General features: G+C 36.7%; 44 protein-coding genes and 6 tRNA genes (1 of these 50 cut by a window edge). 12 read left to right on the top strand and 38 right to left on the bottom strand.

The features are described 5' to 3' along the window. Positions 1–99 precede the first annotated feature (99 nt). Positions 100–1,614, top strand: coding sequence for a DUF3800 domain-containing protein (locus LKE05_RS04375; protein WP_195993843.1), 1,515 nt, complete (start codon positions 100–102; stop codon positions 1,612–1,614). A gap of 30 nt (positions 1,615–1,644) precedes the next feature. Then, positions 1,645–4,785 carry a type I restriction endonuclease subunit R gene (locus tag LKE05_RS04370; protein ID WP_308456056.1) on the top strand — a complete coding sequence of 1,047 codons (3,141 nt, stop codon included), beginning with the start codon at positions 1,645–1,647 and terminating at the stop codon, positions 4,783–4,785. Between the two features lie 189 nt (positions 4,786–4,974). Here the strand turns inward: LKE05_RS04370 and LKE05_RS04365 are convergent, their stop codons facing one another. The 12 genes from LKE05_RS04365 to LKE05_RS04310 form a co-directional block, all read right to left on the bottom strand. Further along, on the bottom strand, positions 4,975–5,238 hold the full coding sequence (locus tag LKE05_RS04365) for an IS3 family transposase (RefSeq protein WP_308456055.1): 264 nt from the start codon (positions 5,236–5,238) through the stop codon (positions 4,975–4,977). After that, complete coding sequence (locus LKE05_RS04360) at positions 5,139–6,386, bottom strand: IS3 family transposase (protein ID WP_308456054.1); 1,248 nt, start codon at positions 6,384–6,386, stop codon at positions 5,139–5,141. Before LKE05_RS04360 ends, LKE05_RS04365 begins: the two co-directional genes overlap by 100 nt. Positions 6,387–6,498: 112 nt before the next feature. Further along, the gene (locus LKE05_RS04355; protein ID WP_308456053.1) at positions 6,499–7,533 is read right to left on the bottom strand and encodes a virulence RhuM family protein; all 1,035 of its coding nucleotides are present in this window, start codon (positions 7,531–7,533) and stop codon (positions 6,499–6,501) included. 33 nt (positions 7,534–7,566) lie between these two features. Beyond that, positions 7,567–9,267 carry an AAA family ATPase gene (locus LKE05_RS04350; RefSeq protein ID WP_308456052.1) on the bottom strand — a complete coding sequence of 567 codons (1,701 nt, stop codon included), beginning with the start codon at positions 9,265–9,267 and terminating at the stop codon, positions 7,567–7,569. Between the two features lie 66 nt (positions 9,268–9,333). Further along, complete coding sequence (locus LKE05_RS04345; protein WP_308456051.1) at positions 9,334–10,785, bottom strand: recombinase family protein; 1,452 nt, start codon at positions 10,783–10,785, stop codon at positions 9,334–9,336. A 278-nt stretch (positions 10,786–11,063) separates the two neighbouring features. Further along, positions 11,064–12,818, bottom strand: a complete 1,755-nt coding sequence (locus LKE05_RS04340; protein ID WP_308456050.1) for a phage/plasmid primase, P4 family — start codon at positions 12,816–12,818, stop codon at positions 11,064–11,066. Positions 12,819–12,972: 154 nt separating this feature from the next. Beyond that, positions 12,973–14,319 (bottom strand): hypothetical protein, encoded by a 1,347-nt coding sequence (locus tag LKE05_RS04335; protein ID WP_308456049.1) that lies wholly within the window; start codon positions 14,317–14,319, stop codon positions 12,973–12,975. Next, positions 14,261–14,509 carry a hypothetical protein gene (locus tag LKE05_RS04330; protein ID WP_308456048.1) on the bottom strand — a complete coding sequence of 83 codons (249 nt, stop codon included), beginning with the start codon at positions 14,507–14,509 and terminating at the stop codon, positions 14,261–14,263. Before LKE05_RS04330 ends, LKE05_RS04335 begins: the two co-directional genes overlap by 59 nt. Before the next feature lie 264 nt (positions 14,510–14,773). Next, positions 14,774–15,328, bottom strand: coding sequence for a recombinase family protein (locus tag LKE05_RS04325; RefSeq protein ID WP_117968769.1), 555 nt, complete (start codon positions 15,326–15,328; stop codon positions 14,774–14,776). 53 nt (positions 15,329–15,381) lie between these two features. Then, entirely contained in the window at positions 15,382–17,346 is a 1,965-nt protein-coding gene (locus LKE05_RS04320) for a DnaJ domain-containing protein (protein ID WP_308456047.1), read from the bottom strand. A 72-nt stretch (positions 17,347–17,418) separates the two neighbouring features. Continuing rightward, complete coding sequence (locus LKE05_RS04315) at positions 17,419–17,694, bottom strand: hypothetical protein (RefSeq protein WP_308456046.1); 276 nt, start codon at positions 17,692–17,694, stop codon at positions 17,419–17,421. A 23-nt stretch (positions 17,695–17,717) separates the two neighbouring features. After that, positions 17,718–18,254, bottom strand: a complete 537-nt coding sequence (locus LKE05_RS04310; protein ID WP_308456045.1) for a tetratricopeptide repeat protein — start codon at positions 18,252–18,254, stop codon at positions 17,718–17,720. 215 nt (positions 18,255–18,469) lie between these two features. Here LKE05_RS04310 and LKE05_RS04305 point away from each other — a divergent pair, with 215 nt between their 5' ends. Further along, complete coding sequence (locus LKE05_RS04305) at positions 18,470–18,667, top strand: ribbon-helix-helix protein, CopG family (protein WP_022231133.1); 198 nt, start codon at positions 18,470–18,472, stop codon at positions 18,665–18,667. A 103-nt stretch (positions 18,668–18,770) separates the two neighbouring features. On the opposite strand, the gene LKE05_RS04300 is transcribed toward LKE05_RS04305, so the two are convergent. The 11 genes from LKE05_RS04300 to LKE05_RS04250 all read right to left on the bottom strand — a co-directional run bounded on the left by LKE05_RS04300 (position 18,771) and on the right by LKE05_RS04250 (position 32,053). After that, positions 18,771–19,691: a class II glutamine amidotransferase gene (locus tag LKE05_RS04300; protein ID WP_308456044.1), complete on the bottom strand. Its 921-nt coding sequence runs from the start codon at positions 19,689–19,691 to the stop codon at positions 18,771–18,773. A 3-nt stretch (positions 19,692–19,694) separates the two neighbouring features. Beyond that, positions 19,695–20,765, bottom strand: coding sequence for an amidoligase family protein (locus LKE05_RS04295; RefSeq protein ID WP_308456043.1), 1,071 nt, complete (start codon positions 20,763–20,765; stop codon positions 19,695–19,697). Between the two features lie 14 nt (positions 20,766–20,779). Then, positions 20,780–21,067 carry a DUF960 domain-containing protein gene (locus LKE05_RS04290; protein ID WP_308456042.1) on the bottom strand — a complete coding sequence of 96 codons (288 nt, stop codon included), beginning with the start codon at positions 21,065–21,067 and terminating at the stop codon, positions 20,780–20,782. Between the two features lie 370 nt (positions 21,068–21,437). Further along, positions 21,438–22,337 carry an Abi family protein gene (locus LKE05_RS04285; protein ID WP_308456041.1) on the bottom strand — a complete coding sequence of 300 codons (900 nt, stop codon included), beginning with the start codon at positions 22,335–22,337 and terminating at the stop codon, positions 21,438–21,440. Positions 22,338–22,653: 316 nt separating this feature from the next. Next, positions 22,654–24,573: a UvrD-helicase domain-containing protein gene (locus LKE05_RS04280; protein WP_308456040.1), complete on the bottom strand. Its 1,920-nt coding sequence runs from the start codon at positions 24,571–24,573 to the stop codon at positions 22,654–22,656. Next, the gene (locus LKE05_RS04275) at positions 24,558–26,774 is read right to left on the bottom strand and encodes an ATP-dependent nuclease (RefSeq protein WP_308456039.1); all 2,217 of its coding nucleotides are present in this window, start codon (positions 26,772–26,774) and stop codon (positions 24,558–24,560) included. Before LKE05_RS04275 ends, LKE05_RS04280 begins: the two co-directional genes overlap by 16 nt. A gap of 66 nt (positions 26,775–26,840) precedes the next feature. Further along, a complete protein-coding gene (locus tag LKE05_RS04270; RefSeq protein WP_308456038.1) occupies positions 26,841–27,158 on the bottom strand; it encodes a hypothetical protein in 318 nt (105 codons plus the stop codon). A gap of 215 nt (positions 27,159–27,373) precedes the next feature. Next, positions 27,374–29,281, bottom strand: coding sequence for a transglutaminase domain-containing protein (locus LKE05_RS04265; protein ID WP_308456037.1), 1,908 nt, complete (start codon positions 29,279–29,281; stop codon positions 27,374–27,376). Between the two features lie 137 nt (positions 29,282–29,418). Further along, positions 29,419–30,231, bottom strand: coding sequence for a hypothetical protein (locus LKE05_RS04260; RefSeq protein ID WP_308456036.1), 813 nt, complete (start codon positions 30,229–30,231; stop codon positions 29,419–29,421). Positions 30,232–30,243: 12 nt separating this feature from the next. Continuing rightward, on the bottom strand, positions 30,244–31,311 hold the full coding sequence (locus LKE05_RS04255; protein WP_308456035.1) for an SH3 domain-containing protein: 1,068 nt from the start codon (positions 31,309–31,311) through the stop codon (positions 30,244–30,246). A gap of 160 nt (positions 31,312–31,471) precedes the next feature. After that, a complete protein-coding gene (locus LKE05_RS04250; protein WP_308456034.1) occupies positions 31,472–32,053 on the bottom strand; it encodes a hypothetical protein in 582 nt (193 codons plus the stop codon). A gap of 176 nt (positions 32,054–32,229) precedes the next feature. Here LKE05_RS04250 and LKE05_RS04245 point away from each other — a divergent pair, with 176 nt between their 5' ends. Further along, positions 32,230–34,548 (top strand): alpha-L-arabinofuranosidase family protein, encoded by a 2,319-nt coding sequence (locus LKE05_RS04245; protein WP_308456033.1) that lies wholly within the window; start codon positions 32,230–32,232, stop codon positions 34,546–34,548. A 231-nt stretch (positions 34,549–34,779) separates the two neighbouring features. Then, complete coding sequence (locus LKE05_RS04240; RefSeq protein ID WP_308456032.1) at positions 34,780–36,867, top strand: sodium-translocating pyrophosphatase; 2,088 nt, start codon at positions 34,780–34,782, stop codon at positions 36,865–36,867. A gap of 48 nt (positions 36,868–36,915) precedes the next feature. Here LKE05_RS04240 and guaB read toward each other — a convergent pair whose 3' ends face one another. The 8 genes from guaB to LKE05_RS04200 all read right to left on the bottom strand — a co-directional run bounded on the left by guaB (position 36,916) and on the right by LKE05_RS04200 (position 41,813). After that, positions 36,916–38,382, bottom strand: a complete 1,467-nt coding sequence (gene guaB, locus LKE05_RS04235) for an IMP dehydrogenase (protein ID WP_308456031.1) — start codon at positions 38,380–38,382, stop codon at positions 36,916–36,918. A 92-nt stretch (positions 38,383–38,474) separates the two neighbouring features. Beyond that, complete coding sequence (gene dusB / locus LKE05_RS04230; RefSeq protein ID WP_147514283.1) at positions 38,475–39,437, bottom strand: tRNA dihydrouridine synthase DusB; 963 nt, start codon at positions 39,435–39,437, stop codon at positions 38,475–38,477. Positions 39,438–40,040: 603 nt separating this feature from the next. Further along, on the bottom strand, positions 40,041–41,240 hold the full coding sequence (locus LKE05_RS04225; protein WP_308456030.1) for a transglutaminase domain-containing protein: 1,200 nt from the start codon (positions 41,238–41,240) through the stop codon (positions 40,041–40,043). 83 nt (positions 41,241–41,323) lie between these two features. Then, positions 41,324–41,398: transfer RNA gene (locus LKE05_RS04220), tRNA-Cys, on the bottom strand. 52 nt (positions 41,399–41,450) lie between these two features. Further along, positions 41,451–41,525 (bottom strand) — tRNA-Gly (locus LKE05_RS04215). Between the two features lie 28 nt (positions 41,526–41,553). After that, a tRNA-Phe gene (locus LKE05_RS04210) sits at positions 41,554–41,629 on the bottom strand. Between the two features lie 3 nt (positions 41,630–41,632). Beyond that, positions 41,633–41,709, bottom strand: a tRNA-Asp gene (locus LKE05_RS04205). Positions 41,710–41,737: 28 nt separating this feature from the next. Then, a tRNA-Val gene (locus LKE05_RS04200) sits at positions 41,738–41,813 on the bottom strand. A gap of 208 nt (positions 41,814–42,021) precedes the next feature. On the opposite strand from LKE05_RS04200, the gene LKE05_RS04195 reads away from it, so the two are divergent. Next, positions 42,022–43,077, top strand: coding sequence for a substrate-binding domain-containing protein (locus LKE05_RS04195; RefSeq protein WP_308456029.1), 1,056 nt, complete (start codon positions 42,022–42,024; stop codon positions 43,075–43,077). A 135-nt stretch (positions 43,078–43,212) separates the two neighbouring features. Then, positions 43,213–45,429, top strand: a complete 2,217-nt coding sequence (locus LKE05_RS04190; RefSeq protein WP_308456028.1) for a bifunctional diguanylate cyclase/phosphodiesterase — start codon at positions 43,213–43,215, stop codon at positions 45,427–45,429. 47 nt (positions 45,430–45,476) lie between these two features. On the opposite strand, the gene LKE05_RS04185 is transcribed toward LKE05_RS04190, so the two are convergent. From LKE05_RS04185 to LKE05_RS04165, 5 genes are all read right to left on the bottom strand, one after another. After that, on the bottom strand, positions 45,477–46,547 hold the full coding sequence (locus LKE05_RS04185; RefSeq protein WP_308456027.1) for a glycoside hydrolase family 3 N-terminal domain-containing protein: 1,071 nt from the start codon (positions 46,545–46,547) through the stop codon (positions 45,477–45,479). Positions 46,548–46,557: 10 nt separating this feature from the next. Continuing rightward, positions 46,558–47,421, bottom strand: a complete 864-nt coding sequence (locus LKE05_RS04180) for a glycoside hydrolase family 43 protein (RefSeq protein ID WP_308456026.1) — start codon at positions 47,419–47,421, stop codon at positions 46,558–46,560. 228 nt (positions 47,422–47,649) lie between these two features. Next, on the bottom strand, positions 47,650–51,744 hold the full coding sequence (locus tag LKE05_RS04175) for an alpha-L-arabinofuranosidase family protein (RefSeq protein ID WP_308456025.1): 4,095 nt from the start codon (positions 51,742–51,744) through the stop codon (positions 47,650–47,652). 26 nt (positions 51,745–51,770) lie between these two features. Further along, positions 51,771–52,808, bottom strand: a complete 1,038-nt coding sequence (holA, locus tag LKE05_RS04170; RefSeq protein WP_308456024.1) for a DNA polymerase III subunit delta — start codon at positions 52,806–52,808, stop codon at positions 51,771–51,773. Between the two features lie 2 nt (positions 52,809–52,810). Further along, positions 52,811–55,114 (bottom strand): DNA internalization-related competence protein ComEC/Rec2, encoded by a 2,304-nt coding sequence (locus LKE05_RS04165; RefSeq protein WP_308456023.1) that lies wholly within the window; start codon positions 55,112–55,114, stop codon positions 52,811–52,813. 450 nt (positions 55,115–55,564) lie between these two features. Here LKE05_RS04165 and LKE05_RS04160 point away from each other — a divergent pair, with 450 nt between their 5' ends. From LKE05_RS04160 to LKE05_RS04140, 5 genes are all read left to right on the top strand, one after another. Continuing rightward, the gene (locus tag LKE05_RS04160; protein WP_308456022.1) at positions 55,565–56,806 is read left to right on the top strand and encodes a C40 family peptidase; all 1,242 of its coding nucleotides are present in this window, start codon (positions 55,565–55,567) and stop codon (positions 56,804–56,806) included. A 142-nt stretch (positions 56,807–56,948) separates the two neighbouring features. Further along, positions 56,949–57,959 (top strand): copper amine oxidase N-terminal domain-containing protein, encoded by a 1,011-nt coding sequence (locus tag LKE05_RS04155; RefSeq protein WP_308456021.1) that lies wholly within the window; start codon positions 56,949–56,951, stop codon positions 57,957–57,959. Between the two features lie 120 nt (positions 57,960–58,079). Beyond that, positions 58,080–58,511, top strand: a complete 432-nt coding sequence (locus LKE05_RS04150) for a MarR family winged helix-turn-helix transcriptional regulator (RefSeq protein WP_308456020.1) — start codon at positions 58,080–58,082, stop codon at positions 58,509–58,511. Beyond that, positions 58,508–59,155: a YczE/YyaS/YitT family protein gene (locus tag LKE05_RS04145; protein ID WP_308456019.1), complete on the top strand. Its 648-nt coding sequence runs from the start codon at positions 58,508–58,510 to the stop codon at positions 59,153–59,155. Before LKE05_RS04150 ends, LKE05_RS04145 begins: the two co-directional genes overlap by 4 nt. A 50-nt stretch (positions 59,156–59,205) precedes the next feature. Continuing rightward, a tRNA-Leu gene (locus LKE05_RS04140) sits at positions 59,206–59,292 on the top strand. A gap of 204 nt (positions 59,293–59,496) precedes the next feature. Here LKE05_RS04140 and LKE05_RS04135 read toward each other — a convergent pair. Both LKE05_RS04135 and LKE05_RS04130 read right to left on the bottom strand, forming a co-directional pair. Beyond that, positions 59,497–69,828 (bottom strand): MBG domain-containing protein, encoded by a 10,332-nt coding sequence (locus LKE05_RS04135; protein WP_308456018.1) that lies wholly within the window; start codon positions 69,826–69,828, stop codon positions 59,497–59,499. Positions 69,829–69,974: 146 nt separating this feature from the next. Then, positions 69,975–83,640 carry the 3' portion of an S-layer homology domain-containing protein gene (locus LKE05_RS04130; protein WP_308456017.1) on the bottom strand. It continues 1,217 nt past the right edge of the window, so 13,666 of the gene's 14,883 nt are visible here — the last part of the coding sequence; the start codon falls outside the window, past its right edge; the stop codon is at positions 69,975–69,977.

Here is an 83,640-nt window from a genome sequence, read left to right as displayed (position 1 = left end):
AACACCGTCAAATGGGTCATAATCAACGAACCAAGACCTAAAGATAGCTTGAACTGAGTCGAGTAAATTATCATTTAACCGAAAGGAGATGGAACAGTTATGGATACATATAAATTTTATTACGATGAGTCAGAACACAGTAGAAAAATCAACTATAATACCGTAACTGCTCCAAATTATTACGATAATTTTGTTACGGTTGTAGTTGGTTGGGCGAAAGAAAAGGAAAAAGAAGTTTTCAAAAAATATGAAGATTTTGAAAATAAATATGCTGACCGTAAAGATGGAAATGGCGAATTAAAAAGTACAACTTTGAAGCAAAAGAAGTTTGAATGTGGATTTGCTTCGCTTGATAAAACCAACACACAGTTTATAATGGACTTCTTATCCATTTTTGATGAAAGTACCAAGTTGTATTTTTCTGTTGCAAGTAAGATAGAATATTTAGTCTTGCAACTTTTTATAGGTTATCAGAATAATTTCATTATAGATGCAGATGCAGTTAAGTATTCTATAACAAAGGCTCTTGTTGCGTATCGTCCACAGAATGTTATCCAAAGTATTTATGATGATAATTCAAAAGAATTTGTAGAGGAATTGAAAAGATTTTTTAGAGAACGAATTGAATGTAACCGTTCAAATATGAGTCTGAAAGAGCAGGAGAATGAAGCCTTTGAAAATATACTGCATATTTTAGACAATAATTCAGCTATTCCGGAATTTCAATGGGATTATCGTATGCCGTTTAGTGGTTTTGCGAAATACTTGCAGGAAGAACAGATTAAGAATTATGCCTTAGTTTTAGATAAAGAGGGAGAGAAGAACGAAGCCAGTAGAACAATGCAGGCTGCGTGTGAAATAGGGCTGTCTAATGTAACAGAGGGAAATTCAAAAGATAATTGCGGCTTGCGTATGGCGGATATGATGGCGGGTATCATTTCAAAGCTGTTAAAAGCCTTGTGTGATGAATTGCACTATCATTCCATTGCAGAGGGAGTAGAGAAAAAACTGTTAAATGCAAAATGGTTTCAGCTTAATGAAACTCAACTGGACTTATATAAAAGGTTATATAAGATAATTTGCGAATGGGATAATGTTTGGTATAAGTCGTATGCAGGAATTTATTCCGATGACTTGGTATGCTTTATAGGACTACTTGGCTATATGACTCATTTTGAGAACAAAGAACAGATTATCAATGAGAAACTTGAAATGCAGGGCGAATATTTTAATGGATATGTTTGTCAGCAGTTATCTGATTATTTTAACCGCAGGCGAAGCAAATTACCGATAGACTTTATTGATAAAAATGATGAGGAGTATTTCCTAAACCGTCGTGGAGCGAAAGTTTATTTTGATATTACGAAGCAACCTGTTCTTGAAATTGCTGAAGGCAGTCAAACGGAAATGGTTTTATCTGTTGGAATGGATAAATTGGGTATTCCGTTGATTACAATTTCAAATGATGGCAATCCGATTTGCTATCGCTTGCCGGAAGAATTGAGTGATTGGACATATACGGCTATTGGAATGGCGAATATGGGAGAAAATTTATTCCCGTCACAAGTTGTATTTACTAAAGAGAAGAACAGATATTTTGCTGATATTTTATAAAACACAGAGCGTATAAAAGGAGTGAACGCAATGGCAAATTTTAATGAACACGCATTGGAAATGTCAATAATGGAGTTGTTCAAAGACGAGGGGTACACCTATGTCAGTGGCGACCAGATACACAGAGAAAGGACAGAGGTTCTGCTTACGGACGACCTGAAGCAATACCTCTATAATCGGTATGCGAAAGACGGTATTACACCGAGTGAGGTGGATAGTGTCATTCTAATGCTGCGTAATATTTCCGGTACGATTTATGAAGCAAACAAAGCTGTATTTAAGTTGCTCTGCGATGGATTTATTCTTAATCGTGAGGATAGAACGCAGAAAGACCTCTATATTGAACTTATTGATTTCGACACTCCCGAAAACAATATTTTCAAAGTGGTTAATCAGTTTGAAATTGAAGGCGTAAATAATCAGTTGCGTATTCCGGATGGCATTGTGTTCGTAAATGGTATTCCTGTTGTTGTTCTTGAATTTAAGAGTGCGGTACAAGAGAATACGACCATAATGGACGCATATAAGCAGCTTACAATTCGTTACCGTAGAGATATTCCGGAGATTTTTAAATATAATGCGTTTGTTGTTATCAGTGACGGAGCAAATAATAAATATGGTTCTTTCTTCAGCCCGTATGATTTCTTCTATGCGTGGAGAAAGATAAACTCAGACGATAAAGAACTGGACGGTATCAATTCCCTTGTGACAATGGTAAAAGGACTTTTCCGAAAAGACCGTTTACTTGAAGTTATCAAAGATTTTATTTATTTTCCGGATAACTCAGATAAGGATTTGAAGATAGTGTGCCGTTATCCACAGTTCTTTGCGGCAAATAAATTGTATGAGAATATCAAGGCTCATCTTCGCCCTGAAGGAGATGGTAAAGGTGGTACATACTTCGGAGCGACAGGCTGCGGCAAGAGTTATACAATGCTTTTCCTTACCCGTATGCTGATGAAAAGCAAATACTTTTCTTCTCCGACTATTCTTATTATTACGGACAGAACAGACCTTGATGACCAGCTTTCCAAACAGTTTGTAGGTTCAAAGAAATATATCGGAGATGAAACTGTTGTAAGTATTGAGTCCCGTGAGAAACTTCGTGAGGAGCTTCAGGGACGAGAGAGTGGCGGTGTTTATCTGACTACCATTCAGAAATTTACAGAGGATTTGCAGCTTCTTACAGACAGAACGAACGTTATTTGTATTTCTGATGAAGCACACAGAAGCCAAATCAATCTCGACCAAAAGGTTAAGATTACAGAGTCAGGTGTTCAGAAAACCTATGGCTTTGCCAAGTATCTGCACGACTCTTTACCAAATGCAACTTATGTTGGATTTACCGGAACTCCGGTTGATGGAACAATCGAAGTCTTTGGTGGTGTTGTAGACGCATATACAATGACGGAAGCTGTTAAGGACGGTATTACAGTTAATCTTGTTTACGATGGTCGTGCAGCTAAGGTTATGCTTAATCAGGACAAGGTAAGACAGATTGAAGAATATTATGCACAGTGTGAGCTTGAGGGAGCAAATGAACATCAAGTAGAAGAAAGCCAGAAGGCAGTTGCCAAAATGGAGGTTATTATTGGCGACCCTGACAGACTTCGTGCTGTTGCGGAGGACTTTATCAAACATTATGAAACCCGTGTGGCAGAAGGTGCAACTGTAGCAGGCAAAGCAATGTTTGTATGTTCCAACCGAAATATAGCATACGATTTCTATAAAATAGTAAAGGAACTCAGACCGGAATGGGCAGAAAAGAAGATTTGTGATGACGGGGTTGTTCTGAGTGAAAAAGATAAAAAAGAGTTGAAGCCAATGGAAAAAATTAAGTTGGTTATGACTCGTAATAAAGATGATGAAAAAGACCTCTTTGATATGCTTGGCACAAAAGAGGATAGGAAAGAATTTGACCGTCAGTTCAAAAATCCGAAGTCAAACTTTAAGATTGCCATTGTTGTAGATATGTGGCTGACTGGTTTTGATGTGCCGGAGCTTGATACGATTTACATTGATAAGCCTATTCAGCAGCATACCCTTATTCAGACGATTTCCCGTGTAAATCGTGTATGCGAGGGCAAGGATAAAGGCTTGATTGTTGACTACATAGGTATCAAAAAAAACATGAACACTGCCCTCAAGAAATATACAAATTTTGAGAGCGAAGAATTTGAAGGTGTGGAGCAGTCTATCACGATTGTAAAAGACCAGTTAGAAGTTCTTGGTCAGATGTTCCATAACTTTAACAGCAGTGATTTCTTCAATGGTTCGCCTACCGAACAGCTTGCCTGCCTGAACCGTGCGGTTGAGTATGTGCAGTTGTCTGAAGAACTGGAAAGAAGATTTATGGCAGCAGTCAAGAGAATGAAACAGGCATTTAACCTTTGTAGTTCAAGTGAGAAATTCTCTGATGAAGATAAAGATTATATCCATTTTTATTGTGCTGTCCGTTCTATCCTTTTCAAGTTGACAAAAGGCGATGCACCGGATATTGAGCAGATGAACGCTCGTGTCCGCAAAATGCTTGAGGGTGCAATTCAGTCTGATGGCATTGAGGAATTATTTGAAACCGGAAAGCATATATCGGTGGATATTTTCAGCGATGAGTATATGGATAAGATAAATGCTATTCAGTTGCCGAATACGAAAATCAAGATACTTCAAAGACTTCTTTCTCAGGCGATTGACGAGTTTAAGAAAGTTAATAAAATTATGGGTGTGGAATTTGCAGACAGACTCAAGAAAGTTGTTGATGAGTATAATAACCGACGTCGTGATGAAGCGTATGCCAACGAAGTCCTTGATGATGTTGCAGAGCAACTTGCACAGTTGTTGTCTGAACTGAAAACAGAAAAGAACTCATTCAAGAATATGGGCGTAGATTATGAAGAAAAGGCTTTCTATGATATTTTGAAAACAGTTGCTAAGAAGTATGAGTTTGAATATCCGGACGATAAAATGATTGAATTATCCAAGAGGATAAAGCTGATTGTTGATGATAAGTCACGCTATACCGATTGGTCTGCCCGTGATGATATTAAGGCAAACCTACAAGTTGATTTGATTCTTTTGTTAGATGAATTTGGATATCCTCCGGTAACCATTGATGATGTTTACAAAGAAGTTCTTGAGCAGGCTGAAAATTTCAAGAAATATGCGGATTAAGAAAATCTAAACACGAAAAAAGATTTGCCTATATTTCAAACTTCGTTTTAATCAATTGTCAAAATACTATTTATTATTTTTTTATAAGAAACAAAAAAAATACCAATACTGCGATGATGGCAGTATTGGTATTTTTAATCTGATTCTATTACCGTGGAGAGGGGGGTGCGGACATATTCTTGGACTATTTTATGCTGATAATCCAAGGCTATGTCTGTACTCTACCGGGCTCATATAACCGAGAGATTTTTTTATTCGTTTTGTGTTATACCAATTAATATAGCTGTTAAGCTCATTTATGAAATCATCCATCGTGACACCTATCCATGAACGTCCATAAAACATTTCATTTTTTAATCTACCGAAAAATCCTTCGCAAGCTGCATTATCAGGTGAACAGCCTTTTTTGACATAGACCGTGTTAGCCCGGCAACTCGCATCTGTTCTATCCATCCGGACCATCGATAATGGCACCCTCTATCCGTATGTACAAGAGGATGTTCATATGGTGCCAATGTGCTAATAGCATCTTCGAGCATTTTGTTGACCAAGATAGAATCCGGAGTTGTTCTGATATTCCATTTTACAACCATACCATCAAAACAATCAATAATCGGAGACAAATATACCTTCCCGGCAGGAATGGCAAATTCGGTTATATCGGTTAACCATTTTGTATTAGGACGTTCTGCGTGAAAATCCCTATTAATTATATTGTCTACCTCCGGTGTGATTTCGCCTTTATATGAGCTATATTTTTTTATACGTTTTATTGGTACTGTTAAATTTTCTTCTTTCATAATACGTCGTACAATTTTCTCTGAAACAGTAACACCTATTTTCTTGAGTTCTTCGTAAATACGTCTATATCCATAGCAATTTCTGTTTTTTTGAAAAATCATTTTTATTTGTACACGGATTTTTGCATATTTGTCAGGGCGTTTCATCACAGACTTCTGATAATAGTAACTACTTTTCGCCATACATAGACATTTTAAACGCTGCTGCAGTGGATACTTATCTTCAACGGCATCAATAACCACTACTTTTTCATGATTTTTCAGTTTCATCATATTGATGCCTTGATCTTTTTTTAATAAACCTAAAGCTTCTTTTAGTATATCTACTTCCATTTGTAATTGTTTGATTTGATCCTGCAATTCTGAGATATCCTGTTGCTCGGAAGGTTCTATATTAAAATCTATATTTTCTCTTTTTATTTGTTTCTTAGATGACATAAGACCTGCCACTCCAAATTTCTTATATTTGCGGTACCATGAATATATACTGGCACGACTGTAACCAATATCTCTTGATACATATTCTACACCTTCACCAAGAGAAAAGCAACGTTTAATTACATCTAATTTTAAACTTGTATCAGGATTGCGCGGATGATTTGGTTTATTAATATATTTTTGTTTGATTATATATTCTTTATCAAGTGAACCATGATAATCGGTAATGTCTGCTATTTTCTTTCTGTACCACTCATACAAGGTATGCCTTGATGGATAACCAAGAAGTGTTACTACTGCTTGTACTGATCCCAATCGTTCAAATTCCTTCAACGCTCGCTCTTTCTGTTCTTTTGTATACATTTATTTTACTCCTTTAGGAGTCCAAGAATATGTCCGCACCCCCCTCTCTTACCGTGAGTAGGGGGTGTAGCCATATTCTTTTAAATATTTATTTTATCTCAAAATCGTGAAACTACTTCTTTGCATTTTCCTCTAATTCCAATAAATATTTATCATAATCCGACATGAACAATCTATCTTGAATGATTCTATACTTTTCAAATTCAGTTTCTGCATGAAGCTTTGCAATCTCAGCAGACACTTTACCTGCGTCCTTTAAAATTCCATATTCAAACATCTCAACGAAACTATTAAGACGTTTCTCCCAATCTTGCATTGTCAGCGGAATATGTCTTAATGTCATACTTTCTGCAAAATCTAAGTATGCCGTAACCATACGATTTAATTGCCTCATCTCATCTTGACTCAAATAATTCTTGGCAATTATAACATCGCTTTTCTTAATCTTTCCATTCGGTGAATCTGCCCATGTAGTTAATCCCATATGCTCTTTTGTATGGTCTGCCCTTTCTACAATCAATTCAGCCGCTGTATGTCCATGAACGGCATAATGCATTTTATTCTGAACTGTTGCATAAAACCTCTTGGTTGTTGCCGAATTTCTATCATAATCTATCGCCGTTGCATAAAGGTCAGTGATTTTCTGATAAAACTTTCTTTCGCTTGCTCGTATTTCACGAATACGTTCTAACTGTTCATCAAAATACTTTTCTGTTAGATATGTTCCACGCTTTAACCTTTCATCATCCATAACCCAACCTTTGATAGTGTAATCTTTTGCTATTTGATTAACCCATTTTCTAAACTGTACGGCACGTTCAGAATTAACCTTAAATCCTACTGCTATAATCATCTCTAATGAGTAGTGATTTGTATTATAAGTTTTTCCGTCTGCAGCAGTTATCCGAAATTTTTGGATAACTGAATTCTCCTGCAATTCACTATCACTAAAAATCTTTTTTATATGATAGTTTATTGTGCGAACATCTATATCATATAATGTTGCCATCATTTTCTGTGTCAACCATATATTCTCATTCTCGTAACGCATCTCAATGCTATCAGCTTGGTCTCCTACAGATGCAACATAAGTCAGATACTCCGCCGCACTTGAATGAACGGTTATTTCGTCTTTTTCCTTTGCCAAATAGAATTCCTCCTTAATCATAAAATCATCCTATTATGATTCTACAATCGCATAGCACATTTTACCTTTAAATGCCACTCCGTATTTGATAATATTCTTGTAGCCATCTTCCCTTGCTTTTGACGCATAGTCACGGTCATTGATTTGCTTTAGAGCACGTTTTGCGGCTTCATCTGCTGTTTCATTTTTACCGCACACTTTAAATTCTAAAATCACTGCATTTTGTGCCACATCTTGTTGATACAAAACCAAATCGCTGCGTCCGTCACCGGTTTCACGATTCGATTCTACCTTATAGTACACATTACCCGACAGCAATCCTGATATTAAGCCATGATAAAATGATTCCGTACTGTCATAAAAGCTTATAGTTTTTCTCAACAAATCAGTTATTTGCTCCGAAAAGTCTTGTGCATTACGTCCGAGCAAAGCTTTATACAAATTATCTTTATTAATTGCCTTTTTATATATTTCAAAATATTGAATTATTATATCTGTATAACAGCTTTTTATTTCAAGATTAGGAATGACAAGTGAATAGATTGTAGGCTCGCCCGTCAATTCACCTGTTTTGACTATCTCTTTGATTTTAAGATAGCCGGTAAAGAACAGAAAGCTCCATATATTTTCATTATTTTCAGTCAAATCACCGTACGTTACTGTTTCTTTTAATACAGTTTCTACGCTTCCGCCATGAATTAAATTTTCAATAATACCCTTTGTTTCATCATCTGCTTGACCAATTAATGTTCTGATAATATTATTTGAACTTGTATTCGCCCACCATGGCATTGCCAATATATCTTTATCATCAAACCACTCTTTTGTTTGGTTAAGTACGCTCCATGGATTATATACTTCGGATTTTCCGAACAAATATCCGTCATACCATTTTTTCATGAGTTGTGATTTTTCTTCTATATTATAATATTCCATCAATTCGTCTACTTCAGATTGCACAAATCCGAAACTTTCGGAATATTTATTTGAAAGTATTGAATTTACCGCAAGATTATTAAGTCCGGTAAAAATACTTTCTTTTGATATTCTAAGACAACCTGTCATCACAGAAAATTCCAATGCAGGATTTGTTTTCAAAGCCGATTCAAACAATGAACGAATAAATTGAACCATTTTATCATAATATCCCGAAAAATATGCGTCCTCAAGCGGGACATCATATTCATCAATAAGAATAATCGTATTTACACCGTAATACTGTTTTAGACATAAGCACAAAAGCTTTATTGAATCACCTAAAACAGTATCCGGCACATCCTTTGCCATTATTTCTTCTGCTCTTTTTCTGTCGTTCACATCTATTTTTTCACTTTTCAATACATCGCTGTATTTTTTGAATTGGTATTGAATTTCATGTCGTAGACTGTAAATCGCCTTGTCGTAATCACCTTGCTTCGCACACTTCAAAGACAACGTAATAACAGGGTGAGTATTTCTGTACATAGCCAATTCTTCATAATGCTCCGATATTTTCAGTCCGTCAAAAAGATAAGCATTATCTTTTTCATTTATATCAAAGAAATATTTAAGCATACTAAAATTCAGTGTTTTTCCAAAACGTCTTGGGCGAGTTATTAAGTTATTCTGTCCGCCGCTATGCAGAAGTTCATAGATAAGCATTGACTTATCAACATAATAAAAGCCGCTGTCTATAAGCTGTTTGAAATCTTCATAGCCTATTGGTATTCTTTTTTTACCGTTTGTCAGTAACATATTCTCGCCTCCCGTATTGTATAATTTAAGTATAACACAATTTTTTACCTTTATCAACGTTATATTTTACTTCATAAATATCTCCACCGACTTATCAGGATACACAACTATCTTTTCAATTATCCGCCGCATATCGTCGTTTGTATATTCGTTCTGCATGAGAATTTGTTCAATATCTTTATGAATATCATCAATGTGCGTGGCTTTTTTCTGAATTTCATCATACGCTTTTAATTCCTCATCAATACTTCGCATACCCTCATCAATAGCGGACATTTCTTTTTTGAGTTCGTCCATTGTGATAATATCCGCAGCAAACATTTCTTTAAATTTACTCCGACGTTTTTCAAGTGACTGTCTTGTATCAGTCAATTTTGACACATCAACATTTGTTGTTTGTGCTTGATATTGTTTCATCAGCTTATCCGCAAACGCTTTTTTATCTTCTATTGCCGTAAGCAGATAGGATTTGACTTCATTAAGCAGTTCCTGCTCATCAACAGTAACACTGTTTGTACAATGAGCATTACCGTTATTGTTATGCACACAACAACGGTATCTCACATAACGATTTTTCCATTGATACACCTTTGCGGTAAAGCTTTTGCCGCACTCACCACATTTAATCAAATTTGAAAACAAGTGTCGGTTTGAGAATCTGTTACCGGGATTATCATTTTTATATTGCTCTTGTCTTTCTTTAATTTTCTGCTGAACAAGCTCAAAATCATCATCGCTGATTATTCTAAGTTCAGGGCGTTCATGTATGTACCATTCCTCCTGCGGAATTGCTTCTCTTGTTCCCGAAAGAAAATCCTTTGTGACGCTTTTATTATTTATAATCTTACCTATATATATCGGATTTTGCAAAATCCTGCGTATGGTTTTAGGAACCCATTTAGCTTGCTTTTTTGTCGGGATAGCCATTTCGTTTAACTTAATTGCTATCCGCCTCGTGCCTTCCCCCTCTATATACCACTTGAACATTAACTGTACAATATAGCTTTCCTGCTCATTAATTTCAAGTGTATATGTATCTATTTTGTTGTAGCCGTAAACCACATTCGGGACACGACCTTTTTTGGCATTTTGACGTTTGCCGAAAATTACACGCTTCGACAAGTTCGAACTTTCCTCTTGTGCAAGTGCGGCAAACACCGTCAATACAAATTCACTTTCACCTATAACCGTCTGATTATTCGACAAAAATCTGACATCAACACCGTTGGAACGCAAGGTGCGGATACCGTATAAGAAATCAGATGTGTTACGGGCAAATCGGCTTATGTCTTTTACTGCAACATAGTCAAATGCTCCTATTTTGGAATCTTCCAAAAGTTGAGTAAATGCTTCACGCTTGTTCATGCTTTTGCCGCTGATACCCTCGTCAGCGTATATTTTCACCAACGTATCGCCCTCTTTGTCAGCGTACTGCTCGAAAAATTCTCGCTGATTTTCAAGAGAAGATAGTTGTTCCTCTTTCTCTGTGCTGACACGACAATATGCCGCCATTCTCATTATACCGCACCTCCCTTCCACTTTTATTATGTATATTATCTGCGTTTAATCGGCTTCCTCGAAAGTATCTTCAATAATTCTGATTCAAGTATTTGCTTACTCTTTGGCGGTCTGATTTTAATGTGCATAGTATCACCTCCTATAAAATGGTATGAATTAAATTCCATGTTATATGTGCCGGTGTGCCGAAAAAACTTGAAAAATTTTTTAAAATATGATATAATATAGATATATTATAAAAAACTTTTGTGAAAAATTTCGGCACAGCGGCACAAGTTTTACTTTGTAAAAGCTAAACCTTCATAAGCAGCAATCGGATTTTTAGAACCGTTAATTCGTTTACGTTCTAACTTGACCTGTGAATAGTTCAACGTTATATAGTTCAGTATGTCATGCGACTTAACGTTTACGTTCCTTTTGTATGCGAATTCCTCATAACGCTTTTGCACTTCTACTCTTGATATAAGTGAATCTTCCTTAAATTCAAGATATTTTTCAAAAAACACTTGTTCTGGGCAATAACGTGATTTATACAATAACAAAACAGCTTTCGACTCTTTAGTCAAACTAAATACAAAGTTGTTTTCAACCAAACGTTTTAAACCTTTGATTGCCCACGTTAAAATATAATCACGTTCTTCGAAAAGTTCTTCGGCAATGTTTAAATTTCTTTGTCCTTCCGGAATTGATTTTGTGAACGGAACAATAATAAGTCGTTCAAAAAATGCTGCAGCATTGTTGGCATCAAGTCGATTAAGAGGTACAAATTGATTTGTTCCAAATGCAAGCTTGCAATAACATGGCTGACTGGTTGGATTTTTGTACAATTCCTTGGTCTCTATGACATCCAAGCTTGATACAACACTCTTAAAAACTCCGATATCCTTAATAGGTGCTTGCGGTAAATCTGATGCGATATTCACTGTTGCGTCCTTTAATTGTGCAACATGGCATGAATCTGATAATTGTTGTAAAGCGACATTGCTCACATTTTCCTTTCCAATAATTTTACCTATTACATTTAGAAGTACAGATTTTCCTGAATTCGGTACACCATAGAAGATAAATGCCTTTTTCGCCCAAACGTATGTTGAAAGTAGGTAGCCGATCACTTCCTGCAAGAATTGAATGCTATCTTTATTACCTGCTGTAATATCTTTTAAAAATCGCTTGAATACTTTGCCTTTAGCGTTTTTATCATATTTTGCTTGAATGTATGATGTAAATCCAAACTGCGGAGAGTGTTTTTCAAGCTCACCCGTTTCCAAGTTGTATACACCGTTCTCACAATTAATCAGCGGCAAATTTATCATTTGCGTTAAGTCTCGTTGAATATCAGGGTTCAACAGCAGATGTTTGTAGGCTTTATTTACATTATCAGCCGAAACAACAAGCCTTTCGTCATTAGAAAATTGATTCATCAGATCACGCTTAACATATGATGCTACACGTTTTACAAAGCACCCATGTGCCTTGTCGTAATAGTATATTTCATCTTGACAGCTTGCAATAAAATTACTCGCGCTAAATAGTTCACTTATAATTGATGAAACGTTCGGACTGGCACCCTTTAAAGCCTCCTCTTTCAACATTTCAACCTTGCGTGCAATTTGCTTAATTTTCCTACGTTTTAATGATTTGTCTTTAAAGCGTTTGGAGCTTTTGTGTTTAGTTTTTGACTTCTCGGAATGTGATTTTTCTGATTTCTCAAAATCGCCCAACAGTTCGAACAACTGCTTAGTGGATTCTGAAATTGCATCTTTTTGATTCGACTTAACATCCTCTCTGATTGCCCCGGATGACTTTATGATTATTCTGCCGTCAGCGTCACGTTGTAACCCGTCATGCTTGTCGTTCTTCTTAATTGCACAGTCTGCCAAATTTGTTACAGTTTTCTTTGATTTAGTTGTTTCATCCATAGTGACTTTGTCTTTTCCAAACTCACTTTGCCTCTCCAATGACGATTTAATAATGTAACGTCCATTTTTATCTGTCATAACATTTTGATTATTATTTAGTTTTTCATCTTGCATTTTAACTGCCTCCTTAAATATTTAATATAAGGATAATTGACCTTATTTTCAACAAATGAAAATGGCAGGACTCATATCCTGCCATTATAATATCATTGAAACACTTCATTTTTAAGGGTATAAAAATGCATTTTATTTAAAACTATACAAATAATCACTTATTTACATATATCCTATTTAGGTATTTTATCACAGATCGATAGTTCTGCATTCTTTTTATCATATGATATTCTCCATCTTTCATATATCCAAAAGATTTATCAAAATATTCGCAAGAGCTATTACTATACATAATCTCATCTATATACTCAGAAATTTCTCTGTTCAAATAGTTGCATTCTCTTTTTTTATATTTCGCATTTATATTAAATTTGTTATTTATAAACATATTTGCAAAGATAATTGATACACAGCATTTTGTGTATTCTGAAATTACATCTAATTCATTTATCCATTGTATTGTTTCGTTTATTTTTTCAAACCCTAACCCCCATAATTTGCAAATTTTTTCAAGTCCAAAAACTATATCATTCAACTTGAGTATATTTAATAGTGGGTTAGATATTACTTTATTTATGTCTTCGCCAATATAAAGTCCAGTTTCAATAGTTCTACCTTTTACATCAAAAAAGACTTGATAAACATCTTTGCACGCTTTATCTTCAATTTGGTGTGAATAATATAAAATATCAAGTTCATTTTTTAAAGGATTATAACAATGCAATTTTTTCACATCGTTTTTTCTGCTACTTATTACAGTTTCATCTACATTTTTTAAATTAGCAATAGCAAATGCCCAAGCAGCCATAATATTTATCTTGGAATCTCTCTCCAGAAAAAAGTCTAATTTAAATCTATTAATATCTGCCTCTTTTTCTATTTCATCATAACCTTTAATAAAAGTCTCTATCATATCTTTATTAATCGCTTTTGTATCATAATACAAAAAATTCCCTATTTTTTTATTATCTAAAAGAAAATTATAATAATCAATATCTTTCACCTTTTCTTTCATTTCCATTTCATTTGAATAACCAAAATATTTAAGATGTTCATCATTACGACTTTTATTTTCTTTATGTAATTTTTTTATACGTTTTTCTTTTGCATCAATTTTCACATCGCTATTCCTTTGATACTGTTGTTCATAATTATTTATGATGCTGTATACAGATGTTTGTGTAAATTGATCTTTCATATCGTCAAGTGTTTTAAATAATGTTATGATTTCTAATATTTTAAAATCATAATGATACAAATCTAATAATTCTTTGACGCTTTTAACTTTATGTTTAAACATAAATGGTCTCATTGCTATTTTTAATACTATTGATACAGTATTTTTTATAATTTCGAAAATATGTTCTATATCATCTAGGTAATCACCATTATCATAATTTAACAATACCTCATTATTATCCCCCAACAATCTTTCTATCTTTTCAATTGTATATTCCTTTTCTTCTATAGATGCCCTCGGAAAAACTTCTTCTAAATTCATATTTATACACCTTTCTTTTGTTATCGTATATATTTATCCGACAAAAATAGATATCAAGAGTATTTTGTTCTATCGCAAGTGATGAATATATTGGTTTGTATTCTGTTTGTTGCGGTGTAGAATTCATCGATATTTTATCTGTAACACTTGCTCTGCCTACAAGCTCCGCAATCTCTATTACATCTGCCATGATACATTTATTTATTTCAAACGACGGTTGTTTGTCAATGCTCTCACCTCTTGATTTGATTATATCATTCCATCAATCAAAAATCAAATCATCAATCATTTTGTTGATTAATGACTTGATTAATAGTCATATATAAAACCATCGTTTTTGAAACATTTTGAAATTGTATCATAAATCCATCTCAAAACCTTTAATTCCGTATCAAAACTCATCTCAAAATCAATATCTCAAAAACCTACCTTTATGAAAATATCATACCCATTTTTACTTTTTCAAATGCCGGTATAAAGTAGCACGTTTTACTCCGGTAAGTTCTTCAATTTCGGACATGGTATATTCTTTTGTATCGTACAGTCTTTTTGCCTTGTCAATCAATTCACTGCTTATCGGCGGTCTGCCGCCTTTTCGCCCTCTCGCACGAGCGGCGGAAAGTCCTTCTCTTGTTCTGTCTGCAATACAGTCACGCTCAAATTGACTTATAGCACTTATTAATGTAAACAATAGCTTACCGGTTGCCGTAGTTGTGTCTATGTTTTCTTTAAGTGAAACAAGATTGACTTTCTTCTTATTGAATAACTCCATAAGTTCAATCAAATCTTTTGTCGAACGACCTAACCTTGAAAGTGATTCTATCACAACAGTATCTCCCTCCGATAATCTGTCAAGCATTTTCTCAAGCTCCGGACGATTACGTTTTGTGCCAGTCATCTTCTCACTGTATATCTGATTAACACCATACTCCGATAACATATCAATCTGTCTGTCAAGTACCTGCTCCTCAGTTGATACTCTCGCATATCCAAATTTGTAATTCTTCATAACTTCGCCTCCAATAAAAAAACACCGAAAGTATTAACTTTCAGTGTTCATAGTTATCCTATATTATTTAATATATTATTTTTTTCATTTGTAATTTCTTGAAATATTTCCTTTGCATCATTTTGTTTACACAAGTCAGGATGATATTGTTTTGCAAGTTTTCGATACTCTGCATTCAATATATTTTCATCACTATGTGCTTGAGGAGAAAACCAACTACTGCCATAAGGTCTGTCCACATTTAATGTACAAGTATATCTGTTTGTATTATTACTATTGCTTTTGGTATTCCTTTTAGAATATTTATACTCAGATTTAGTTTGCTTATTTTTCTTTACTTCTCCAAACGGATTATCATAGTACATTAAATTTAATCTTATATCATTCGGTACGACAAACAAAAAAGATTGATAAATATATAGCAATACATCATTCGTGCTGTCACTAAGTATATGGTATAACAATTCGTTGTTCTTAAAAACAGCTAATATTAAGCTAACAAATTCATCATCACTTTTTTCCAACTCTCGAATATACAAATCTACACTGTTAATCTTATCGTTCAATTCATCTTTTATTTCAAATTCTAATTCATTATATTCTATCTGCAAATCCTTTATTTCTTCTCTTAAATTTTTAGACTGTTCAGTCAAAGTTTCAATATTGACTCTTAAATTTTGTACTGCCCCATAATCTCTTTCTTCATAAGCAATTCTAAGTTCTCTTTGTAACTTGTTGGTGTAGTCCACGATTGATTTTGCTTGATTTCTTTTATCTTCACACTCTTTCTTTAATTCGTCAACATATTTTTTCTTTTTTATCAAGGTTTCTGTTGTCAGTAAACAAATGTCTTGTCTGTAACTCACAGATAAATAAAAAGCTACCGTACTATAATCATACAATCTATCCGTATCATCACTTATCGTCCATAATTTATCTCTTAAAAAATCTACAATTACATCCGTTTGATTTAAAATAATTGCATAATGTAAAGGTGTTAAGCCAATGCTGTCTGTCCAATCCCAACATTCCTCAGGCGGTGTAATACCTTCTTCAATATCCTCATACACAAGTTTCATTTGAGCATTGTAATACTTTCCTTTGAAAAAATCAAGATTACGTCTTGTTCCTATATCAAAGTCCTTTAAAATATTATCTTCATACATTTCATCATTTCTTAACCTTATATTTATGTATGCAAGAATCAAATTGTAATCCTTTGATAATGCATTTTGATTTAGAATATTATCATGTACTTTTTGTAAATACTCTAAATTCATTTCCACTTCAACATTTGATAAATCACTGATAAATGATTTTATATATGTCTGTATATTATTCTCAACCATATTCCGAATAGCAGTATCTTCTATATTAGAAACAAATGTCTTAAATTCAGCTTGATTTGACATTCTGAATTTTTCCTCTGCTCTTAAAAATATTATTTTTTTCTTCAATCTTTTATTTTTTTGAAGTTCATTTAAAGCTGCATCTAATTCTTCGGGCAAATCTCCACATTTTATCCCTTGTGCAGACACTAATACAATTTCATAATATTCATTGTCATTCTGTTCTTTTGCCCAAGTATATTTTCTTATGAGAATTGACTGCATCTTTTTCATAAAATCAATAAGTTCAATTCCTGCTTTATTGACACCGAAAACAGTATCTCCCCTCATAATTCTTGCTTCCTCGGAATTTACCATTACCACTTCTGCCATATCATTTTTTTGCAATATAACATAACGACATAACTCCGAAAACGGTACCCTATTTACTTCTGCCCAATCATCATGACTCGGATGGTGATAAATAGCACAGTCCGTAATAATGTTACCACCTAACGATAATGGTGCTAAGATTATTGAACTTTTAATAAATGCAACAATTTTTTCACTGCGTGGAATTTCGTAAGCCTCATATATATTATCTATATTTTTAATCTTACTTGTGTCAAAATTTATTTTTGTATAGGTGTGCGGTATTTCTTTTATTTCAGACAAAAATGATTTTTGCATATAATTTTCTCCTCTGTTACAAATAAAAAAGTAAATGACCGTACTTTTATATACGGTCATTTGTCAGTTATATTAAAATTCAATCCATGAATGCATACCATATGGTGAATTTTTGCATCCTCCTGCCAATTTTACACTTGGACGTTCAGTTCTTTCACCACTATAAGATTTCAATCTTTTTCCACAGAACTGACATTCCCAACCATGCGACCCACCACCAAAGCTTCTAGGTCTATTAAAACTGTCAACCCATTCACGTGCACAAGCCTTTCTATATTCATCCATAATTTTTTCTTCTCTTGCTTTAGCTAACCAACCAATAAGTCCGCCGCCTGTAAAAATTTTCATGATTTTTCCTCCTCCTTATATGATCATATTTGATTATTTAGTTCTTCCAATTCTTTTATTTTTTTCCTCAATATTTTTGCTCTCTCAGGATTAGCTGCAACTCCAATTCCATTTTCAAAGCAATTTGCTAACAATTCCGTTGCACAAAGCACATTTTTCTTATCTGCTTGTGTTAAAAAATACAATGCATAAAAATAATCTTTTTCTACATATTTTCCATTCAAATAAAAATAGCCCAAAGCATATTGTGCCAGTCCATAGTTTTGCCTTGATAAATCACGAATTTCAGCCAAACCAGTTTCCACATCTCCATCATCTATTTTTTTCATAGCATATTCTAACTGATCACGTCGCATTTCTTGAGTCTTTCTTATATTTTCCATACCTTTTAGCATACGTTGTTGAAAATACTTTGTATCCTCTTCACTTAAACCAAAATCTTCATTGATGTTATTCTCATCAAAGCTATTCTCATCTTCCTCATAATTAATCGCTGATATATACGAATTTATAAGAATGTCAGATACTATATTAGAAAATAATTCCGAAAACAATCCCATATTAACTCCTCCTTTATTAATTATTAATTTTAATCTTCTATTTATCATACTAAAACAGAATTATATTTTCATTAAAAATAATGTCTATTTTTGTTATTTCGATTATAACACATCAAATCACAAATTGCAATACTATTGCAATTATTTTTTATTGCTTTTTGTCCTCTTTAATAAGTTTAGCGTTAAAGTATATAATAATATTGAGGTGACTGACTATGCTTAATCAAAAAAAATTTGTTGTAACTCCTAAAACAGAAAGTTCTGTTACTGTTACAGTAAGAATCGAAAAAGAATCACACGACCGACTTGAAGAGTTAGTTTTAAAAAGTGGTCGCAGCAGAAACGAACTTATTAACAAAGCTATTAAATTTGCTCTTGATAATCTTGAATTTGACGACGGAAAAGAGGAATAAAATTATCCCTCTTTTCTTTTGTCGTTGTAGTAATTGAGCAGCGTTGTTATACATATTTCGACCAAGCCGAAAAGCAGCTGTTCAATATACTTGTTGTTTGGTGTTACACTTCCAAGAAATCATCTGCGTACAACATTTCCTCCACCTCCTCCGGCGTAAAGCCGTTATTTAGCAAACAGTCGATTTCATCGCTGTCATACCCGTAATACTGTGCGACGCTCTTTATGTCGTCTACATACTCGTTGGCATTTGAATATTCAAACCCCTTTCGCCAATCGTAACCGCAACTTCCGTATTCGTCAAAGTCAAACTTAGTTTTCTGTATCTTGCCTTTACTTGATATTTTAAGTATTTCACCGTCTTGTATTTCAATATCTTCATAATCTCCACATTTCAAGTCGCGAAACAATTCTGTATCAACAAGTGCTTTCCAAAGTATCGATATTGTTGATGCATACACATATACTTGTCTTTTCTTGAAATGCAATATTGATATTGGACTGTCGCCTTTGACTATGTAAAGATTATCATTTGAATCAAGCACCGAAAACGAGAAACTACCCTCAACTTCTTCAGCCATATATTTAAGGCTCTTAAAATCAAGTTTCTTTTGCGATTCAATCAACTGCACTGCAATATAGCTGTCGGTATCAATAATTGTTGACGGCAATCTAAGTTCACGTCTTAATTTTTTGTCATTGCAAATTATGCCGTTATGTGCAAGTGCAAATTCTTCGTCGCCACACATACCTTTAAACGGGTGATTATTACCGTTAAAATTTAGTGTCCCTTGTGTAGCATGACGAGTATGCCCCATTACTGCAACTGTATTTTTAGGGACACTAAATGTCATTTCATATGCACTCTTACTTTTCTTAAATACAATAAGTTTACCGTTCTTGTTATATGCAATTCCGGTTGCGTCTGTACCTCTGACCGCACTTTCAACGGCAAGTGCTTCCGTTATTTCTGCCATGTCTTTTACCTTATTTCCATATGATAACACACCATACAATCCACACATATCTTACTCCTCCAATCCTCTTATCTTCAAGTATTCCTTTAATTCTGCTTTATCTGCTGATACTGTTTCCGCAAACTCTTTCCATGTCATTGTCTGAAATTCCTCATCCGTCAGATTTATCGCCATTTCACAAAGCAAATCCACAAACTGCAATGTAGCCATAAATGTTTTGTACCTTAACGTACCTCTGAATATTCTTAGTTCAACAGTAAAGGTGTTTGTAAGATTAACTGCCGTGTATCTACCAAGTCCAGATGTTTTTGCACCTTTTAAACTTTCTTTAGGATTATCCATACTGCAACCGTATCTTGACGCCCATCTGTCAGCTTGAGTTTCGGTACGGCGAGAAAATCTCAATATCTTATCCCAAAACTTCTCGAAGAAATACACAATTCTTGCAATAGTGTTTTCCTGCTCCTCTACACTTTCGCCGAGTGCGGCTCTGTTTATATGCACATGCAATCCGCACGTTCCGCTGTTGTGACTGTAATATCCCATTTCAAGTGCTTCGTCTAAAATCTTTTTCCAAAGTATTGTTTTGGTATGATATTCCAAAGTCGCAGGATGACTTACAATTTCAAAACCTTCATCAAGCGAGCCGTCATGCTTGCAATAAATATGCTCATTAATTCGATTGCCTATATTCAAAATTCTCTCGGCATTATCGTCATATTCACCGCCTTCATCTATTTCAAGCTCTATGCCGTAATGCGGTTGTCCCTTGCCGTAAAATATCGGATCCGGTTTGTAGTAATAATCGTGTATTATGGAATCGTTTATTTCGTCATAACAGTTTTGGCAGTACGGTTCATCATTGTGATAACATACATCATCTCGGCAAACGTCATCACCACATTCGGTACAAGTTTCGTATAGATTGTCATAGCAATCTTGGCAATACTCGCCGTTCCTCGAATCGTCACGCCATATACTTCTGCCGCAATGGCTGCACTCCGTCACTCGTTGATTAAAACAGTCGGTACATAATATCGTTCCGTCAAATCTTATTGCATTTTGAGAACTTACTTCTTCTCCGCATAAATCGCATCGTACATTTTTATTTTCTTCACTCATTTTCTTTTCCTCCGTTAATATTCATAATTAAATAGCATTGTTGAATGTGTCACATCGTCTATGACAAAAATCTTTGCACACAAAAAAGGAGTACCTGTTTCAAACAGATACTCCTTTTCATATTCCGGTTGTTCCTGTGAATGAACAATCTTCTGTTTTCCGTTTTCCTCCAATAAGTCGAATACTTGTAAATAGTCCTTTGGCTCGTCCATGGTGTCAATCATATTCCACATTATCACTTGTAACAATAGCGGTACTTTCTCCGCAATCCCGCTTGTAACAAATCTTTTCCCACTAAACATCTCAATCCTCCTTTTCAATTTATTTAGTCTGTGACTATTCACATATATACTATATATTTATAACTTCGGAAAAGCCAAAATAAAAAAACTGCGATATGTTACTTTTTTCAGTAATTATATCGCAGTTTTGATTTTTTGTATTTCATTTGTTGCCTGTGTTATAGATCTCTTTAGCAATATTGACATCTTCCACTACCTAATTATAAATAATACAAATTCAATATTATTTAGTTTATATGAATAAAAAAAAGGGTGATATTACACCCCCTATAAATCATTCAAAAAAAACTAAGGGAAGACCATAGTCCTCCCTTTACAAAAAATAGTACAACTATTTCTTTTGTTATCGCTAACCATTATAACATAGATTTTAAATATTGTCAATAATTTTCTTAAAAAAGCTATAAGAACTTTTTATGATTTGTTGATTTTCAAAATATTGTTTATTTTTCACCATACGTCCATTAACAAAACTATTCAATTCTCTAAATCTATGTTTTTTTATTGTTTCCGGAGTCAGTTCTTTATATACATATATGAGACATACTATTTCATAAATTACTCTACTCTTTAATCGTAGTCTTCTTACACTCGGACTAATACCATATATTCCTGATATAAAATTCGATATTTGCTTGTTAGGCATACAATCACTTTTTCTTAATTGTGATAATATACAATTATTATGTGCACAAGCGTTTCTTAAACTTTTTATACTTGGTATTAATTTTTCATATTTGTTCTCAATATTATGTTCTTTATGGTAATACTCATAAAACTTCAAAAAATCACCAAATGTAATACATTCTAAGAAATCCCACAATCTACATTTACTATAATTTGATATTGTTTCATTGTCATCATCAAATTCAAAACAATAATTAATCAAATCTCCACAGTAAGTAGCGTTTCTTTTATAATATATGTTCTTTTTTATATATTGATACTTTGAATCTGAAAAAAACTTATCTATACTCTCATATCCATCATCATTTACCGATTCTGCTTTTGCTAACAAATCAATTTTCAAATAATGTTCTATATCTAAACACATTTTTATTATTAAAAATCTTAAATGCATATCAATAGTTGATAATTCTCTTAAATATTGAAAATCCAAATCTCTGTATTTCCCTTTATTTTCTCCTGATGGATAGTGATCATACATTTTTCTATACGCAGATACCCGAAAATAATTATTATTTTTCTTTAAAAATTCTTTTGCCTCACTCTCTGAACAATAATTAAAAGTAATTCCCTTCTTTTTCATTTTTTTAATTAAATCTTCTACAGATAAAAGTGGCTTTTCGATAATTAATCACCTTACTTCCAATTATTTTTCATGATTATACCATATATCACAATTTATTTCAACATAAAACAAAAAAATAAAGTTTGATATAATGTTATTTCTAAAAATTATTCATTCTATAGGCTGCCACTATGTTCCAAATAAATAACGTTCAAATTCTCGATTTGTGTTTAAAAGAATTATTTACACTATATTTAAATATATTACAATTCATAAATTAAATAAACAAGAAGCTTTACATGACAAAACTTCTTGTTTATTTAAAATCAATTTATCATATTACATTATAAATTTCTTGACAATTATCTTCACCAAACCATGATTTTGCTGTTTTCAACATTGCATCAGTAGGTTTGTCACAATACACAACCAAATTATCCATTGCTCTAGTACAGCATACGTAAAATAATTTTTGAGTTCTCAATAATACGTCTTGCTTACAGTTTTTATTTTGTGGATCTAATAAATATTTGAAATTATAACTATTCCATTTTCCATTATCTAATATTATTAAAACATTTTTAAACTCTTCTCCTTTAATTTTATGTTGGGTAGATAATGGAGAAAAACCTTCCAAATAATTATATAAACTTATAAATTCAATATATTTCACTTCAGATACACGGCTATATAAATATTGATTACTTTTTATAAAGTCATTTATTGTATCATCTAATATACACAGATCGCTTTTGTCAGCATATGATATTACATCACCAATCGTTTTATTTTCCATACTTGACAGCTCAGAAATCTTATCGTGTATTTTTTCCTTATCTTTAATTGATGTAATTCTGAAAGATGTTCTTCTCAAAAAATCATTATATTTTTTTTCTTTATACATTTTAACTAATGATTGTATTTTAAACAAATGACGAATTAATTTATCCCTTTTTGATTGCGTTGAAGAAGTTTCATCTATTGCTTTCTTATCGGAAATGAGATTATCTTTATCAAAATATATTTTTTTTACATCAATAAATTTCATATTTTTAACCAAGTCATACAATTTTTTATTCTCTGGTTCTTTAATGAAAACTTCAAATTTTGATTTCCCACGATTCTCAACCACCTTCACTTTATCAGAAAAAGTCCATTCAACTTCATTGACAACATCACCAAAGCTTTTATCTTCGTCAATAGAAATATTATTTTCTTTTATATGTTTACAAAATTCATTTTTTAGTTTTATAAGAGGATCTTTATCATAGATTTCCATTAATGACGGAAATCCAGCCGTATCCGCTATCAAATTATGTGTTAATCGGAGTTCTTTGGTTTCTTTTGAATCATTAAAATCCCATCCGACAAAACAACTGGCTTTTTTTAAATTATCATATGATATATTATCACCATATAAAAATTTAATGCTGCCTTGCTTTACAATTCCATTTTCCATATTAGGTGCATTAAAATCTTCTGAAGGTTCTTGCTTAAGATTATCTGTTCGAATTTTATTTGCCAAATCAATTACTGTTTGCGGATTTCTTCGATTTTGTTTTTTTACTATTTCAGTAACTTTTTTTAATTTAATATATTCATTTAAATCGCCTATTCCATTATTATATATGGCCTGCATCGAATCTCCAAAAAAACCAATTATACATTTATTTACATTGTCACCTCTCGGCAAAAAATCAAGTAAAATTTTTACAACTTCTGAAAATGTGTCTTGATATTCATCTACAAATATAAAATCATATTTATTATTCAATATGCTACACAATTTCGGATATTTTTCAAACATTTGATTTGCTAATATAATAATTTCATCATGAGATATTTCGCCATAATCTATACGAAGATGTTCTGTGTATTTTATTCCATCTTGAAAATTATTATCATATGGAGTTTCAACTTTTATATTTTTAAAAATTTGCTTATTTATTCCTTCAACAAGAGTTTCTTTCAATTCTTTCTGATAAGAATATATATTTTCCCACAAAAAATCATGTATAGTTGCAATTTTAAGTTTTTTATTAGCAACTCTGTTTTCAATTTCATGAACTGCTGCATTTGTGTATGTAATACACGCTATTTTCGATAATGGATTTTGAGAATAAATTTCATTAATAATCGAAACCAATGAATAAGTTTTTCCGCTTCCGGCACCACCATTTAGTACAAAATTTTTCTTATCATCTATAAGTTTAAATATTTCTGAAACCTCGTCTTCTGTTACTTTTGAAGCCATTCCAACCCCTCCTTTATGTAACTTGGTATTTCCCAATTAGCAAAATCTTTTCCATCCACACTTTCACTATTTAACAAAATGTCCATTGCAAATGATGTTTTTTTATTAACACAATCCTTTGCCAAATCATAACTATCTACTGATTTATTGAATATTTTTTTAACATTTTTCAAACCTTGAAAGTCTGAGTTACACTGCGTAATATTTTCTTTCTTAGTCTTTTTGCCACGTTCAGTAAATAAATTTCTATTCAAATGAAAAAATGCGTCTTCAAAGCTTCGTGCATTATATTCTTTCCCATCTTTATTATATTCTTTTATTTGATACACAATTAAAACATTTCCGTTCTCATCAGATTCCCACGATAAATTGCCATTGTCATCATATATGCCGGTTATTATCTTATCAGTAAGAGTTAGATTTGTAAGTATGTATTTTTCGCTAGCCTTTTGGTCTTCCATTTCAGTTTTATTTTTTGTATTTTGGCTATCAATTTCAAGTCTTTTTTTCAAATAATATTTTATAGCCGGATTACTTGTATGTGTACCATCATTAACTCGACTCGCTTGAAGAGTTGGTTTATTATCTTTATTTGTTTGATAACATTCAGTATCAATATCAGTAATTATAAGAGTTTTAATTCCTATAAACTGAATAAATTCTGCATATATCTCTGCGTAGTTTCCAACTTCTATAATAGAAATGTTTTGAGAAGAAAGTGGAATATCATATTCATTTTCTTGGTCTAACTTTTTTATCATTGCCGGAAGAAGTATTCGTTCTGTATCTCCCTCAATTAGTACTATTTTGTCAGCAAAAAAAACTTCTGCACGGTTTAATGTCAAATACTGTTTCAAGAATTTAAAATGATTATTCTTTGAACCCTTTTCTTTTTGATACATTATTTCCAAATCGCTTAAATTCTTAGATATAACATTATCTCCCTCATTAGTTTTAAAAAAATACTTAATATCATCAAAATCGCATTCTGCAACTATATGCGAAGAATGAGTAGTCATAAATGTTTGCAAATTTATCTTCTTCTCACTTTTATTTATTTTTCTACCTTCTTCTAATAATTTTTTTATATTTTTAATAAATATATATTGCATTTGTGGATGTGTATGTGCTTCAGGTTCTTCTATAAATAGAAGATTAATGTCTGCCGGTGACTCATCCTTCTTAGATTCCTTTCGAAAATCACATAGTTTTATCTCAATATTCATAATAATACTAAACAAATTTAAAAATCCTAAGCCATTATAATTTTCCGGCAGCGTACCATTTTGATTACCGTAAACAACCGTAGTGTTATTTCTTAACAAATTCATCTCTTTAATTCGAGAAATAACCTTTAATACAGTTTCATTTTTTCTCATACCACCAAATTCTGATATTCTTTCAGTTAACTGTTGAAATACATTCACATATATTCCACTAAATTCCTCATCGGTTTTATCTAATGCATCTTCAAATTCCCCTGATATTCTTGTATTATTACTTTCCATATCTTTAGTTCTTTCATAATACATACCAGCTAAAGTCGACAATTCTTCATCTTCAGTATTGGAAACATTTCTTCTTGCCCCGACATAACTAAATGCAATTATTTTTGAAATATCAATATCTTTATTATCTATAAATTTATAAATATCATTATCAACCTCGCCTTTTAAGTGATTATATAGTACACTGTATCGCTTAAATTCAAAATATATTTTATGTTTTTTATCCATGAATTTTGTAAATGCCTTTTCATTAGAAAGATTTTTTCGTGAGTTCCTATATGCATTAAAATCATCCCTTAATTTTTCAATATCTTTAAGAAAATAACAAAATCTAAGTACTACTGTTTTATTATCCGGATCCAAATCCAAAAAAAGTTCACTTATATTAGTTAAATCATCTTCATTTCCATATTCTATGTATATATCTATTTGAATACCCTTCAATTCATCTTCTGAAAAATCATTTTTTCCATCAATCACATCATATAATCTATTCTGAAAAGCCATACTGAAATCAAAATAATTAAACTTACCTACTTCTGATTTACTACCAATGCATTTACTTAATGCGGATAATAGAGATGTTTTTCCACAATTGTTTTTGCCTATGATAAGAGAAAGTTCTTTTTCACAATTTATACTTGTTTGTTTTAGTAATCTAAAATTATTAATGTCTATTTTAGAAATATTCATAAATTCAACCTCATTTCACATTTTATATTGACTTCATTGATTTATAATCCATAGATAATTGCATAACTATCTTGCACATTTTGAGCAAGGGCCTTTGCCGCTGGCTTGTGCTGCTGACAGAGTGGTTGCTCTTGCATTTTTACCGGCACAGCTTGCGCTGTAATGATATTTCTTTCCAGATGGGGTTACATATACTGTTGAACCGCGTACAACGCCGCTTGATGATAAGCTGCCACTTGAGCCGCCGCTTGAACTTCCGCTTGAGCTACTATTAGTTTTCGGCGGAGTATACGGTTCGGTATACCAACCTACTTTTTTATATGCATCTACCTCTGACTTCAACGTATATCTTGTTCTTCCGTCTGCCGAGAGCAAAATTCCCAATGTTTAAACACTTCATAATTTATTCTTTAAATTTATTTTCCTCATCCTTTCGCTTTGTAGATTTTCAGCTTTTATTCCAAATATACAAAATTATGTAGTGATAATTGAATTTATTATATCATTTTCGATAAAATATGTCAATATATTCCACAGAATATATCTTTATGCATACAAAAAAAAACGGTTTAAACATCTCGTTTAAACCGTTCAAAATCTTATTCCACTTCATATTCAACCGTGGCAAGTTCATTCATTTCGATGTCATACAGAGTTGCCGTAACAGTTCCGCTCGGTGTAAAATCCTTTGGATTCATCACTCTATATTCGCCTGCACCGTTTGTGATTACCTTTCTGTCTCCGACATTATCTCCGCACTTAAATCTGACTATATAAGAAGCTTCTTCCGTAACGGTAATATAAACACTGCCGTCTTTATAAGTAATACCATACTCCCAATCTTTCTTCGGCAATGTAATCTTCACATTACCATATTCAGAGGTATATAGCTCATATCCTTCTTCTGTCATTGTCGACGGTTTTGTATACTTTTTTGTCCACACCGATTCGTCCGATAAATTTGGGATTGTTTTTTCTTCCGTTACGTTCGGATAACCCTCAAGCGAACGAATAATTTTTCCGCTTTCGGTCAATGTCGGGTCTTCAGATATGCTCCAAGCACCCCACCAATGAGCATAAAGCGTCACATCATCGCCTGAAATTTCTTCAAAGTTTTCAACTTTTGTTCCGCCGACTTTTTCGGTGTACCAACCGCCAAACACCAAACCATCTCTTGTCAGCTCGTCAAACGAACCGTCGCCATCTGTCCAATAATTGCTGATATATTTGCTACTTGTCGTGTTTCCGCCGCTGTAATTTGAGTCAAATGTAACATTGCGTTCCTTTATATCAGTCGGAAGCGGAATAGTCTTTACCACAATCACACCCACCGGCATATCGTTTTCATAATAATCTCTTACAACCTCAATGTTATTTCCGTTTTGCCTTAGTCGACAGAAAACAACATCTTTAATATTCTTGATTGCATATGTATAATATTTATTGGTTTCAAAGCTATAAAGATACACTGTGGATTGACTCGTTACAAAGCTCGGTCTAAAGAAACAAATATATTTGCTGTCCTCAGTTATAATATAGCTTGTCGGTTTCGCTCCGTTTTCTTCTGATGAAGGTATAAGTGTTTCTGTAAAATCAGAAGTAGTTTTCACTTTGTCCATATCAATATAGTAGAATTTCTGAATATCATCATTCCATATAAATTGCATATAAAAACCGGTAAACATATCATATTTTTCATAAGTCGTATCCGTACAATGCGTAGCATAATCTACATATCCTGCTCTGTTCAATACAGTATCACTTACTAAAAAGTACCCACGACTCACTGTGCCCAGCAAATCGGGAACAGGGTCATCTGCCGTAACATCAACATGATATTTTTTTCCGCCGATTGTAACGCAGCTCCAAGCATGAAGTTGCGGATCCTCACCCAAATGTAGCGGTTTTCTTCCCAACACATACGTTGCCGTCACTCCGACTCTGCCAAGTAGGTCGTTATATGCATTAGCATAACCGTCACAAACGGCATAACCCTCTACAATCGCACCGTACGCAGTGTGTGCATTCGGTCTTGATGTCGTCACATCATACTGACAATTCATCACAAGCCAGTCGTGAAGTGCCAATGCTTTTTGAAGTTCCGTCATATCCTTGCCCTTATTTTTGCCGAGAGCCTCACGAAGTGCTTTATCGACCGCCGCCTCATATATGGTTTCTTTATCTTCGTCCGAAATGACATCTGTTACCGTAACGGCATCTGAAAGCGGGTTCATTGTTTCTAATCCGTCCCAATACATAACCTTGTCGCCGTTTTTTACATTAAGCACCGTACTGCTGCTTTCCGTCACATACTCTTTCACAACCTTTGTAAGTTTTCCGTCCTCGTCATACGATGCAACAATCGCAACACCCGACGTGCCGTTTCCGACAACTGCTTTGCCATCCACTACAATAATTGCCAAGTCTGCCGCCGAAACACTCACCGACATAACAAACAAACCTATCAGCACCGCAATTACTGATATTAATTTCCCATAGTTTTTCATATTTATCCCTCCCTTAAACGCAATAATATCACGTTCTTTTATAATAATTATATCAGAACGCTATAATATTTTCTACTGCTTTAATAAAAAAATATACAGGTAAGCCTTATTTAAAATAGACTTACCTGTTTCACATTTTATCTTCTGTCGTTCTTTACACCTGTCTTATAATCATAAAAAGAATATGCCTCGTTAAGAGCAAAATTTCCTAAAGTTTTAAAGACATCATCTTTAAACTCATTTTGTTTCATTTCGCCCTTTTCATTTATATATCTGTACATTTCGCCTTGATAAAAATACAAATTGTTTTGATTTGCCGCCGAATAAACAAGTCCAAAATACAATACATCATTATTAAAATAATAAATTCGATTATACTTAAAACCGTTTACACCTGACGGAATATCTATTCTCAGAATTTGATCTTCGAGAGTATAATACTTTACACCGCCGTCAATCTCTGAAACCTGAAGTGAACCAAGACTTTTATCTGTATTTTCTCTCAATTTATTGATTATGCTTGATTTCGTTCCGACGCCTTTTATCTCAGCCGACGGCATATTATTTTCATATGTATTTGGTATTTCACCGTCATTCAGCTTTACCGCCGACCACTTTATCGCCTCCGACGTCAAAATCGGATTGGCAGGTTTTTGTCCTTGGTTGTGTCCGCTTACCAAAAAGTATCCCGCAAAGCCTGACGCAACCGCCAAAAATATAACCGTTACAACCACAATTACAACAATAGCGATTTTATTGTTTGGCTGATACCCCTCAGAATTAAATTGTTGAGATTGTTCATTGGTTTTTACAATTTTTTCACCGGTCATTGGATCAAAGTTATAGTCATCTTTAATAATTTTTTCGCCGGTCATTGGATCAAAATTATAGTCATCTTTAATAACTTTTTCACCGGTCATTGGATCAAAATTATAATCTTCTCTGTTCATATCATTATCCCCCTATCTGACGTATGCACTTGTCACATATCCGACCATACCGTTATAATTAACCTTATCATATCCGTTGTACGAGCCGAGATATTCAACTGCCGCTCCGACAGGAATTTCACAAATGTATTCCGCCGGCTCTGACGGTGTTTTTCTTAAATACACCGAATTTTGCACTCCTGAAATATGATAAATCGGATTTCCACCTGTGTAGACATGAGGATCTGTTGATGTCAAATATTCCGCTTTGGCATAACCGATTTGTCCCTTGTATTTTATTTTGTAGAAACCGTTTGTAACATCCTCAATATATCCTACAGGTTCACCCCAAGGGATTGTACAGATATTTTCCGAATTTTCTTCCGCATACTTTCTTAAATATATTGAGTTCTGTACATTAAAAACATACATTGTGAATTTAACCGATACATCGGACGAGCCTGTCGCATGTTGCACCGGTTCAGCAGGTTTGGCATTTTTATTGCCTGCCTGTTGAATTGCAATATTCGCGTCTTCCGTAAGATACTTTGTCATTACAAAGCCTTCTTGTCCGCCATACTTAATTTTTGAAAAATCATCATTTTCCTTTTTTACAAATTCAACCTGCGTGCCAAGCGGAATTGTGGTAATCTGTTCACCGTTTTGGTCCGGAGTTTTCCTCAATGTTACACTTTCATTCGCATTTACAATGTACATAACCTTTGTCGGATTTTCTGTCGGTGCCGGTGTTGCAAGAGTTTTATCGACAACCTTGTCACACAACACATATCCGTCCACTCCGTTTACTCTTATCTTATAAAAACCGCCATGTGCAAGTGCCAAAAAGCTTACCGTTTCATTTGCTTTTGTCTGCATAAGCACTGCCGAGCCTTTATCGGGATTTTCATAAACATTCGTACCGTCATCTAAAATTGTATATGACATACCTTCATTAATGCTGTTTAAACTTACATTTCCGTTGCTTGCATTATTGAATGTTGACGCATACTTTTGATATGCAAAAACAACTCCGCCGACAGACAGCAATGCAACTGCCGCACATATAACGCAAACAGCGATTAATTTGTTCCTTGAATTCATTCCCCTCATCCTTTCGCTTAACAGATTTAAGTTTTTATTACAGATATACAAAATTATATAATAATAATTAAAAATATTATATCATTTTCGACAACAGTTGTCAATATATTCCACAAAATAAAAAACGGTTTAAATTTTTCGTTTAAACCGTTCTTCAAATTTATACCACAGGTTCCATTGTACTTTTTTCAACAGTATATACGCATTGTTTCACCGTTATATCCTTTGTATTTTTACCTGCCATTTTGCAGTCCGCCACCTCTACCACTGCATGCGGCATATTTGTTTTTCTCCAAAGCTGCGGGTCAAAAGCGTCCTCTTTATACTTCGACTCAAACACTTTTGCATTACCTTCCGAACCGAAAAGTATAACTTTTTTATCAAAAGTCGCAAGACCCTCAACTTCTGTGGGACGGCCCACTCCTGTAAATACTGCTAAAGTTACTTTAAAGAAATACTTCAAATCAACCGAATAAAAACCTCTGTTAAACGGCACAGCCTCAATATCCGTAAACACCCAAATCACTTCGGCTTTTGTGCATTTAACGTTTATTGCTCTGTCCACAATATCCTGACCGCACGAAGTCAAGTACACGCGTACATTTTCCAAGCAATCTTTATCCCTGCAACTGTCATATATCTTATCAGTATGTACACACACTGCTTCACGGAAATTTGTATCACAAGGATATTTTCTTTCTCTTCCGCAGTCATTACAGCAATTTCTGTTACAATCAGCCATTTATTATCATTCCTTTCTATGTTTTTGGGGTTTTCCCTTGGTATAGAATATGAAACTCACCGAAAAGTGTTACTTTTACCGATTATTTTAAATTAAAGTCTGAAAATTGCAAACATTTCTATTTGGATTATGATATAATATGAAAAGTTTAGAAGTATCACGAAAGGAATTAAAACATGAATAAAATCACAGTAACCACAAACAAAAAAGCGTCTATGTCCGATTTTTACGGTATATTTTTTGAAGACATAAACCATGCCGCCGACGGCGGACTTTACGGTGAAATGATACGCAACAGGGCGTTTGAATTTTCACCTATGGACAATCCGTCATATCAGGCGTTGACGGCTTGGAAACGTATTGAAGAGGGCGGTGCGTCGGTATCGTCATTTGTATCAAACAAATCACCGTTTTCAAAGCGAAATCCAAATTATCTTATTCTTGAAATTAATAAAACAGGCACAAGAGCCGGCATAAAAAATCTCGGCTACAACAGCGGTATTGCGGTAAAGGAAAATGAAAGCTACAATTTTTCATGCTACGCAAAAAGTGACAAGCCTTGTGAAATAACAGTTTCAATAGACAACGCATACGGTGAAGTCATTACAGAAAAGTCGCTTAACATCACGTCAAACGAATGGACGGAGTATTCATTTACATTAACATCACCTGTTGACGATTTTTCGGCAGTGCTTGCAGTCACATCAAAGCAAGAATGTAAATTCTGTCTTGATTTTGTATCGTTATTCCCCGTAAAAACCTACAAAAACCGTAAAAACGGTATGAGAAACGACATAGCCGAAATGCTTGCGGACCTAAAACCTAAATTTATGCGTTTTCCAGGCGGTTGTCTTATCCACGACGGCACACTTAATTCCGACGACAGAAACTCAATGTACCGTTGGAAAAACACAATCGGTGCTGTAACCGACAGACCGTCACGACGTAACAACTGGCGATACAATCAATCGTTGGGACTCGGATATTTTGAATACTTCCAATTCTGTGAGGACATCGGTGCAAAGCCTCTGCCTGTACTTCCTGCCGGATATAATCCGCATATGGAGCAAGCCGTTCCGCTTGACGAAATGCAGGAATGGATTGATGACGCGCTTGACCTTATCGAATTTGCCAACGGCAATGCCGACACGAAGTGGGGCAAAATAAGATGTGATATGGGACACGCCGAGCCGTTCAATCTTGAATATCTTGCAGTCGGCAACGAAGAAGTCGGTCAGGGCTTTTGGGACAGATATGACCTTTTCCACAAAGCCATAAAAGAGAAATATCCGCAAATAAAAATAATCAATTCCGCAGGGCCTTTCCCGCAGGGCGGTGAATTTGAACGCGGTTGGAACAACGCAAAAAAGAACGGCTCTGACCTTGTTGACGAGCATTACTACACATCACCCGAATGGATGCTTGCCAACTGCCACCGTTACGACAATATGCCGTCAGACGGTCCGAAAGTATTCTTAGGCGAATACGCGTCATGGGGCAACACATATTACAACGCACTTATCGAGGCGGCATATATGACAGGACTTGAAAACAACGCACACGCAATCGGTCTTGTATGCTATGCACCACTTTTATGCAATGTTGACTACATAAACTGGCAGCCCGATATGATTTGGTTTGACAATCACAGAGTATACGGCAGTGCAAATTACTATGTACAAAAAATGTTTATGAACTGCACAGGCAACAATCTGCTTGACGTAAAGCACGACGGTTTTGACAAGCCTATCACTCTTGGCAGTGACAAAATCAGCGGTAATATTGAGATTGAAGCTGACAGATGCAGTGCGGAATTTTACGATATTAAAATCACCGACATCACAACAGGCAATGTAAAAACATACGACAACCTATCATTTAACAATGGCGGTAAAGCCGTTATAGACAGCATAGACTCAAATCATTACAAAGTCGAATCTACCGCTAAACGCACAGCAGGCGACAAAGGTTTCCGCCTGTTCTTCGGCAAGTCGGACGATAAAAACTTAATTCAATGGTTTATCGGCGGTTGGCAAAATCAAGACACAGAAGTCAACGCACAAGTAAACGGACGCGGTTCGTGCCTTGACCACAACATTTTCTCCGTAATGACAGGACAGGAATACAAGCTTTGCCTTGAAGTCAACGGCAGAAATATTACTACATATATAAACGGCAAAACCGCAAACACTGCAATCGACAAACAGCCTGTTATGGAGGAATTGTACTACACCGCAAGCAGTGACGATAACAACATTTATATTAAAGCGGTCAATGTGCGTGACACTGAAATAACATCTGAAATATGCGTTGAGGGCGTAAACGGCATTAACGCAAACATAACGGAACTTTCCGGCAATTCGCTTAATGATATGAATGATTTCGACAATCCGAAAAAGGTATCGCCGAAAACATCAGCTTTAACCGCCGTATCAAATACATTTGAATACACATTCCCGCCACAGAGCGTTACAATATTTACTGTACAGAAATAAAAAAATCATAAAGTTCCTCAAACGTCGAAACTTTAGATTTTATGCCATTTCTGTCGCACATGTCGCCAGAAATGATTTTTAATGAGGTTAGCACCTCAAACTCCCAATAACAAAGTAAACAAAACCTTAACGGTTTTGTTTACTATCTAAATCGGGCGATTACAATCGTCCGATTTTTTTGTAATCAAATATTACAAAGCGGAATAAATATAAACAAAAGGGGGTATCCGTATGGAAAGCTTTGAAACTGCTGCACCGATAATAGTTCTTGTCTGTTCACTTACCGCACTGTTATTTTCATTCATCAAATTTTACTCCGTAAAGCGAAAAAGCGAAGGTACGGATATGATGAAAAGCATCAGCGTCAAAATACGCAAAGGTGCAATGGCATATCTTAAACGGCAATACAAAACGGTCGGCATATTTTTTGCGATTATGTTTTTCATTTTGACCGTACTTGCGGCGAAAAGATTTCTAAGTCCGTTTGTGCCGTTTGCATTTTTGACAGGCGGATTTTTTTCGGGATTATCGGGATATGTGGGAATGAATATCGCCACATATGCCAACACACGCACCGCGAACGGTGTTCGTGACGGACTTAACAAGGGTTTAAAAATCGCGTTTGCGTCAGGCTCTGTTATGGGGCTTACCGTTGTCGGTTTAGGACTTTTCGATATAAGTGTGTGGTTTATTCTTTTGAAATTCGTGTTCAAACTCAACATAAATGACGTTATGACAGCTATGCTCACATTCGGTATGGGTGCAAGTTCAATGGCACTGTTTGCACGCGTGGGTGGCGGAATATTCACAAAAGCGGCTGATGTCGGAGCGGATTTAGTCGGCAAAGTCGAAGTCGGTATACCTGAGGACGATCCGCGTAATCCTGCCTGCATTGCCGATAATGTCGGCGACAATGTCGGTGACGTTGCAGGAATGGGTGCTGATTTGTATGAATCGTATGTCGGCTCGATTATTTCGTGCGGAGCGCTTGCATCGGCGGCAGGGCTTGGCTTTAACGGTGTACTTGTGCCGATGCTTATCGCCGCAATCGGCATAATTGCGTCTATTATCGGCACATTTTTCGTTTCGACAAAGGAAGGTGCAACGCAAAAATCGCTTTTAGGCTCATTAAGACGCGGTACATACATTGCGTCAATTCTGTCGGCAGTCGGCTCGGCATTTCTTATTTTCACATTACTTCCCGACAATTCAAATGTAATTTGGGCGGTTATTTCGGGACTTATCGCAGGCGTGATGATAGGATATTTCACAGAGTATTACACGTCAGACTCTTACAATCCTACAAAAAACCTCGCAAAATCTTCAAATACAGGCTCGGCGACAATCATAATAGACGGTATCGCACTGGGAATGTCGTCAACGGCGATACCTGTTATTATAATCGGAATTTCGGTAATTATAAGCTACTTTACCGCAGGAGGTATGGCAAGCTTTGAGGACGGACTTTACGGAGTTGGTTTGTCGGCAGTCGGTATGCTTTCAACACTCGGCATAACGCTTGCGACAGATGCATACGGACCTGTTGCCGACAACGCAGGAGGTATTGCGGAGATGTCAGGACTTCCCGATATAGTGCGTGAAAGAACGGACGCACTCGATTCACTCGGCAACACGACCGCCGCAACAGGCAAAGGTTTTGCAATAGGCTCGGCGGCACTGACCGCGCTTGCACTGATAGTTTCATACACCGATAAAATAACCGAAATGGGAATTGAACTTAATCTTTCCGTCACTAATCCCGCAGTGCTTATAGGCTTATTTTCAGGGGCAATGCTGCCGTTTTTGTTCAGTGCAATGACTATGAGAGCTGTCGGACGTGCGGCACAAAAAATTGTTGTTGAAGTAAGACGTCAGTTTAAAGAGATAAAAGGATTGATTGACGGAAAAGCAGAGGCTGATTATGAAACGTGCGTTGACATATGCACAAAATCTTCGCTAAAAGAGATGATTTTCCCCGCCGCACTCGGAATACTTGCACCGATAATTGTCGGATTGGTGCTTGGGTGCAACGGTGTTGTCGGTATGCTTGCAGGTGCTTTAATATCCGGTTTTGCACTTGCTGTAATGATGGCTAATTCGGGCGGTGCTTGGGATAATGCGAAAAAATATATCGAGGCAGGTAATTTCGGTGGTAAAGGCAGCGAAAATCATAAAGCCGCCGTTGTAGGCGATACGGTCGGTGATCCGTTTAAAGATACTTCCGGTCCGTCCGTTAATATATTGATTAAACTTCTGTCTATGGTTTCAATCGTTTTCGCCGCACTTATCGCCACATACGGCGGTATGGGGCTGTTTTAGGCATACAAAAAGGCAAGCCACATAAGTTGACTTGCCTTAAATTTCTTATTAGCCTTGTGTATTATAGCTGTAGTTTGGAGCCTCTTTAGTGATATAAATATCATGAGGATGGCTTTCCTTTAGACCTGCACCTGTAATTCTTACGAACTTACCGTTTTCCTTTAGTAGAGGAATTGTCTTAGTACCGCAGTAACCCATACCCGAACGCAGACCGCCGAGTATTTGGAATATAGTATCAGAAACAGGGCCCTTATAAGGTACACGACCTTCAACACCCTCCGGAACAAGTTTCTTTGAACCTGTCTGGAAGTATCTATCCTTACTTCCACATTCCATTGCTGCGATTGAACCCATACCTCTGTAAACCTTGAAACGTCTGCCTTGGAATATTTCAAATTCGCCAGGGCTTTCGTCACAGCCTGCAAGCAAGCTACCAAGCATAATAACGTCCGCACCTGCCGCAACAGCCTTAACAACATCGCCCGAATACTTAACACCGCCGTCGGCGATAACAGGGATATTGTACTTCTTTGCAACTTGGCTTACGTCATATACAGCAGTAATCTGCGGTACACCGATACCTGCAACGACACGGGTTGTACAGATTGAACCCGGACCGATACCGACCTTAACACAGTCTGCGCCTGCGTTAATAAGTGCCTCTGCCGCCTCACCTGTTGCGATATTTCCTGCGATTAAGTCCAAATCAGGGAATGCCTCCTTGATTTCCTTAACCTTATTTATGATATTCTTACTGTGACCGTGTGCACTGTCAAGTACAACAACGTCAACACCTGCATCATATACAGCCTTAACTCTTTCCAATGCATCGTTTGTAACACCGATTGCCGCACCGACCAAAAGTCTGCCGTTCTTATCTCTTGCAGAATTCGGATAACGGATAGCTTTTTCAATATCCTTTATTGTAATAAGTCCTTTTAAGTGATTTTTCTCATCAACTATCGGCAACTTCTCAATCTTGTGCTTTGAAAGAAGTTTCTGTGCCTCTGAAAGAGTTGTTCCGACAGGAGCAGTTATAAGATTTTCGCTTGTCATAGCGTCTTTAATTTTCTTTGCAAAATCTGTTTCAAATCTCAAGTCACGGTTTGTAATTATACCGATAAGCACGTTATTGTCATCACAAATCGGAACACCTGAAATTTTATATTTACCCATAAGCTCATCTGCGTCTTTTAGCGTATGGTTTTCAGAAAGACTGAACGGATTGGCTATAACGCCGTTCTCACTTCTCTTTACTTTATCAACTTCCGCAGCCTGCTGTTCAATCGTCATATTCTTATGAATTATTCCGATTCCGCCCTCTCGTGCGATTGCAATAGCCATTGACGACTCTGTAACAGTATCCATTGCCGAACTCATCAGCGGTATGTTAAGCGTTATGTTTTTAGTTAGTTTTGTTGTTAAGTCAACTTCGTTAGGTGTAAAATCAGATGCTTGCGGTACAAGTAATACATCATCAAATGTAAGACCTTCCTTAGAAAATTTTTCTTCCATTCTTATAACTCCTCTCATTAGTATTAATTTTATTAATTATAACAAATTTTGCGGTTTTTTTCAAGACCTTTTTTACGTCATTTTAAAGTTTATTATAATTGATTAATATAGTCTGTAAGGCATATTCGCATTGTGGCAATATCACTAATTTTGAAAACTTCGCCCTTTAATCTCGACGAACCCGCAAGTCCCTTGATATACCACGCAATATGCTTTCTCGCCTCTTTTATTCCGCGGCTTTCGCCCTTTTCTTCAACAAGCATTTCAATATGTTCCAACGCTTGTGCAAGTCTGTCCTGAGGAGTCGGTTCAAAGTTCACTTTGCCGTTTTTCAGATATTCGTTTACCTGTCTGAATATAAACGGATTTCCCTCGCAGCCTCTGCCTATCATAACCGCGTCACAACCCGTCATATCAATCATTCTTTTCGCATCCTCGGCACATTTTATATCGCCGTTGCCGATTACCGGAATTGAAACCGATTCTTTTACTTTCTTTATTATATCCCAATCCGCCGTTCCGCTGTAAAACTCTGCCCGCGTTCTGCCGTGTATCGCAATCGCCGCCGCTCCGCCTTGTTCTATAATCTTTGCAACTTCAACTGCATTTATACTGTCATCGTCCCAACCTTTACGAATTTTTACCGTCACAGGCACAGGCGACGCGGAAGAAACTTTATGCACTATCTCGCCTATTTTTTCGGGTGTCTTAAGCAATGCGCTGCCGTCACCGTTGTTTACGATTTTAGGTGTGGGACAGCCCATATTTATATCTATTATATCAGGTTTTACCGCCATAACTTTCGGTATCACTTCCGCCATTATATCAGCGTCAGAGCCGAATATTTGTATCGCACAAGGACGTTCTTCGTCATCTATCCGCATTAAATCGGCGGTTTTTTTATCGTTGTAGTACAGTCCTTTCGCACTCACCATTTCCGAATACACAAGTCCTGCACCGTATCTTCGGCATATTTTTCTGAAAGGTAAATCAGTTACTCCCGCCATCGGTGCAAGAAATACGTTGTTTTCTGTTTCAAAATTTCCTATTTTCATTGTTTCGCCTTTTATTTTTCCCTTTGTTTTTGATTATATCCAAAACAGACAAGCCTGTGTTATGTTTTTGGCTTGCCTTTCGATTTGCCACCACTCCGTCACTTCGTGACACCTCTCCTCAAGGAGAGGCTTTTCGTATGGCTCCCATTGAGGGGAGCCGGCGGCGTAGCCGTCTGTGAGGTGGCTTTACCTTGCCTTTCGATTTGCCACCACTCCGTCACTTCGTGACACCTCTCCGCAAGGAGAGGCTTTCGTATGGCTCCCATTGAGGGGAGCTGGCGGCGTAGCCGTCTGTGGAGTGGCTTTACCTTGCCTTTCGATTTGCCACCACTCCGTCACTTCGTGACATCTCTCCTCAAGGAGAGGCTTTCGTATAGCTCCCATTGAGGGGAGCCGGCGGCGTAGCCGTCTGTGGGGTGGCTTTACCTTGCCTTTCGATTTGCCACCACTCCGTCACTTCGTGACACCTTTCCTCAAGGAGAGGCTTTCGTATGGCTCCCATTGAGGGGAGCTGGCGGCGTAGCCGTCTGTGGGGTGGCTCTTTTCTCTTTTCGCTCTTATCTGCCACTCTGGCGACCGATGATCGCCCCTACGAACGTTAAATTATCTTCTTTTTGAGTATTCCAATATTTTATGATTATTTGAGAAGAACTGCAAATTTGCGTCAAAATACAAATGTGAAACTTCGCCCTTATTCATTTCACCGTTTTCGATTTTATTTGCACAATCCCATGTTGTATCGACAATCATCCACCTGCCGTCAACGTAAACTTCATTCCATGCGTGATTTTGTTCGTCAGTTGCAATACTTATGTCTGTCCACGCGGTATCATTACCGACACCAAGTGCGTATCCCGACACGACATTACACGGTATATCAATACTTCTGCACAGCGACGCCATAAGCGTTGCAAAACCAAGACACACTGCCTTACGGCTCTTTACTATATCCGTTGCGTAATACGGCGGTGCCTCGTCACTTGCAAGGCTGTCAACGTCATAATACATATAAGAACATATCCAATCGTGCAACGCAAGCACTTTTTCATAGTCTGTCGTTTTATCCGCCGTAAGCTGTTCGGCGATAGAGATTATACTGTCACTGTTTGACTGTATAGACGCGGTGTATTTAAGCGCCTCTTTAATTGACTTATCCTTTTCATACATCGCCTTATTATGTTCAAACACAGGTGACTGTTCGATAACCCAACCGCCGTTGCCGTCACGCACAAGTTTTACATAATTATACACCCAGCTTTCAAACTGTCCGTAAGGCCTATCACCGGTATACACGTCAACACCGACAGATGCGCCGTCCGTTTTCGGAATTGATATTGTTTTATTGAAACTATTTTCGGAATTTGCCGTAATCGAAACCTGTTCAAGCGTTTCACCGTTTTCATCGATAAATGCCGCAATCAAATTTGATTTACTTCTTGAGCCGACAATTCCGAATATCTGTATTCTGTCATAATCCGCAATCATAGAAATATTTTCGTTCGGATAAAACGAAAGCATAGGACTGTTCTGTATATACGCATTGACCGCCACATCTGACGGATCAATAGGTAAATCCTCCTGTTTTATCATTGCCATAAGCTCGGACGGTGTAGGAATATAATCCGTCACCCTCGAAAGCCGTTCGGACAATGCCGAAACTGACTCAGTAACCTCCGGACAATTTTCTTTAAGATACGGAACATAACTTCCGAAATTCAAGAAAAAGTCTGTCTGCGAATTAATCACGGCTATTCCTATTGCTAATATCAAAAGTATGGCAAAAAATTTCTTTATCTTTTTCATATCATACCACCATACCAAAATCAAATTTTATATAAAAAATGCTGCGACCTAAGTATATTCTTAAGCCGCAGCATCTTCCTTATTGGAGGCGCCACCCAGATTTGAACTGGGGAATAAAGGTTTTGCAGACCTCTGCCTTACCACTTGGCTATGGCGCCGGATACAAATAACAAAAGACGCATATTTTTGCGTCTTTTGTCTTGTAGTAAATGGAGCGGAAGACGAGATTCGAACTCGCGACGTTCACCTTGGCAAGGTGACGCTCTACCACTGAGCCACTCCCGCATTTTTCACAATTCATAGAATTGTGAAGTGGTGCCTTCGGGTGGAATCGAACCGCCGACACAGGGATTTTCAGTCCCTTGCTCTACCGACTGAGCTACAAAGGCATATGGCGACCCGGATGAGGCTCGAACTCACGACCTCCAGCGTGACAGGCTGGCGTTCTAACCAACTGAACTACCGGGCCATAACACTTTATTTTCATAAAGTGTATTTGGTGGGAGTTACAGGGCTCGAACCTGTGACATCCTGCTTGTAAGGCAGACGCTCTCCCAGCTGAGCTAAACTCCCATTTGCGCTGACCTGTTGTGTCGGCCAACAACATTGACTATTATAGCAGACCTTTTTTACTTTGTCAACACTTTTTTTAAAAAAATTTTTATTTTTTTAAAAAAGATTTTTTTTGGTTATTTTTGACTGATATTTATATTTATTTTTATGTTTTTATGGTGTATAATATTACTAATATAAAATGTATGACTTAGAGGAGGAAACACTTATGAAGAAATATATAAAAAAGTTAATTTCAATTCCCTCTATATTGGCGATAAGCATTTCATTGCTTACTGCGTGTTCTGTTCCGCAGAGCGAATCGACTCCTTCTCCTTCGGAGAAATCAGCAAATGAAACCGTCTATGCTTTTGTCGGAAAAGATATACAAAATCCGTATAGCCAAAAAGTTTTTGAGGGTTTTGAAAGTGCCTGCAACGAAATAGGCATTGAAGCGATATACAAAGCGCCTACTTCCGCAACTGCCGACAAACAAATTGAAATTATAAACGAACTTATAGATAATAACGTGGACGGAATTGCCATTTCCGCCAACGATGCCGACGCACTTGAATCTTCACTTACCGAGGCTCTGAATTCAGGCATTGAAGTAATATCGGTTGATGCACCCGTAAATTCAATTTCACGAAAAACGCATATTCAACAAGCCGATCCGGAAGTACTCGGACGAAATTTTATAAAGAGTGCGTATGACGTTTCAAACGGTGAAGGCGGTTTTGCGATTTTAACTTCCACAGGCAGTGCACCGAATCAAAATCAATGGATACGCTATCTAAAGCTCGAAATAGAAGAAAATCCCGAAAAATACAGCAATATGCCTCTTATCGAAATAGCTTACGGCGATGATGATGCAACCAAATCTTACACGGAAACACAATATCTTTTGCAAAATGACGCTATTAAAACTATTATCGTTCCTACGACAATAGGCTTGAGTTCCGCCGCCAAAGCACTTAAAGAATCCGGCAAGGATGTAAATCTTATAGGACTTGGTTTTCCGAGTGAATTATCCGAATACATAAAAGACGGAACGTGCGACAGATTGTACATATGGAATACGACCGATCTCGGCTACCTTACCGCCTACACGCTTAAAGCCCTTGACGAAAATGAAATAACAGGCAGCATAGGTGAAACATTTACCGCCGGTTCACTCGGCGAAAAGACAATCACCGCTGACAAGGACAATGCAAGCGAAATAATACTCGGCGACCCGATTATGTTTGACCGCACAAACATCGACTCATTATCGGATATATATTAGTGTAAAATCCCCAAAAAAACACATTTATATGTGTTTTTTTATTTGAAATTATTGCACTGTTCTGCCTATTATGATAATATAATTATACTTATAATTAATTATTCATATTTTCTTTTTTGGGGAGGCACAGAATATATGTATAAAAAAACAATATCAAAAAGATTGAGACTTCCAATTGCCCTGCTTGTCACTATTGCTATTGTTATAATCAGCTATGCCAGTTATATTACCTATGCGGCAAATCAACGAACGATTTCTACTCTTTCTGAAATTTCACACCAAAATCAGACTATTTTCAGTCTTGAACTCGGAAGAGATGCAAAAATCATAGAAAATGCGGCATCTTATATAGAAAAATTGGGTTATGCCTCTTTTGACGATATTCTTACATTTTTAAAGCATAGCCAAATCGATGATCAACAGCATCTTTTAGGAATTATAACACCTGACGGCAAGCTTACCGACATAAACGGAGTCGAAATCGACTTATCTCAATTTCCTAATACAAAAGAGGCTTTTAACAGCGAAGAAACTAAATTCTTTTGCGATTCATATAATGATTTTACATTTCTTGTATGCACTACACCCATAAGAATAGACGGCGAAAATAAATTCGTAATTTTCTCTACATATCTGACTTCCCGATATGCAGATTCAATTTCAACGCCTACATTTGAAAACAAAGGATATTCTTACGTCATTGACAGCGACGGAAAAAGAATTGTCGGTTCATCTCATAATGGTTCATTCGGATTGACATTCGACAATCTGTTTGATGAAATGAGTCAAGCGTCAAGCAAAAATGACAGTGCCATACAGCAAATGCAAGCCGATTTAAAAGAAGGTAAATCAGACGGAATAATAATGCTTAACGGCATTGAAAAATACATTTATTATACACCGCTTAATATAAACGACTGGTACATACTTACCGTTGTGCCAAAAAACGTTGTGACAAAGTACACAACTCAAATTCTTATATGCTGTTACCTGTTCATCGTATTTTGCTCAATCGTATTTTTCTACCTATTGCATACGGCAATCAAAGCAAAAACCACCAGTCAAAAGCAGCTTGAGGAAATGGCTTACGTTGACAGTCTTACAGGCGGTATGTCATATACAAAATTTGTTTTTGAGGCTGAGAAAACACTGAAAGACAATCCAGATGAAAATTATGCTTTAATTAACCTTGATATAAACAATTTTCAATATATCAATGACTTTTTCGGTGATGACGAAGGCGACAGAGCTTTAAAATTTTTGTGGTCTGCCATTTATAAGCGACTTGAGCCAAAAGAATTGTGTTCAAGAATTTTTGACGACCACTTTGTCGCATTAATCACATACGACAATACTAAGTCGTTAGATAACGCTTGCGCAGATTTCTTTAACTCGCTTAAATTATACAGTCCGGCAGGCGGTGTATATAATATGACGGTATCTGTCGGAATTTATCTTGTGGATGACAGAGATATGAAGATAAATTCAATGCTTAATCGTGCAAGAATAACACAAAAGCATTTGAAAGGACAGTCCTCACAATCGCAATATGCAATATATTCTTCAAAGCAACGTAATGATATTATGATGCAGAAAACGATTGAAAACGGCTTTGAGGATGCTATTAAAAACAAAGAATTTAAGGTTTATTTCCAACCTAAATTCAATATTAACGCAAACAAATTTGACGGTGCAGAAGCTCTTGTACGTTGGCAAAAACCTAACGGAACAATAATTTCACCGGGTATGTTTATACCGCTGTTTGAAAAGAACGGCGATATTATTAAGCTTGACAAATATGTGCTTGAAGAAACTTGTGCCAAAATCAGAAAATGGCTTGATTTGGGCTATGACGTTTCGCCAATATCGGTAAACGTATCACTCCTGCAGTTATTGGACGAAAACTTTGTTGAGGATCATATCAAGACGGTTGAAAAGTACGGAATACCGCTAAATCTGATTGAAGTTGAATTTACCGAAAGTATTCTTGCAGAAAACGAAAGCTTGCTTATTTCGCTTACAAAGCAATGTAAAAAGCACGGAATTAAAGTTTTACTTGATGACTTCGGCAGCGGGTATTCTTCACTTAATATGCTTAATCTTCTGCCTTGTGACATCGTTAAACTTGACAAACGTTTTGTCGATAAACTGGAAACAGACGATAAGTCAAAGGCCATTGTTTTGAGCACAATATCGCTTGCACATACACTTCAAATGTCGGTTACGGCAGAGGGTGTTGAAACAAAAAATCAATACGATTTATTGAAAGAAATGCATTGCGATACAATTCAAGGTTTCTATTGTGCAAAGCCAATGCCTGAGGACGATTACGAAAACCTAATCAAAGGCTGATAAATTACAGACATTATAAAAGGCTGTCGATTTCGACAGCCTTTGTTTTATATTTGCCCTTTCATCTTAAGCACTCGCTCTACTGCACTGTTTAGTGTCTCTTCACTGATTTCACCGCATTTAACCGCATTTAAAATCTGATTATAACCTGTTTGATAATCGGTCGTTATAAGTAAGTCGTTACCCGCATTTACCGCTTTAACGTATACATTCTCCATATCTGCGACTGCACCCATAGCAATGTCGTCTGTCATTATAACACCGTCAAAACCGCACTCATCTCTGAGCATATTGTGAATTGTCGGCGAAAGTGACGCGGGGTTTTCACTGTCAAGTGCATTTACCGTATTATGTGCCACAAGCACACTGCTTGCACCTGCCTCAATTCCGGCTTTAAACGGAAGCAAGTCGTTTTCGCGTATACTCTCGGCAGTTTTGTCGTCATAAACAGTGCCTTGATGACTGTCACCGCCTACACCGCCATATCCGGGAAAATGCTTTAATACGCTCATAATTCCTGCGTTATTCATTGCCGTTACCGTCTTTGAAACGAAATCAGCCGTAACTTCCGCATTTTGTCCAAGACTTCTGTCATACATATAATCAGACGGATTTGTCGAAACGTCCGCAACGGGTGCAAGATTCATATTAACTCCCAAGCTCAAAAGGAGTTCCGATTTTTCCGTTGCATTTTCAACTACTGCGTCCATTCCGCCCTCATTGTAAATCTCTTGCGGCGACTTGAATTTTTCGGGTGCAAGATTAGGGTTTGAACTTACTCTTACAACCGTTCCTCCCTCCTCGTCCGCACCGATTATAAGCGGTATGTCGCTTTTATCTTGATAACTCTGTATTTTTTCTTTTACTTCGTCTTTTGTAAGTCCCTCAAAGTCACGTCCGAACATCAATATTCCGCCCGGTTTTATACTCATTAAATCATCTGTTTGTTCGTCCTCAACGCAACGCACAAACAGAATTTGTCCGACTTTTTCTTCAAGGCTCATTGTATCCATGAGCGTCGGCTGTTCTGTATCGGATACTTCGTTCTTCACACCGCCGCAAGACGCAAACATTGCACACATCGCAATAATTATAATTATAGATATTGTTTTTTTCATCACTTTTCCCCTATTTCACATACAACATTCCGTTTTTATCCTCAAGTTCAAAATACGCAGGACGTTCAAGCGGATGCTTGTTCGGCGAATGTAATAATAACAATAATTTGTCATCAAACGTTTTGAAAATCATACCGTGTCCGCCGTCTTTTTTAAACAGCAGTTCGTCACGTTGTACCCAATTACCGTCTATGTCGCCGTTATCCGACACTGCAATAGCCTCTGTATATCCTTCTTCGCCCATACTTGACCATAGCAAAAGTAACGTACCGTCATCACATCTGTACGGAAACGGACCGTCCGTAACGTATATACCTTTGTTTTTCTGTGCCTCGGCAATCCAGCTCGCCTCACTCGCTTTAAACAACAAAATCGGTTCACCGACTGCTCTTTTTAAATCTGCACTCATTTCAATCGCACACATTTCACCGTCATTTACCTGTACCCATTCATGGCAGAAAATCATATACGGCTTACCGCTTTTGCTTATGTATAACGTGCCGTCAAGCGATTCCCAATCCGGCGGTGTAATTGTACCCTCACTGTGTACCGTAAATTTGCCGTCCGGCTTGTCTGCCTTTAACACCATAGTTCCGCGACATCTGTCCGCCGATTTGAATGACGCAAACATATAGAATGCGCCGTTGTACGCATAGACTTCGGGCGCCCAATAATGTCTGTCCGCCCAAAAATCTGCCGTTCGCGTAAATATCTCTTTTGGTTCAGACCAATTTTCAAGGTCGTCACTGACGTATACGTCAAGCCCTGTCGCGTTGTCCTCCCACACTTCACTTCCGCGTGAGCCGTATAGGTAATATTTGCCCTCATACGGCAATATGAATGGATCACGTATGTTTATATCTTCTCTTTTCATTGTGTTTCTCCTTTTATTTTTTTGCCACCACTCCTTTAAAGAGTGGCTTTCGTAGGGGCGATCATCGGTCGCCCTTTTTGTGTTTTCTTCAATGGGCGGCCAATGACCGCCACTACGGTTAGCATATGTGGGACGTCGAGGTGTTGTCCCCTACTTATGTTATATCGCATCTGCCACCTCTCCGTCACTTCGTGACACCTCTCCTCAAAGAGTGGCTTTCGTAGTGGACTACTTTCCCTGTACTGCAGTCATAATTTGATTATACGCCCAATGATTTGGTGAAACATCACCGAACGGATTTTCTGCATTTTCCGCTATCGGATTACCAAGCACTTTATTCATCATTGTAACCGCCTCCGCGCGAGTTACTGAATTATCAGGCTTAAACGTGCCGTCCTCATATCCGCTTACGATATTTTCATCATACAACGACTTTATATATCCTGTTGCATAATAATCGTTTGGCACATCTGAAAATTCTGTACATATTCCATCTCCGTCAAATGAGCCGTATTTACTCAAAATAACCGCCAATTCTCCGCGTGTTATATCTATGTCAGCCTTAAATGGGCCGCCATCGTAACCCGAAATATACCCCTTTTCAGCGGCATATCCGACATAATTCGCATACCATTCATCACCCGATACATCGGTAAAATTACTTGAATACGTCTTATTTTCGTCAAAATCAGCCGAACATCTTGCTATAATTGCCGCAACCTCAGCACGGGTTATTGTATTATCCGGTCTGAATGTGCCGTCCTCATATCCAGAAATATACGCTTTACTTCCGCCGTTTCCTGTTTTAAGTCTTATAATACTGAATGAATCGGCAGGCGCATTATATGTAAAGTTATTGCTTGCATTTGTTAATTCAATTTCTTTCGGTACGATTGCATTTTTATTATCAAGACTGTTTTCCAAATTTGTATCGCCCGACATAACAGTTGTCTTTGCGATATTTGACGTTACCGTTTCGCCCGATACATTCATTCCGATATTTACATCACTGTCCATTGTATTAACAACCTTAACGATAACGTCACCTGTTTCCTCATCATACACGCTTGACGAATACACAGGGCCGTATTCCTTAGGCTTTTTATATGAGCATATAAATTCATCATTCAAATATGCTTTGATTTCATCATCAGTCACTTCAACCGTAACGTCATACCATTCATTATCATTTATATGCACGTTACCGACATATGACTGTTCCGCAACGTTACCGGAAGAAGAACTTACACCGTTTACAATGTGCTGTATCTTTGCGGTTGTATTGCCCCAACCGCCTATATTAACTCTGTAATAATTCAATGCATCATCTGCCGCAACTCCTATTTGGAAACCCTCGCCGCCGCTCAATTTGCGTGCTTTAAGCGACAAAGTATATTGTCTGTTATCCGGATACGGAAAATAACATATCGCACCTGTTTCATCAGAGGATTGGACAAGTGTGCCTTCTTTATTCATTGTCCATTCGCCTTTGCCAATCTTCCAACCCCGATCTTCTAAATTATAATCGTCCTCATCATATTCTTCATCTAAGTTATAATCGTCCTCATCATCATATTCTTCAGACTCACTTGGCGTCAATACACCGATAGTATCACCCGAATATAATCTTATATCTTTAAATTCATTATGTGTTCCCCAACTTCCAACTGCAACACCGCCTTTAAGTGCGTCGTCTTTTTCGATACCGTTCAGTTTAACCTCTGTCGGCAAAGAATAATCTCCTTGATTATTTGAGAACAGTGACTGAACGTAATAATTCGGTGTAAGAACGTAATCCGAATTATTAAACCAAATCATATCCGCCGCCGACCACTGTGTATTGCCATACTTCGCAAACATAGGCGCGTAGCTCGCCATACGCACAACGTCCGCATTTCTTTCAAGACCTGTCATAAACGCCGCCTCTGACAGTGCGTTATACCAAGCATTACCCTTTGACGCATATTCACCCAAAAATACCTTTGTATTTGTGTCACGTCTGTAATTATCATATCTGTAAGCGTGCTGTCTGAACCAATCGGCTGTTTCATAATAATGCTCGTCCATACGGTCGGCAAGCTCCTCATGCTCATTCGCCCAATTCCATGCAAGGTCATTTGAACTTCCGCTTGACGCAGTACCTGACGTTGTTACAAGGTTAATATCGGGATATTTTTCGTGTATCTGCTTTGCAAATTCTTCGTATCTTTCAAAGTAAATATCGCCGTACTGCTCATTTCCGATACCTATGTACTTCATATTAAACGGCTCTTTATGTCCCATTTGAATACGCTTTTGCACCCATTCATTACTTTCATCAGTACCGTTTGCAAATTCGATAAGGTCAAGCGCATCGTCAATATACGGCTGTAATTTGTCCATAGGAACAAGGTGTTCTTCGTCCGTCGCACTTCCGCTGCGGACTTGACACGCAATACCGCAATTCAAAATCGGAACAGGCTCCATACCCAAGTCCTCGCACATTTGGAAATACTCATAAAAACCAAGTCCATAAGTCATCATATACGGCTCTGTCGCAGACGGATTCCATATGTTTATCATTTCCTTACGCTCCGACACATCACCGATTGTATCTTTCCAGTTCCAAGCCGTATCCATCGTCTGTCCCTCAACGGCACAACCTCCCGGAAAGCGCAAGAATTTAGGGTGCATTGCCTCAAGCTGTTCCATCAAATCCTTACGCAAGCCGTGCCCTTTGTATGTATCCTCCGGCATAAGCGATACCATATCTACATCAAGGTCACTGTCGCCTGTATTTGTAACAATAATTCCGCTGCCGTCACTTTCAAGTTCTTCGTCAGCAGTGAATGTAACAGAATACTTTTTCCAATCGTCTTTTGAATTACATTTTATAACGGCAGCAGCCTCATTAAAAGGTTCAACCTCAAAACTAGCCTTATGTTCATCTATTACAATTCCCAACGACACCGTCAGTTCACCCTCGCCGCGTGCATATACCGAAAAATCATATTTTTCGCCATTTTTAAATTTCATTCCGCTGAAAGATGTACCTTTATCGCAATCCCATTCGGTTCCGTCATAAAAACCGTCATTACAAATCATTTCACCTTTCGGAATGGTAATATATGTAGGATTATTTTCGTTCATCGGTTTATCTGTTTTAACCTGTATATTTTCGGCGGTATAATATTTGCCGTCCTCTCTGTTAGGCTCTTTATATATTGAATAAAGTCCCCAATTATATAAATGTCCTTCTTTTTCATCACTCTTTTCAAAAGAACGGTTTTGCACCATTTCCGCATAAAGTCCGCCGTCTGCGGCAGAGTTAATATCCTCGAAGAACAATCCCCACATATCGTCCGAAACGTCCTTACTTCTGTCCGAAGCGTCAATATTAATCGAATAAGGATCTTCCTCACTGCCCGTCACATACAGTGTATACTCTCTTTCTGTGTTGCCGTATGACTGCACAAGTGTTACTGTTTCGGCGGTTTTATTATGCTTAACCTCACCTGTTTCAACATTTACCAATCCAAGATTATCTGTTTCATTCCACACGATACCGTCCGCCTGCGGTAAAGTTATACTGTCGCCTGTCACAATCTGTTCATCGTTTATCGCATAGGAATCAAGCATAACATCGGCATTTATTTCACCGTCAGACATAACTTTTAATATTTCGTCCTGTGAAAGTGCGGTGTTATAAACTCTGAAATCGTCCACTACCGCCGACAAATATGCGTCACCGTCATAGTGCGACTTACCTATATAATTAGCAGTGTTTGTAAGTTCGGATATATCCTTTATACCCGACTTACTCTTTATAAGTCTGCCGTTTCTGTAATATGAAACGGTATCGCCTTTAATTGTTATCGCATAGTTTACCCAATCTTTTGCGGTTTCCTGCGTACAATCCATTGTATCAACGGTTGCACCGTTTTTTATCTCCACTCTTGAAGCACCGCCGCTGTACGGTGCAAAGAAAAAGTTTTGGTTTGAGTCAGTACCAAAATCGAAAACTCTGCCCCATGTTGTGAATTTATTAATCTTCACCCACGTTGTAATCGTCATATCGCTTGACAGAATATTATCCGGCAATTCGGCATAGCCGTCCGTACCGTCAAGCAAAAGACCTTTACCCTTGTTACCGTCATCAGTTACACTTGCACCGCCCGACAGTTTCAATTCATTCTTGCCGTTTTGGTCGGCAAGCTGTTTGTTTCCGTCAAACGTGTACTGTAAAACGGGTTTCGGCACAATTTCCGCCGCAATGCTCACACACGGTAATGACGTAAACGTCATTGCCAACGCAGATACCACTGCAATAAGTTGTTTTTTCATAATTTCTCCCTCTTTTTATATAAATTTTATCTGTGACTTCTGTAAATACATTCCGCAACATATTGTTCCAATGCATTCCAATCTTCAATACGTCCTTCTTTTATCGCCAAGTCAATCTCCGCAACTCGCCTTACCATCCAAACAAGCGAATCCTCCGAAAAGCCTTTTGTGCTGTTTATATATTTTCTTGCAACGAACAACGGAACGCCTATTTCCGATGCCACCTCCGCTTGTGGCGCACCGTTCATTAATTTTACACGAAGCATTTTTTCAAATGTCGAAAGCATTAAATATATAAGCGTAAACACATTTTCTTTGACCGTTTTTAAATCAGCAAGCGTTTCCATTGCCTTTTGTGTATTGCCGAGCATAATCGCATCAGTGAGTTCAAAAACGATAACTTCCATTGACTTTGAAACAACTCTGTCAATATCGGTTTTATATATTTCTTCATCACAAAAATCAATCAGCTTTTTAATTTCATTATTAATACTCGCCAAACCACTGTCACATATGGTTATAAGGTAATACGCATTTTCTTTTGAAATCTTCTTTTTTGCGTTCAGAAATTGCTTGACAACCCACGTCACAAGGTCAGCCTCACTCAAATAAGTAAATTCAACCACTGAGCCGACCTTTGCCGCCGCCTTATACAAAGCACTTCTTTTATCAACCGCTGTTTCATCGAAAATCACGACTGTATCGTCAGATATTCTTTTAAACTTTTCGGTCCAAAATTCCTTTTTTTCTTCTGTCGATGCCTCATCTTTTCCGCTTTTCAACTGAAAAATACCGCTGTCCTTAATGTGTATCAGCTTTTTATCCGCCATCATCGGGAAGCTTTCCCATGCATCGTCATATTCCGAAAACGCAACGTCACGGCCTTCAATTTTTATGTGGTTAAAGTCGGGGAATCCGCCGTCCGGAACGCAGTCTTTTACCCTATCAACGTACATTTCACGCAGGTAATCCTCCTCACCGTAAAACACATACAAAGGCGCTAAAATACCCTCTTTAAGCTGTTTTTTCAGTTTTAACAAATTTCCGTTTTTCTTTTCCGCCATTCTTATCTCCTATTATATATATCAGTTTCGGCACTGCCGTTTTTATGTATTATAAATTTTATATCGCCGTCATAATCAGTACGAAAAACCTGTGCATTTTCCAGTCTTTCAAGTACATCGTCATTCGGCAAATTATATGGATTATTCTCACCGACGCTTATAACCGCATATTCGGGAGTTAATTTTTCAACCCATTCTTCACACGTTGCGGTATTCGAGCCGTGATGTGCAACCTTTAACAAGTTCGTTTTGTCTGCTTTTCCGTCATCAATCAAATTCTTTTCGGCAAATGCTGACATATCACCTGTAAATGTTGCAGAAAAACCTTTATACTCAACGTAATACACATATGAAGTATCATTTTCATCATCACTTAACCCTGTCTTATTTGACGGAGGAATAATTCTTATTGTCATTCCGTTATTATAAGTAAGAAGTGTTTCCTGTGAAATGTAATGCACTGTCGTGCCGTTTTCCCTTGCGGTATTTTCAAGTGCCACACGCCATTCACTGCCCTCCATATTATCGGGCAGAAATAAATTTCTTACCTTTATATTCTCCATTGCCGCTATAATTCCCTGCACATGGTCTTGATGATAATGACTAACAAACGCACTGTCTGCCTTTGTTATCCCCTCTGTTTCAAGATAATCAAGGTACACCTTTTCACCGGGGTTGTAATCAGAATACGAATTACCACCGCCGCCGTCTATAAGCACATTAAATCGGTACGGTGCTTGAATTACCGCACCGTCACCCTGACCGACATTGACGAATGTAATTTCCACATTATTTGTACTAATCACTTCGCCTATTACATATGAAGTCATCAATGCCGCCAAAACAAAAATCGCAATACGCATTTGACTGTTTTTCTTCTTAATATATTTCACTCCGCCGACAACGGCAAGAGTGTATATAATAAGTAATAACAAATTCGGTTTTGCAACTGTATGCGATACAAGACCGAGTTTATATGAAATTGTCGGCACAAGTTTTAGTATAAACAGCACACAGTCAACCGCCTGTTTAAACAGCGGTGCGGTGTTGAATACCGCAAGCATTACAAGCAAAATCGGTGCAAGCACCATAATCACCGTCACACAAGGCAACATTATTATTGACAAAACAATAGAATATATCGAAACAGCACCGAAAAAGTACGCTGAAACAGGCAAAAGTCCGATTGTACAAATTATGCCTATCGCAAAAAGTCTGCGAATGTATTTTATATGTATAAATTTAAGTTTACCGTGCACACAGTCGTAAAAGTAATATATCATAATTGCCGACAGCACCGACATCACAAATCCTGCGTCAAACAGCATTATCGGATTTGCCGCTCCGACCGCAAGCAACGTTATACCGACTATATCCGGATAATATTTACGTCCGAATTTACTTTCGGTAAATATAATTACCGATATCATCACAGCCAATCTGACCGAAACGGTATTGTTTGCATTTGCGAAAGCATATATAATAAGAAGAAACACCGTCAAAATATCGCGTGTCCTCTTTTTGAATATGCCCAAAACAAGCGTTATTAAGGACATTAAAAGCATTATATGAAGATACGAAGAATAAAAATATCTTTTCGTACCCGTTTTGGTAAGTATCTTATCAAAATCGTCCGAAAATTCTTTTTTATCCCCTATCAGCACAGCTTTCATTATCGCATTGTAATCGCCCTTGTAATGCTTGTCAATTAATTTTGAAATTGAGTTCTTAAACGAATTGTTAATCGCATATGGTGAATAATCTTTTATCACTTCGTCCGAAAGTTTAACTTCACTGCTATATGATTTAAAGAAAATCCCCAATTTTTTATAATATTTCTTATAATCAAAGCCATTTCTATTCAATTTTTCAGGAAGTTCGTTGATAAATCCGCTGAAAGTTACAGTATCACCGTATTCCAGCTTATTATCGGAAGTAAGAAGGATTTTATCCCTTACCTTTTCATTATTTACTTTACGCACATCAATTACATATCGTACATTTTCATCTTCTTCACTGTCCTGCGGTATCTCGCACACGCGCCCGACGGCAGTCACATACCGCCCTTCATACTTATACAAATCATGCGCATTTTCGCTTACTTGGGCATTGCAAAGAACTGTGCCCATAACAAGCGCCGTCATCATAACAAGTATTTTTGTATTGAATTTATGTTTAAAAACCGACACAACTGTCAATACCATTATAAGGGACAAAAGAAAAATTAATGCAAACGCAATGTCTATGCGTTCGTAAATATACACCCCAATCGAAAAGAATACGGCGATTTTAATATATTCAACCATATTTCTTACTCCTTGTATACTTTAATTATATCAAATCGCAGTTTTCTTTACAACGGCAATGTAACTTTTGTAATCTTTGTAACGAGTTTGTAATATAAATGCACCGATTTTTACAAAGAAACATACTTTGCGCGTAATCTGCCTGTAATATTAGGCTGAAATTCTGTAATTTTTGAATTATTTGAATTTTGTACACTTTTACATTATTTCACGTGTAAAACACACTGTTTATGCGACATATTGAACATTTTACCCCTCGTTTTATGTTACAAAAGCTACTGTTTTATTACTGAATTGTTACAAAAAGAATACGATACGATTAAAAAAGTGTTGACAAATGGTTTAATGTGGTGTATAATCCTGTTTGTAATGTTTTAGAAATATATTAGAAATACAAATGCAATTTAAGTAATCGTTAAGAAAACTTAAATCATTAGGAGGTTTTATTTTATGAAGAACTTTAAGCATTCACTTATTGCTGTAATAGCAGTAGCAATGATAAGTTCACTTGCAGTAGCACAAGCATCCGGCTTAAACAATTCAAAAACAGAAAGAGAACAAAGAATAAATGCGGCAGCAGCAGAGCAGAGCATAACAATCGCTCAAAAGGATATTACAGACGCAGTTAAAGGTACTGCCGAGATTTCAACAGAACCTACAGAAACTTCTGCGGAAAATACAGCAGAAGAAAGCGAAATTGCAGCAAAGAGTTTTTACCCTCTTGGCTATGTACTTATCTCAAACGGTTCACTTGACGTAAGAGAAACTCCATCAGACGAGGCTAACGTTATCGACAAAGTCGAAGTATGTACAGAAGTTGAAGTTATGGAAAACTCAGAGGGTTGGTACAAAATAGCTTATAACGGCGGTAAGACAGGTTATGTTCCAAGTGAATCAATAACTCAAGATAAAAACCTTGCAGATGAGGCTAAAAAGAGTTATACTAATTACAGAATTGCTCAAGTTACACTTTCAGGCGAATCTGTAAGAGTAAGAAGTGCAGCAAACACTGACGCAGATGTTATAGAAGAACTTTCAGACGGTACTTATGTATATGTACTAAGCGGTGAAAATGATTTTATAAAAATTTGCTACGGTGATGACTATAAAGAAGGTTACGTTATCAATACTTCCCTTCAATTCACAGGTGAATGGATAGAAAAAGACACTATCGCACAAAAGCAACAGGAAATTGCAGACGCAAAGGCAGCCGCTGAAAGAGCAGAAAGAATTGCCAAGCAAAACGCAGCCGCAGCCAACGTTGCAACATCTGCACCGTCAGCATCTTCACAATCAGAAGAAACACAGTCGGCTCCGTCATCTTCATCAAAGGGACAATCTATCGTAAACACAGCAATGCAGTATCTTGGTGTTCCGTATGTTTGGGGCGGTACTTCCCCATCAGGTTTCGACTGCAGCGGTCTTGTGCAGTATGTATGTTCAAAGAACGGTATCAGCGTAAGCCGTGTAGCGGCAGACCAAAGAAATAACGGAACTTATGTAAGTCGCGACAACCTACAACCGGGTGACCTTGTATTCTTCGGCAAGGGCGGAAACATTCACCACGTTGGTATCTATGTAGGTAACGGAAATATGATTCACGCTCCTCAAACAGGTGACGTTGTTAAGATTTCTTCAATCAATACAGAATACCGTATTTCTCAATACGCAGGTGCAGTAAGAGTTTACTAATTCGATTTAATTATACTGTCCTCTCAAAATGAGAGGACAGTATTTTTTTGTGTTATTTTACAGTTAATTATTGACATAAATCTGTTCGATATGATATAATTCGATTATAAATATTGTAAATTACGGAAAAGGAGATGTTGTTATGAAGAAAAAAATTATAAGCCTGCTTTCCGCACTTGCTCTTACTGCTCAAATCGTGCCTTGTGCTTTGGCTGGCAATGACGTGAAAGTGTATGTAAACGATACAGAAATGATTACGGACGCACCTATAATTATCGAAAACGACCGCACCCTTGTACCTGTTCGTGCAATCTTGGAATATCTTGACTACAATGTAGATTGGGACGGTGACGCACAAAAGGTTACAATCGCAAAAGATGAAACTACACTAACATTTACCATAGGGAATTCAGTAATGGAGTGTAGTACCATATATCAAGGCAACCCGATTCCTTTACCAAAAATTCTTGAAACTGCACCGAAGCTTATCAACGACACCACATATATTCCGCTTTCCGATGTTACAACAGCCTTTGAATTAAACATCACTTGGGACGCTGATAATAAGGAAGTACATATCGACAAATACGAAAAAGGTTATTTGACCCCGCTAATCAAATTCGGAATTATTTCAAATGACGATTTAAACAAAAGCGAATACATCACAACTCAAGAGGCACTCAACACAATACAAAAATTTTATACAATGCCGAGCGAGTCGTATTTTAATCGTTGGTATTCGTCTGATAAATTTGAAAGCCTAAACAATATTGATTATTCATCAAAAAAGCTACTTATTCATCTTCATTCCCGAAACTTGCTGACATTGGATGATATAGCAGAATTAAAGCTTGAAGATAATCTTACCAATCTGCAAGCATTGACTTATGCCATACGAATGACGGGCAGTACATACGATTGCAGCTCTCAAATCAAAGAAATAAGACTGAGCGAGCCAAGCGATATTTACAGCACCGCTTACGAAAGAAACTTTATCGATACAGAAGATACCGCAAACGCACAATCGCCTATATCAAGGGTAGATTTTTACGAACTTTTGAATAAAATATTGTTCTTTAACTATTCAAGAGGTGGCGGTGCAGGTATATATACAACAAGTTTATATAAAACATTGCAAAAACAAATTTCATAATTCATAAAAACCTAAACCCTTTTGAGTTTAGGTTTTTATTTTGCCTATTGACAAAATTCGCATACAGAGTTATAATAGTTAGCAAGCTAACTATTAGCATACTAATAATAGAGGTGCTTTATGGATAAAAGTTTTCATTATATGATAATGGTAAACCAATCATTGTTTCAAAAAAAGGTATTGGACGCTCTATCCCCCTATAAACTCACAGCAGGTCAGCCGAAAGTGCTTGACTATTTAGGTAAGCATAACGGTTGCATACAAAAATCAATCGCCACAGGGTGTCAAATCGAGCCGGCAACGCTTACCGGCATACTGTCACGCATGGAAGAAAAAAAGCTTATTAAACGTCAAACAAAGGACGGAAACAAGCGTTCTTTATATGTGTATTTGACCGATGAGGGCAAACGGCTACAAGAAATAGTGAATGATACTTTTGAAAAAGTCGAAAATGAGATTTTGAGCGGAATTTCAGAAAGTGAAAAGGAGCAGTTTATCAACACATTTTTTAAAATATGCAATAATATGACAAATACGGAGGAATTACAGTGACAGACAAAACAGAATTAATTAAACGATACATATTTTTACTTGTTGGACTTTTCGTCAACGGACTCGGCGTAAGTTTTATCACAAAAGCCGGACTCGGTACTTCACCGATTACAAGTATCCCCTACACTCTAAGTCTTGGTTTTACGCCGACAGTCGGAATGTTTACGTTGGTTTTTAATATTTTTCTTGTAATTCTTCAAGTAATTCTTTTAAGACGTAATTTTCAACTTCAAAACTTGTTGCAGCTGCCGATTATCGCATTGTTTTCATTCTTCATTGACTTAACAATGTCCTTGCTCGGATTTATGCAGCCCGAAACATATGCTATGAAAGTTGTATCACTTATAGTAGGCTGTTTAATTCTCGGTTTCGGTGTGTTTATGGAAATGGTCGCAAACGTTGCAATGTTACCGGGTGAGGCAACCGTCAGAGCGGTTTCCGATGTGTTCAGTACCGATTTCGGTAAAACCAAAATCGCATTCGATTCGTCTATGACAATAATTGCGGCAATTTTATCATTTATAATGTTCAAACACCTTGACGGCGTCCGCGAAGGAACTATTGTTGCCGCTATTCTTGTAGGATTTATCGCAAGACTTTTCAAAAAATATATCGGCGGAATAGAAAAAATACTTATTTCTTGATTTTAGTCTTGACATTAGAAGATATTTATGGTATTATAATTGGGTAATTTGCCGATGTGGTGGAATTGGCAGACGCGCGGGACTCAAAATCCCGTGATGGCAACATCGTGTGGGTTCGACCCCCACCATCGGCACCACAGACCTTGTAAGCAGTAATGTTTACAAGGTTTTTCTTTTATTCCGACAATTTACTCGCAAAACTTTTGGTTATTTATGTCGCAATATTCCGAGTATTTTTTATGGAGGTTTAGACTTAGACACAAAGCAAAACATGGTTTTATACAGGATTTTATAACTAATTCAAAAAAAGAGTACAGATCAGAAATCTGTACTCTTTTCGATTAATCTTTTTGCACATATGTTGACGCATACATTAATTCATAATAAGCCCAATGCGATTTTGACAAATCGCTATATGGACATATCATACCGTCAATCACAGCCTTATCAGGTATTCTGCCTGTTGCAACATTCACAATTCTCGCTGCCTCTGCACGGGTTATAGGATTTTCAGGTTTAAACGTTCCATCTTGATAACCTAAAATTATACCCAACTTAACTGCAGTATATACAAATCCTGCACTCCAGCGGTTTATTTCAACGTCTGAGAACGCCTCTCCCTTTTCCGTTGATGTCTTTGTATATCGCAATATCATTGCAACAAATTGTTCTCTTGTAACAGGTTCTTCCGGTTTAAATGTTCCGTCTTCAAATCCGGAAATATACCCTTTTTCACTTGCTGCTGCAATATAGTTTTTATACCATGTTCCATCAGCTACATCCTTGAATATATTAATGCTTTCTTTCTCAAGTCCACCACTCAGATTAACCATAATTGTTGCCGCCTCTGCTCTTGTCATATATCCGTCAGGATTGATTTTTCCGTCATATCCCGACATATATGGTTCATTAGTATCACTTTGAGGTTTTTGCGTAGGTTTTAAGGTTTCTGAAGGTGATTCCGTTTCTATCGGTTCTTCCGTCGGCAAAATTGTAGGTGCAACTGTTGGCGTAGGTGTAGAGTTTGAAGAATTGTTATTTCCCTTTCCATGACTACTCTTCTTTTTAAGCGTTGTATAAATCGTTACATCCCCATCAAAGGTCAAAGGATATTTGATGCTTTCACTGCCCTTATCATTTTTATAGCAAGCGTAATATGTTACTCCTATATCTCCGATAAGATTTCTGAAATCAGCTTCTTTTTCAACAGTGACAACATTAGTATAAAAACTCTTTAGCACCGTCATATCGTCTATTGACACAAGAGTAATCTTATTGGCAAAAGCTTTTTTACTTATCGGAATACTAATTTCAGATTGATTGAAATTATCCGTTTCCGCAAATCTTATACAAACACTACATTCTTGTCCCAATTCAAGGTTTTCAAATGAATTTTCATCTTTCCACGTTTTACCGCCGTCTATTGAATACTGATACTTAGCTCCACCGTCTATCTCAAACTGAGTCATCTCCGGAGCAGTAACAGTCAATATATTACTTTCATCAGAAATAGATATATCATCTTCCTTAAGCAAAACAGTCAATGTCGCTTTTTCAATATTACCTTTTGACAACACATTATCCGAAGAAAGTTCATAGTTGTCGTCAAACGGTTTATCAAGTTTAACATTCAATATATTAACTGTTTTATCTTTTCCGGCATTAAAATCTTCAAACGAAAATTCACCCGTTGCTGTCACTTTATCATTATTTTGAACGTTTGAAAATGCTATCGTACCGGTTGTCTGTAATGTCTTTCCGTCATAAACTATAGGATTTACGATACACTCTCCATACTCTAACACTCTTTTTTCAACAGTTAAATTGTCAGTTTGTACTGTAGGAACTTTATGAGTGCTTTGAGCCAAAAGTTCAATACATTTTCCGTTATGATCAGGAACTGTCAACACATCCCCGTCTTTAGCAGCGGTTATCGTTCCGTCATCATTCGGATAACCGATAGTCACACCGTATTCTCCCAATTCAGTAAATGGTACATTATCTTCAACATACCCGCTATCATATGTAATTCTCGCTTTAGCATTGCTTAAATCAAGCTTTTCACCATATACATATTCTGTTTTGGGTTGACTTACAATTTCAACAGTTGTAAGTTCCCTATTATTAATTCTACCGCCGGAAACGTTTTTAACACTCTCTGTTTCATCAATTTCATAATTATAACTCTTGCCATAAGAATCATCCATCGAAACATATTCAATATCTACATCACATTTCGTTGTCGGTTGTTCTGTTTTATAAACTGCTTTATACAAAACACACACTTTATCATTATTAACAAGGTTTTCAAGACTCAAAATATCATTATCTGCCTTGCCGTCTAATTTATGAATTTGACCTTGATTATCGAAAATTATATCCGATGTAAGAACAGGGATACCGTCTGTTATATCTTTTACGACAAGTTTCCTCTTCTGAATAACCAATGTACCGTTATTATATACAAAACGATAATTGTCACTTTGAGCACCTGTCATTGTAATCGTATATCTTCCGACATCTGATTTTGAGTTTATATCTGTTGAACCATCACGTTCTTTGCAGACAAATACAGGTTCTGTCAAATTATCTTTAAACTCAGCACTGTCTTGTGTTTCACCATAAGCAAAATCGCTATCGTTATATGTAAAGCTAAAATCAACCGTAGGATTATCACCATATATTGCCGTCACATCATTGATATTAACATTTATCGGCTTTTTATTAATTTTCATTTCCTGACTCTTTACAGAAAGAACATTGCTTAATTCAGTTTGCGGAATAAGTGTTAAATATGCACCGTTATGTTTTGTTACGGTTAACTTATCCCCGTCTATAGCCTCTTTTTCCACACCTTCAGAGTCTGTCAGAGTAACGTCAACACCATAACCTCCAAGTTCATCATATGCAACATCATAAACAACTAAACCGTTATCATATGTTATTCTTACGCCCTTTTCCGACAAATCCAACGTTTCGCCATATGTATACTCAAGTTTCGGCTGTTTTATAATTTCAACCATCGAAATTTGTTTATCATAAATTCGTCCGCCTAAAGTTGTACTCGGTACATCTCTAAGTACATAATTACTTCCCTCTCCGTATGATTCGTCTATTGTTATATCATAAATATTAACAAGAACATTATCTGCCGGAATTACACTTGTATACATAACAGTATAATCAAGTTTCACCGTATCACCATATGAAAGGTTATCAAATTCAACTTGTCCTGCGGTATTTATTGCAACACCGTCAATTTTATGTACAAGCTGAGGATCATCATATATCATTTTTGATGTCAATGCCGGAATGCCTCCGGTTATCTTCTTAACATCAATCGGACGTTTATTTATGGTAAGCGTCGCCGGTACAAGTTTAAAAGTATAATTTGCCGAACTTGCCGAAGATAATTCAATATCATATGTTCCTACAGGAGTTTTTTCATTAGTATCGCATGATATTTTCGGTTCTTCCAATTCATTTCTGAAATTTTCAGAATGCTCATCATCACTATTTACAAACCCACTGTATTCATATTCTAATGTAGGATTTTTATCTCCGTAAAATCTTTCTTTATCTTTCGCCGTTACAGTTATAACGGCTTTATTCACCAAAAGTTGTGCCGTTTGAGGTTCTTCAAGTGTTGCTTTTGTATCAACTTTCAGTTTTATTGACTTACCGTTATGATATGCAGTAGTCAAGACATCATTATCTGCCGCAGGAGTTTCATCAGTACCGTCGGTATATACAAGTTTAACTTTACCATCTGTTTTTTTGGTCAACTCATTAAACTTCAAGTTTTTCTGAATTCTTCCACTATCATATTCAACCGTAACCGCACCACGATTAAGGTTCAACTTATCTCCGTAAGTATATTCAATCTGTTTGCCGTTATCATCTCTCAAAACCGGATCACTTGTTATAACAACACTTGTAATCTGTTCTTCAAGAACTGTACCACCTGACGCCTCACTTGGATATGATTTAATTTCATAACATACATTTTTCTCATGGCTATCGTCAAACTTAACGTCTTCTATCTTAACAGTTATAGTTTCTGCCACGTCTTTTGATGTATATACTGTATCATATGTTATGCCTATTTCATCGTTGTTGATAATACCGCTTACAGTCATATCTTTCTGTTCATTCGTATATACTGCCGTTGATTCAATATAAATAGGAAGAATTGAATTATTCTTATATATTATTTCTGATGTAAGCGTCGGAACACCATTATCGATAGAATCTATCGTAATCTGTTTCTTGTTTACAGTTACAGTTCCGTTTACATATACGAAATCATAGTTATCATTTCCGCCGCCGCTCGGTATAATATCATATTCTCCACAAACTGATTGTCCGCTTACATAATCACACGATACAGTCGGTTCGCTAAGTCCTTCGTTAAATCTTTCGCTCGATAACGTATCACCGTTTACAAGGTCAGCCATCGTATAATGGAATGTGTATTCACTCGGCGCATTATCACCGTATGTCAATGTCACATCATCGGCAACAACCCTCATTTGATGTTTGTTTACTTTCAAACTATCAGAAGAATAAGCCGCTTGCAAATCATCGGTTGCTTTAGTCGGATCATTTATTGTAAGTTTTATAAACGCACCGTTATACTTTGAAACAGTAAGCAATGTATTGTTTTTCACTGTTCCTATTTCTGTTTCGGTACCGTCTTCTTTCTTTACAAAAGTCAAGTCTATACCAAAATCAGCAAGTCTTTCAAACGGTACATCACTTTCAACATATCCGCTGTTATACTTAATATCAACACTGCCGCCCTTTAGAGCAAACCATTCACCGTAAGTATACTCCATTTTATCCGGACTGCTATTAACAATAATTTCAGACATAAGTCTGGTCATAATCTTACCGCTTGATGTTGTCGGTACAGTTACTAAAGTATAATTTTTACTACTGTCACAATCATTTGCAAATTCGACATCTTCTATATCTACAGTTGCATTGTCTGTCTGTTCAAGACTGTTATATACCGCTTTATAGGTAATATCAATGCTATCATTATTTACAAGATTGACTATATCCATATCCAAATTAGACGCAGTACCGTCCAATTTTATTGGTAACTGATAATTATGTTCATATGCTATTGATGAAGTTAAATCAGGAATACCATTATTAATTGAATTGATTTTCAATTCACGCTTATTAACAGTCAAACTGCCCTTATCTTCACATATAAATTCATAATTATCCGCACTTCCGCCAAATGCAGTAATTACATCTTCATAAGTACCCGCATTTGTCTTATTATCCGCATCTTTATCGTCAATCTTACATTGTACAGTCGGTGGAGTAAATAATGTTCCAAGTGCGGATATTATTGTTTCGCCGTCTGCCAAATCACTCTTTTCATAGTCGATTGTGTAAGTAGACGGCTCATCACCATATGTATATGATGCGTCATTTACAATAACGTGTAAAGGACGTTTCTTTACGGTTATCTCACCTGTAACCACTTTTTCTGCCGTTGCGTCAGTCGGCGGAACAAAAGTAATGGTATTTCCATTGTGACTTTTAATTGTTGCAAAAGCTCCGTCCTCAACTTCTGTATCTGTACCTGTGTATACAGCTTTAACATCATACTCTGCAAGTTTATTAAACGGAACATTTTCAATAACATCACCGTTATCGTATGTTAATTTAAACTTTCCACCGCTGAAATCAAGCTTATCTCCATACTTATATTCACGGCTTGTTCCGTCATTATTTTGGGTTGGATCTGTTGTTATTTCAATAGCTGTCATAACAGACTTAACCGCAAACCCCTTTTGCGGAGTTTCTATCTTTTGAAGATAATAGTTTCTTGCGTCACCGTAGCTTGTATCCAAGACAGCATTGGTTATATCAACATCTGTTTCCCCTACTGCCGAATTATCCGTATATGTTGCATCAAAAGTTATATGCACACAATCATCCCACAAAGGACCTCTGTTTTCGGCAAATGTTAAAGCTGACGAATCAATGTCTGTTTTGACATCAATGTTCTTTACAAGATCACTTTCAAATGCTTCTTTTGATGTAAGATTAGGAATATTATTAACCGTTTGTACAATAAGAGGTCTTTGTCTTATTACAAGGTTGCCGTTTTCATACAAAATATTATAGTTTTCGGCGTCAGCACCGCTTATAGACAATGTATATGTGCCGGCTAATGTCTTTTGATTTACATTTGTTGTTCCGTCATCCTCTTTGCAGACAATTTTAGGCTTTTTATATCCCGAAATGTTTTCTACATCGTCTGCATCATCATATTGGAAATCACTTTCTGTATATGTGTATCCATATCCGCTTGCATACTGACTTATATTTTCACCATAAGTCGTATATATATCATCAGCCTTTACGTGAAGGTCATGTTTTGTAACCGTTATCTTATCGGTTGTAACTGCCTCAACATCATAAAAAGTATCCGGTGTGACAGTTATAGTCTTTCCCGTGTCTTTAACAACTAAATGTTCATTATTTTTAGGTTCAACCTCTCCGCCCGTATATGTGAGCTTAACATCATAAGATTTTAATTCTTCAAAATTAACATTGATAACTTGTTCATTATCAAACGTCAATTTTACTTTTCCGCTTTCAAGATTAAGCGGTGTTCCGTAAACATATTCTGTTGTAGGTTGTTCAACAATTTCAAGACCTGTTATACTCTGAATATAAACTCGTCCGCCGTCTGCGGTTGTTATTGAATCAGATGAAACCGTATAGTTGTAACTCTTACCGAACGTATCGTCCATTTTTAAATCATCAACCGTTACTTGAACATTTTCAGCCGCAGTGTGATTTGCATATTGTGCATTATAAAGAACTTTAACTTCATCACTGTTATACAATCCACTTACGTTCATTGTATTTTTGTCTGTTGATTTTTCAGCCGATGCAGGCACTTTATATGGTGCCGTTTTTTCACTGCCGTCACTGTTTAAATAATATTTTGAAATAAGTGAAGGTACTTCACCTGTAATCTTTTCAACCTTTAACGGTCTTTTATTAATTGTAAGCGTACCGTTTTCGCACAAAATATTATAGTTATCACTTGTACCGCCCGACAATTCTATTGTCGACTCGGTATAGCCTTTTTCTTTATCAATTTCAGTGGATGCAGTAGCTTGACAGCTAAATTCAGGTGCAACAAAGCCAGTAAACGTACTGCTTGTTTCACCGTAAACAAAATCGCTGTTGGTAAAAGTATATGTAAATGTTACACTACTGTTTTCATCACCGTAATATCTTTGTTTATTATCAGCTTTTATATGAAGATCTTTTTTATTTATCTTGAAATTATTTGTCTTATACCAAGAGCTTATACCATCCATTGTAAGCATAAGCCACTTTCCGGTATCCGACACGCTCAAATGATCTCCGGTTTTAGCTGTTGTTTTATTACTGTATTTTATTGTCAGGCCTTTTTCAACAGCCTCTTCAAATGTCACATTTTCAACAGTACCGCTACCGTATGTGATTTTGACGTTACCGGTTTTTAAATCAAGTGTTTCACCGTAAGTATATTCAAGTTTACATTCTTCTGTTACTTCAAATTCGGTTATATTATCCGCAACAATTTCACCGTCACTGCTCGTTAAAGTAGCAGATTTAACAGTATAATTTTTCCCGTCCGGATAATCGTCATCAGTTTTGACTTTTATGTTGGTTGCCGTTACCTTTTTATTTTTACCAACAGCTTTTGTTGACTCGGTATCAGTGTATGTAACGTCATATTCAATCTTTATAATATCATTGTTAATAATTCCCGACGCAGTAAATTCATCACCGGAACAAGTTGCGGTAAATGTATAAGGGAATGTTGCATTTATACTGCAAGACGGTATCTTAACTTTACTTACCGTTATTTCTTTCGGTGTTATGCTAAGCTTGCCACTGACAAAATCAAAATAATAATTATCAGATTCACCGCTATTTTCAACAAAGTTTATCGGATAATCATCCTGACAATCCGTTGTTGTATCAGCCTCACAACTTATCTGCGGAGCAGTCTTAACAGCTGTAGCGATTGCGTCGTTATTTTTTAAACACGTTTCGTCATACTTAAATGTAAATGACGGATTTGCACTTCCGTATACTTTTGTATTATCATCTGCTGTAACGGTAAGTTTTGCTTTTTCTACTGTAATCTGATATTTTATACCGTTTATGTAAAATACAAAAACTCCTGCCTTTTTCGGTGTACCGGTTATTGTTCCGACTGATTGATTATATGTCATACCGGTAGGAATATCACCGTCAACCGTGCCTTTTTTCTCAAATCCTGTGTATGATTTATCAGTACCGTAAACTGCATTTTCCAATTCCTTAGCCGGATCTTCCGGAACAAATTCAGGCACATAATCGCCCATATATTGCAATTTGTCCATAAGATTTTCAGTGATAGAATTAGACGCACCACTTGTATCCCACATATATCCTTCATCACCGATTTGCATATTCAATGATGTAGCGCCAAGTTTAGTTGATATAACATTTCTGCCTTCCGGCGGTACTGTTTTTACTTTAAACGGCAATTTTATAAAATAACCGTCTGACAAATTAAATGTTTGACCGTCTTTCAAACACAACTCAATAACAAGTGTTTTTACAGCCCCTGTATCATTCCATGTATATGACGATGTTGAAGAATCAACCGCATAGTTTTTCTTATAATTTGTATCTCCGGTTATATCAAATACTTCAAGCTCAGGATTATTTTTCTGAAGTTGTGTTTTTAGTGCAGTAGTATTCAATGCAGTCGGATTTACATATCTCGAATCATAATCCACCGACAAAGTGATTTCTTTCAACTTATCAGTCTTTAGATTGGCTGTATTGTCAAATCTGTAACCTATCCAAAAAGCGTCATTTTTCTGAAGTTCCTGAGTTTTGTCCGCAGATGTATTCGGCTCTGTTTCTGTTCCCATAAAGTCCATATACAGTTGTGTTTTATTACTATCTGCCGATGTAGGAACATTGTATTCTTTCTGTGTTACTTTTTCATCAACTGAAAGCGACGTATATAAATCCGCCATTTTTTTGTTTAAGAAATTGGTTCTGTCTGTTTCATCAACAACTCCGTTACCGCCGCTTGTGCTTATATCAAGTGCACGATATTTATATAATGTATCGCTGATATTTGTATCCGAAATATTTTTATCATACATAAATACATCAAGCATATTTACATAATTGTCCATATTCATATCGCCTTTTTTAGGCAAGACAATCATACTTCTCTCGTCTTTTAACGGACGAGTGCCGTCATTAGGGTCATACTCATATGTAATCGTATATATGCCCGGTTTAACATTTTGAGTTTGCGAAATGTCTATTATATTCTCACTGTCTGCACCGGTCAATGTTTTCACATCGGTTTTATCGGTTGTGTTATCCCAATCTTCATATTTTAATGACGATACTGTCTGATACTGAATTGTACGTTTTATTGTCTTATCTTGTGTCAGTTCTATTGCATCGCCGTTAGAATCATACAATGTCACTCCGGGATCTGTAAATCTATCGCCCGAAAATACTACTATTGCAGTTTCGTCTTTATCATAATTTATATATTGATTTTCTTGAAGTGAAGTACCTTTTTTCACTTCAACGCCGTCTGTACCGTAAATATTCCATGCCAACGGATTATATGCGATATTTCTGTACTTATACGTCGAATCAAAAGTTGACTTAAGCGCAGTTTTTGCATCATCGGTTTGCGAAGACGCCATAATCTTTCCGTATGGTGTATTACCATATGCAAGTCGCATTTCTGTACTTAAACGCTTAACATGAAAAGTATATGTTCTACTTTTATCATTAGGCATTATAATCGTAACGGTGATTTCATTATACTCTTTATCTGTCGAGGTAAAATCAAGGTTCATATATTCTGTAGAAATATTTTTACCTGTTATAATGTCATGAGATTCAAGATCCTCACCATTATACCAATAACCTTTACCCGAAATATCCTCTGAACTGATTGAAACTTTTTCACCGTTTACCGCAACACTTGTTGTCGCACTCGGCTCATACTGTTCAAAATCCATTTTTACAGACGCGGTATTTGCGTACACATACGTATAATAGTCAGTAACTTTGCTGTCAAACGTCAAATCATTTCCGTTTACGTCTGTCCAATTTATCTGTGACGGAATATCTTCATCATTTACGTTTCTTGATGAAAATGCAACTGAGCCTGTTGTTATATCAGGTGAATTATACAAACTCCACTTTCCGTACAATGTGATATTATTAAATCTGTCAAGCATTGATGATGATATATTTGTATCTTCATCAACCTTTGTTCCTCCGCCGTTATTTTCTGTATACCAACCGTCAAATGTATATCCGATAATTCTGTACGGTTTACTGCTCCAATCCGGTATAGGTCCGTCCACCACGCCACCAGTACCTTGATAGTTATCATGCGGCTGTGGTCCGTATTCTGCATCTATATCTTCATCAGGAATGATGATAGGATGGTCCTCACTTATTTTTCCGTTACTTGCCTCGTTATATTGCAAATAATAACTGAAATCTCCATCTGCAAAAACCGGCACCACAAATCCACCTTGCAAACACATTGCAACGCTTAATAATACCGTTAATAATCTATAACATATATTTCGTTTTTTCATAAGCCCTCACCTCATTATGACAATAACGTTATTACATTTTCAAAGCAAACAAGATAAACTCTTGTATAATTTGAAAATGCAACAACAGAGGCAAGCGAAAATTCGCTGCCTCTATTATTACAAATTTCGTAAAAAGCTCTTATTAATCAAGCATTGGGAGTCGGAGAAGGCTCCGGAGTAGGTGATGCACCCGCTCCGGCATTCTCGTCTGATGTGTCTTCTACAACTTCTGTTTCTGTAATCTTATTCTTATCATATTCTTCTGACTTGATGAACTGACTTTCATCAGCTGCAACGTCTTTAAGAATTCTGTGGTTCATTGCGAATACTACATCATTATAAGCCCAATGTGCCTCTGTCATATCTGACGGAAGTACCTCGATATTTCCGACAGTCATATCTGCAAGAACTCTGTTAACTGTTGCAACAGTTTCTGCTCTTGTTATAGGTCTGTTCGGACCGAATGTACCGTCAGGATAACCTTCCATAATACCTCTGTCTGTCAAATACTTGATAGCCTTAACAGCCCATTCACTGTAACCCTCATCTACGTCAGGATAAGCTAATTCATCAGAAGACATATAGCCTGAGATGTCATAGCCCTCTGCCTTAGCCATCATAACAGCCATTTCTGCTCTTGTGATGTAATTTTGAGGTCTGAATGTACCGTCTTCATAACCTGTTACTACACTGAATTTCTCCAAGTAACCGATATAATCTTTACTCCAACCTTCGCCTACATCAGGGAATGATGTATCATATTCTTTATCCATGTAGATATTATTTGCAATCAATCTTGCGAATATTGCTGATACTTCTTCACGGCTGATTGGAAGTTCAGGACCGAATACATTATCATCATAACCTACGATATATGGATTTAACATAGTCTTTGTGATGATTGACGGTTCTTTTGTAGGTTCCGGAGTAGGATTTGCCGGCTTAGGAGTCGGTGTTGCTACTGCCTTTGTAACTGTAATTGTAACAGTATCCTTTAGAGTCTTATTAGTCTTAGACTGAGCTGTGATTATAGCTGTACCTTCGCCAATAAACTTAACAATACCGTTTTCGTCTACAGTTGCAACGCTTTCATTATCTGATGTCCAAATAACTGTTGGGTCTGCAGGTTTTGTAACGAATACTGCGATCAAGTCTACAGGGTCACTTTCTGCAGGAGCTTCAATCTTGCTTACGTCCTTACCTGCTGTACCGTCGGCGTTTTCGTACTTAATGCTTAGGGAGTTACCTCCGCCGCCGCCTCCGCCGCCGCCACCATGATTGCTGCTGGTTATTTCAATCTTAGCGCCGGTAACAGTACCTACAACGTAGTTAAGAGTCATTTGGTCAGTTGAACCGTCTACCTTTGCATCTGTAACAGTTGCATCGACAGTTCCTGTTGCTGATGTTACGAATGTAGCTTTATAGCCGATTGTAACATTATCCTTATCCTTTTCAAGAATATCAGTTGTTGTAAAGTTCTTGTTCTTTGTTACAGTCTTTTCACCTGCTGAACCCTTTGTTGATGAAGGAACAGTCAATGCAGTGATGTTGATTGTCTTAGGTGTTATCGCACCCATGATAGGAGCAATTACAACTCCGTTTTCATCTGCGACAATTTCATAATTATCTGTGTCTGTACCGTCTTCATTTTTAATTGAAACATTTGTAAAGTTAATTGCCTTTTGATATACATCACCGAACTTAGCAACATTTTCATCTACAAATGCAGGAGTTGCTGTAACTGTTACAGTATCACCCGTTACAACACCGCTTACTGTATAAGTAATTTCAGGAGTTGTTTCGTTTAGTATTACTGTATTTGTACCGTCATATACCTTTGTATATGTACCGTTTGCTGTAATCTTAATCTTTTTCTTATCAGCAGTTGCCTTATTTGTCAAAGGGTCCTTTGTTGCTGTCGGAACAGTAATCTTAATCTGATTATCCTTATCTCTGCGGATTTCAGAATCAGAGCTTACAGCTGTCTTTGTATTTTCCCATGTAAATGCTGTACCATCTTCCGGAGCAGTATAACCGCCGGTTGTCAACCAATCACCGTTTTCATACTTATGCTTTGTTGTTGTTCCGTCACTGTAAGATACAGTGTATTCAAATCCGTTAAGACCGTCTGTACCAAGCTTATCACCATGTTGTGGTCTTGGTGTAGCAGTTACAAATTGAGGTTGATTAATAATTTCAACTGTTGCAGTCTTTTGAGTAACTGTACCCTTTGGTGAACCGATGATTGTAATATCATAGTTCGGATAGTCGTTCTCGTTTGTAACTGTATATGATACATTAACGTTTTCTGCAGCTGTAGTATTTTGTTCATACTCACCTTCAACAGTTAAATTAACTTCTTCTGTATCTTCACCAACTGTTACTTCACCACTCTGTGTATAGTTAGTCGCCTTTGTTAATGTAACTGTCTTACTTTGACCCACAATAATTGAAGGAACTGAACTGATTGTAATTGTCAAAGGTGCTTTTACAATATTACCTTTTGCGTTGTTTACATAGCTAATCACATAATTATCGGCATCTGCACCACCAAGCACATAACCTGTGGCATTAATAGTCAAATCATTTGCTACATTACCGTTAGTGTTACTACCGATTGTTGCAGAAAGTGTACCCTTAGTTAGAGTTACATCATCACTGCCAACCTTGAAATTAGCAGGTTCTGTAATCGCTAATTTACCGATTTCATCGGCTGTAAGAGAATTATTACCACTGTATGTATGCTTGATTTCATCTGCACTGTTTGCAACAGTTATTGTAATAGTCTTCTTCTTCAACGTAACTGTAGGATTTTCTGTTGATGGAATAGGCTCACTACCACTCTTTGTATAAGTAGCTTTCAATTCCGGTGTTGTATTTGTCTTGTCATATTTTACAACAGTCTTATCTGTATCCGATGCCGGATTTGCATTAATTGTTGTGTTGCCAAGACTAATACCTATTTCACTCGGCAATTCAGCCGGTGTACCTGTATCGTTCTTAATCCACTTACCGCTTGCTGTGTCATACTTATATGTATCTTGCTTTGCACCGTTATTGTATGTAACAGTTATCTTTGTACCTTTTAGGTCGAATGAATCACCATGAGTATACTCTGTTTTACCTGTTGTTTCAATCTTAACGCCTGTAACTGTACCGTTTGAAATAGTTGCACTACCGTCTGCAATAGCAAATGATACCTCATAGTTAGCTACATAATCTGCATTTTCATCTGATACCTTCGCAGTTGCATTATCATATGTAACAGTTGCTGAACCTTCTGCTGATGTCTGGCTATATGTATAAGGTATATCAACCTTAATTACATGATCGCTTAAGATTGAATAGAAACCGTCAGCACTTGAAATACCATAACCGTCAGTAGTTGATTGTACTAATTTTTTCAAAGTTCCTGTTTTAGACGCATCAACTGATGTATCCATATTCTTTGTTACAGATATAATCTGTACAGAACGCTTATTAATCTTACCTGTTGTACTATTTGTAATGCTTGCACCTGATGGTACTGTATAGTAGTGATTATTAGCATTATCCGCTAACACTACTGTACCGATTACAAGTGCCGGTGTCGGTACTGACGCTGTATCTGCTACTGTTGTTCCCGCATACTTGATGTTGTTCTTTGTAGCTGTTTCATTTAATGTAACACCGTCAGTGCCGGCTACACCGTCTAATGTAAGACTTACATTTCCAAGATTGTCAGTGCTAAGATCTCTTGTATTATCATATGGCTTTGTAATATTACCGCTTACTGTTAGAGTAAGTTGTTTCTTTGTTAAAGTAATTTTATCGGTTGAAGCTAATTGATACTCACCGTTAGTATCCTTTACTGTTGATGTAACCTTAACAGATGTTGTCTTGTTGTCGCCATCAGCTGTAAGACCCTTATTTATATCATCAAGACGAATTACATCGTCAGTTGCTGAATTACTTGTGTCACCCCATCTAATTGTTACATCGTCAGGAGTTCCCGGTAACTCTGTATCACTGCCACCTGTTACATCATGCCACTTACCGTTCTTATGTTCATACTTCTTTGTATCAGTATCATCATTATTGTATGTAACTGTGATTGTCATACCGTCAAGAGTTAAATCATCGCCATGTGACCATGTTGTCTTTGTAGGAGATGTAACTTCAATCTTTGTTACAGGTTTCTTATTTACAGTACCCGTTGGATTTTCTGCTACTATAATGTTATAGTTTTTGTAACTATCTTTATTTGTAACTGAGTATGTTACATTAACATTATCTTCAGCTGTAGTATTTTGTGCATACTCACCTACAACAGCTAAATTAACTTCTTCTGTATTTTCACCAACTGTTACTTCGCCACTCTGTGTATAGTTAGTAGTCTTTGTCAATGTAACTGTCTTACTTTGACCTACAATAATTGAAGGAACACTTGTTATTGTTACAGTAAGATCTTTTGGCTTTATCTTACCTGTTATTGTAGTTGTAACTGTTGCACTTGATGACATTGTGTAGTTGTCATTTTCATTCATTGTAGGATTTGTAAAGTTAATAGCTTTACTTGCAACTGTTGTTCCGTCACTATCAAATGCTACATCCTTAGTATCATAATTAGCAGTTGCACTGATAAGTGAATTTACTGTAGCTTTATCTGCATCAAGAACTCCTACACCCTCATATGAAATTGACTGAGTTACAGTTGTTGTTCCGTCATACGTCTTTTCCGGTGACGGTACCGGGTTCGGAATAGTTATTTGAGTGATTTCCTTCTTATTAACTGTTAGTGTCGTGTCTTTGTTACTTTCATCTCCACCCTTAACAACAAGGATTGCACCATCATTAGTATCACGTCTTAATTGTTGTGTTTGTGATGTCAATGCGTTTTCTGTACCATTCTTTTCAAGTGCAAATGATACAGGAAGTTCTGTTACCGTGGTACTGTTCTTATCTTTCCAAGTACCGTCAGCTTGGCAAGTATAAATATTATCATCACGAGAATCTTGATACTTAACCTCAATTACCATACCCTTCAATGAAAGGTTATCACCATGTGTATATTCAGTCTGTGGCGGAGTTGTTACATTAATTTCATTGATTATGTTGCTAACAACATAACCCTTAACACCGTTTTCATCCAAAGTGAATACATAGTTTCCTAACTCATTTCCTGTTTCAGTCTTTGTGAATGTAAGTGCCTTTTCAGTCTTTTGACCTGCAGGATCTTGAGTTGAATCAGGATATGTTGCCGTAACTGTTACTGAAACACCACTTTCAGGTTGTTCGCTGTAATTAATGCTTGCTGTCTTTTTCAAGTCTTCACCCGAAACACCGGCAAGAATATCAGCAACTCCTGCAACTTTTACAGTGATTGACTTAGGATTAATTGTACCCTTTACACCGCTTGGCATAATTATATTATACTGATCGCTGTTATCGCCTGTAATTGTCAAACCGCTTATTGTAATATCCTTATCTGAACCTTGGTTCTTAGTATCGAATGTAGCTGATACATTTGATGAATCAACTGTAAAGCTATCGCCTGATACTAAGTCAGCGCTTGTGATACCAAACTTTAGAATTGATTTTGCGTCAGTTGTAGTATCATATGTCTTTTCGATTGCCGATAAACCGTCAGCTTTTTCTGCTGTCAAGTGTAAATCTTTCTTATTAACCTTTAATGTAGCAGCTGTATTTGCACTGTTAAGACCTGTCTTTGAAACAACGATATGCTTACCGTTATTACCTGTTACAAGTTTGCTAAAGTTACCGCCGTCTTCGATTGCAACAGTAAATCCTTCGTTATTCCATTCAGTTGAACCATATGTAAATTCGTGAGTAGAACCATTTCCATATGTGATTGTAACAACCATACCGTCTAACGAAATACTGTCACCATAATATTTCTGAGTTGAAATATCTGACGGATCAGTAGTTACTTCCATACTTGTTGCAGCGTTAGTCTTAATTTCTACACTTGCGTCATTCCATGTAAATGTATAGTTACCCTTACCTGTACCGTTTTCGCTTGTATTTGTCGGTGCATAAGATTTTGTAGCTGCATTTGCTAAATCTGCCTTTGGAACAGTAACAGTATAAGCAAATGTAAAGTTACCCTCTTCGCCTGATACGATACCGCTTTGAGTTACCTTACTATTTTCAACTGTTGCGCCTGTTTCAGTTATAACCTTATCATCTGTCGCGAATTTATTTTCATAAATATCCTCAGAGATAACCGGAGTTAGTGTAACTGATTTTGTAGTAATGTTACCTGTCAATGACGGATATGTAGGTGTATATTCATCTAAGTTAGAACCTACAAGAGTCGGTGTACCTGTCAATGCTATATTATTCTGAGCATCTTTACTGCTGTAAATATATGGCGTAGCTGTTACACCTGTTATGTCACCATTATATACGCCGTCAAATCCTTCTTGCAAATCGGCAACCTTTAGAGCGATTGTCTGTTCTACAGCTTTTGTACCGTCATATGTCTTAGTGATAGCGTCACTGCCATCTCTTTCAATCTTAACTGTACGTTTTGCAACGTTTATTGTAATTGCATTTGACTGTACTGTATCCTTTTCAACAATAATTGTTTTACCGTTATCTGTTGAATTCTTTAATACTGTTCCGTCTGTCGGAAGTGTTGTATTAAGAGTTAAACCAAGAGTCTGCCAATCTATATCGTTGTATTTAATGTTCTCCTTTATTGAATCATCAGCATACGTTACTTTTACCGACAAGTCATTCAAAACAAGAGTATCACCATACTTATAATCATGGTTATCCTTTGTTATTTTAATCTCTTTAATACCTTGAACTTCAACTTTACCATTGATTGTAGAAGGTGTAGTTTTTATTTCAAAATTATCAGTAGCAGTAACAAAATCAACAACGTTTATCGGAACGCTAACGCTGTCTGCAACTGTGTTAACCAAATCACCGTAATTATAATTAAACTTAATTGCAGGTTTTGTCAAACCGTTCATTTCTGCAGTATAGTTATCTGTTGAGGCAATAGTTCCGCTCTTTGCTTTCTTATAGTAAGCAGTTGGAGCATTTTCGTTAATTGCTGTTATGTGAATTGGGTAAGGAATAATCGTACCAGCTATATCAGCAATAGATGACGGCTTAATGTAGTTAGCTGCGTCATTACCGCTAAGGGCGATATTTGTGAATTCAATACCTACATTATTGATTGTTTCACCTGTTTTTGAAACATCAGCAGATTTATATTTTGCGTCAGCCGTTACCTTAACGTCATCAGTAACACTGTTAAAGTTCTGTACTTCGCCAGTACCGATTGTGTATGTTACTGTTTGACCCTCACGAAGAGCTGTTTTACTGTCATATACCTTATTTGCAGTACTTATTGACGCAGTTGCCGTTAATTGCTTTTGTAGCATTGTAACTGCACCTGTTTCAGCTTCTTTCTCACCGGCAGAAACCTTAATCTTCTGATCTTTCATATTCTTGTAATGAGCCTTGAAATTCAAAGCGTCATTGCTATTTAATGAGATACTTCCAAGTGATACATTTACGCCTGCCGGAAGATCTGTATCCCATTTGTAATTACCCTCTGTACCTGTTACTGTATATGTTGTACCTGTTGGGTGACTGCTTGTCTTAATAGTAACTGACAAACCTGTTGGATTGAATGTATCACCATGTGTATATTGCATTAGGTCAGGTGATGTAATTGCAGCATCTGTAAATTCGTCTGCTACTACTGTACCTGTCAATCCCGTAGGCCATGTAAATTCATAGTTACCACTTTCCGTACCTGTAACAGAAGTATCTGAAATTGTTACAGTCGGATTAGCATCAGTTGAATTTGCATATGTAAGTTTATAAGCGAATCTCAAATTAGCTCTGTCGCCTGATAGAATATCAGCCGCTACAACTGTATTAGCTGTAGGGTTACCGCTTGCAATAGCACTTGCATTTGAAATAGATTTTACAAGGTCTTCTGTGTCCTTATAAATTGACGGGATATATACATTTGAAATTGCAACAGTTTTTACTGTAATATCACCGACTACATCGCCTGTAACAGTAGCGTCAGTTCCAAGTGTATAGTTATCATTGCCGCTTACTGTCGGTGTTGTAAAGCTAATTGCTTTATTTTGACCAACATTCTTATTTTCATATGCAGGTGTTGCACCAAGAGTTACTGTATCTCCGCTGATTACCTGAGTTGATGTATAACCGATATTGCTCTTTGATGCGTCATTTAATTCTGTATCACCATTATACGTCTTTGTAATATCACCGCTCTTTGCTGCAGTGATTGATGTAATTGCGATTGGCTTAATTGTTACAGCCGAGCCTTCACCGCTATCATTACCATTCTTATGGTTTGCAACGATTTGGTTGCCGTTATGTCCTGTTACAGACAATGTTTGTCCTTGTGCAAAAGTTCCGCCTTTTGCAGTATCTTTCCATGATAGTGTAAATGGAATATTATCTGCACTGATATTTACACTGCCCAATGCCCATGAAACTACGTCATTGACTACTGTTGCTGTGTATACTTCTGATGTTCTGTCTGTATAGTTAATTGTAACCTTTAAGCCGGCTATACTTAATTTATCGTTATATGTAACATCGCTGTTAAACTGTGTAGGGTTAGCTACTGTAATACTGTCTATAGTTCTTTCTACTACATTTGCACTACCTGTCAATGAATCAGGTGTCAATGAGTAGTTTGCGCTTGTTCCTACGCTATTATCAAGAGCAATGTTTGTTATCTCTACATCAGTAGTTGTACCGCTTTCAGGATTTGAAGTTTTGTACTTATAGTCGAATGTTACGCCTACTGTTTCACCGCTTACAATACCTGTGTCTGTATCTGCCGCCTCAAATGTAGCATTTGTAGCACTTGTTGCGGTTTGGTCTGTAACTTTTTGTGATACGTCAGCATACTTATTAACGTTCGGAATTGTTATTCCTGTGATAACCAATGGACGACGTGTGATTGTTGCGTCAAATTCTTGATTTGTATAACCGCTAATTTCAAAATTATTTGTATCGTTTAGTTGCGGATCTGATACAGTAATCTTGTTTGCAAGTGCAACTGTTGAATCGTTATAAGTATATGTTGCACCGCTTACTGTCGGTAATGTAACAGACAATCCGTCAATAGAGTTTACAGATCCAACTGTCCACTCAATAACACCGTTTGTATAAGTTGTGTTACCGTTATATACCTTTGTAACGTCACCGTTCTTTGACGGATTTACAGTTACTTTACGTTTGTTAACTGTGCGAGAAACACTACCTTCAACGCCTTCTTTAACCTTTACAGAAACAGTTGCTGTACCTACAGCCAAGCTATCCTTATCTGTAGGAAGTGTGATTGTGAATGGCTTTTCTGATACTGCAGTATCGTTCTTCTTCCAATTCACACCATCATCTGATGTATATACTTCTGTATTAGTATTGCCATAATCAACAGTTACTGTTGTACCTGTCAAATCAAGCTTATCGCCATATTCATATGTCTTATCAGGAATTGTAACTGTAACACCTGTTGCCTCAACTTCATTTACCACACCTGTTGCAGTAGCATTATTAGTAAGACTATAGTTCTTATCGCTTGCAGTATCTAATCTTACATTAGATAAGTTTACAACAGCAGTATTGCTTACTGTCTGATTATCTGCATACGCATAATCATATATTACTGTAACCGTTTCGCCGCTTACAATACCTGTGTCTGTACTTGCCGCCTCAAATGTAGCACCGCCGTTTGCAGCACTTGTTGCAGTTTGGTCTGTGCCTGTACCTGCCTCAAATCTGTTGATTGCAGGAATATTTGTGATAGCTGTTAAAGTAATCGGACGTTTTGTAATTGTACCGTTTGGTATACCTGTTACATCAGGAGTACCAAGTTTATAGTTACCATCATTATTATTTGTCAAATGGAAACCTGTGATATTTAACGGCTCAGATGTATGTACATCTGCCTCTGCATATTCAACAGTAGTAGGCTCAACCGTTACCGGGTCACTATTTATAATACCCTCTGTAATTGCATATGTAAATGCTGGATTAGTCAAAGTTTTGTTACCTTCGTATACCTTAGTAACATCATCACCTGTAATTTTAATCTTAGTCAATGTGATTGGATTTACTGTAATCGCATCACTTGTACCTGTTACGCTTGTACCTGTGTATGATGCAGTGATACCCTTTGTACTTCTTTGAACAGTAAGAGTTTCACCTTGAGTCGGTACATCTGTTGTGCCTGACCAAGCAAGAGTAAACGGAACTGTTGTAACATCTACATCTGATTGACCTTCAACTTGCTTTGTCCATGTTGACGCGTCTTTCCATACATATGTTTCGCTACCGGCGCTTGTTCCGCCTGATGTAAAGTTAACTTGTACCTTCAAACCGGCTAAAGCTAAAGCAGTACCATATGTTTGAGCCGTAGCAAATTGAGTCGGAGCAGTTACTGTTAATGAGTTAACTGTTCTTTCGTCAACGTGACCTGACTTTGTAGGAGTGCTTTCATCTAATTTATAGTTAGCGTTAACAGTGTTTGTGCTGTTTAGAACAAGATTATTTATTGTAATATTACTTGTATCGCCTGCTACAGATGTATCATTATATGTATACTTATAGTCAACTGTTACATTCTCACCGCTTACAACATTATCAAATGTTACAGCTGATGTTCCTACATTTTTAACCGGTACATCTGTATCATTTGAATATTGTTTTACTGTCGGAACAGTAATAGCAGTTACAGTTATGTGACGAGGTGTTATTGATCCAGTAACATTTTTTGAAAAATTCTCAATTTTATAATTTGAATTGTTTAATTCCAAACTCGACACAGTAATCCATACAATATTGTTTTCTGTAACTAATCTATCATTATATTTTGCAGGATTATTGGTAACTTTTACATTATCTTCATTAAATTGATCATCATAACCATCAGACGCATTTGTTACTGTATAAGTTATTGTGTCATCATCATCTAAATCTATGCCACCGTCATATACCTTTGTAATATTACCGCTTGCTGTGACATTAACCTTTAATTTATTAACAGTAATACCACCTGTTGTCGCCGAGTCAACACCGGTTGCTGACGCAGTAATTGTATATGTACCTGCTGAATTAAACTTATGAGTTGCTGAAAGTGTTTCCTCTGTTCCTGTCCACTTTAATGTAATATCATCAGGAACAGCATTCCAATCATAATCCACCGAATCAGTTTCGCCGTCATATGTTACAGTTACTTTAATACCTGTAGGATCAAATGTGTCACTGTAATTATATTCGTTCTTAGTTGGATCACTTATAGCGATAGATTTTATAGTTCTGTTGTTAACTGTACCGTTTTGATTTTCCAAATAAGTCGGTTCAACAGTGTAGTTTGTATTTGTTGTAGCAATGTTTCTCACTGTTACATCACTAACCCGACCTACACTGCTTATGTTTGCATATGAATACTCATATGTAATTGCAACTGTTTCACCATCTACAACTTCATATGGTGTATTAAGATCATACTCTGTATTAGTCGGAATAGTTGCTGTAGCGTTACCTGTCTTTGTATCAGCTTTATTCTTTGTTGCAGCCGGTACATTGTTAATAATTGCAATCTTTACAGTACGCTTGTTAATTTTACCGCTACCGTTAGAGATAGCTTTAATTGTGTAGTTATCTTTATTCGCACCGGCAAGTGTTGCAGTAAATACTACATTTTTGTCGTTATCACTTGCATTTTTGTCTGTAAGACCAGCCGCAACACCATCTTGATATACTGCTGTTACACTTGCAGTTACAACATCATCACCTACAAGTTCTCCGTCAGGGATTGTTGCTGTAAGTGCCGGTGCCTTTACAGTACCGTCGTAATCCTTGTTAATACCTGTTGTTTGTGACGGGGTAACAGTAATAGCCTTTTGACCAACTGTAATAGAATTACTTGCTTTTGTAGCAGTTCCTAAACTTACTGTAATTTGAGCACCGTTGTTAACTGCAGTTGAGTCAGTTGTATCGTGACGTGTTATCTTTGCCTCTGCCGCAGTCTTGAACGCATCCCAATCAGTGAAGCTTATATCGCCCAAACTGAACTGTGTACCTGTTGGAAGTGTATTATCCCAACTTGTGCCGTCATATGTGTATGTTGTATTTGTTCCGTCTTCACTTACTGTAAATGCTAAACCATCCAATTTGAATGTATCACCATGTGCAAATGTACCTGTCGGTGCAGTTACGCTTGTAATACTTCTTGCGGCAAGAACTGTGATTTTTTTCGAAATCGTCATACCTTCGCCGAAGTCGAAAGTATATGTATGGTCGCCGTTTGTTGCACTGTCCAAATCTGTACTTGAAACAGTGTATGTTGCTTTATCAGTTGAAAAAGTACCGCTTGGAGTATCGTTTACATTTACATCTGAATAATCGCCTAAAGTAATAGTAAATGCTTTATTACCGTCATTTGCACCCTTGCGGTATGTCATATCAGCGCTAACAGTCGGAGCTATTTTTTCTGCGAATGTTACCTCAACAGTTGTATCTGCTGAAGGACTTGCTACTGAATGTGTACGTGTTTTTTGTACACCGTCAATAGTTTCGCCTGTTACTGCAGTAACTTTGTTTTGGTCATCAGCAGTTGCTGTTACAGTGTAGCTTTCATCAGAATAAACTGTGTATGTACCGTCAGTTTCTGCAGTAAGTGTACTTCCGCCATCTTTTGCTACAGTAACAGTACCGTTACCTGTTTTGTTGATTGTCAATTTATGTCCGGCATCAACTGTCAATGCAACAGTTGCTGTTATATCTTCACCGCCTGTCGGTGTGAAAGTATAAGTTTGGCCGTTGTCTGTACCTGTGATACCGTTTACTGTCCATGTATAACCTGTTGTATGAGCAACAGTCGGTGCTGACAAAGTATATGCAGTATTCTTTGTCAAAGCAACCTTTGTACCTGATGTGTGAATAACACCTGTGATTGCACCTTGTGTTGGGTCAGTAATTGTGATGTAAGGTGTTGTATCAATAGCAGATAGAGTTGCTGTTGTTGCATTTTGTTGACCTGTTACAGTAATTTCAACGTTTTTGTTTGCCGCAGTTGATGTCAAACCTGTAAGCTTAGTTGCAAGGCTTGCACCTTTTACTGTAATTATATTTCCTGATATTGTGTAATCATCAGAACTGCTTAATGTTTGTCCATCGATTGTGATACCTGTGATGTCGCCGATAACATGTGTACCTAAAGTAAGTGTGATGTTAACGTCATTCTTATCATATAAATCGAATGAACCAGAGATTGATGCTGATATAGGTGTACTTATTGTTGCGTCAAAAGAAACAGTCTTTACACCACTACCGTCAACGTCAATATCATCTGATGCTATTGTATCAGTTTTATCTGCACCAGGATTTATAGCAGTTTTATCCTTTACAGTAAGAGCAACACCGTTAGTATTATCAAGTGCATAACCCGTCTTAGGTTTTACTGTAATTATAGCATCATATGCTTTATCATATTCAAAATTACCTGTTACTTCTGTACCGTTATGTTCCCATGTAACTTCTGCAGTATAATTAGCACCGTCAGGTACTGTTGCAACAGTATCCGGTGTTTCACCCGGTTTAGGGTATGTTACAGATACTTGTGCTGTTTTAATTTTTGCATTTGCAACAGTAATTGTATCTATTGCTTGATACTTTGGATTACCGTCATTTGTATCTGTTCCGCTGTACTTAACGTAAACTGTTTGATTATTGTTATCTAAAGTTAATTTAGTAGGTAAATCAGTGGCAGTGGCAGAATCTGCTCCAATAACCAAA

It is taken from the genome of Hominilimicola fabiformis (assembly GCF_020687385.1).
Taxonomy (GTDB): domain Bacteria; phylum Bacillota; class Clostridia; order UBA1381; family UBA1381; genus Hominilimicola; species Hominilimicola fabiformis.
The sequence above is the reverse complement of the archived record's forward strand: the minus strand, read 5'-3'. Positions and strand labels throughout refer to the sequence as shown.

Bases quoted from the DNA above. Each gene is read 5' to 3' on its own strand.
- LKE05_RS04280 (WP_308456040.1), bottom strand. From the start codon at position 24,573: ATGGCTTCAAAAGTAACAGAAGACGAGGTTTCAGAAATATTTAAACTT.
- LKE05_RS04155 (WP_308456021.1), top strand. From the start codon at position 56,949: ATGAAGAAAAAAATTATAAGCCTGCTTTCCGCACTTGCTCTTACTGCT.
- LKE05_RS04315 (WP_308456046.1), bottom strand. From the start codon at position 17,694: ATGAAAATTTTTACAGGCGGCGGACTTATTGGTTGGTTAGCTAAAGCA.
- LKE05_RS04240 (WP_308456032.1), top strand. From the start codon at position 34,780: ATGGAAAGCTTTGAAACTGCTGCACCGATAATAGTTCTTGTCTGTTCA.
- guaB (WP_308456031.1), bottom strand. From the start codon at position 38,382: ATGGAAGAAAAATTTTCTAAGGAAGGTCTTACATTTGATGATGTATTA.
- LKE05_RS04275 (WP_308456039.1), bottom strand. From the start codon at position 26,774: ATGAATATTTCTAAAATAGACATTAATAATTTTAGATTACTAAAACAA.
- LKE05_RS04225 (WP_308456030.1), bottom strand. From the start codon at position 41,240: ATGAAAAAGATAAAGAAATTTTTTGCCATACTTTTGATATTAGCAATA.
- LKE05_RS04335 (WP_308456049.1), bottom strand. From the start codon at position 14,319: ATGAATTTAGAAGAAGTTTTTCCGAGGGCATCTATAGAAGAAAAGGAA.
- LKE05_RS04330 (WP_308456048.1), bottom strand. From the start codon at position 14,509: ATGGCAGATGTAATAGAGATTGCGGAGCTTGTAGGCAGAGCAAGTGTT.
- LKE05_RS04180 (WP_308456026.1), bottom strand. From the start codon at position 47,421: ATGAAAAGAGAAGATATAAACATACGTGATCCATTCATATTGCCGTAT.
- LKE05_RS04350 (WP_308456052.1), bottom strand. From the start codon at position 9,267: ATGTTACTGACAAACGGTAAAAAAAGAATACCAATAGGCTATGAAGAT.
- LKE05_RS04365 (WP_308456055.1), bottom strand. From the start codon at position 5,238: ATGGATAGAACAGATGCGAGTTGCCGGGCTAACACGGTCTATGTCAAA.
- LKE05_RS04325 (WP_117968769.1), bottom strand. From the start codon at position 15,328: ATGAAGAATTACAAATTTGGATATGCGAGAGTATCAACTGAGGAGCAG.
- dusB (WP_147514283.1), bottom strand. From the start codon at position 39,437: ATGAAAATAGGAAATTTTGAAACAGAAAACAACGTATTTCTTGCACCG.
- LKE05_RS04265 (WP_308456037.1), bottom strand. From the start codon at position 29,281: ATGAAAAACTATGGGAAATTAATATCAGTAATTGCGGTGCTGATAGGT.
- LKE05_RS04245 (WP_308456033.1), top strand. From the start codon at position 32,230: ATGAATAAAATCACAGTAACCACAAACAAAAAAGCGTCTATGTCCGAT.
- LKE05_RS04320 (WP_308456047.1), bottom strand. From the start codon at position 17,346: ATGCAAAAATCATTTTTGTCTGAAATAAAAGAAATACCGCACACCTAT.
- LKE05_RS04360 (WP_308456054.1), bottom strand. From the start codon at position 6,386: ATGTATACAAAAGAACAGAAAGAGCGAGCGTTGAAGGAATTTGAACGA.
- LKE05_RS04160 (WP_308456022.1), top strand. From the start codon at position 55,565: ATGAAGAACTTTAAGCATTCACTTATTGCTGTAATAGCAGTAGCAATG.
- LKE05_RS04370 (WP_308456056.1), top strand. From the start codon at position 1,645: ATGGCAAATTTTAATGAACACGCATTGGAAATGTCAATAATGGAGTTG.
- LKE05_RS04295 (WP_308456043.1), bottom strand. From the start codon at position 20,765: ATGAGTGAAGAAAATAAAAATGTACGATGCGATTTATGCGGAGAAGAA.
- LKE05_RS04135 (WP_308456018.1), bottom strand. From the start codon at position 69,828: ATGAAAAAACGAAATATATGTTATAGATTATTAACGGTATTATTAAGC.
- LKE05_RS04190 (WP_308456028.1), top strand. From the start codon at position 43,213: ATGTATAAAAAAACAATATCAAAAAGATTGAGACTTCCAATTGCCCTG.
- LKE05_RS04185 (WP_308456027.1), bottom strand. From the start codon at position 46,547: ATGAAAAAAACAATATCTATAATTATAATTATTGCGATGTGTGCAATG.
- LKE05_RS04285 (WP_308456041.1), bottom strand. From the start codon at position 22,337: ATGAAAAAGAAGGGAATTACTTTTAATTATTGTTCAGAGAGTGAGGCA.
- LKE05_RS04175 (WP_308456025.1), bottom strand. From the start codon at position 51,744: ATGAAAAAACAACTTATTGCAGTGGTATCTGCGTTGGCAATGACGTTT.
- LKE05_RS04255 (WP_308456035.1), bottom strand. From the start codon at position 31,311: ATGAATTCAAGGAACAAATTAATCGCTGTTTGCGTTATATGTGCGGCA.
- LKE05_RS04165 (WP_308456023.1), bottom strand. From the start codon at position 55,114: ATGGTTGAATATATTAAAATCGCCGTATTCTTTTCGATTGGGGTGTAT.
- LKE05_RS04375 (WP_195993843.1), top strand. From the start codon at position 100: ATGGATACATATAAATTTTATTACGATGAGTCAGAACACAGTAGAAAA.
- LKE05_RS04300 (WP_308456044.1), bottom strand. From the start codon at position 19,691: ATGTGTGGATTGTATGGTGTGTTATCATATGGAAATAAGGTAAAAGAC.
- LKE05_RS04345 (WP_308456051.1), bottom strand. From the start codon at position 10,785: ATGAGAATGGCGGCATATTGTCGTGTCAGCACAGAGAAAGAGGAACAA.
- LKE05_RS04250 (WP_308456034.1), bottom strand. From the start codon at position 32,053: ATGGCTGATTGTAACAGAAATTGCTGTAATGACTGCGGAAGAGAAAGA.
- LKE05_RS04260 (WP_308456036.1), bottom strand. From the start codon at position 30,231: ATGAACAGAGAAGATTATAATTTTGATCCAATGACCGGTGAAAAAGTT.
- LKE05_RS04150 (WP_308456020.1), top strand. From the start codon at position 58,080: ATGGATAAAAGTTTTCATTATATGATAATGGTAAACCAATCATTGTTT.
- holA (WP_308456024.1), bottom strand. From the start codon at position 52,808: ATGGCGGAAAAGAAAAACGGAAATTTGTTAAAACTGAAAAAACAGCTT.
- LKE05_RS04305 (WP_022231133.1), top strand. From the start codon at position 18,470: ATGCTTAATCAAAAAAAATTTGTTGTAACTCCTAAAACAGAAAGTTCT.
- LKE05_RS04310 (WP_308456045.1), bottom strand. From the start codon at position 18,254: ATGGGATTGTTTTCGGAATTATTTTCTAATATAGTATCTGACATTCTT.
- LKE05_RS04290 (WP_308456042.1), bottom strand. From the start codon at position 21,067: ATGTTTAGTGGGAAAAGATTTGTTACAAGCGGGATTGCGGAGAAAGTA.
- LKE05_RS04195 (WP_308456029.1), top strand. From the start codon at position 42,022: ATGAAGAAATATATAAAAAAGTTAATTTCAATTCCCTCTATATTGGCG.
- LKE05_RS04340 (WP_308456050.1), bottom strand. From the start codon at position 12,818: ATGCAAGATGAAAAACTAAATAATAATCAAAATGTTATGACAGATAAA.